Raw genomic sequence first — 115,343 nt, 5'->3', positions numbered from 1 at the left:
TTATTTTTGGCCATGATCAATATAGCCTTACAGGGCGCGGAGTTTTTCGCGTACCACGGATTTTATCCCGAAGAACAAAAAATAGGTTGCCGTTTTTTAGTTGATGTGAATGTTGGTTTTGTGCCTCCCGGCGATTTGCTGGAAGATAATCTAAGTAAAACTGTTGATTATGAACGTGTGTATATTATAACATGCGAAGAGATGAAACAACCACGTAAATTGATTGAAACCGTTGGTCAGGCAATTATTGATCGTATAAAAAAGAAATACCCGTTTGTTGAAAGTATTGAGGTTACCATTAAAAAACTTACTCCGCCCTTAAGCGGTAAGGTAGCGCATTCGGCTGTTATTATAAATTACAAGAAATCCTGATCATGGAATTCAATAAAATATCGGCTCAAATATTAGAGGCCATAACCGCAATTGTTGGCACCGGTAATGTTTTAACCGGCCAAGAAAGCCTCGAAAAGTACAGCCATGACGAGAACCGAAGATCTTGTTTATTATCCGGAAGTTGTAGCGCGCCCGCAAACACCCGAAGAGGTTGCTGCATTGTTGAAAATCTGTAACGAAAACCTGATCCCCGTAACGCCGCGCGGAGCGGGTACTGGCTTAAGCGGTGGCGCCCTTCCGGTTAATGGCGGTTTGCTGATAGCCATGGAGCGTTTTAATAAAATCCTTGAAATTGATGAACAAAACCTGCAAGCTACCGTTGAACCCGGCGTTATAACTGAAGAGTTCATGAACGCGGTGGCTGCAAGAGGCTTGTTGTACCCCGTTGATCCGGCCAGTAAAGGTAGTTGCTTTATTGGAGGCAACGTATCGCATGGTTCAGGCGGGCCACGGGTTGTTAAATATGGAACCATCAGGGAGTATGTGCTGAACTTACAGGTGGTTTTAACATCGGGCGAGATCATATGGACGGGTGCAAATACCCTTAAATATGCATCCGGTTATAATTTAACCCAATTGATGATTGGTTCGGAGGGCACTCTTGGCATTGTCACTAAAATTGTGGTGAAGCTTATTCCTGCTCCAACTTTAGATGCTTTGATGCTGGCCTCATTCCCAACCAATGAAGCTGCCTGTGCGGCGGTTTCAGCAATATTCAGAGCTGGTATTATTCCGTCGGCGCTGGAATTTATGGAGCGAAGAGGAGTGGAGTGGGTTAAGGAGCATGATGATATTGCTTTTGATTTGCAGGATGGTATTGAAGCGTTCTTATTGATTGAAGTAGATGGTACCAACCAGGACGTGATTTTTACCGATTGCGAAAAAATAAATGCAGTGCTTGAAGAGTTTGACTGCCGCGATGTGTTGTTTGCCGATTCGACTGCTCAAAAGGAAGAGCTTTGGCGTTTAAGGCGTACCATGGCGGTATCGGTAAAGTCAAACTCGGTTTATAAAGAGGAAGATACTGTTGTACCCCGCGCCGCACTGCCACCGCTGATTAAGGGAATAAAAGAAACCGGAGCTAAATATGGCTTCGAATCAGTTTGTTATGGCCATGCCGGCGATGGGAACCTGCATGTAAATATCATTAAAGCCAACATGAGCGATGACGACTGGAATAACAAGCTCAAATCCGGCATCCAGGAGATATTTGAATTAACTGTATCACTTGGCGGCACCTTGTCTGGTGAGCACGGCATTGGCCTGGTACAAAAAGAGTTTATGCCGATAAAATATTCGGAAATGCATTTTGCGTTGTGGAAAGGGATAAAGCACGTGTTTGATCCTAAAGGAATTTTGAACCCCGGGAAGATATTTTAGATTTCAAATGTGCGGATTATGGATGTGCAAATGTGCAGATTTCAGGTGCGTAAATGTTTGAATTAGATATGTAAGCTCCATTTGCATATTTGAAATCTGCGCAATACAAGCTTTACCAGCACATTTGAAATTTGCACATCAATACATTAATTCGTATTCAGAATTAACCTCGGTTCGTCATAATTGATCATCCTGTGCCTTTCGGGAGATGGGATAGAAACAGATTTATTGGCCGAGTAATCGTAGCTGATACAAACCGTTTTGCCGGTTGTTACAATTTCTTCGCCATTGGGGGTTATTTTTACCAATACATGCATCATATCAAAACTGCTGTTGCCTATACGAATGGTACGTACATAGCAGGCAATATTATCCTGAACAGTAATAGGCTTAAGGTAGTTGATTTCCGACCGGCCCAGAATAATGCCGGTATTGCTCCAGTCCCAGTTGATAATTTCCTTCCAATAACCAATCCGGGCTATTTCAAAATAGGTAAGATAAACGGCGTTGTTTACATGTCCAAATGAATCGATATCCGAAAAGCGGATAGGGATAAGGGTTTTATATTTATAATCTGTAAGTTTTTCAGCCATTTTCGGTCATTTTGTCTGCCTAAAATATTTAATAGTGACTTTTTGTCGTTTGATATAGGCGGTTTTGCTGTTGGTACAGCAGTTGATCAATAGGTTACGAAGTTAACAAAAAACAAAACTTTAGGAGGATATAAAAATGACATTAGTAAAATTTAACAACGGCCTTAAAAACACTTCAGCTAACCCATTTTTTAGCGATGTATTTGATTCACTGATCAATGATTCATTTTTAAGTGATAAACTGATTGCCCGTGTGCCTGCAGTTAACATCGCAGAAACCGAAAATGAGTTTCATGTTGAACTGGCTGTACCTGGCTTAAAGAAAGAGGATTTTAAAATCAATCTTGACAAAAATGTATTAAGCGTAGCTGCAGAAAAGAAAGCCGAAAATGTTGAAGAAGGTAAAAAATTCAGCAAACGTGAATATAGCTACAATTCATTTGTAAGGTCATTCACATTGCCTGAAAGTGCCGATCAATCAAAAATTGAAGCCGATTATACCGATGGTATCCTGAAGCTTACTGTAGCAAAAGAGAAGAAGCTAAATTTCAAACAAGAGAAATAGCTGTTAAATAATTAAAGACTGTTTTCATAAAGTAGTTAGTTTGGTTTGAAGGCCGCCCTGTTATGGGGCGGTTTTTTTTGCAAAATAACCGAGTTGTAGTTGTAAGATATTTTAACTAATGACTTAGTAGTTAAATTAAATAAAGACCATCCAAAGAGATGACCGTAGATTGTATCTCCCGTTTGATCGGAATGGCGTCAGGGCAATGTCTTAGGATAAGTAGCCCTTTTAATAAAAGAATAATTTGGTTAGGAATATCCTTGATTTGGTTTAAACGGTGCAGATCGTAATACAGACCTTTGTTCTATTAATATAATTAAGCAAATGGAAAGTCAAGATCATAATCAACTGATCGCGCTGATAACGGGCGCTAATCAGGGTGTAGGGAATGAAATTGCTAAAGCACTTGCCGCTAACGGCTATATTGTTTATTTGGGTTCCCGTAGCCTGGAGAACGGCGAAAAGGCAGCCGCCGAGATTGGCGATAATGCAAAAGCGGTTCAACTGGATGTCACACAGCAGGAAAGTATCAATGCGGCGGTAGCTAAAATAACCAGTGAATATGGACGCCTGGACCTGCTGGTGAATAACGCAGGTATCTCTCACGCAGGAACATCTCCCAAAAACCCGGAAGAGTTAATGGCCACCGGCCGTGCCGTTAACGTATCGCTGGATGAGGTACGCGCTGTTTGGGAAACCAACGTTTTCGGTGTGATCGCTGTAACCCAGAAGGCGTTGCCCTTACTGCGAAAATCGGCAGCAGCACGCATCGTTAACGTATCCAGCGGCCTTGGCTCCCTTACCTGGATCTCCGATCCGGAATGCTGGGCACGTGAACATTTCGGCATCGTCTACGCTGCATCTAAGACTGCTTTAAATGCGGTAACCCTGGCTTTTGCCTTAGAGTTGGAGAAAGAGGGGATCAAGGTAAACGCGACCAGCCCAGGTTATACAGCTACTGCGCTCAATAATTTCCAGGGAACAGATAGCCTGGAAGTAGGTTCGCGTGAGCCAGTACGCGTCGCACTAGAAACAGATGGCCCGACAGGCGGATTTACCGGCCCGGAAGGAAAACTGCCCTGGTAATTCGATTAATCGCTATTACCTGACGCTTAAATGACCGGCGGCTGAGGCTGTTGCCGGTCATATTAAGTAATTTTAGCTATGAAAATAGAAAAGCCTAAAATCGCTAAAGTAGAATCGATTAAAGAGGTTCACCGTATGCTGAATCTCCCAGGGCCTAAGCATCCGTTGATCACCTTGTTTGATACACGCGACGAACGGATCAATTTAAGCTGCTTACCGGTCAGTTACGTGACCTCTCTGTACAAGATATCCTTTATTGAAAAGCTGGGCGGCAAGTTTAGATACGGGCAGGGCTATTATGATTTTGACGAAGGCAGTATGGTATTCACCGCACCTAACCAGGTGGTTGGCAGCACAGCCGTATATAAAGGAAATGAAGGTTATTCGTTGATCTTTCATCAGGATTTTTTGCAAGGTTTTCCCTTAGCTGCCAAGATCAGGCAGTATGGTTTTTTCTCATATTCATCAAACGAAGCGCTTCACCTTTCTGAACAGGAAAGAAAGACCGTTTCATCCATTTTTAAGATCATTGAAGAAGAGTTGAACAGCCGCATCGACGATTTCAGCCAGGAGGTGGTGATTGCGCAGATCGAATTGCTTTTGACGTACGCCAAACGCTTTTACAAACGTCAGTTCCTGACGAGACAGGCCGCCACCAGCGACCTGCTTCAGCGGTTCGAAGCGGCACTCAACAGTTATTTCCAAAAAGAAATGCCAACAAAAAGAGGGTTGCCTACCGTTCAGCACATGGCGGATCGATTAAACTACACACCAAATTACCTGAGTGATATGTTGCGCTCGCTTACCGGGCTTAGCGCACAACAGCACATCCAGGAGCAACTGATCGAGAGATCTAAAGAATTACTTGCAACATCTACATTGAGCATTAGCCAGGTCGCCTATCGATTGGGATTCGGGCATCCGCAATCGTTTAGCCGCCTTTTTAAGACCAAAACGCAGCTGTCGCCTGCTCAATTCAAATCTTCATTGAATTGATTAAACTTACTATCTATTAGCTAAATCACCGAAAATTTCCATACATAAGCGCGGGCAGGAATTTACTTTTGCCTGTGCAAATTTGAACGGTCACGGTGTATCCGGGTTAAGGAAAATTACATGAACGGTTTTTGCGTAAGCGAAATACTGGCTGATCAGAGCTGGCCTTGGGTTTTTTCGCCGTGGATGCTAAGCAAGTCCGACAGTATTTCAGAATAAGAGTTGCTCAAAAGGTTGACCAAATTGCACCAGAACTTAATTGTTTTAATGGTTTCGTCGGATGGGGCTAGCGCCCCAGACCTTTGTATGGGGTTAAATGAAGACAAGGGTTTAATGATATCTATTTTATGACAGGTGGATTTAAGACAGCCAGGTAGAGATTGGATATTCTACCATGGAGGTGCAAAGCGTACGGGTGTATAGGTAAGCGGTAGCGGGAAAGCTTGACCGTTCCGCTGACTTTTCAGATCAACGCCTCCGCAAGTCAGACGGACGTGATGAGGTGAAAGCATAAAATGTATCGCTAAATGATGCAACACTGGCATACCCCACTTCAAAAGCAATATCAGCGATAGGTTTTTGTGTTTTAACAATCATCTCTATCGCCGTTATCATACGCAGGCTCTTAACATATTGTAAAAAAGAAATACGTAATTGCGACTGAAACAGGCGCGATAACGACCGCTCGCTCATGGCAAAATGTCCGCTTACATCAGCTATAACTAATTTTTCGCTTATATGGCTTTCTAAATAATTCATGATCTTTTGCATTAGCTCATGTTCAGTTTTGGGCAACATAATAGGCAACGACCTTTTGTTTAAGTCGGGCAGCATATTCTTCAGCGCTACCAGGAAATCGAAATTACGATCGCCAATGCCTATATGGAGTTCGTCCCAACGCTCGGTATAATTGATCATTTGGATCAGCAACTCGCTAGCCGGATAAATACCCAGTTTGCCATAAAATTCGTTCGCGTCGTCGTTGGTGGAATAAAAATAAAGTGACCTTAAAGCTGTTGCGAAAACACCCACCCGAAGTTCATGTATCAGGCCCTGCGGAATCCAGAAGTAGTGCCTTGCAGGCACTACATAGGTTTTGTTTTGTGTAGTGATGTAAGCCAGACCGCCCTCAACGTAGCTTAACTGGCCCTTGGTATGGGTATGAAAAGGGATTAACTTCTCTGATCTTTCATGCATCACAAAAACCGAATCCGGCTTATTATCAATTTCGGGGAGGGAAGCTATTAATCCAATCTTCGTCATTAGAATATCATCGCAATTCAAAGTTAATAAAAATTGGCCGGAATGATGAAAATATTGGCAACTTAGGCGAAAGCGAACAGTTGTGAGAGGCATATTTTTGCAACAAATATGTACTACAGTAAAATATTGATCGCATTTGCTGGTTTGTTAACCGCCAATAGCGCATATAGCCAGTCTAAAAACACTGCCTTCCTTACATTGCCGGAGGCCTGGCGCAAAGCCGAACAAAACAGCAGGCAGATTGAGATTACCAGAAAAGCCAATTTGATTGCTGACGAGGAGATTAAAGACGCAATAATGGAACGGTTGCCCGAAGTAAGTTTGCTTGGCAGCATTGAAAAGGCAACCAATATGCCCATTTATGAAAATGGCCTTTTTTCTTCGCACACGCAGGAACACGAAATTATACACACTTTATACAAAGCGGGGGCCGATTTTTATCTGAACCTTTATAATGGCAATAAGCTTAACCTTAAAATTGAAGAGAATAAGCTATTGTACCAGATTGCGGTTATCCATAATAACGAAGCGATCTCTGTCATCAGGTATAAAACGGCCGCGCTGTATCTTGATCTTCAAAAGGCCTTGGTCTTCAGGAAACTGATCATTAAGGATATTGCCGATCAGGAAAAGCAATTGTTGGAGATAAAAGCCCTTCAAAAAAATGGGGTGGTCTTAAAAAGCGATGTGCTGCGTGTTGAACTGGATCTTTCCAGGCGTAAGATGGCTTTGGTAACCATAGAGAATGATATTCTTATCGCTACACAGAAACTAAACATCATTATGGGCGAACCGGATGAAAGTGTGATCATCCCCACAGAGTTCGATTCAGTTGACGTGCAAGAATTGCCTTATGAAAAATACCTCGTCGACGCAATGGAACATTCCTTTGCGTACCATATTTCTGAAAAGCAAACGCAGGTTAGTAAACTGCATCTTAGCCAGGTAAAAGCCAACTACCAGCCAAAGGTTGGGCTTTACAGCGATTTTTCATACGCTAACCCGCAAATATTCCTATTTCCTTACAATCCTGCCTGGTACTCGCTTGGTGTTGCCGGTATCAGGGCTACTATGCCGCTATCGCAACTTTATCAAAACAGGCATAAAGTGAACTCGGCTAAACTGGAGCTTGATAAAGAAGAAACCACTCATAAAGACATTGAGGACAAAGTACGGCAACAGGTTAAAGAGGCTTACTTACGATATAAGGAATCGCTGGTGCAAATTGGTGTGGCCGAGGTTGATGTGGCCCATGCACAGGAAAATGCCCGCATTATTAAAAATACATATTTCAATCAAACTTCATTAATTACAGACTTGCTTGATGCCGATGTGCAGGTGCTGCAAACGCGCTTTGAGCTGGCAACCGCACGTATTGTGGCTCAAAACAAATATTATCTACTTCAAAACATCACCGGCGTACTTTAATATGAAAAAAAGCATATAGTAACAGATCGAATTATTACCAAGATAACCGGTTGGATAGCCGGCCTTACCATTATAGCCCTGGCAATTTGGGCCGTATTTACTCTTTGGGAGTATCGTGAGTATGAGCAAACTAATGACGCACAGGTACAGGAGTACGTAAACCCTGTTATATCGCGTGCGGGAGGTTTTATAGTGGCCGTAAAGTTTGAAGAGAACCAGCCGGTAAAAAAGGGAGATACCTTATTAATTATAGATAACCGGGAGTACACTTTACAAGTTGCGCAGACCCGGGCAGCTATACAAAAAGCCGAGGCACAGTTAGAGGTATTAAAAAGTAACATACACACCACGCAAAAAACTGCCGGTTCTGCTAAAGCTCAAATTAAAGCAAGCGCTGCAAAAGTTTGGAAACAGCGGCTTGACTTTGAACGTTATTTGCGCCTTTATAAAGAGGAGTCAGCTACTAAACAACAGCTTGAAAATGTTCAGGCTACCCTGGATGTAAACAATAGCGATTTCCAGTCGGCAGAGGAAAACTACGGAGCCGCAGAATCAAAAATAGACGATATTATAGCAGAAAAGACGGTATTAAGGGCAGAAATTGCACGTTTAAAAGCTTTGCTTGACCGCAACATGCTTGATGTTGAATATACCGTTATCAGGGCTTCATATGATGGAAGAATGGGACGTCGTACGGTAGAGGTTGGTCAAATGATTAATGCTGGCGAAGTGCTGGCCTATATAGTTGATAACGAAACTGACAAATGGGTGATAGCCAATTACAAAGAAACCCAGATTGCCGGCATGCATATAGGTGATACCGTAAAATTTGTTGCCGACGCATTTCCGGACCAGGAGTTTAAGGGCACTATCATTTCATTGTCGCCCGCGACCGGTTCCAGCTTCTCGTTGCTGCCTCCGGATAACTCTACCGGTAACTATGTGAAAATTGTTCAGCGTGTGCCGGTACGTATCAGGGTCGATGCTGAAAAAAGCAGCTGGCCATGCTTAGAGTGGGTATGAATGTTAATGTTTACGTTCCAAAAAAACAGCAGCGCCATGGATAGGGGGATTCCAATTTTTAGACGCTGGGTTCCGGGCTGGGCTATTAAGATCATACTGTTTTCACTTATCCTGCCCACGCTGGTGCTTTTTTCTGCCATTTGGAAACATCAATGCGGCAGCAGGCTATTATGGCAGCGAACCGGCAGATATACAATTTGCGGTAGCTTTGTTTTATGCCGGGTATATAGCCTTTTACAGCCTTGAACGGCGATTCTTTAACTTCCTGGCAGCAAAAGAATATTTTATCATTTTTACCATGTTGGAGTTGCTGACAACACTGGTATGTTATTTAACCAATGATCTTTATATATTATTCCCGATCCGTTTTTTCCAGGGGATGTTGTTCTCCAGTACAGTAAATCTGTCTTTATCCCTCATGTTTACCCGCCTGCACAGCGAAAGGGCCCGCGAAATAAGCTTCTCGGTTTTTTCGGAATGCTGATATGTATTCTGCCCTTTACCAATTTGGTTACCGCCGATTTGATAGACTCTTATAATTTTAACCTGGTTTACAAGGGCGCATTGTTCTCTTACCTGCCATGCTTGTGCCTTATCATGCTGTGTATGAATAACGTAAGGTTGAACGCCCGCTTTCACTTATACAAACTCGACTGGCAGAGTTTTGTGTTTTGGAGCATCATGCTCACTTTGCTGGGGTATATTAGTATTTATGGGCAGGAATATTATTGGTTGGATGATGCCCGCATTTACTATAGCGTTGCCGCTATGATAGTTAGCACGCTGATTTACATTGTACGCCAAAGAGGTTTAAAAAGACCATATCTGCATCTGGGTATATTTCGCTTTCGCAATTTTAAGTTCGCGGCCTTTCTCATCTTAATACTTTATATATGTCGGTTTGCGGTTAATATCACCAATTCATTTTTTACAGGTGTGCTTAAGCTTGATCCTATTCACGTAAGCTATATAAACAGTTGCAACCTGGGCGGCCTCATAATTGGTATTATAATTTCCGGTGCTATGATCCTGCAGAAAAAAATATCAGGTTTATCTGGTTTCCGGGCTTTATATTATTGCTGGCTTTTCACGTCATTATGTTCTTTTTGTTTGCTACAGAGGCAAATGAAAAGAACTTTTACGCTCCGCTTTTTATGCAGGGGATAGGCGTGGGGATGATCATGGTACCCACTATTGTGTATGCCATCTCTGCAGTGCCTGTTGCAATTGGCCCGTCAGCAACTTCGATATGTTCAACTATGGGGTATGTTGGCTTCTGTGTTAGTGCTGCGATCATCAATTTTTGCGAGCTCTACGAAAAAAGCCGGCATTACAATGCATTTCAGGACCATCTAACAAAAGTTGACCGGTTTGCATTGCACGCGCTGGCCACGCGTGGGACCGAACTGTTGTCAAAGGGTCTCTCGTTAAAGCAAGCCAGTAAAGGCGCAAACAAGCAATTGGTAGGCGCCGTTAATCAGCAAATCCAAATCAGGTTCGCTATGGATTATTACGAGATGATGTCAATGATGTTGGTCGCAACCTTGCTGCTTATTGCTTTATTCCCTTATCTAAATCGTACAGCAGTTTACCTGCGTTCGCGCCGGCTTGTACCTGCATAATCTAATTATTTAATATTAAACAACAAATGAAATATATAACCCTGTTGGCTATTATCATCGTCAGTATAACTGCATGCCAAAAAGATAACCAAAACTTTAAATTAAAAACGGTTACCATAAACGCCTACACAAACAAAAACTCCGGCTTGCAGCATGTTTACGTCAGGATTGTTGACGCCGCAGATCAGCAGCGAGTTATCGGTAAATCTGCTTCATATCCGTCAAACCTGCCATTGCCTGTTACGCTGGGTATAACTTCGAGCCTCAAACAAGCGCTATATAAACAAACATGTATAGTGCAGTTGTGGGCCGACTCTACAGGTTTGATTAGTTCGCAAAAAATGAATATGGATAGTTATAAAATCATCTTTCCGTTAGAGATGGATGTCAAAAATAAAGACATGGATGTTACGTTATCAGGCAACTGGGACTAAGCATTAACAATACCTATATTTATAAAAAACAATGAATACCATGATGTCTGATCCATCTGATGAAGCGATCGTATATTTTATATTTTCAACCAATCATGGTGTTAAAGCCACTCTGATTAACGGGTACGACACGTTCAGCAAATCGCTTACAGAAGGATTGGTCAATGAGTTAAAAGAAAAACGCAACAAGAACATATAGCCATGGTTGCTTGTTATTTAAAAACTACCTCCCAATTGCTTACTAAGCGCCCTTCATCATCTCCATCCCTAATGATGAGGTCTCGGTTAAATTAAAATCAGGAGGCAGTCCGTTGCCGTTATCACTAATAAGTAAGGCGATGGTTTCTGGTGCCGACAGCTTCACATTAACAAGTATTTCTCATCCGGTTTTATTAAATGTATATCTGATACTATTGGTGATAGCTTCGTTTAATATCAGGCCTATAGGTACCGCCTGCGATATATCCAGATTCATCTGGTCTAAATTCTTTTAAAATTGATTTTTTGGTGCCCGCAATCATAGCAGGTGTAGAGATATCTAACTAAGTCGGTGATGTAGTCGGCCATAACAATAGTTGCTACAGTTCGTGCGTAATTACAACCATGCCCATATTTCCATCGCATACGGCGTAGTGATATTCGGTTTAAAAATGATCTATGTTCTGGGCGACCTGATGTTCTGGCGCGCGCGCCGTGTAGATGAATAAGGTTTGATACGGAGGCGAATCGGCCGTCCAACTTGTAGATCCTGTTTAAAAAAGTGCCTTGAAGCAGTTCAGGCAATTGGCTTTAATTCAACAGCGTCTTTTTAAAATCTTTCGGAGTTTGGCCCACCTCTTTCCTGAACAGCCGGGAAAAGTAAGACATGTTCTCAAACCCGAGAGAATAGGCAATTTCTGAAACATGGTCGTCAGATTCCCGCAACCGGTTTTTAGCGACCGAGATGAGCGCAATATGGATCAGTTCCTGCGCGGTTTTCCCGGTCTCCAACTTCAGCGCATTACTGAGGTAACGTGGCGACATGTTCAGCTCGGCGGCGAGTGCGGATACTGAGGGCAGCCCCTCTTTCATCAATTTGTCCTGGCGGATGAAATCGTCCAGCAGCCTTTGGAAAGCCGAAACCGTTTTGCCGCTTAATTCCCGGCGGTTGATAAACTGCCGTTTATAAAAACGCTCAGCGTACTTCAATAAGGAATCGATATTGACCAGTATAATGTTCCGGCTAAACTCGTCCTGGTTATTATCGTATTCTGTATCGATCGATTCGAAGAGACGCATGATGATTTTTTCTTCTTTGGGCGCCAGGTGTAAGGCTTCATCCGCTTCATAGTCAAAAAAGGCATACCGACCGATCTCGCGCTGCAGGGCGCTGCCCAATAAAAAGTCTTCATGGAACAACAGGATATAGCCGCCTTCTTCCAGCTCCAGGTTATTTATTTCGATAACCTGGCGGGGTTTCCAGAACACCATCGAGCCTTTTTCGTGATCGAAGCGTGTGCGCCCGTAAAGCCAGTGCCCGGCTTTGATATTTTTCAGGCCGATCATGTAAAAATCACAGGTGAATTCCCGGAAGTTCAGGACCAGGCCGGGCGTAATCTCCAGCAGGCTAAGCATGGGGTGCTCCGGTTCTGGCAGGCCATTCTCGCTGTGCATCTCGCTTAGTGAGCGGAAGTGTTTCATGAAGACTAATTTAAAAAAGATCAGGCACTATATTGTGTTAAATGATAATCAATATGGATCAGCACCAATTTACCCCATTGTCTGCGAGTCAGCCTGCCGAACAGGGGATGCGGCCCCCAGGCTTCGGTTGGCGTGATCCAGGCTTTGTCCAGGATATCCAACAACAGCTTTTGCTCCTGCTCAAAATAAAATTGCTCGTAATGGGGTATCACAAAATTCAGGGGCATACGCAGTCCCCGCGACTGCTCAGGAAAGAAGTCCACCAGTAACCATTTGAATATCGTACGACTGAGCCCGTAACTCTCATCCCAAAGGCTGAAATAACCCAATGCCCCGCCCAGCGAAAGGTTGAGGTGGTGCAACATCTGCGTTGCAGCCATCGTCCCCCACACCCGTTCAGATCGGGCTCAGGCCTTGCACCCGCCGCCGGATCTCCGTCTGCTTTTGCGGGCTGTAAAACAATAGCCCGTCTACCTGTAGCGTAATAATAGTTTTGGGCAGATAACGAAGGGTGGCGATAACGTAAAGCCATAGTTCCTTGTTGATGAGGTTACGTTTTATGGCAGGCAATTCAGGCGGTGAGTTCAGTAGGTGTGCATTTACCGGCCCAGGCTTCGATTTCCTGGCTAACTTTATCACGGTTGCTGCGGTAAGTTTGCAGGGAGTCCTTTCCGACCGGTAAATGAAGCGGCGGATTTTCAGTGTTCGCCAGTTCCAGTACCACCTGCGCCAGTTTGGCGGGGTCGCCGGGTTGGTGCAGTGCAGTGCTTCCGGTACAGCCTTCATCTGGCCTGCCGTGGTAGTCTGGTAGTCGGAGATCGACTCTTTGGTCAGAGAATAACTCTGGGCATTCAGGAACTGTGTGCGGAACAGGCCGGGTGCCCGGGCGGTAACCTTGATGTTAAAGGGAGCGAGTTCCAGCGCCAGGCCTTCGGATAAGCCTTCAACAGCGTATTTGGTTTGTCTCCATACCAGCAGGTGAGCCTTGGTGTCAGGTATTCCTTATCCCAAAGTTTTTGTGTTGTTTGTTTCCAGGGTGTTTCCCTGATCAGTTTTTCTAACAGCCAGTCACCCGTTGTCGGATCAATTAAACCGGGCTGGTATTCCAGCAAATCCTTAGGCAATCCTTTACTTTGCCCGGTTTCGGCAAATAATGTCAATTGTTCCATCACTAAATCCTTTCCACATAAGTCGTTATAAAATGGGCCAATTGTTCCTGTTCTCCTGGTTGCAGTACATCGCCGTCGTAGATCCAGTAACCCTTCGCGTCAAATAAAATACGGCCCATGTAAACGGGCGGCTGATCATAAGCCGTATAGATCTCATAGCATTGTACAGCGTGCTTTTGCCCTGTATTTGGTACAATTTTCACCACTTCCCGTGAACCATCGCGGTATTTAAGCCAGGCTTTAACCTCGCTTTTTAAATACGTTTTGACCAACAATTCCTGCATTTGAAATTTTTTCTCAAAGATATATAAAATACTAATATTTTTAGCATTAAATTTGTACTCCCTATTTGGTACAAACACGATGGAAACGGCAAATGACCGAAAAACACTGATTAACAGCCTGCAAAAGAATATTTTGCAATGGGAGGGCTATAGGCCACCGCCTACAGGTACACAGGGGCTGGTAGGCCTGGGGGCAGTGGAAACAGCTTTCCCCAACGGCGTTTTTCCTTTAGGTACAGTGCATGAACTGGTTTGCAGTACCACCGAACAGGCTACTGCTTCCAGCGGATTGATTAGCGGCCTGCTCTCGGTGTTTATGCAAAATGGCGGGGCCTGTTTATGGATCAGCCTCACCGGAAACATCTTCCCACCGGCGTTAAGCGGCTTTGGTATAGAACCCAGCCGCTTGATCTTTATCCGGGTGACCAAAGACCAGGAAGCCTTATGGGTGATGGAAGAAGCGCTGAAATGCGCAGGGCTTGCCGCAGTTGTGGCAGAAGCGCGGGAACTGGATTTTAAACAATCGCGCAGGCTTCAGCTGGCTGTTGAGCAAAGTCACGTTACCGGGTTTGTGCTGCGTAATGCCGTTAAAAAGATCGGTTCAACGGCTTGCGCTGCCCGGTGGCAGGTGAAATCTTTGCCGAGCGAGCCGGTTGACGATTTGCCTGGTCTTGGTTTTCCGCGCTGGGAGGTAGAACTACTACGTGTCCGTAACGGGCATCCGGGTACCTGGATCATAGAATGGGCAGAAGGTAAATTCAAACAGGTGGAAAAAGAGCAAACAGCTAAACCATTTAAACGGAAAGCGGGGTGAGTTATGCAGCACAGGTATATGGCTATTTGGTTCTCGTCACCTGGTGACAGACTGGCTGACACTCCGGCAGCCGGAATTAAAAGATCAGCCCTTTGTGCTGGTTGTGCCCGAACATAACCGTATGATTGTCAGGGCGGCTAATCCCGAAGCCGAAGCACAAGGTGTTCGTGCAGGGATGCCGGCAGCAGATGCCAAAGCGATTACCACTAATTTACAGGTTATTGATTTTCCGTTGGGCCAGGAAAGTAAGCTGCTCCGGCATTTGGGTTTATGGTGCATCCGCTATACGCCGGTTGTGGCTATTGACCTGCCCGATGGTTTGACCCTTGATATTTCCGGCTGTGCACATCTATGGGGTGGTGAAAAAGGATATTTAAAAACCGTTGTACTTAAATTAAGGGGTATGGGCTACGATGCACGGGCTGCTATTGCCGATACTGTTGGCGCAGCCTGGGCTATTGCCCGGTATGGTAAAATCAGGCCCATCATTGAAAGCGGTGGGCAGGCGGAAGCCATTGCCGGCCTTTCTCCGGCCGCCCTCAGGTTGGAACCGGCAATACTGGACAAACTGTATAAACTCGGCTTCCGGTATGTTAAAAGTTTTATGACCATGCCACGTACCGTGCTGCGTAGGCGTTTTGGTGAAGGCTTTTTGTTAAGGCTTGCCCAGGCTTTGGGTACTACTGATGAATACCTGGCCCCGATTATCCCGCCCGTGCCTTATGTTGAGCGGCTGCCCTGCCTGGAGCCGGTACGAACGGATAAAGCCATAGAAATTGGCATTGAAAAACTATTGCAAGGCCTATGTAGCCGCTTGCAAGCTGAAGGAAAAGGTGTGCGTAAGGTCGTGCTGAAATGTTTCCGGATTGATGGTAAAATGGTACAAGCGGGGATAACAACCACGCGTGGCTCACATAGTGTTTCCCATTTATTCAAGCTCTTTGGTTTACAGATCAGCAAGATTGAACCTGCTTTGGGTATTGAGCTGTTTCTGCTGGAAGCACAAAAAGTAGAAGATATCGACCCCTTGCAGGAAAAGCTATGGCTGGGGGATCCGGGCTTGCAGGATACCGCACTGGCCGAACTGCTTGACCGGATTGCCGGAAAGATCGGCCCCGAAAGGATTATGCGTTACCTGCCTGCCGAGCATTACTGGCCCGAACGTTCCATCCGGCCCGCTCTTTCACTCAAAGATATCTCGCTGGCCGGCTGGCGGGCTGACAAGCCAAGACCAATACGCTTGCTCAGCAAACCGGAAGCCATTGAAGTTATGGCTTTATTGCCGGATTATCCGCCAAAAATATTTATCTATAAGGGTAAGCGCCATGTTGTGGACAAAGCAGACGGCCCGGAACGTATTGAACGGGAATGGTGGCTGGACAAAGGTGAGCACCGCGACTATTATATGGTGGAGGATGAGCATGGGGGCCGTTATTGGCTGTTCCGTTCGGGGCATTATGATAGCGGAGGTGCCCAATGGTATTTACACGGATTTTTTGCCTGATGATGAAATACGCGGAATTATATTGTACCTCCAATTTCAGCTTCCTGCGCGGTGGATCTCACCCGGAGGAACTGGTTGAGCAGGCTGTGGTTCATGGTTATACGGCCATAGCGGTTACCGACCGGAATAGCCTGGCCGGTATTGTCCGGGCGCATATTGCCGCAAAAAAACTACCTGTACAATTTATTCCCGCTTGTCGCCTGGACTTGCTGGATGGGCCGGGCCTGCTGGCTTATCCTACTGACATTGCTGCTTACGGCCGGCTTTCGGCCTTGCTCACCAGGGGTAATCTGCGTGCTGAAAAAGGTGAATGCCATTTATATAAAGCAGATGTGTATGAACACCGGGAAGGCATCCTGTTTATCATCATTCCGCCCGATGAGCTCAACGCGCGGTTTGATTTTACCGGTGAGTTTAAAACAGCAGTAGCAGAATATAAACAAGCTTTCGGGAATGCCTTATACATGGCTGCCCTACGTTCTTACAGCGGCGATGATGCCAAACGGCTGCACAGGTTAGCCGGCATGGGTATACCTTTGACTGCTGCTGGTGATGTGCATTATCATGAACCGAACAGGAGGGAACTACAGGATGTATTGACCTGTATCCGGGAGAAATGCACTATCAACAACGCAGGGTACCGGCTGCATCAGAATGCGGAACGCTACCTGAAACCTATTGAAGAAATACACCGGATCTTCAGGCAATATCCGGAAGCAATTGAAAATGCGCTTGCTATTGCCGAAGCCTGTACTTTTTCGCTGGACGAATTAAAATACATCGAGCCTGAAGAAAAGATCTTTGACGGATTAACGCCACAGGAAAGGTTAAAAAAATACACATGGGAAGGTGCACATGAACGTTATGGTGAGTATATACCGCCTAAGATAGGTAAGCAGATAGATTTTGAACTGGCCTTTATCGAAAAGCGCAGGCTGGCGCCTTATTTTCTCCGCGTATATAAATACACCCGGAAAGCAGAAGAGCTCGAAATCTTGCACCAGGGCAGGGGTTCTGCAGCCAATTCAACGGTATGTTATTGTTTGCGCATTACGGCAGTCGACCCGATGAAGTCACGTTTGCTTTTTTCCCGTTTCATGTCAGATGCACGCGAGGAATGGCCTGACATCGATGTGGATTTCGAGCATGAACGCCGCGAGGAAATCATCCAGTATATTTATGAGGATTATGGCCGGGAACACGCGGCTATTGTAGCTACCGTTACGCAGGAGCGGCATAAAGGAGCAATTCGTGATGTGGGCAAGGCGATGGGCTTATCTGAAGATACGATTAAACGTATCGGTGGTACGATATGGGATTTCAGTGAAGAAGGTTTTGATGAAAAGCGTTTACAGGAACAGGGGCTTAACCCGGGCGATCCATTGATATACAAAGTACTGGAGTTGACGACACTGCTGATGGGTTTCCCGCGGCAATTGGGTCAGCATACCGGTGGCTTTGTTATTACCGATAACAAACTATCCGACCTGTGCCCTGTGCTCAATGCCCGCATGGAGAACCGAACCCAACTGGAATGGAACAAAGATGACCTGGAAGCGTTGGGCATTTTGAAAGTGGATGTTTTAGGATTGGGTATGCTCACCATGATCCGCAAAGCATTTGACCTGATAAAACAACATTATGGCCGAAAACTTACCTTAGCCAATATCCCGCAGGACGACCCCAAAGTTTATGAAATGATAGGTCATGCGGATACACTTGGGGTATTCCAGATTGAGAGCCGGGCGCAAATGTCTATGCTGCCAAGACTGATGCCCCAATGTTTTTATGACCTCGTGATCGAGGTGGCTATTGTGCGGCCCGGCCCCATACAGGGTGATATGGTGCATCCTTACCTGCGCAGGCGTAATGGCGAAGAACAGGTAGTGTATCCATCCACGGAACTGGAAGATATTTTAGGCCGGACTTTAGGTGTTCCGCTTTTTCAGGAACAAGCGATGGAGATCGCTATTGTTGCCGCAGGCTTTACACCGGCCGAGGCTGATGAGCTGCGCCGGAGCATGGCGACTTTTAAAGCGAATGGCAAGTTATACCTGTACGAAAAGAAACTGGTGGAGGGTATGGTGGCGCGTGGTTATGAGGAAGATTTTTCGAGGCGGGTGTTTAAGCAGTTACAAGGTTTTGAGGGGTATGGTTTCCCCGAGAGCCATGCCGCTTCTTTTGCGTTGCTGGTTTATATATCTTCCTGGCTGAAGTATTATTATCCGGATGCTTTTGCCGCTGCTTTGCTCAATAGCCAGCCGATGGGCTTTTATCAGCCCGCTGAGATCGTGGACGATGCGCGCGGGCATGGCGTTTTTGTTCGTGGCGTGGATATTAACTACTCGGCCTGGGATCATTCGCTGGAAGAACAGGCCGGAAAATATAAGATATTACGCTTAGGTTTCCGGTTGGTGAAAGGGCTAAAAGAAGAAGAAATGAATATCCTGGTTGAGAATGCACCTTATCAACATATTATCGATTTGTCAAATGTCGGGATTTCGCAGGCAGCTTTGGAGAAACTGGCTGATGCGGATGCATTCCGCTCTATCGGCCTCGACCGCAGGCAGGCGCTTTGGGAAGTAGCTGCTTTAGGTGATCGCCCCGTGGCATTGCTGGAAAGCTTGCCTTCGGCCAGCGCAGGTGAGCAAATTGAATTACCACTAATGACCGCGGGTGAGCACGTGGTACAGGATTTCGCTTCCACCGGTTTATCCATTAAAGCGCACCCGGTAAGTTTTGTGCGGGAAGATTTGAACCGGCTGCAGGTTATGCCACTCAACCGGATCCAATCGTTGAAGAATGGCGAAAAAATTCGTGTTGCCGGGATGATCACCGTGCGGCAGCGGCCGGGGACGGCCAAAGGTGTGGTATTCGTAACCATCAAAGATGAAACCGGCTTTGCCAATCTTGTGGTTTGGGGTAAGTTTTTTGACAAATACCGCAAAGAGATCGTTCAGTCGCAACTGCTCCTGGTAGATGGGCATTTACAGGTTGAGGGCGAAGTGATCCATGTGGTGGTACGCCGCTGTTATAATCTCAATTCTTTATTGGGTAAACTAACGGCTGTACCTGATGAACAGCCTTCTTTGCTGAGCTTGTCCAGGGGGATGAAACCTCGATGCCTTCACCTGATCCGCGAAATATCCCCAATAAGAGTGCTTTTCATAAGGGCAGGAATTTTCATTGATGAAGAGCGTATCATTAATAAGGCTTTTAATAAACTCGAAAGGCAGTTTATAATTGTCTTACTATGCCTGTAAAAGGGATATGGTAAGGTTTATCCGATCAAAGGAATTGCAATACCAATTGCTCCCATTCCTCTTCCAAAGAAAGGTTGGGGCGTACTTGCCGCGCTTTGCTATACCAGTAATCAGCATTTCCAATATCACCTTCTTTACGGTGCAAATAGGCATGTACCCAAGCCGATGCCTGATCTGTCAGATGATCAACCTGTGCATGAGCCTGATGCCAGTCACCTTTACCATCAAACCAAAGGCTTTTTAGCTGTGCAGAGAGTCCGTTAACAGGCTGTTTTAAATTTAATGATGCTTTAAATTCTGTTAAAGTTGTCATTGGTATTAGTTTTTTACAATAAACGTAATTGGTACATCGGACTTTTATCAATACATAGTTCGATCCGTTACCGGCATTAATTATTGCGTAGTGGTAAAGATCCTAAATTAATCGGAAAATTAATGGGGATGTATTATTTATCAAAGATAGGCCGGTTTACAATTTCTGATGTAAAAGTATAAACAATGTATTACGGTGTTGTGCAATACCGCAATACATTGTTTTAGCAGAAAAAAGAAAAACAGTGCAACTAAAACCTTAATGCCGGCGTCTTATGATTATTAAAGCCTGATCATATGTTAAAAAACTACTTAAAGATTACCTGGCGCAACCTCTTACGTCAAAAAACATTCTCCCTGATCAATATCCTCGGATTGACAATAGGCATGGCCAGCGCAGCGCTGATTTTGTTGTGGATCCAGAATGAGGTTAGCTATGATCAGTTCCATGAAAAACGGGAACGTCTTTACTCTGTATATAACCGCTCTAAATTTGACGGTAAATTATGGAGCTGGGAAACCACTCCTAAAATCATGGGTAAGGTGATGAAAGCGGAACTGCCCCAACTGGAAAAAGTAGCCAGGGTAACTGATGCCAGTTTTTTGTTTAGCATTGGCGATAAACGTTTGACTGCAACAGGCGATTTTACTGATCCGGATTTTCTTTCCATGTTTAGTTTTCCATTAATTAATGGAGACCCCAAGACCGCTTTGAACGATCTTCATAGCATAGTTATCACTGAAAAGTTTTCAAAGAAACTTTTCGGAGAGGAAAATGCGCTCGGCAAAACAGTTAAAATAGATAGTAACGCTTATTTTAAAGTGACGGGGGTGATGAAAGACCTGCCGAATAATACCCGGTTTGATTTTGAATACCTTATTCCCTGGTCATATCTAAAAAAGATAGGGCAGGATGATGAATACTGGGGCAATAACTCCATCCAAACGTTTGTTCTTTTAAAACCCGGCGTAACGGAAGCTCATGCTGATGCCGCTGTATTGAACTTTACCAGGAACCATTCCGATACCAAGGATATTCAGCAGTTTTTGCACCCCGCAACCAAATGGCACCTGTATTCGCAGTTTAAGGATGGGGTGATAGTTGGTGGGAGAATTGAACGTGTCAGGGTATTTTCACTGATCGCTGTACTGATCCTCGTTATTGCTTGTATAAATTTCATGAATTTAAGTACGGCCAGGAGCGAGACGCGTGCAAGGGAGGTAGGTATCCGTAAAACTGTAGGCGCATTAAGGGGCTCGTTAATCTGGCAGTTTTTAGGTGAATCTGTTTTGATTGCACTTATTGCCGGTATTTTTGCTATCGTCATTGTACAAATCAGTATGTCGGGTTTCAACCAGCTTACCCAAAAGCAATTATATGTACCATATAGTAATCCCTACTTTTGGCTCACCGCAATTGGATTTATACTGGTAACCGGTATAATTTCAGGAAGTTACCCTGCATTGTACCTGTCGTCATTCAAGCCTGTAGCTGTACTGAAAGGTACTTTTAAGGCGGCAAATGCTTTGGTTACACCGCGTAAATTGCTGGTGGTCATTCAGTTTACTTTTGCGGTGGTATTGATCATTTGTACCATCATTATCCGCCAGCAATTACAATACGCCCAGGACAGGGATACGGGGTATAAGAAAGATAACCTTGTTTACACATTTATGTCCGGCGAGATCTCGAAGCACTATCAATCCATCAGAAATGAATTGCTTTCCAGTGGTGCTGCAACTTCTGTGTCCAGAACAAATTCGCCTATAACCCAGCGATACAGCGATAGCTGGGGTTTTAACTGGCCAGGTTCACAGCCCAAGAACAAGGTTGATTTTATTATTTACACTTCGGACGGAAACCTTATTAAAACCATGGGCCTTAAGCTTGTTGCAGGCAGGGATATCGACCCGGTAAACTACCCGACAGATTCAACCGCCATGCTGGTGAATGAGGCTTCGGTGAAGATCATGAACCTGAAAGATCCGGTTGGTAAATTAGTTACCCAGGGCGAGGGTAAAGACATCAAAACATGGCATATTGTTGGAGTTATCAAAGACTTTATTATAAGCTCGCCTTATGAACCTGTACAACATATGCTGATTGAAGGCCCCAGTTCCTGGTTCAATATCATTCACTACAAGCTTAATAACGCTAATTCGACAAAAGAAAACCTGCGTCGCGCTGAAGCTATATTTAAGAAATACAACCCGGATTACCCGTTTGAATATAGTTTTGTTGACCAGGAGTACGCCAAGAAGTTTGGCGATGAGCAGCGTATCGGGACTTTGGCCAGCCTGTTTGCCGGATTGACAATCGTTATATCCTGTCTCGGACTTTTTGGCCTGGCGGCTTACATGGCGCAAAACCGTATCAAAGAAATCGGCATCAGAAAAGTGCTTGGCGCATCTGTTGCCAGCGTGACCACATTGCTTTCCAGGGATTTTCTGAAGCTGGTCATAATCTCATTTTGCATCGCTGCGCCAATAGCGTGGTATTTAATGTTCCAATGGTTGAAAGGATATAGTTACCGGATTTCCATTAATATCTGGGTATTTGTAATCGCCGCCGCGCTGACATTGCTGATTTCTGTTTTGACAGTAAGCTACCAGGCAATCAAGGCTGCATTAACAAATCCGGTGAAAAGTTTGAAAGGGGAATAACACCTTCATTACGGGTTGTTGCATTCTCATTACCATAAAGACAATAGTAACTGCCCGGTGAAGGGCCTGTTTTGAATTTACTACCCCAAAAAGTTAGGTACTATTTGGGGGCGTTTTTATGCATAAAACAGAAGTGATCGCTTCTGCTAAGCCCAAAATGTTAGTTGGATTCTGAACTTCATCAGCAATCCCAATCAAGAACGAGATCTACACAGCCAAGCCAGTACGATGGGTAGTTACAAGGTCGGTTTACGGGTTTGGTTAACCAAGCCTGGCGAATGCCAGCCTTAATTACCGCTTCGGCAAGCTGAAAGAAGCGGTTAAGAAAAACAAACGGAGTATCAGTGATGACGATGTTCAGGGAGCGCCTTCGGGGAACTAAGAGCATTTAACGAATACAAACAGGCGGAGGGGGCCGCCTGTTTGTTGATAACCTTTCCGTATTCCAGGTTCGGTTTTAGTTATCTAATAACCTGCGCAGATCGCCCGCACTGATCTCCTGTACCGGCTGGAATGTATTTCCGGCCGCATAATGTAACAAGCTGTATCGGAGCTGCCTTGCCGCTGCCCGTTCCGTTAATTGACTATGAAGATCCATTGTACAAAGAATTAAGCTCCCCGAACCAACCTTGAATTCAACCAGCGTTGCCAGGTTACGGTTCCTGAAAAAGTTATCGATCACCCGGACTATCGGCGTTGCAGGAGCTCCTAATTTATCAAGTATCAGCGACCGGGAACGGGTCACCAGGTCCCACCATTGCCAATCCGTATAAAAGTCTGTAGGGAAATCAGCCAGGGCGTTACTTTTCTTGTCGATGAGCAGGCCCATACTGCCTGGTTGATCGGGGAAGTGGACCGGGCTCCAGAAAACAGGAGCGAAACGGCCGTCGATACCTTTAACGTTGGCGGTATCCGGATTAAGCAATACTTTTCGCCCCGCTTGCAGATAACTAAGGGCACTGTCGATGGATGTAGTAAAGATAACGTTACTAAAAGATTCCGGCTTTTTATCTGGGTAAACCCAAATTTTCCAGTAATTAGTATAACCGGTATTGGCTATGCTCACAGTGATCTGTAATTCACAAGCCCGGTCGATTTTGCTGAGATCTATCGAGAAACTTCCCGCAGAAGCGTTGCCAATAGCGATAGACTGCCGGCCAAGCGAACCACGGAGATTAAAGTGCTTATCTGATGAAATTGCTGACCAGAGAACTTCGCCATTTATTTGCCGGTCGCTATAGTTGGCAATTTCGGCAGCAGCATAAAAATGCTCATTATTGCTGTAGGCAGCTTTTTCAAAACGGATCAATGGCACCACCGGCCCACAGAATTTGCTAAAGTCAGTCGACGAGAACCAATCCTTTACTATCCCAGAAAGCATTTAAAATCCCAACGAGTGCTGTTCCCTGTCCCGGAAAATCATGAAGGTCAAGCAATTGAAACCCGCCAACACCTTTGGTTTTCAACGCGCGTTCAATTTCTTCTTTGTAAAGCTGAACAGCCAGTGTTCCGCTGGCTTTAAGATAATCGGGGGCTAATCCAAGCATTCCTTTTTTGCGGAGGTTGTTCCGTACCGCCTCAAAGTTAGATGGCCGCAGAACCCCTGTATACTTTTTTATTTCTTCAAGATCCGGATAAACAGAATACTGGCCCACTTCGTGAATAATAAGGGGCACCGTTGTCCCTTTCAGCGCTTTACTGTAATCTGTCTTAAAATCGGGCGGGTTGGTGTTAAAAATACCCTGTCCCCGTACCCATCCTTTTTCCGTGTACTGGGTAATAAAATAATCATCGGCAGGATCCGGATTTTTGCCATGCCCTTTTTGAAAACTGAAGGTGGTTGTGGTGTATAAATGCCGGTTGTCTTCCTGCTTTAACTTACGCACCAGTTTCTCCAGCCATCCAAAATCCCCCTCCAGTTCATTACCCATGCTCCAAAAACAAAATGAAGGGTGGTTGCCATAATTCCGGATAATATTTTCGGCTTCCTGTTCCAGGTAAGTCAATGTTTTTGGGTCTTTGCCCACAGTTAGTACCCATAGCGGCAGCTCAACATGCAGGTAAAAACCCAGCGAGTCGGCCACCTGAAATGCTGCTTCGGGCGGGCACCATGAATGAAAGCGAAGATGGTTCAGTCCGTAAGCTTTAGCGGTTTTAAACACCTTCAGCCAGCCGGCTGTATTCATTGGCGGGTGGCCTTCCAGCGGAAAAATATTGCATTCAAGCGTACCGCGCAGAAAAAGCGGACGATCATTGATACGAAGCTCGTTCCCGGTCGCGTTAATATCCCTGAAGCCAAAACTTTGAGTCCTGGCATCCAAAACTTGTCCCTTGCTGTCAATTACTTCCGTGCGAAGACTGTATAGGCGCGGATGAAATTCGTCCCATGATTGCGCCTCCGGAACCTGGAGGCTAATTTCCTCCTGATTATGTTGAATAACAGTTGGGCTGGTTTGTTTAACGATCTTTTTTCCGGAAAGGAGGAAAGCCCGCAGATAAGTATCGCCACTATGGGAACCGCCCAGGCTGATAGCCGCCTTTACGCTGTGATTGGCCAGCGAGGAGTATACCTGTACCTGGTTAATAACTTGTTTGCCTATGTCGATCAGCTGCATCTTTCCGATAACGCCGTTCCAAATGATCTGTGTACCGTCGGTGTAGGCATGGGCAAAGTCATTTACGCTGATGTCATGCTGCTTGCGATTGTCTACGCGAATGGTGATCACATGTTTGCCTGCTGCCAGAGGGCCTAATTTGAAAACTTGTGGTGCAATCAGGCTTTCCTGTGTCCCGGCTGGTTTGCCATCTATCCAACAATCGGTTTTCCAGATCACCCTTTCAAGCGACAGCAGGGCGTTGGCCATCCGGCTGGTTAGATTTATGCTGCGCTGATACCAAACGGCACCGGTGTACCTGTGTTTTCTGGACAGATGCAGCATGATGTCCTTGCTCAGCACAGTTGTATCCACCTTTACAGGCGCTCCGATACCGGCGTCATCTAAGGTGCCAGGCAGCCATATGCTATTAGTAAATTGCTGTTGCTGCCATTTCTGATCCAAACCTTTGTCGAGCGAATCGAGTCTGTACAGCCATTTGCCGGCAACCGGGATTGGTTTAACCTGCGCCGAAATGGTGGAACTTGCTACCAGTGCCGCGAGCAAGAAAAATGTTTTTTTTAAAGAATACTGCATCATTGATAGTGAGCGGTTAAAGTAGTAACAGAACGGGGCTCAAGTGTTATTGTCCCGACGGGAGTTGTTGATTTTTTAAGATTTTTGAGAGCTGTTGTGGTGTACATATCAAATGTATTTCCGGCCAATTGTGAACCACCCGGATCAACCGTGTATTGTTTGCTTTCGGTACTCATATTTATCAGCACAATAACCAATTGTTTTGAAGCGGGATCTTTGTATGCGGAAACCATTTGTGTTCCTGTTGCCAGTACAGCATCGGTAACATCGCTTAATGCTGCATTTACGCGGATCATCCCCGGTCTGATAAACCGTGAATAATTTCCCAAACACCACAATTGTTTTGAATCACTAACCAGGCCATTTGTTTTCATGCTGTTCAGGTCATATCCACCAGATGGGTCGTTAATGTATACAAGCCCGTCACTATAATTATAAGTATCAACGGCAAGCCACCACTGCCATGAAGTTACATTGGCCACCGTAAGGTCATGATGAATAACTTTGGCCACATACAAGCCGTAATCAATACCGGTATTTTTCGGGTAACCATTTAACTGACCACAAATATCGCCTAATATACCAAACTCTGACTGCCAAAGATGAAGACTTGGGTCAACAGCCTTTTGCTTATCTGCTGCGTGTTGCCGGTAACTGATCAAATCGGCGCCCGGACAGGTAGTAAAATAACTGTGTGCTGATAGTAAGTGCTCCATCGAGGGGACATCGCCTATATAATTAGCGGAGCTTTTGTTAAAGAACTGGTTGAGCTGATCGCCGCGACCATCGCTGTTGTTAGCATCCAGCGAATTCCATTGATTGGCTTCACCAAGACATATCGTAGTTGCTAAGCCGGCAGCTTTCATCTTCGGGCCCAACAGGCGTATAAAGTCTGCAATTTCAGCATTGGTAGCACCAGTGCCTTCCTGCGATGGATTTTCTCCCCAATTCCACTGAGGTTCATTAAAGGGGCTGAGATAATTAAAAGGGGTACTGCTTGATTCAAAATGCTTTAAAACGCTAACCAGAAAATCTGCAAAAGCATTTTTCTTGCTTTCTGTCAGGTTCAGATGACTGTTAGCCAAACCATAAGCTTTATTATTTTGCGTGAACTGTACCGGTGGCGAAACAGAAAATGCCAGGAAGTTTTTTACACCACGTGCTTTCGCCGCCGACAGGAACCATTGCTGGCCTGCTTGTTTGTTCCAGTTATAATTATTATTTGCATCCAGAAAGCATTCTTCCCGGCGAAACTCATCCGGTATTCCGCTATCCGCACCTTGTTCATAGCTCCCGGCGCCGATGTTGAAGCGCCAAAGTGTAAGGCCAATACCTTTGGGATTGCCCTGTTGATCGGCTTCCATGCTGAACAGGTAATCAGCAATCTGATTCTTTTTGGTAACATCATTCCACTTTCCGATGAATTTGGTTGTCCAGCAATCAGAGGCACCAAAGCTTTGCATCGTTTGCTGCTCATTTCCCAAATTGATAGTGATGCGGGCCGGGCCGGTATTGCATATATTAACGCCATTAACGATGCAACCGTCGTCTCCTTTTTTAATTCCTGTTTTTTTAGCGCAGCTGAATGAGTTTGATACCCCCAGCATTACCATGAACAGCAGTGCTGATCGCAAATTTATTTTCATAATAGTTATTTAAAGACGCCGGCATGCCGGCGGCTATCTGCTAATATCCCGGGTTTTGTGTGATCTTTCCGTTCGAGGCAATAATTTCCTTTGATGGGATAGGCCATAGATTATGTGTTCCTGCAATAAAATTAGCACCCTTATTTTGAGGCTCGTTCAGGTTCTTAGTTTCATATGGGTCTTTGCTTTGTTGTGTATTGTATTTAACAAAACTTCCGTTCGGTCCTAAAATGCTGTTGATCACTGGTTGTCCGCTTTGATCTTTCCATCGCCTGATGTCATACAAACGATCTCCTTCCAGGGCCATTTCGAGCCTGCGCTCCAATCGCACAGCGTTGATGAGGTTCCAGCCGGTAAGTGTCATATCGGTAGTGAGGCCAACGCGGTTCCTAACCGCACGCATTGACTGTAAAGCCTGGGCCGACTGCTGCTGCATAGCGGCAGCTTCAGCATTCATCAGGTAAACGTCTGCCAGCCTCAGGTAAATATGATCTTTTGAAAAGCGGCCGTTCGGTGTTCTTTCACCGCGAGGTACATAAACTTTTCGGTTGTACCTGGCAGATTTACATTGTGCCGGATTGGCATTGAATGAGGTATTGGCCGGATCGCCGGCAACCGGGAAGCCCTGGCGCATGATCGTCCAGTTTAACCTTACACTGTCTGCCTGAGATTTAAAGGCATTTTCAAGATCGCTGGTTGGCGTAAAATATCCCCATCCGCCTTCGGTCCCAGGCATGGAGGTTGTAGGAAAAATGTTGCCCAGGTTTGGATATTGGGTAGAATACTGATATTGTATTTCAAAAATAGACTCAGGTCCGTTATGATTAGTTGTTTGCCATATATTACCAAAAAACGTTTCCAGGTTGTATTCACCAGAGCTGATGATCTGGCCGGTCAGATTTTGAGCTCCTGCCCAATCTTCGGTATACAGGTCAATCTTGGCCAGCAGTGCTTGCGCTGCTCCCTTTGATACGCGGAACTTATCTGTGGCGCTATACTGTGATTTATTCGGTAAAATGCTAATAGCACTATTAAGATCTTGTTTAATGAAATTGTACACATCGGCGGCGCTGGTCCTGCTGTAGGTATTTTCCTGAGGGCCCAGTGTCTTAGTGATCAGCGGAATCCCGCCCCAGTTTCTTACCAGCTCAAAATATTGGAAAGCCCGCAGAAACTTAATCTCGGCGATAAGCTTCTGTTTGGTAGCGTCGTCAATCTGCGATTTCTGAATGCCTTCAATCGTAGCATTGAAAATATAAATGCTTTTGTAGATCTCGATCCAGTGTGCCTCAATACGATCATTTTCGGCATTTAATGTGTAATGCGCGGCCTGTACTGCCGTGCCCTGCCCACCGTTGATACCGATCCACTCATTATCGGAGGCGGCCTCGCCGCCTACTTGCTTCCACCATTGCGTCTGCCACCAGTCGTCAAAGTCAATGTATTTGTAGCATGCAATCGTTGCGCCACTGGCTTCATCAACTGTATTATAAAAAGTATTGGCCTGTATAGCGTTACCATAAGGTTCCTGATCCAGGAAAGTCTTTTTGCAAGCGCTCATGCCGGCAATAACCAGTACGAGCAATATATATTTCAAGTGTTTCATTGTTGTTTACTGCTAAGTCTTAAAAATTCGCGTTAAATCCGATATTGAAGAATTTGGGGATCGGGTTCTGTCCGTTGTCAATGCCATACCTCAGTACACCCGCAAATGGTACTTCAGGGTTTAGTCCGTCATATTTGGTAATGGTGAAGAGGTTTTGAGCAGATACGTAAATCCGCACTTTTGCCCGGCCGCCCAACGCTTTTTCAGGCACGGTGTAACCCAGTTGCAATAACTTATTGCGTACATAGGTGCCATCTTTGATAAAGAAACTGGAGTTTTTAGAGAAATTGCCGTTTGGATCACTCAAACTCAGCACAGGATAACTGTTCGTGCTGCCCGGACCTGTCCAAAATTTATTTTCTTTACCGCTGATGAAGTTATACCCGTAGATGGGGTTCATCCTTACCAGGTAATCATCAGCTACCTTATTGCCAAAGGACCCATAAAATTCCATACGGAAATCAAAGCCATGGTAAGAAGCCTGAAGGTTTAAGCCCGATGATAATTTAGGATATGGATTTCCGATCGATGTCCGGTCATTTAAGTCAATGGTATTATCGCCGTTAACGTTCGCGTACATAAAATCGCCGGGCCTCGCATTAGGCTGCAATACAGTGCCGTTAGGGCTTTTATAGTTCTGTACGTCCTGGGCTGTTTGGAAAACACCGAGTACCTTATAACCGTAATAGCCGCCTAAAATATCACCGGCAGCCGTTTTGGTCCTTCGGGTAGACTGAAATACGTCGTTGGATATTTCGTCATACAGGATCTGTCCCTTTAAGTCAACCGCTTTGGAAATGAAATGCTGTACTGTAAGACCAACACCGAAAGAAACACCACCTATTTTGTCTTTATAATTAATGGCTGCTTCCCAACCGCTGGTACGCATGGTACCTACGTTAGTATAAACTGTTGGGATATATCCCTGCGGATAGCCCAGCGAGGGTTGTACCGGGAGATAAAGCAACATATCTTTAGGCGAGCGCCAGTATTTATCAGCGGTTATGGATAATTTATTATTGAAGAAGTCCGCATCAAAGCCGATGGTCACGTCCTGTGTTGTTTCCCATTTGATATTTGGGTCTGGTACATTAGAGGGAACATAGCCATAAACCCGGCTGTTTGCGCCATTGATATAATCTGATAAGCCCAGAGTACTTTCGTATGCGCCTGGCGAGCCTGGTAAATTGCCTCCCACACGGCCAAATGATCCGCGCAATTTGAGGTAGTTCAGCCCTTTGATGTTCTTCATAAATGACTCGTTTGAAATCACATAAGCACCCGAAACGGTTGGAAAATAACCCCAGCGATTGGCGGGTGATAACATTGATGAACCATCTGCCCGGAAAGAGCCGGCAATGAAATAGGTTTCATTAAAATCATAAGATACGCGGGCAAAGTAAGAGCTCATTTTACCGAAGGGCCCCGCGCCGGGTTGATGAGAGCCGGATCCGTCGGCAAGCGTTGCGCCGGCAGAAATGTAGTGATAAGGCTCCGCATCATAAGGAATATCCTGGCGGTACACGTAAGTGTTATTATATGTATAGTTATCGGCAGACTGACCTATCAAAACATTGTAATGATGCTTGTTGATACTACCAATGTAATTGATCGTATTATCCAATTGCCAGCGGTAGTTGATCACCGAGTTTTGGGATGCGCCTGATATATCACTGCGATCTTGCGGATCGATATAGTATTTAGGTTGGTAATTAGTCTGGTTTATTGAGTTATAAAAGCCAGAAATACTGCTTCTCAACGTCAGGCCTTTAATTGGTTTGATTTCAAGATAGGAGGAACCCTGTGTGCCGAATAATCGTGATTGGTTAAAATCACGGGCCATGGCAGCCAGGGGATTATTGATATTATTAAAATTGGAACGCGTAAACTGGCTGTAAACCGGGTTATAGGCAGTGAAGCTCCAGCTGGGATTGGTTGCTGCATAGGCGTTAACAGCCGTTTGCGTCTCGGCAGCAGACCTGGTTGCTGCTACGTTGGGTGCAATAGACATGATGTTGAACAGGCTGGTACCACCACCGTCACCATATCGCTCCATCCGCGGTGCAAGGCTGACACCAAATTTGAATACTTTTGAAATTTCGTAATCGATGTTAAACCTGGTGGTGATTTTTTGATAGTCAGCAGTACCACGCTGTGCGGCAAAGTTGCTGGTTTGATCAAAATACCCGGCGCTTCCATAAAAGGTGAGCCCGTTTTTTGATCCGGATGCGCTGACATTATAGTTATGTGTGTAAGCTTTTTTGGTTGCCTCATTCCACCAATCAGTATTAACACCTGTCACCGCTCCATTGGCCGGAAGGGTCTGGTTGTTATTGGCATAGATCTGGCGGTAATGGCTTACAAACTCGTCTGTCTGTGCAAGTTTCGGGTTTACCCAATAATTCATGCCCGAAGTTCCATTAAAATTGATCTGCGTTTTCTCTTTCCCTCTTTTTGTGGTAACCAACAAAACACCGGCTCCGCCACGGGAACCATAAATAGCAGTAGCTGCCGCATCTTTCAGCACGTCGATCTTATCAATATCTGACGGGTTGATGTCATTAAGGCCGCCGAATGAGGTGATCACGCCGTCAACAACAATGAGCGGATCGCTGGACCCTGTGATTGTGGAGAAGCCCCTGATCAGCAGCTTCGGTTGCGCGCCAGGATTGCCGCCCCCTGAAATACCTGCAGGCCGGGGACTTTACCTTGAATAGCATCTGCAACATTACTGGTGGTGGTTGGGGCAATGTCTTTAGTCCCGACAGAAGACACCGCTGTAGTTACGCTTTTGCGGGTAATGGTTTGGTATCCAATTACCACAGCCTCATTAAGCTGATTGTCGGCAGGGTTAAGTGTTACCTCATAAGTTTCTCGGTCATCCACCGGAACCTCTTTGGCTTGGAAACCAAGGTAAGAGAATACCAGTATGTCACCTTTGCTTGCTCTGATCTGGAACTGACCCGCTGCGTCGGTTACAGAACCGGTTTTTGTGCCCTTAAGCAAAATGCTTACGCCAATAAGCGTTTGATGCGTGTTATCTGTTACACGTCCTTTTACGGCTTTGGTTTGGGCGAAAACCAGGCTGCAAAGTGGTAACAATAACACTAATGTTAGTGTAAATTTTGTTCTCATAATTGGGTTATTTTGGGTTATTAAGGATGACAAATCTAATGGCAATCGGATCGTTGAGTATAGACGATATGATGTAATACATGGATAATATTCTGATTGTTATTGTATTTAGCCGTTTTGCTGCTTATTGGATAATAAAAACCTATGTCTTTTTTCTGCCATTTGGAGCCATATGGTGTTATTTTATTCTTTTAGTTAAAAAAACGGAAGGCGGGCATTCATGAGGTTGGTTGTTCTATATGGATAATTTTACTATTTAATTATAGGGTATGTCAGAGCCTTTCGAATGTGACATTGCTGATTAAAATGAATGCGTAGTGGCGCATTAAATTATAGGAAGGAGAAAATTGAAGGGAATGAAACAAATGTTAAATGATTTCGGTTGGTCCTGTTTGATAAAAAGCACAAAAGTTTGCCATAAATAGCCGAACCAGAGGTACTCATCAAGCTTGTTTCTTATAAAAGCCTGACCTTATTTTCGCAATGAACGTAAAGTGTTTTAGCGGTCCGGCGATAGTTATATAGTCCATGTTTTTAATTTTTTCATCTATATAGAATGCCCTGTTATTAAATATTTTTGTGAATATCAATGTTGACCGACTAACAATTACAGATTGAAATCAATGAATATCAAATCCTGTCCATATCCTAAAAAATGGGGTAGGGCAGTATTTTAAAAGATAATAATTTAATGGATTTATGAAATTCAGCCGTTCAGAAATTTTACTTTTAATGTCAGTATCCGGCATTGATAACGGCTGTGGCAAAACAGTATCTATTCGCCTTTTAACACAGCATGTCTGCATTCGCAAACATGCGTAACCCGCGATAGGATTTAAATAAATCAAATGAATACATATTCAGCAAGTTACAAAAAAGATGGTTTTGAAGGTCAGCGAGCGATCGTGATACCCAAAACTATATTACAGCGGTTTTGTGAGGGAAATGCGGCTATACAAGGAGCATTTATAACGGATATTGGATACTATCCCAAGGCAAAATTCCATCGCAGGGAGCGATATACAGGTGCGGGGCAAAATATCCTGATTTATTGCGTTGACGGAAAAGGGATGGTTAAGATAGGCACTCATACTTATGAGATCAAGCCCGGCGACTTTTTTGTTATTCCTCATGGTGTTAAGCATTTTTATGAAACAAATGAAACCAGCCCCTGGACAATTTACTGGTGCCACTTCAAAGGCCCGCAAGCGGATGCTATAACAGAGCAAATTTATGTAAGGGACCAGAGTTTCCGGTACAGCATCGAATTTGACGGTGATCGGATCGCCCTTTTTGACAAGCTTTACGTATTTTTAGAACAGGGTTACAGTACAGAAAATCTTACTTACGTCAATTTACTGCTGCTGCAGTATTTAAGTTCCTTTTTGTTTAGGGACAAATATTATAAAACGAATTTAAACACACACTCCCAGCCGCAGGACAGATCTATTTTATTCATGCAGAAGAATCTGGATAAGACCCTAAGTTTAGCTGAGCTCGCGGCCTCGGTAAACCTATCGGTGAGTCATTATTCTGCATTATTTAAGAAAACCACAGGATTTTCTCCTATTGATTATTTTAATCATCTTAAAATACAAAAAGCCTGTCAGTACTTGCAGTTCACGGAATTGAGGATACGTGAAATAGCTTTTCGCATTGGCATTGATGACCCTCTTTATTTTTCAAGATTGTTTAACAGAACTATGGGATACGGTCCCAAAGAATACCGTAAAAGCCGATCTCCTTCCATTAAATAAGTACGTTTACCCGCTTTGAGCTAAATGTTTAAAAAATTATGCTTTCTTAACAAACTCTGATTTTAATGCCATAGCGCCAAACCCATCAATTTTACAATCGATGTTATGATCGCTGTCAACCAAACGGATGTTTTTAACCTTGGTCCCGGCTTTTATACTTTGAGAGGAACCACGTACCGGCAGGTTCTTTATGGTAACAACAGTATCTCCGTTCTGGAGAATATTTCCATTGCTATCCTTCACCACAAACAGATCTGAACTTACAGGATTATCTTGCGGGTTCCATTCGTGGCCGCATTCCGGACATATGAGCAGGTTATCCATTTCATAAGCATAGGGAGATTTACATATTGGGCAGGGGGCAAGTTCACTCATCTTTTGTAGTATTTGATTTTCATCGGCAAAGATAAAATTTTAAAAGATTTGCATTCGGCCATGTAGTATACATTTTTTCAGGCAAAACAATTGAAATAAGGAATGTACCATTACACTTTATTACTACCTGTTTTTTGGAGATTAAACCTAATTCATTTTTAATGCTCCATAAAAGCTTTCTGAATTGAAAAGGTATATCCTGAAACAGAAACAACCACATAAACGGAGCAATGCTTTTTATGTGGTTCTTAAATCGGTTGAGCTAATGGGATGTAAATAGCCCGTGCTGATGAAAATTAGAAATACCGTGGAGGCAAAGTGCAGTTTTTAATTACGGACCATTGCCGATTCTTTAACAATCTGATATATACGCCTTCAGAAATCGAGCTTCGCCAACTTACGCGGCTTAAAAAAATGATTCAGAGGCCCGGATCCCTCGCCGGTTTTTACATTCTGCCCTTCTTTGATGGCTATGTTAACGTAAACCCCGGCCGAAGCAATGGCTTCGGTTATGGATTGCCCTCGTGCTATATAAGCTGCGATAGCTGAAGCCAGTGTGCAACCTGTTCCGTGTGTGTTTAAGGAGTTTATAAAAGGGTAAGCGAAAGTTTTTCTTACACCTTGCCGATCAGCATATAGGTTGTAGAGTTCAAGCCCATCTAAGTGGCCGCCTTTTACAAGAACGGCCTGGCTACCTAAATCTAACAATGCTTCTGCCGCGTTTATCATATCATCAACATTGCCGGCATGTTTGCCCGTTAGTTGAGTTGTTTCATTCAGGTTTGGCGTGAGCAGGGTTACCATTGGAAAAAGTAGCTCCTTCATTGCAAGCAATGCTTCGTTATCTGCCAGTTGTTTTCCGCTGCTTGAGCTGATAACTGGGTCGAGGATGATGGGTAGCGGTTCGTGTTTTTTAAAACATCGGCTACCGCCTGCACAGTTTCCGCATTTGGCAGCATCCCGATCTTCACTGCCAAAGGCCGGATATCGCTCATTACTGCGCTGATCTGATTTTGTACCATTGCCGGCGGCACAACGTGAATGTCTGATATGCCAAGGGTATTTTGCGCGGTAATGGCAGTAATAGCTGAGGTGCCGTAACAACCCAGGGCGGCAAAGGTCTTCAGGTCTGCCTGAATGCCCGCACCGCCGCCGCTATCGGAGCCGGCGATGGTTAATACCGAACAATACTGATAATACTGCATAATCACGTTTTAAAAATTAAAAGCGTTAATGCCCCCTTTTAAACTGAAGGCCGCTATCCCCGACAAAGACCTGGTTTGCTGAGCAGCTATTTTACTGCGTTGGCCGGTTTGGCAAATAAATACCAGCTTTTTACCGCTTGGAAAAATATTAGCGTGTTCTTGCAAATCATAAAGCGGGATATTTATTCCTCCTATATTTTCATCGTCAAATTCATAGGTTTCACGCACATCAACCAGGTAAATTTCGTCGGGTGTTTCCGTGTGCCATTTTTTGAAGGTGTCGGAGTCGATTTCATTGGCAACCCTATCACTCTCAACCGGCTGAGATGTGCTAACCGGGAGTGAAGGTGTTGCGGCAGAAATTTTGAAAACACTGACGCTGTTGTCAAGCGCATTCAGGGTTAATAGTTTGCCAGATAATAGCTCCCCAATACCGCAAATCAACTTAATGGCTTCGTTGGCCATATAAGTACCTATTATACCGGGTAACACACCAATAACACCAATTTCGGCACAGTTGGGTACTTCATTTTCTGGTGGCGCTTCTGGAAATAGGTCACGATAGCCGGGGCCGCCCTGATGATTAAACACCGATACCTGTCCCTCAAATTTAAATATCGATCCAAATACCAACGGTTTGTTGAGCGCCGTACAAGTATCATTCACCAGGTAGCGGGTGGTGAAGTTATCAGAGCCATCTATCACCACATCAAAATTGCTTATCAGTTGTTGCGCATTGGCAGCAATAATCCTTTCGGTATAAGCTATCACCTCCACAAAGGGGTTAAGCTGGTTTAGTTTTTGTTTGGCTATCAAAGCCTTTGGCTGGTCAATATCAGCGGGAGCATATAATATTTGCCGGTGCAGGTTGCTGATATCAACCATGTCATCATCCACAATACCAATGGTGCCCACACCGGCTGCAACCAGGTATTGCAAAACCGGGCAACCTAAGCCGCCGGCACCTATCATCAACACCCGGGCTGCTTTTAGTTTTTCTTGTCCGTGCAGGCCCAGCTCGGGCAATATCATTTGCCGGTTGTATCTTTTCAGTTCTTCACGTTCCAGCATATCCTTAGGTTAAACAGTTATCCCAATCTTTCCAAACCGCCTCGTAACCCTGTTGAGCAATGATCTCTGCAATTTCCGCAGGACTGCGCTCGTCGGAAATTTCGAACTGCTCCAGCGACTCAGGCTCTACCGCGTACCCGCCCGGATTGGTTTTTGAACCGGCGCTTATAGAGGTAATACCCAACTTGATGATATTATTACGAAAGTTAGCCGATTCGCGTGTAGATATCGAAAGTTCAACCTCTTCGTTAAACAAACGATAAGCGCAGATCAGTTGTACCAGTTCGCGGTCATTCATTTCCACCTTTGGCTCGAGGCCGCCGCTAAAAGGTCTCAACCTCGGGAACGAAAGGCTGTATTTAGTTTGCCAGTATTTTTTTCGAGGTAATTAAGGTGCATCGCGGTGAAAAAACAATCAGTGCGCCAGTCTTCCAAACCAATTAAAACGCCCAGTCCCATTTTATGGATCCCGGCCTGGCCCAACCTGTCGGGCGTTTCCACCCGGTATTTAAAGTTTGATTTTTTGCCTTTGGGGTGGTGCTTTTTGTAATCCTCTTTATGATAAGTTTCCTGGTATACCAGCACGGTGTTAAGGCCATAAGGCGTTAGCTGCTGATAGTCTTCCAGGTCCATCGGTTGCACCTCCATCGAGATATGGGCAAAATGAGGCCTGATCAATTCGAGCGCTTTTTTAAAATAATCAACATGCACATTCACGTTGTCCTCGCCGGTTACCAGTAAAACATGCTCGTAGCCCATCTCTTTAATAACGGCCACTTCCTGCATAATTTCCATTGGCGAAAGCGTTTTGCGTTTTACCTTGTTATCGTAACTAAAGCCGCAATAAGTACAGATATTACTGCATTCGTTGGATAGATAAAGCGGTACATACATCTGTAGCACCTTACCAAAACGTTTCAGGGTCAGGCGCTGACTGATCTGCGCCATTTGCTCCAGGTAGGGGCTGCAGCCGGCGATACCAGGGCCTTAAAATCCTCCAAAGTTCGTTTATCGGCGGCCAGGGCGCGTTCAACATCCGCGCTGGTTTTAGCGTAGATACTGGCCTTGGTATCATCCCAGTTATAGGTTTCAAAAATGTCGTTAAAACTACTCATCTAAAAAAGAAGTTAGTGGACTACTTGCCATAGCATGTGATACCGGTTGTGCCAGTTTTGCTTCAAAAGCCATCCGGCCGGCTTCAACGGCCAGTTTAAATGCTTCGGCCATTTGTACAGGATTGCTTGCTACCGCTATGGCTGTATTTACCAGTACGGCTTCGGCACCTATTTCAAGCGCTTTGGCTGCATCAGACGGAGCACCTATACCCGCATCAACAATAACGGGTACGCTACTTTGGCTGATGATGATCTCTAAAAAATCGATGGTTTTAAGCCCCTTATTACTACCTATCGGCGATCCTAAAGGCATCACGGCCGCAGTACCGGCTTCTTCAAGCCTTTTACATAATACGGGGTCGGCATGGATATAGGGCAATACTATAAAACCCAGTTTCGCCAGTTCTTCGGTAGCTTTTAGGGTTTCTATAGGGTCGGGCATCAGGTATTTAGGATCGGGATGGATCTCCAATTTTATCCAGTTGGTTTCCAGCGCCTCGCGGGCAAGCTGGGCGGCAAACACAGCCTCCTTAGCATTCCGCACACCCGAGGTATTAGGCAGCAGGTTAATATGCGGATATTTTAAACGCAGCAACAGATCGTCATTGTCGTTGTTTTTTACATCAACACGCTTCAGGGCTACGGTTACCAGTTCAGAGCCTGAGGCCAGCAAAGCCTCCTCCATCATGGCAGGCGAGTTAAATTTGCCGGTGCCTGTAAATAAGCGCGACTGAAATGTTTTATCAGCGATGGTTAACATAGTGTTGATTTTAAGCTTCGTTAAACGAAGGTTGATTTAAATGATGGTATAATTCCGAAACCACTTGCCTGGCGTTAGTGGCGTGGGTGATGGCGCCGGACAGCGCAACACCATATATGCCGCTTTGTATGATCAGCGGTATATCGGCCGGCAAAATGCCGCCGATAGCAATTACCGGGATACTCATATTTACAAGACGCATCTGATCCATAATATCCCGATAACCGTCCATCCCCAAAATAGGGCTCAGCTTTTGTTTGGTAGTTGTAAAACGGTAGGGGCCAAGGCCGATATAGTCGGCACCCTCGGCAACGCGCTGTTTTACATGCGCAAATGTATTGGCCGTACCACCTATGATCATATCAGGGCCAACAATCTGACGGGCCTGTTGTATGGGCATATCCTGTAAACCCAGGTGCAGCCCATGGGCACCCGCCTTTTTTGCAATTTCAGGATGGTCGTTCACTATTAATCTGGCGCCGTACCCGTCACAAAGTTTAACGGCCTCGATGGCATATTGCAGAATGATATCTTCCGGTTGATCTTTAACCCTTAGCTGTACCCATTTACAACCGGCATCCAAAGCGGCTTTGATAGCGCCGGCATGTGTGCCGTTTTGCGGCTGTTGAGAGATATAATGCAGTTTATCAATCATGGATTTAATTGTTCGGTTTGTTTTTTAATGCTTATAAAATTGGAAACAGCCTGCTTGGGATCTTGCCAGATAGCACCCAAAACTGCTGCCCCGTCAAAATTCATTTTTTTAGCAGGTTTAGATTGGATGCATCCACGCCGCCAAGCGCTATTACTTTTGGTCCGGGCTTATTACTGTCTAAACAAAAACCGGCAGGCAGCATGCTTTGATAACCTGGCTTGGATATGCTATTAAACACCGGGCTTAAAAACGCGTATTCAAAATGATTTAGTGAAGATGTGGCGCTGACATCATGTATCGAAGTACTCAACCGGTAGCCCTCTTTAAGCTGAATGTTTAACTTCAGCTGGTCGCTTTTGATACGATTCTTTTCGGGATAATGTAAATAGTGCATCTCAAAAACTTTGGCCAGCCTATGATGCTGATGACAAACTATAGCATGATGATAGGCCTGGTCAATCTGAGTAATCAGATTGGTACATTGATCGAGATCCCAATCTGGTTTGCGCAGGTGGAAACGCTGTAAACCGGCCCCGAACAAGCGGTTGATTATTTGTGCTTCATCCGTCACAGTATCCGGGGCCGATATCACGATCAATTCCATTACAAGTATATTTCGCTGCCTTTTTCGGCAAACTCCTTCGATTTTTGTTCCATGCCCCTGGTTAGCGCGTCGGCTTCTTCAACACCATTCTCTTTGGCAAAGTCGCGCACATCCTGGGTTATTTTCATCGAGCAGAAGTTTGGCCCGCACATCGAGCAAAAGTGCGCGATCTTGGCTCCTTCGGCAGGCAGGGTTTCATCATGAAATTCTTTAGCCGTATCCGGATCTAACGACAGGTTAAACTGATCTTCCCACCTGAATTCGAACCGCGCTTTGCTCAGCGCATTGTCGCGATACTGCGCACCGGGATGACCTTTGGCTAAATCGGCAGCGTGGGCAGCAATTTTGTACGTGATCACGCCATCTTTAACATCTTTTTTATTGGGTAAACCCAGGTGTTCTTTAGGGGTTACATAGCACAGCATAGCCGTGCCGAACCAACCGATCATGGCAGCGCCAATGGCCGAAGTAATGTGATCATAACCCGGAGCGATATCGGTAGTTAATGGCCCTAAAGTGTAAAAAGGCGCTTCAGAACAATGCTTTAATTGCTTCTCCATGTTCTCTTTGATGAGGTGCATGGGTACGTGGCCGGGGCCTTCAATAATGGTTTGCACATCGTGCTTCCAGGCTATTTTAGTCAGTTCGCCCAGGGTTTCCAGCTCGCCAAACTGCGCGGCGTCGTTGGCATCGGCAATACAGCCGGGGCGCAAGCCATCGCCCAGCGAAAAGGCGACATCATACGCTTTCATGATCTCGCAGATCTCTTCAAAGTGCGTGTAAAGGAAATTCTCTTTATGATGGGCCAGGCACCATTTGGCCATGATTGAACCACCGCGCGATACAATGCCGGTAATACGTTTGGCCGTTAAAGGCACATAGCGCAATAACACGCCCGCATGGATAGTGAAATAATCAACACCCTGCTCTGCCTGTTCTATCAGCGTATCCCGAAACAGTTCCCAGGTAAGGTCTTCGGCTTTGCCGTTCACTTTTTCCAGCGTCTGGTAAATAGGCACAGTACCTATAGGTACAGGTGTGTTGCGGATGATCCATTCGCGGGTTTCGTGAATGTTTTTACCGGTCGACAGGTCCATAATGGTATCGGCGCCCCAGCGGCATGCCCAAACGGCTTTTTCTACTTCTTCTTCAATACTCGAGGTAACTGCCGAGTTGCCGATGTTGGCATTGATCTTAACCAAAAAATTACGGCCAATGATCATCGGTTCACTTTCGGGGTGATTGATATTTGATGGGATAACAGCCCGACCGGCGGCTACCTCTTGTCGTACAAATTCGGGCGTAATGTAACCTTTAGGTGTGTTGGCACCAAAGCTATGGCCCTGATGCTGTTGGCTCATTACATCGTATTGCCCGTTCAACTGTTGTTTCAGCAGATCGATGCGTTGGTTTTCGCGTATGGCAATATATTCCATTTCAGGCGTGATAATGCCCTTTTTGGCGTAATGCAGTTGCGATACATTCATGCCTGCTTTGGCGCGGAAAGGTTTACTTTGGTAGCCAAAACGTAAATGATCAAGCTCTTTACTGTTTAAACGTTCGCGGCCATATGCTGATGATATACTATCCAGCAGCTCGACATCACCACGCGAAGTGATCCATTTTTCGCGCAGGCGGGGTAAACCTTTTTTAACATCGATGGCTATGTTTGGATCGGTATAAGGGCCGCTGGTATCGTAAACAGTTACCGGGGCGTTGGGCTCGGTTTCGCCAAAACGGCCATGTAGTTTGGTGTCGTTCAGGCTTATTTCGCGCATGGCCACGTCAATGTCGTGCAATTGTCCTTTAACGTAAATCTTACGCGACGCCGGAAACGGTGTTTGCGTGATGGCTTGTGCTGTAGGTGTTTTTTCTGTTTTCATAAAAGGCTATTGGGTGTTTATCCTCCCTGGGTGGCTTTAATAATGATGATTTTATCGCCCCGATTGAGCTTGTGGTTTTCCCATTGGGTTTTGGGAACAATAGCTTCGTTGATGGCAATGGCCAGCCCCCGGTCGGGGTGCTGCAAGACATCAGCGAGCAAAGCCCGCACATTGCAGTTATCAGGCACAATAAAATTTTGTTGATTAACGGTTACTTCCATTACGTTGCATTAAAATTTCAACTGTAGGAATGTCCCCGTATTAGGAAAGAAAAAACAACACCAATAGTGTCGTCGTCACTTTTCCCTTCGCCAGCATTACCCGGATCAGGTTCAAAGGGTATTATCTCAGTCCGTCAGGACACCCCTAAAGTTGCAGTAAAGCTAACGGAATAAAATTGATTAATCCAAATCAATTTTATGTTAAGACTGTCTGCTTACTACTTACGGTAGTTTGTTTTAACGTGTAAGTGTATTGAAGATCAAGTGATTGAATTGTGTTAATACTGGCGAAAATAATTTGAAAGCACCAGGCAAATTATCGTCAGCTTAACCCAAAATCCATAAAATAATAAACTACTCTCAACCTGATGTCAAATAATTGTTAATCGGCAAAATCGGGCCGGTCAATAAAAATAAGTGTCTTATCTTAGCTGCAACTGAAGTATGAACACATTAGTTGATTTAGTACAAACCTATGGGCTCTGGCTGGTATTTTTGATCACTCTTTTACAGAGTGTTGGATTACCGTTGCCTGCATTTGCAGTATTGATTGTAACTACCGCTGTAACACCTGCAACCGAAGCTAATATCATCATACTCATTTTAACCGGATCACTGGGTACCTTAGCAGGCGACCTCATATTATATTTTGCCGGGAAGAGATATGGAACGGGAATCCTCGGGAAATTATGTAAAATTTCTATGTCACCGGATACCTGTGTTCGCAGCACCGGCGATATTTTTGAACGCTACGGCGCCCCTGCTTTGACTATTGTTAAATTTATTCCGGGGTTGTCAACACTGGCACCTGTTGTTGCCGGGGTTTATGCAATGCGGGTGACATTATTTGTGTTTTTTTCATCCATCGCAGCACTTATCTATCTCGGCGCGGCAGTGACGTTGGGTGCAGTTTTTCGGCACCAGGTTGATGGTTTGATCTCCGCATTAAGTCATTATGGCACGATGGGCGGTTTATTTGTCGTCGTTCTGTTCGGTTTATACCTTTTGTTCAAATGGCTTCGGCGGTATCGCCTTATCAGGCAGTTTGAAACGGATAGGTTAACCGTGAACGATTTGATAGAGCTGATTGACGGAGAATCGAACCCTGTAATACTTGATGCGCGTCCGATGGATCAGCGCACAAGAAATGGATTTATACCGGGCTCAGTCCCCATAGACGAAAACAGTTTTAATGATATTGCCGACCGATATGCCGGGCATAAGGAGATTGTTATTTACTGTTCGTGCCCAAATGAAATAACCGCTGCAAGATATGCAGAGAAATTGCGTAAAGTTGGCCTGAAGCGCATCCGGCCTTTAGTAGGAGGGATTGATGCATGGGCCGAATCAGGCCAGCAGGTTACATTTCTTTAAAGCCTTTTCAAAATCAACTGTTTAATGTAGAGACGCATTACATGCGTCTTCCGCATACAGATTCCTGATGTTCATGAACTGCAAAGCAGCCTGGCCTATAGGAGACGCATGTGATGCGTCTCTACATAAAAGCAATATCAGCGCTTGTTGCAAACGAGCGCAAGATTAAAGCAATAAGCCCTCCCTAAATCTCCCCCGGAAGGGGAGACTTTTTTGATCTAAATTTTTTTAAGCCCTCCCTTCCGGGGAGGGTTTGGGTGGGGTTTTTACCCGTTCCATACACGCTGCATTTCATCGGTGGCACCATTGTCGCGCTTGGCCGTTTTGAAGGTTTTGCCGAAACGATAGGTGAACGCAAGCACCACCACGCGGCTATCACGCTTAATCTTAAAATACTCGGTGGCGTTAGGGAACTGCGTTAAGCCTTCCATGGCGTTGGTATAGAATATATCGCGCATGCTCAACTTCAGGGTGGCCTTCTTTTTAAGTACCGACATGCCCAGCCCTGCCGATAGTTGCCCGGTAGGGTATAGCCGTTCCTGCACATCGTTGCGGGCGCGGGTGGTGTAAAAGCCCGATAGCTCGCCTGTAAAACGTTTGCCCATGGTAAACTGGTTGCTGGCGTTGAGGTTAAGCTGGTTAATATCTGAGGTGTAATGATTGCCGTTAAAGCCGCTCAGCTTTTTGTAATTGTACAGTGCCTGTGCGGTTAGCGTCCACCAGTTGGTGGGGGAGGCCGTGACAGCTTCGGATACGCCGATGATATACGTGCGCCCCACGTTGCCCTGTGTATACAGCAAGATGCCCGCAAGGGTAGGGTCGCTCAAAAAGATCTGCGAAAAGTAGTTGTTGATATTATTGTAAGATAGGGTGGTGGTGAGCAGGTTTTTGTATTGATGGCTCAGCTCCAGGTTCCAGCTGTATTGCGGCAAAATGTAGGGGTTGCCGGTTTGATAGGTGTACTTGTTAATGATAAAATAGAAGGGATTAAGCGTTTGGTAAACCGGGCGATCAATGCGGCGGCTTACTGTTAAAGTAAAGCTATTGGCAGTATCAGCCTGGTAACTGAAATAGCCGCTGGGAAAAAAGCTGCCGTAGTTGCGCGAAAAGGCCGAATCTTTTTGCAGCACATTACCCAGTTGATGGGCGTGATAATCGGTATGCTCATAACGCAAACCTAACTGGTAGGAAATGTCCTTATGCTTGCGTTCCCATTGCGTGTATATGGCGTGGATATTCTCACTATAAAGGAAATGGTTACTGCGGGTCAGGTCGTCAGTCCATTGGCCCGCATTGAGGTTTTGATAACCGGCAGAATTATCGGTACTGCTGTGTGCCGATTTCCAGCCCGCCTGAAATTGGCCATCGCTGTCGGTTTTAAGCGTATAGTCGGCTTTGCCCGAGAGTATGTTGATGCCGGTGGGGATGTTGGCGCGTGTAGACTCGTTATAACCGCCGGTGGTTTGTAGGCGGTTGTTAAAATTCTGATCGCTGGTAATGTTGTAGTGCAGCCAGTCGGCATCAGCGCTGATGTCCTGGGTTTTGCTGATGGCATGGCGGAGGCTCAGGCTCACCTGGCCGTTTTTAAACCGGCTGTTGTTGGCGTTATCGGTAGCGATGACCGAATCTGCCGCGCCACTGGAGTTGAGCCAGCGCGCCGAAGCCGTATTGTTACCCTCGCGGTGGATCATGGTTCCGCCAAGCACAATGCCAACCGTTGTTTTAGGCGAAACTTCATAGTCCAACCCCGCTTTGGCCGTATTGTTCAGCAGTGTGCCGGTGAAGTGTGATGGCTGGTCCAGCGTTGCGGTGGTCGCTCCGTCGGCGCCGGTGTATTTACGCAGCGCGTACAGGTTGGTAAGATACTTCTGCCGGCTGATATTGTAATTAAAGAAAGTGCTGACCCGCCCGGCGCGGTAATTGAGCGTGAGCGTGTTATTGGTTTTGAAGTAAACACCCTGCGCCGCCGTGACCGTAACGGACCCGTTGAAACCCTTTTGCCGGTTCTTTTTGGTTTTAATGTTGATGATCCCCGCATTGCCGCTGGCATCATACCTGGCCGTAGGATTGGCAATCAGTTCAATCTGCGCTACCTGGGTGGAGCTCATGCTGCTGAGCAGGTTGTTGAGGTCGGCGCCGGAGAGGTAGGTTGGTTTGCCGTCTATCATCACCAGCACCCCGGGCTTGCCTTGTAAAGAAATGCCGCCATTACGGTCGACCATTACCCCCGGCGATTTCTCCAATACCTCCAGTACCGTGGCGCCCACATTGGTTACCGAGGCATCAACGTTTACGATCACCTTTCCCTGCTTCACTTCTACCGGCGGCGTTTTGGCGGTGATGTTCACCTCTTTTAGTACAGTACTCAGGGCTTGTATGCGGATGGTATCCTGCTTGATATTCTCCGCAATGGTATAGCTGCGGGTGGTTCGGGGCTGATAACCCATATAAGTTACCGAGAAGCTGAATGCTCCCTGCGTAATGTTCTGAAACCTGGCCTGGCCGCGGGCGTTAGTTACGATCATACTGACCTGCTTATTAGCCTGGATCAGTTTAATGGTGGCGCCATCGGCGGGCTGGGCATTTTCTTTAACAACTATCAGCGTAAACTGCTGCGCAAAGCCGCCCAGGGGTAACAGGGCCAGTAGAAAGAGTAAAAGTGTACGGGTCATTCAGTCAATTCAAATAATCCCGTAAGATAATCAGGCTGAGGTAGATGTTTGCAATTTAAGGTGCGAAAATATGGGTGAAAATCACTTTTTTACTTTGAAACTCACGAGTATGCCGCGTCTCAACCCAGCCCTGCATACCCGCGCCAGTTTGGGAAACTATCAGTGTTAACGCCTTACGCGGTTTAAATTAAAGGCAACCAGGTATTCGTACACCGGCTCGGGGGCGAAACGATCTGACGGTATCACTGTTTGTGCCTTCATCACCTGGTTCAATTGCGTTTTTACCAGGGCAAAAGTCGCTTTTAACAGTTCGGGCAGTACGCTTGTCGCTACTGTAGGATAGTACTGTTTCTCAAAAGCTTTTTCTCAGCGGCGGTAGCCATTTGTACCTCCCAATGTTCATTGGGTTTAAAACCATTTTCCAGAGCGGTATTTCCCAGGTCATAAATATATTCGCTGGCTTTGTAGTGTGCTGTTTGTTTGTCGGTCATTGCTATTTATTGTATGAGTATATACCTCATTTGTTGTTGCAGTGGTTAATTACGGCTTAGTTCGCTTTAGCGACTTTGACAGCGGTAGGCCCTTTTTGCCCCTGTTCTATTTCAAAGGTAACTTTGTCATTTTCTTTGATGGCAAAAGAAGCCGCGTTGACATGAACAAAAATGCTTTCCTGGGTTTGCAGATCTTTGATGAAACCGAACCCTTTAGATTCATTAAAGAATGTTACTGTGCCTTTTCTTACAATTTCTACTTCAACTTCCTCCTGTTTTGGCGTACCAATGAGGATGTCCTGCGCCAATACCTTTTTCCGATTACCGGGGTCCTGGGGCACGGAGGTAATGTTGCCGTTTGCGTCAACATAAGCCAGCATATCTTCAAAGCCCTGTCCTTTAACAGCGTTGGCTTTACGATCTTCGGCCTTTTCTTTTTTGTCCTGTTGTTTTTTGAGCTTTTTCTTTTCGCGCTCTTTCTTGTTAAATGTTTCGGTGGATCTACCCATGTTTTTGATTAAGTGTAACAAAAAAGCATCCCCCGGGTGGGAGGATGCTTTTAAAATGATGATATAGTGATTAAGCTATTTTTACATTTACTGCATTCGGACCTTTACGGCCTTCTTCAACGTCATAACTAACGGCGCTGTTCTCACGAACATTGTCAATCAGACCTGTTGAATGAACGAAGATTTCGCTGCCACCATTATTAGGTGTGATAAATCCGAAACCTTTGGCTTCATTAAAAAATTTTACTGTTCCTTGTTGCATTATATTGTTATTAATAAGTGTGCAATATAACTATAATTATTGATGTATTTTACTTTTCGTAAAATTATTTAACATTTATTTAATTGGTCGATGCGAAAAAGTGCCCGGAGCTCCGGTTAAAGGGTGTTTTTGAAGTATCTTTAGTTTTTAAAAAAACCTTGGTGTGCATTTTTATAAATGGTGTGCGTAGCCAGCATGCTGATCGTTTTGCTCTGCATCTTGTGTTGTGATCTCCTCAACCCAGAAAATTGGTTTAAATAAAACTTTATTTACCTGAACACGGGCCACAAGCGTACGCTTGCCGCAGCGGGGGCTTCGCTTTATGGCAGGGCAGTTCCGTTGTCCCTTTATGAAGTTAAGTAGGCTTTCTGCTCTTGAGGCTACGAATCATTCAGAATCTAATGAATTGAATAAATTTAATTGATCTAATTTAGGGATGGCACCATATTTACCGCTGGTATAGTCTTTATCAAATGACGCATCGTTTCTAACAGATGGGTCTTTAAAATACAAACTACTAATACTGGTTGCGCCTGTTTCATCACGTTCGGCAAATACCATTTGATCACGGCGTATAAACTTCTTTAATAGAGAGGTGTTGTGACAGGTACATATTAACTGGGCTCCATTTGGATTGTTATTATTAGAATTAAATAAGCCAATAATCATTTTAAGCAAATGTTCGTGAAAACGCGAATCTAATTCGTCAATCCAGAGTATTTTCCTTTCAATAAGTGCTTCAAGAATAACCCCTAACAAAGCAATATATTTTTGAGTCCCCAGGGATTCATCTTTAACCAGGTCAAATAATGTAGTATCGGTGTGTTTATTTTGATCGTCAAAAACTTTGTGAGAAGTCTTGAGATGAAAGCTCTCGTCAGCCGTAAACATGAAGTTAACAAAACTTTCAGACACTCCCATTTTTGATGCCTTTTCCTTTATTGCGGCCTCTATCCCTAAAAAATTCAAATCAGATTTTAAAATAATATCATGTATGCGTTCACGATAAACGGGGTTCTTTAAGAGATTGCCCGTGTGGTTAATCAATCGTTCATTATCCCCGTCAAACAACACTAAAGAATTCGAAAACCATTGCGATATACTCAAGCCAATGGATACGTTGAATTGCGCCAAAACCGAAATAAACAGAGCGTTTGACCTAACCAGTTCCCTTAATACATCGATTTTATTTTTTGGTTCATTTAGTAATCGTTTATCCACGTTAAGGGTGTTGGCGTGTCTTTTAAAAAGCTCTTCCTCTTTTCGTTTGTCTGTCATGTAAAGCCATTCATGATGAATCTCTTTACGGCTTATTATGAAACCGTATCTATATCTTATTTCTTTAAGTACAAAAATAACTTCAAATGAACTTGGGTATGAAAGCCGACTCTTGGTTAAACGAAACGGTTGTGTATCTATTTCTTGATTTGCCAAACTTTCTTTGGAAGAAGTTAAGACAGAACTGTTGCATGAACTGAAAGGCTTTCAATAAATTGCTTTTTCCGGTTGCGTTGGCACCATAGACAATTCCACATTTAACAAGCTTTAAATCACGCATAAAAATTGGGTAAAAAATGTTACCCGGATTTTCTTTTATGGTACCGGCATCCATTCGGAACCGGGTGTTGTTTTTGAAAGAAAGGTAATTTTCGACTGAAAATTCAATAAGCATGGTATTAGTTATTAACACATTATCGGTGATTTCTCACTCGAATCAAATATATATGTTTAATTGTGGATAATTAAATGTATATTTTGTGAAAATTTCACAAAATCACAAAAATGTTATAATTAGCTTTGGGTATTAATTGATTATTAGAACGTTTTTTTAAAGTTGAAAATTATGGCAGATTGTAACAACTTATTTTTGGATTACAACAAAGTTATCACTCCGACAAGTATTCAGCGTCAGAAAATGAAAACCTCTCGTAAATCTTTGGAGACTAAAATATCTAACAAGCTTTACGATAAACTTGGCGTGTACCCTACCTTTTTTACACAAGGCTCTGATGCACCTAAATTCAAAACTATTATAATTAAGGAAGATAGTACGTTTGATTCTGACAGGGGTGTTTATTTACCCGGCAAACCTAATGTAAGTGGTGAGACTGTTCAAGGCTATATATATGATGCAGTTAAAGACCATACGAAAGATGGTGCACAACATCGTAAAAAATGTGTCCGTGTGCTGTTTCAATGTGAATACAATATTGATTTTCCTGCATACTATGAGGTTGAAGGCGAGGATTATGCTTACATGGCGGTAAAAGGAGAAGATTGGCTCAAAGACGATCCATGGCACATGATTACTTGGTTGACTCAATTTAAAGATGCTGACGGCCAATTTATAAGAATGATAAAGTATTTAAAAGGTTGGACATCTAAACGTAAATCACAAGGAAAAATGCCAAGTGGGATTGCATTAGCAGTTTGGGCAGCGAGACACTTTTCAATAGAAGACGGGCGTGATGATAAATGCTTTTTAAATTTATTAAAGGGCATTAAGTCTGCAATACAATTTTCAGTTAGTTGTTATGCTCCAGTCGAACCGTTCGATGATTTAACTGCTAAACTTAGTAAAAGATAATTTTTTAGAAGAGTTGACATTGTTTTGCGATGATGCACAGAAAGCCGTCGACGAAGAAGATCAGTTTGAGGCGTCAAAAGTATGGCGTAAGTATTTAGGCGATAGATTTCCAGAAGGCCTGAGTAAGGAAGATGAGAAACGTCAATCTGCACTTTTAGCTTCGGCTGGGATCGTTACCTCTGGGGCTTATTTAGGAAGGAGCGGGAACATTAATTCTACAACAGGAGTTGCACACTTAGCACACAGAAATTATGGGGGCTAAGAAATTGTATTTACCCTTTAAAGGTATCAACCCAATCAAGGTATTATTTAACGAAAAATATTTACTTGAAAAAGCATATGATTTTTTGAATGTGGCTATTCGTGGCAATACATTGTTTGCAGTAGGCTTTTGTCAACCAAGCGAGTATTCAGCAATTTATCGGTATAAATTAAGATTTACGCCTGGTTTGAGACCAAAAGTATTCACCTGCGAGCCCCGAATTATCTATAATAATGATATTCATATGTACAGTAGTGATCACAGCTTGTGTTTATATTATCCTAAAGATTACAGCTTTACCAGCTTGTCTAATTTGTATAATACAATCATACCTTGGACACATGAATGGTATCTTTATTACGAGCTTTATCTGCTAAAAGGTAAATGGCTACATCCTTACGTTGATCACAAAAAAATATAATTTATGGACTTCAAACCACATGTTTTTATTGGTTCTTCAAAGGAAGGGCTATACATAGCTGAGGCGTTAAAAGAACGTTTAAATGATTTGGTAGAAATCACGATATGGACAAATGCTTTTGATAATGTAAAAAGCAATTTCTCAAATTTAACCTCTAAAATTGCATTATATGATTATGCCGTGATTATTGCAACTGCGGACGATACCATCGTTTCACGAAAGAAAAGTAGCAAAGGCGCAAGAGATAACGTTTTATTTGAATTTGGATTATTTACTGGCGGCTTGGGCGCATCACGAGCTATATATATCCTTGAAAAAGGGTCGAAGATCCCGACAGATTTGTTAGGGGTAACATTTCCTTTTTTATCGAGTCAAGGAGATGTTGATTTTATTGCTTCCGTCGATAACTGCGCTGAAAGTATTCGAGAGCATATCAAATCGAAAGAGGATACATTTGATCTCGGCTTTTTACCTTCTACAGCTTTAGCCTATGGTTACTTCAAAAATTTTGTCGAGAAAACAGTCAAACGTTTATTAGAAGATAAGAGAGATAAAAAAGAGTTTGCTTTAAAAAATGGAGATGTCTTTTTCATCAAGGCTTTGACATTTACAATTCTTATACCCGATGATCTTAGTGACGATATGTTTAATAAGGTTGCGGGCAAAAGATTGAAAAGTGGATGGGTGAAATTACAAGTTGCTCCACAAGATGATATTCGAGATTATGACTTCTCCGTTGATATCTCCAAAGCCGAACATGGCGAAATGCACTTAGTTGATATACCTTATACATTAAATGCTTTGAATATGGCTATCGATTTGTATTCCGCTAAAGAACACTTAGGAAAGAATACACGCGAACAGGTGTTGGAATACCGCGAGATAAGGAATTTTAAAAGGACATTAGAATATCTTATAAAAAAGAGTGCTATATGCAAAGATATAGTCAAAATTGAAATTGTAGATGTTTAATGACTTTAAATTCTCGCTAACCGGCGGAGTACGCAACATTTGATGTTTTGGTGGGTACTCGTGACTGTCTCAACTATATAAGTGACAAAACACCAGCCGGATCAAGCAATCAATACATCACCCCCGGCATAAACCTAAAACTCACTTCCCCCAATCCCACTAACAATCAGCTCAATTTGATTCAGCTGCTCCTTGCTCAGCTGTTTCAGATTTTCCTGGCTTAATATGGTCTTGTTTATTTGCAGGTAGTTGTTTTGTTCGTTGATAACGGTGTTGGGCCGGCGTTTATTTATAGCGCCCACCGTTTCAAAATAAAGCCGGGCAGCCTTTACATCGCCGTTGCAGGCAAGCTTACAAACATTGGCCAGTATTTTAGGGACCATATATTTAAACTGCTCCATTTCGGCAAGGTATTGCGGGTGTGTTTTATAGCCTGTAAGGTGTTTGGCAACAGTTTGCCGGCTCAGGCCGCACTCCCGGGCTATTACAAATTTAGGGGGCATGGAGCCATTTTGGGCAATCAGCCTTTCGATTGCCCGGCTAATAACTAAGTGGTTATGTTCCCAGATCTGCTCATTTGTTGATGGCAGCATGATCTCCGCTATTTTATCTATAAACTTGTCCCGTTCTTCATCCGTTAATCGTTGAAGCATTTCGGTACTAAATTCGGCAATGTAATTGCGCTCAGCATCGTTCAAATCTTCAATATCTGTTAAGGTGATCTTTTGCAGACCCAATACACGGTCGAGCTTCTCTCTTGAAGGCGTTAAATTTGATAAGGTATTTTCAGGTTCCATCACGTTCGGCAATCTTTTAAATAAAGATCGGGAATTTATTATGAATTTGCTAATATTTTTAGCAAATATATCGTGTTAACTCTGTAGTTTTGTGTATGTGACTGATTAACAACGTGTTATTTGTAAATTGCTTGTTGATGAAGAAAATAGTGTAACCCCGGTTAATTTTATTTTATTGATTATCAGGCGTTTGTAAGTATATTTCTGAAATGTGTTAACCCTGTTAACCCCCCTCTGGTGCTATGGATATATAAGATAAACCCTCCCTTATGGCATCGCGGGGGCAAATTAACTATTGGTTCAGGCCAGGTGAAGAGGGCAAGCCCATTCGCCCGAAAACTTAAATTAAATGCGAAAAGCCGGGAGGCCGGCTTTTCATATTTGATAATATATTTGAATTGAACTTCAGCTCAATGACCTATTTGCGCTTCGACAGCCTGATGACGTTGACAGAGTAAGGCTGAAAGGTGTGTTTGAATGACCGGCCAAGCCCGGTTATGGTCGACGTAACCGGGACGATTTTCGTCGGCTCGTCAATTGTATTGGTATCTTCCGGTTTATCGCCCTTTAGTACTACCAGGGTGCCATTTGCAGCCACATCTCCGCCTTTTAGGCTGATGTCGATTTCCCGGGCCATATCGTCGGTATTTACCACCTTCAGATACACGTTTTTAGCATCCTGGGTACAAACAAAAAATAACGCCGGACGCTCGGCCTTAGGGCGCCGCGCGTTTGCCGGCCAATGGCTTATGCCGGCGGTGTCTTTAACTGCCGGTTTGCGTAAGGGGGCATTTTCGGCTGTTATTGGCACCACCTTGGTACCAAGGTAGCTGCCGAACATCTTTTGTACATAATAAGATGGTGAGCCATAACTTTTAAGGGCTGTATAACCAATCAGATCAGAGTCCCATTGCCATGCTTTAGGCTGGCCATTGCCCGCCTGGTTTACGTTCACAAATAATGGTGCATAGCATGACCGCTCTACCAGGTCGCTGTTGCGTTCCATTCCGGTCATCCAGGCAGCATCTCCGAGGGCTGCATTCAGGTTAGTGGTAGGCGCGCCTTCGCGGGTGGCCCATTCGCCTACAAATATTTTAGGGCTGGTTGCACGGTCATAGCTATCGTACTTCGCCGCGTCTTCTTCCATCTGCCAGGCCGATTGGTAATAATGCTCGTCAACCATTTCGGGTTTAACACTGGTTACCTTGTCGGGCTTATAACTTTCAATGGTTGAGATACAGCGTAACTGGGGATATTTAGCTTTTATAGCAGCCTGAAATTGTTTAAAGCGCCCATCGTAGCTATGCGACCTGTCGAACCAGTCCTCATTGCCTATCTCTATATCTGTGAGTTTAAAAGGGGCGGGATGACCGTCGGCAGCCCGTTTTGCACCCCAGTAAGTTTTGGTATCGCCGATACAATATTCAATTTCATCCAGCGCGTCTTTAATATATGGCTCCAATAAAGGCCCCGCATCTATGTGGTCACCACGTAACGAGTAACCGGCAAAAACTGCTAAAAGCGGTTCCATTTTTAAATCTTCACACCATTCTAAAAATTCCAGCAAACCCATGCCGTCGCTTGCACGGTAACCCCAGCTGCCTGTATGGCCGGGGCGCTGTTCCAGCAGGCCTAAGGTTGTTTTCCATGGAAAGGCATCACCCAGGTACGGCCCCTCTAAAAAGTTGCCGCCCGGAAAGCGTAGAAAGGTAGGTTTCATATCGGCCATCATCTGCATTAAATCAATGCGATTGCCATTTGGCCTGTTTTTATACGTTGGGGGAAATAAGGAAACGAGGTTAAAATAGTAAGTGCCTGTCCGGGTAGATGAAATCACAAAACGCGCGTCGGCAGTAGGTTTGATATTTGCAGCAGTTGTGATGGTTAACTCATGCTTTTTCCAGTACGTGCTTTTTTCGAGGTTGATTGTGCCCCTTGCGTAAATTGTTTTGCCATCGGTGCTTTCCAAACTAATGTTGATAATACCGGGGCCATCTTCTGTAACTGCTGTTGCAGGCGGAGCAGCATCAGGCCTGTTACCCCGCGGAAAATTGACAGTTCCGGTTTTGATATAAAATGAGCAGCGATAAGTAGTTGAGGGTGTAACCGGAATACCCCAAAAGCCGTTGTTGGCAATGCCCGTGCGGTTACCATTTGCCTGGCTAACCGTAAGCTTAAGGCAGGTGGTAAGCGCTGCGTTAATAGCATTGCGCCCCTGATCAAAAGGCACATTAGCCGGATCGGCACCAATGAGCTGTATCGATGCCTTGCTATCGCCATCCTGAACAACACTCCAGCCTTCGGGCTGGTTTGGGTTATCCTTGAAAACCCGGTTACGGATCAGTTCGGCATATAAACCTCCGTCATAGGAATGATTGATCTCCTCGGTCATAAGCCCGTAAAGCTTCGGACTTACGTTCACCCCTTTGGTAAGATCCAGGTTGAGGCGGGTTTGCGCCTGTAAACCGCTGAATGCACTTAAACATAAAGCAGATAAGAATAGTAGCTTTTTTGTCATTGTTGGTATTCCTTAATTATTCTGAAATAATGATCGGGCTGATGCATAATTGTTTTATTGTGCATTGCTGATGTGGAAAAAATCAAAATCAACATAACCGCCCGATTGCCTGGTTGCATAGTTAAACAGGCCAAAGCGATATCCCATAAAATGGGGGAGGGTATAAACCATTTGCAGCGGTGTGCCAATAGGTTCCCATTTGCGCCCGTCGAGACTATAAAAAAAGTAGGCTTTATCTGCCCGGTTAGTAAAATCGCAGCTTGCTTTAAGGTAAATGGTTGTTTGCTTTAGAGGTATACTGGCCGCTTCAATAGCCGATCCGGATTGTGCGCTGATCATAACTACTTGTTTGGATCCATGATCTGATTTTACACCAACGAAGCCGTACTTTTTTTGCAGTAAAACCAAACCTGCAAAGTCTCCATCTTTCATATTGGCGACATCAATTAAAGTTGTTCCTGAACATTGAGGGCCAATAGTGCGCTGCGTTAATGTGTTACGTGCCGATAGTACTGTGCTGTCCAGTCGCCCGGTGGTCAATCTCAGGTAGCCGGGCCGCTTTTTTAACGACCATAACTGATCGTCCGGATTGTGGTTCCATTGCCATACCAACGGCAGCACTGGCTCGCCGTTTTTACGGCTAAATTCATCCGGGGATACAATACCCGGCATCAGGCTTTTATTTGCAGGTAAATCCAGCGTATCAGGTGCTTTGTGATCAATACCCAATACAGGCCATCCATCTGTCCAGGTAACCGGTACCAGGTACGGCACCCGGCCAACGGCGCCAAAATCACGAAATAAATAGGCATACCAATCGCCTTTTGGGGTATTGATAAGCCCGCCCTGGGCCACGCCTTTATCCTGAAGCCCTACCTGCCCTTCATAAGGACCGGTCAACTTGTCGGCCCGGTGGATTAAAACGGTACGCATTCCCCCTTTAGGCCAGCTGATATTGAAAAGGTAATATTTCCCCTTAATTTTGAACAGTTGTGAGCCTTCGGCAGGCAAACCAATATTGGGACCGGCAGCAGCGCTTGCATTCTCGATCAGGATTTGCAGTTTTTTATCAGGATTGACGCCAGACAGGTCATCATTCAGTTCGGCCAGCATGATCTTGCCGCTCCCATAGATCATATAAGCTTTGCCGTCATCATCAAAAAAAGCGAGTGGTCATGTAATGCCGGTTTAAAGGACATTTCTTTCCATGGGCCTTCTTCAATGTTTTTTGTGGCGTAGATATAGGTTTTATTGGTAGTGCCCGAAAATGTGGAAACATAAAAAGTACCGTTATGATAACGCAAGCTGCTTGCCCATGAGCCCCTGCCATATGCGTTTGCTCCGTTTGCCAGGTTAAGGGCATCCCCACCATCAAGCGTATTATACGCGTAACTCACGATATGCCAGTTCACCAAATCTTTTGATTTCATGATTGGCAGCCCCGGATTAAGATGCATTGTGGTGCTGCTTGCATAATAAGTATCGCCAACCCTGATCATCGATACATCCGGAACGTCTGCATATATGATAGGATTTTGTGCTGTTTGCGCGTTTAAAGGCATAATTGCCAGTCGCCATAAAAGGCAGGTAACTGTCAGTTTAAGAAATGCGATATTTTTTGTTTTCATTCATTTTACGTTAAAAGTTAACCACTTCCCAATATGCCTTTTTTCGCTGAAGTTTTTCATCAAACAACAGCGGGTAGGCTTTGATAACTTTGCGGCTTGTGCCCTCGGTCGCAGCTGCGCCTCCGGCAATACCGCCACCACGGAAATCAAGCCAGCTGTACCGGTCTGACACATTCCAAAATGTAACCCCGGTTATTACCTTTTTGTATTTCCTGAATATTTCAAAAATGGCCTTATACCTTTCGGTTTGCTGAGCGGCCATAGTTTCCGTATAAGCGGAATCCGTTAGCGTTTGATCGCCTGCTTTACGCGGTGGGCCAGTACGTACCGTAACATCCAGCTCCGTGATCTGCAGCTTTAATCCAAGTGCTGCATACTTATCCATAGCTTCAGTTATTTGTTGCAAACTGGGGTCATTTAATTTCCAGTGGCCCTGCAAACCTACTCCTGTTACAGGCACCCCGGCGTCTTTAAGGTTCCTGAGCAATTTACAAATCTTATCCCGTTTGGATGGAACCTCACTGTTGTAATCGTTGTAAAAAAGCTGGGCCTCCGGGTCGGCTTCATGGGCATATTCAAACGCTTTGGCAATAAAATCCTCGCCGCAGATCTGGTACCATAATGAGTTACGCAGATAGTTGTCGGGTTTATCATCAATGGCTTCGTTAACTACGTCCCACGCGTATATTTTACCCTTAAAATGATTGACTACCGTGGTAATATGATCCTTAAGCCGCTTCAGTAACACATCTTTACTTACCTGCTTGCCCGTGCTGTCTTTAAACATCCATGCAGGTGCCTGCGCATGCCAAAGCAAATTATGGCCCCTGATTTTCATGTGGTGCTCTTGCGCAAATGCTACAATGGCGTCGGCGTTTTTCCAGTTATATTCATTTTCGCGCGGATGAATGGGTCCCATTTTCATATCGTTTTCCGGCGTAACACTGTTAAACTCCTTTGCAATCAGTTCTGCTTCAGGTCCGTTTATCGCGGCCATGTTAACAGCTACGCCAATAGGAAAATACTTTCGGTAATAATCTTTCAAACCTTTATCAGCCTTATGTGATGAGACTGCAGTCCGGCCATAATCTGTATTATGATGTAGTGCTTGTCGGTTCGTAAAGGATACCAGAGCGGCAAATCCCGTTAGTAACATCGGAAATTTTAATGTTGTAATCGTTATAAATTTCATGTTGGATCAGTTGCAGGTGTGATTTTAATTTATTTGAAACTTATCCAGTCGATATTAACGCCGGTGCCGCTTTTTAATACTATTACCAGGTTGGCGGTTTTAGATGGGAGAGAAGCGAGGCGGGTTTGTATAACTTGCCAATCGTTCCCTTCGGCAATGTTTGCCGAAGCCAATATACGTCCATTGGGATCGCCAAGCCGCACTTCTATAGTTGCTTTACTTGCTGCATTTGCCAGGATCTGCAATTCTTTAAACTTTTTGCTTTCGAAGTCAACACGATTGTAACGGATCCAACTACCTGCATTGTTGAACGTAGTTTTCCAGCCGTCAAATCTTTTTGCGGTATCAAGAAAGGAGATTTTAACGGTACTGTCCTTATCGCTATACCTGTCTATCTGTATTTTTTCTGAGGCTTTGGTGATCCCCACGCCACGTAGGGTTGGGATAACTTTTTTGATCGTTCCGTCGGCGTTAAAAAACAGGCTGTCGCACCTTATCGATCTGTTTTTGTCGAAATTCGGCGATAGGTCGTCGTTGTGATAAAACAAGTACCACTGATTTTTAAACTGGATGATTGACTGATGATTGGTCCAGCAGCCGGAAGCCGACTCATCCATGATCACGCCTGCAAATTTAAAAGGCCCCATCGGGTTGTTGCCGGTAGCATATTCCAGTCGCTCAATCTTATTGGCCACATGCGGATAGGTGAGGTAATAAATGCCATTGCGTTCAAACAGGTAAGGGCCTTCTTTCAGCCCTTTATCAGGCAGTTGGGCTAAAATTATTGGTTCTGAAGCAAGTTCCAGCATATTTTCATTAAGTTTTGCAGCATACAGGTTACCCTGTGCCCAATACAAGTAGGCTTGTCCGTCTTTATCAATAAATACATTAGGATCGATGCCATGCACCCCTTTTATAGGTTCCGGCTGTGGGATAAACGGTCCATAAGGTTTATCGGCCACGGCAACACCAATGGTAAAGCCGCGACCGTTTTCGCTGCCTTTCATGGTAGTAGGGAAGTACATATAATATTTGCCGTTGCGGAAAATGCAGTCGGGAGCCCACATGCTGTACGAAGCAGGGTCGGCCCAGGGCACTGTTGTTTGACTGATGATCATGCCATGATCAGTCCAGTCGGTGAGGTTTGCTGATGAAAAAACGTGGTAATCTTCCATGCAAAACCAACCAGGGCGGCCATGGCCGGGTGTTGCCTTAATATCATGCGAGGGATAAACATATACCCTGTCGCCAAAAACGCGGGCTGAGGGATCGGCCGTAAACTGGTCCCTGATCAATGGATTTTGCGCCATGGATCGCCCGGTGAAGCCCAGTACTGATCCGAATAGCAATAGCCAGAACTTAATATTTTTCATGAACGGAATGTCTTTGATCTGATTTTTTTGATCATTAATTATTTAAACAGGATGGGGGCAAATTTGTAAAGATCATTTCGCCAAACAGGCCAGGTATGGCCGCCAGGGTACTCGTAATAACTATGTTTTATCTTCATCTCGTCCAGCTTGCCCAGCATAACCTGGCAGTTTTTATACGCGATATCCTCCTTGCCGCCCATGGCAATCCAGAATGCTTTTAGGTTGCTGTTGATTTTGGCGGCATTTTTCTTCATAAAGTCATACTGCGTGTCAGCGATGCTGTTTTGTGCAGGTAAAATCCACCCCGAGCTGAATACACCGAGGTAACTGAATGTATCAGTATTGTAGATACCTGTATATAGCGTGTTGAGCCCGCCCATAGAAAGCCCGGCCAGGGCACGGCCCTGCGCGGTACGGTTAACCCGGTAATTCTTTTCTATAAAGGGAATAATGCATTGTTTTATTTCATTTGCAAAGGTTTTGAGGCCGGCTTCACCAAAACCTCCGCCGAAATTGGCATCGGGCATTACCACTAACATGGGTTTCGCTTGCCCGGCCGCAATCAGGTTATCCATGATCATATCGGTTTTGCCTTGGGTTGCCCAGCCGGTTTCGTCCTCGCCGCCGCCATGTAATATATATAATGCAGGATACTTAACCTGGCTTGCATCATAACCGGGCGGAGTGTAAATGAACAATCTTCGCCATGATTTGGTGACGGTTGAAAAATAAGTTTTGATGCGGATATCGCCATGGGGAACATTTTTAATAGCATAATAATCGCCGCCGTCAAAAGGTACTTCAATGCCGCTCGCCATGCGCCCCATGCCATAAAAAGTTTGACTGGAGGGATCGGTTGTAGCAACGCCATCTATAATCAACGAATAATAATGGAAGCCTTCACCAATTGAATCTGTTGTAGCTGTCCAATAACCGGCCGTGTCTTTTACCATGTCATATTTCTTGCCAAGGTCAACCTGAACTTTTTGAGCATCCGGCGCCTTGACACGGAAAAGCACCCGGTGGTCGGGCTGGATAAAAGGATATTTTGAGCCTCTGATATTGGTAGATGCAGGGCCGCCCGAGATCATCATGTTATATTTATCGATATCCACAGGTTTGAACAGGAACTGCGAGAACAGGTAAATATCATTTTTCCAAACTTTAAAGTCGTGGATTCCCGGCTCGACATTGAAGATATGCGGCACATTTTTTTGTTCGAGGTAATCGTGGGTACGTTTACTGAACGACATTAACCCGTCGTGATCGCCGCAGGAGATCCAAAGCAGCTTAAGTTTGCTTTTAGCTGCATCGGGATCAGGTAACAGCTCTTCTGGTTTTTTAGTGTTGGGTGCCGACAGAAAAGCCTCCAACCCAGGCAAATTTATCCAGGTTGCCCAGCCCAAAATTAAGTGACTGACCACCGCCCATTGATAATCCGGCCAGTGCCCGATGCTCGCGGTCGGTATAAACTGGATATTTTTTTGAATAAATGGGATCAGGTCATCCAGCAAGTCATGCTCAAAAGTTGCAAACGCGGCAACTTTATCCGGGGCCATTATATTGCCGGTGGCACGGTCGTCTTTCATGGCGCGGCCGTTGGGCAACACAACGATCATTGGTTCCAGTTTTTTATCGGCATACAAGTTATCCAATATCACCTGGGGCGTGCCCTGGTTAAGCCATTCAAATTCATCGCCGCCAATACCATGTAGCAGGTACAAAACAGGATATGTTTTTTTAGCGGTATAGCCAGGCGGCAGGTAAACTACCGCGCGCCGTTTGGAATCAACTGTTTTTGAGTTGTAGGTAACGGTGTCTAATTTTCCGTGTGCTATACCAGCGCGATAAGTGTCGAAACCGGCCGGTGAATGTTTAAGAGCTGGCTGTGAAAGGGCCAGCAAGGCAGGCAAAATGCCGATGACGGTGAGGTAGGCTATCTTCTTCATAATTTTGTTGTCAGTTAATCCGCTAAACTGATTGCCTTTCGGATTAAGGACGCTAAAGCGGGTTAAATTGTGTTAGTTTTTGCTCGTTTGAGGAATACCCGAAAGTAGGGCAAGCACTTTGCCGCGGTTAACACAAATCATGATAATGATAGCACGAATGTTTAAGACCTGAAAAATGAACCGTCAACCCGGTTTGTGTAAGTGGATAGGAAGCCGGAAAATACGCCCGCTATTCTTCTTTTTGAATAGTTAATTGTATTGATGGCCAGTTTGTTTTGGATATCTGGAATGCTTGCGGCGGCGGTTGGTTGCGGCTGATTGTAACAATCATATAGCATTTTTTGGAACGAAGCCATGCAGATACATTCGTGGTATCAAAATATTGGATTGTGGTAGCAAACCATTTTTTGTACGGATACTTTCGTACGGTCCGTAATCGGTATTCCGATTAATAAACTTCTTTAATAAATCTTATAAACCATGCAATTGAAAATTTACTTACCGAAGCCGGTCATGATGGTGATGGCATTAATTTTTTGCCTGTCATCCCTCCGGGGCACGGCTCAAAAACTAAAACTAAACAAGTTGGGTTATTTCGAAACGCCCGGCGTAAATGTCCTCGTATTCAGTAACCAGTATAACGGGATCTTTCAGGACAGAAAAAACAGCAGGTGTTGAGCTGATACACCACGGCGTGCGTACAATTACAGGCGGCGCGGTACGGCTGCAAAACACACCCGAGCAATGGGACCTGGTGCCCACGCTGGTTAACCGTAAGGTTGATAGCATCAACCATCAAATTGATGTTACCATGCGTTACGCCGATTATGATTTTGATTCCAGGATCACCGTTATGCCGAAAGGCAATGGCGTTGAATTGAACTTGTTCCTTGATAAACCGGTACCGGAAAAGTTAGCAGGCAGGGCAGGTTTCAACCTGGAAATTATACCATCTGCTTACTTTGAGAAAACATTTTTGATTGATGGAAAACCGGGCGAGTTTCCGCTGTACCCGGCAGGTTTAACAAAAATGCTTCCTTCAAGCCAAAAAATCCCGCAGTTTGCCGGCCACGGCACATTTGACGATCGTGGCCGCAACGAATTTATCGAGCCCGCGCCATTGGCTACCGGTAAAACACTGGTGATGGCGCCCGAAGATCCTGAGCGTACCATTAAAATTCAATCGTTTGATGCCGACCTTAAGTTGTTTGACGGCCGAAGCCTTGCGCAAAATGGATGGTTTATTGTGCGCAGTTTATTGCCGGCAGGAAAAACGGGCAAAGTATTAACCTGGTATATTGAGCCAAATGCAGTACCTGGTTGGAAGCGTGCGCCCGTAATTGAGTTTTCGCAGGTAGGTTACCGCCCCGAGCAGCAAAAGACAGCAGTAATAGAACTGGATAAAAATGACACGCCATTACAAACCGCCACACTTTTTGAGGTAACTCCCGATGGGAAATACATTGAGCGGCTTAAAACAGCCGTGCAGCGCTGGGGGCAATTTACCCGTTATAATTATTTGAAATTTGATTTCAGCAGTGTGAAAAAGGCCGGGTTATATGTGATAGCCTACGGCGACCAAAAAACTAATGCCTTCCCCATCAATGCAAATGTTTATGAAAATATAGGGCATCCTACAATGGATGTTTGGTTCCCGGTTCAGATGGATCACATGATGGTTAACGAGGCCTACCGCGTATGGCATGGCGCGCCTTTCCTTGATGATGCCTTGCAGGCGCCTCCAAACCACCAGCATTTTGATACGTACCAGATGGGGCCAACTACTGATACCAAATATAAACCGCTTGAACGGATCCCCGGGCTTAATGTTGGCGGTTGGTTTGACGCCGGCGATTTTGATGTTGAAACGCCATCGCACTGCAGCGTTGTGCTGAATTTTGTTGAAGCCTGGGAGAATTTTAAAATCGATCGCGACGAAACATATGTAGATTACCCAACCCGATATGTAGATATACACCGCCCCGACGGAAAGCCTGATCTTTTACAGCAAATCGAACACGGTACGCTTAACCTGGTGGCACAGGTCGTGAACATTGGCCACCCGGCGCGCGGAATCATAGTGCCTAATTTGCACCAGTATCATCACCTCGGCGACGCCGTTAACGAAACAGATAACCTGCCTTATAACGCCTCGCTCAAGCCCTACCAAACCGACGGTAAATCAAGTGGTACCATGGATGACAGATGGGCGTTCACTACGAGGAATATAGCACTGGACTACCAGACTACCGCCGCCCTTGCCGCTGCCAGCAGGGCGTTAAAAGGGTACAATGATACACTGTCTGCTAAAAGTTTGCAAAGTGCCTTGAAACTCTGGCACGAAGATGACAGCCTCAAAATGCACATGGACTCGGCTGCCCGGGCACGTAACAGGTTCCTTGCCGGTAACGAAATGCTTGCCGCGCTCCAATTGTATATCACAACCAAAGATCAACAGTATGCAGATCATTTCAAAAAGCTGATTATGCCGATGCTTGATCGCTTTCCCGGCTTTGTTATGATAAGCGCGCTGCACGCTTACCCTTATATGGATAAAGATTACCAGGATAAAATCGCAGCCTATATGCAAAAGTACAAGGCTTCATGTGATGAGTACGATAAACAAAATCCCTATGGTGTGCCGGTTACTCCAGGTGGCTGGGGTGGTAGCGGGCAGGTGATCAATTACGCCATTACCAACTATTACGCCAATAAGTATTTCCCTAATATAATCGGTCCGGAATATGTTTACAAAGGCTTGAATTATATCTTCGGGTGCCATCCTTATTCCAATCTTTCGTTTGTATCGGCTGTCGGTGTACGTTCAAAAAAAGTAACCTACGGTAATAACCGGGCTGACTTCAGGTTTATTGCCGGTGGCGTAGTACCCGGTATCCTGCTGCTTAAACCCGATTTTCCGGAGAATAAGGAAGACTGGCCGTTTTTCTGGGGGGAGAATGAAGTTACAATAGCCGGCTGTGCGCAGTACATTGTTTTGTCAGGAGCTGCTAATCAGTTAGGTCAGCATAATTAACAAGTTAAAGGAGCATTATTTCAAATTAAACAATCACTTCCCCGATTTCGAATAAAGGGATCGGGGAGGTGGATTTAACCTAAGTACAATCACCAAATGAAGTTTAAATTTTTCATAGACAAGATCATTAAGAAAAGTAAATTTAAAAAAGAGATCAGGATTGTTTTTAACAAATACCTTATACCATTTTTCAATGAATTCACTTTCTTTAGTATCTCCTTGATCCTTATGGAAACGACTTTCCCATTTCCCTAATGCATACTGTAAAAAATAAAATCCAGCATCGTTAAGATCAGAGTTTTTTAGCTCACTATTAATAGTTATATCTGACAGACCATTGTATTTAATGACGTTGGTTAATTGTTTTTTTTGCAAGAAATCAATTAGCTGAAAGAAACGCCTGTATAAGATTTCGTTCGGTATATCTGCAAAACCTGCTAAAGTGTGTCGATCTGTAACGTCTTTTAAACCTACTATCGATTCGATTAAAAAGTCTTTGTCAGTCCTTGGATATCGTTCAGCCATCGGTTTAGTAATAATAACGTTAATTATGCAAAAAAGGTTGGTTATTTCGATATATCAAAATAACCAACCTTAAATACTTTATTTTTAGAGGACTGTTTATACCAAGAAGCCCTGCTGGCATTTTGCCGGCAGGGCTTCTTGGTGTATGGCCATGTGAATGTAATTGGTATTTACTCTTTAAAAAGCAAAGGCGCAAGTTCGTAAAGACTACGGCGCCAGGTCAGGAACTCATGTGCGGTGTTTTCAGAAATGTAAGATACCGCGTCATATCCCGCACCTTTTAAGGCAACCACGGCATTTTTAACGCCATCGGGCCGTTCCTTGCTGCCGCAGCTTATGAATATCAGTTTAGGTTTGGTTTTGTCTTTAAGCTCATCCGGCGAATAAGTTCCGCCGCTAAGCAGGGCATAATAGGCAAAAAGCTCGGGCTTGTTTAGTGTTATCATATGCGTTTCCATACCGCCCATTGATAATCCCCCATCGCACGGTGAGCCCTGTCTGCACGTGTGCGGAAGCTTGCATCAACGTAGGGGATAAGCTCGTCAGTTAAAACTGTTTGAAAGTGATCAATCTTAAAACTTTTAAATGCGCCAGGGCCGGGCTTCACGTCGTTGGTCATGCCGTAAGTCATTACAATAATGAATGGCTGTATTTTACCGGTTGCAACTAAGTTATCCATAATCAGGTTGGCATGGCCCTGGTTGCTCCACGCGGTTTCATCTTCGCCCCAGCCATGCTGCAGATATAGTACCGGATATTTTTTTGATTTATCCTTTTCGTACCCTGGTGGCGTGTAAACAAAAGCCCTGCGCTGGGTATTAGTGCTTTTTGAAGGAAAAAGGATCTGCTGTAAATTGCCATGCGGAACATCTTTAAGCGCATAAAAATCCTGGTCGTGTGCGGGGATCTCAATGCCGCTTTCCCAACGTGTGGATCCATAAAAATTTAATGTGCCCGGATCGTTAAATACCCCGCCATCGATGGTTAAGTGGTAGTAATGAAATCCTTCATCCATCGGGCCTTCTGTAGTGCCGGTCCAGAACCCATCAGCTCCTTTTGTGAGTTTGGTGCCCCCGCGCCCGCCAAGGCCAAGGCTGACTTTTATGCTGTCGGACTGTGGAGCCTTAATACGAAAGCGCGCGTAGCCTTGCGAGTTTACCTGTGGGTACTCTTGTCCCGGCTGGTTAAAAGTTGATGGTTTGAAATCTTCGGCAATTGAAGCTGTTTGTGCCATGCAGAGACTGGAGGCACATGTAACGGCCAACAAGGCAAGTAAACATTTTGGTTTCATAATAGAATATTGAGGTTTATAAATTGTGGATATAATGAAGCACCGGGGTTGTCTTGAGCCGGTAAAACATCGGAATGCGATAAATGGATTAAATCATGGTTAATTGTTTTTATTACACATATTTTGGTGGTTGCTTTGGTTTTACTTTTACCGGAGCCCGTTTTCGTTGTTTATGAAAAGTTGATCATGGGTGAAATATTTAAAAATAATTTATAATAGCTATACTGTTGTTTTAGGCGGCTTTTTTTATAATAAAAGTATTTTTATGTCAAAAACAAGGCGCGCAGTTTTTAGCATAATTTTACAACATTTGTCGATAGCAGGTCGGGCAATATCGTTGCCGCAAATTGGTCGATATGTACTTTTGTACAATAATTACAGGTTCAATTGAACAAGTGTGTTATTTCTTTGAACAAATGTTTGCCTGTTTCATCATCATAAAATGTAGATTTGGATAATGATGTTTGTTCGAAGACATCAATCACACCAATTTTAAAACCATAGTTCATCAACAATTTTTTCTGCGGATTACCCGCTCCGGAAAAAAAGTAACAATGTTTGTTATGATGCATTCTGTACCCGATTTGTGTATTCGCAAAAAGATCAATACGGTGCTGGCAGGCACTGTGCGCGTTATACTCACCTTAGTCGTTTTGGCCAACCTCAGTTTCCTGGCAAATGCTCAAGCGCCTAACCTGAAATTTACCGCATTAACCACCAGGCAAGGGTTGATGGGTAACGCCGTAAACGCCATCGTAAAAGATAATAACGGGATGATGTGGGTAGGCACCTCCGAAAGCTTGAACAGATATGACGGAAGGAAGTTTAAAGTTTATACATTGGGTGCCAAAAGACAGGTAGAGCCAGGTTCCTACGAAATAAGCAGTATCAGTATAGACCGTGCCGGTACGCTATGGGTAGGCACTATCGGTTTTGGTTTATATTATTACGATAAGGTGGCGGATGATTTCAAAAGCTTTAGTTCGCCCTTAAAAGGACAGCGTTTAAGCCAGGGTGTTATTACCGCCGTTTGTGCAAACGATAAAAATGAGATTTGGGTGGGAACGGTAAACGGCCTTGATGTGATCAGTCCCGATCGTAAGCATATCAGCCATTTTGAAACCGGGACAGGCAAACCAGGGCTGATACCGGTTAAAAGCATGGGTTATATTTTTGAGGATAGTTACAGCAGGATGTGGGTTTGCACCAATTTAGGTTTGTATTTATATGATGATACGCATAAAGGTTTTAAAGCCTTCCGTCATCAAAAAAACGATACCCGTAGTTTACCCTCGGATGTTGTAATGACAGTTTCGGAGGATAAAGTGGGCAATTTGTGGGTAGGTACAGCTAATGGCTTAAGCCGCCTGGATAAGGATGGTGAACACTTTGTTAATTACTGCTATAATGATAAAGATGAGCAATCGTTATGTGGTGACATAGTTTACAGCATTGCCGCTGATGATAAAGACCACATCTGGGTTGGTACCGAAGGCGGTTTGAATGTTATGGATATCCACACCGGTAAATCCATCCGTTACCGTCATGATCCGCGAGATCCGTACAGTCTTAACAGTAAATCTATCCGAAGCATTTATATCGACCCTAAAGGCATTTATTGGGTGGGTACCTATATGGGCGGCATCAATAAATACGACAAAAACCTCACATTGTTTAATTATGTGCAACCAACCGAGTTAGACCCTTATGGTTTACGCGCGCCAATCGTATCATCTTTCGCGCAAAAAAATGACAATGAACTATACGTGGGAACGGACGGCGGCGGCCTTAGTATTTTCAACAACAAAACCAACCGTTTTACTCATATCGCAATCCAGCCTAAGGAAAAAATAAATTCGGCAGGCCTGCCTGTTTTGGCTATGTTGTTGGATCAAAAAAACAACTTTGGATAGGAACATTCGGCCACGGGCTTTTTAAACTCAATACCGCAAACAATGGCTATACACAATTCACCAGCGGTACCGGAAAGCTAAATATCAGTCAAAATAACATTTTCTGCTTTAAGGAAGACCGCTTTGGTAATGTATGGATAGGTACTAACGGTGCAGGTATCGATATTTTTGACGCCAAGGTTGATAGCTTCCGGCGGTTTAAACCCGCTTTAGTGTCCGTAAAAGGCTATAAAATGCCATCAAATGGCTACATCAGGGCTTTTGAAGAGGATAACGACGGTAAGATGTGGATCGGGTCATATGGTACGGGTATCGCTATTTATAACCCGGCTACCAAAGTGTTCGACACACTTAATCCAATCAATACAGGTCTGCCTATAGCAGAGGTGTTGTCTTTAAAACGCGATACTAACGGCAATATGTGGATAGGTACCAATGGCGATGGCCTTTTCTTTTATGATCATCGGTTAAAAAAATAACCCCGTTTAAATACAATAACCAGTTACCAAACGGTGTAATTTGTAAAATTTTGCAGGATAAAACCAATAATATATGGTTCAGTACAAACCAGGGTATTGGAAGAATTGACCCGGCTGATCAGAAACTTTATGTTTATTGTAACGATAACGGGCTTCAAAACAATGTTTTTTTAAACGGGTCGGGTATTATTGCCGCAGATGGCACGCTTTACTTTGGCGGGGTAGACGGGTTCAATTATTTTAAGGGATCAGATGTAAGGCTTAATAAAAACCTGCCGCCGGTTGTGTTTACTACGCTGAGTATAGATAATAAACGTATTTCGCCCAACCGTGATAACCCCTTGCCTGTTAATATCAGTGAGGCAAAAGAGATCACCATAAAGTATAAACAAGACATCTCCATAAACTTTGTGGCACTTAATTATACCCTTCCACAGCAAAATCGGTATTCGTACATTTTAGAGGGATTTAGCAATACCTGGAAAAATGCAGGAACATCCACAACGGCCAGTTATACCAACCTTGATCCGGGAGAATACACATTCAGGGTACGGGCATCCAATAATGATGGAAAATGGAATGATACCGGTACATCCTTGAAAATTATAGTGAAGCCGCCTTTTTGGAGGACTGTATATGCTTATGTGCTTTATGTTTTGCTGGCCTTTGGCGTGTTGTTGCTCATCCGCAGGCAGGGGGTTAAAAAGCTTAAAAAGAAATTGCACGATGAGCAGGAACGTAAAGCAGCTGAAGCCCGTCATGAGCTGGATGAGATGAAAATTAAGTTTTTAACCAACCTGAGCCATGAATTCCGGACACCGATATCTTTGATAATGGCGCCTGTTGATAAGCTTTTGGAGCAGCCTAACAGCGGGCCTGTTACCGAACAATTAGGCGTTATTAAAAGAAACTCGCGCAGGTTGCTTAACCTGGTTAACCAACTGCTCGATTTTAGGAAACTTGAAGAGAATGAGCTTAAGTTGAATTTGGTTGAAGGGGAATTTATTTCTTTTGTTCGCGAAGTAGTGGATTCGTTTTATGACCTGGCCAATAGAAAAAAATTGTTACAGTATTTAAAACTGCCGGTGAAAGGTTATTTGTAAAATTTGATCATGATAAGGTGGAGCGAATATTATTTAACCTGCTATCCAACGCATTTAAATTTACGATGCCTGGCGGGCAAATTACTGTTGAAGTTACCGCCCCTGTTATATCGGAAGACGGCAATTCATACCGCTTGGGTATTTCGGTTGCGGATACAGGTACCGGTATAGCAGCCGAGCAGGTTAGGCATGTTTTTGACAGGTTTTATCAGGCAGATGCCCAGCCTGCCATACTTAACCAGGGAAGCGGGATAGGCTTATCGATAACACGCGAGCTTGTGCAGTTGCATGGCGGCGAGATTGGTGTGAAAAGTGAATTAGGCAAAGGCTCAATTTTCTCCTTATCAATTTCGTTGCCTGTAATTAATCTTTCAGAGACAGCAATGCATGGGCAAAATACGCCCGAGGCTGCCCCAATCGTTATCGACGATGACAAGAACAGTAAACCGAAGACGGCGATTGCCACTGGTGTTAACCAGCTGCATGTCCTGGTTATTGAAGATAATGATGAAATGAGGCAATACTTGTCCGAAAGCCTGGCTGCAACTTACAAAGTTTCGGAGGCAGCTAATGGCCGTGAAGGGTGGCATAAAGCACTTGCCGTACATCCCGACCTCATAGTTAGTGATATCAGCATGCCTTATATGGATGGGATCCAGCTAAGTTGTAAACTTAGGGCTGATAAAAGGACCAGCCATATCCCAATTATATTATTAACGGCGATGACCAGCCAGAAGGAGCAACTCGCAGGGCTGGAGTTGGGCGTGAACGATTACCTGACCAAACCTTTCAACTTCGATATCCTGAATATCAAAATTAAAAACCTGCTTCATCTAAATAAGTCGCTTAAAGAAACCTATCAGAAGAAGATAAAAGTTATCCCGGCAGACATGGATATCGAATCCTCGTCAGAACGGTTCATTAAAGATGTGGTGATGTATATTGAGAAAAACATCAACAACCCTAAGTTTTCCGTCGAGGAGATCAGCCATCATTTTAGTATGAGCAGGGGATCATTTTATAGTAAGATCACCGAACTAACCGGTGAGCCGCCTGTAGAATTTATCCGCTCCATAAAACTGGACAAAGCAGCTATATTGCTCGAAAAAACCGATTTGACCATTGCAGAGATAGCATACTCCATCGGTTTTTCGACGCCTCATTATTTTACCAAATCATTCAAGGCAAAATATAATGTTCTGCCTTCCGGGTACCGGGTGAAAAAAATAGATGTCAAAAGTGTGGCTTAAGTAAGCTTTCATTTTATCGGATAGAAAAATATCGATATTACCTGCCGGTATTCCCTGTTGTTTGAATAGGTAAAGGATTGGTAGTGGCCGGTGCCTTGTAACCCAACAGATTGAGCATTTGTAATCCGTATCGTGTGCCTAAAATTCGATAGCCATCAGCAGTGAAGTGCAGCTTATCTGATGCAGCCGGGCAGCCAATTGAATTGATCACATATGCGTTGGGGATAACTTCAGGAAGCTTATCAATTATGTGATTCATAGCAGCGCACTTGCCGCCCTGGTCTTCATCAACAAGCTGGCCAGCCAGCAAAGGAACTTTTTGGCCTTTAGGTGAAGATCTTTCAATAGCATATCATAGATGCCTTTTACTTTCAGTGTCCAAAGTGTATCATTTGCGTTAGATTCGCCCTGGTGCAGCAAGATGCCTTTAATCACGCCGGATTTTTGTGCCAGTTTAGCCATCTCGACCAAATGGACATAGGGATTGCCTCCATATTCGTTAATCATGTTCACCATCCAGGAAGGTGCGGTGGCTGCATAATCCTTATAACTGTCTTTCTGGAACAATTCAATTTTACAACCAGCTACCGATACGTTCACAATACCAACTGTTACATCAGGAGGCAGAGCGGCTATCAGGGTACGGCCAAAGTAGTCGGCAGGGGTGAGGCCGGTATTGCAGCGTGCCAATGGTGGTACGGCGGTGTACCAGTTGCCCTTTGCCCGTTTAAGGTTAGGGCAGTCCACAGTTTCCAGTATTTGTAAACGCGGATCAACTACGGTATCCTGTGGCTGTATGCGGGCGTTACCTTCCATATTTGATTGGCCGAAGCACAAAAAAATATAAAACTTTTTGTTTTGGGCAGATGCATCACCAACAAATAATACTACGGTTGCCAACAGGGCAAGAGAAAAGATCCTTAGATTCATTTGATGTTCTTTTAGGTTTCGCGGCAGTCAAAATTGGCGGCCGGCTTGCCGATAAAAATAGGTCAACCTATAGTCATACTATTACAACAATTGTTGAAGTTGTTATAACAGTTGTTTAGGGCATTTTGCAATAGTCTACAATGAACAGCAATAAGTTGGAAATGGGGGAGCGATTGTGCGTTTAGTAAACCAATGTGTTAACCTTTTCAACATGCGTGTCATTTAAAGTTTACAACCTTTAATACATTTGATTGTTCGAGATGTACTAATCGTGAACTCCATAACCTTAACAAAGTTTACTGGTATGATCAACAATTATTTGTAGCATTTGCCTTAATGCGCAAATACTTTATCGGTGTACTTACAAGATATAATACCTCACCCTTATTACTTTTCTTTTTTTAAAATTGGTTGTAAGGACAGCGCGAGGCTGTCCTTATTTGTTTCCTGTAAGCTGGTGTATGCTGTAAATATTTATTATTTCTATCGCTATAAATCAATAAAATTTATTGTTTTAACAATATCTAAATATCGTATTTCGGGCACGCTCCGCAATCGATTGTTGTTGACGGTGTTTTTGTTTGCAAATTAACAAACCGGTGCCGGTTTCTGTTAACAAAAAGCACTTGTCTTTAACTTATTTTGGTTTTTATTTGTATTTAAGTATTTGATAATCAATAATTTGTTTTTTTATTAATCCCGAAAACAGACGTTGGGAAGTGCTATATATCATGCCGGAAAAATGTTTTAACATTGAAAGGAAACCCTGTTATAGGGAACTTGCTTAAACAAATGTTGTAAGATTAAGATAAATACTGCGCTACCTGCCCAACCACGAAAGATAATTTTACCCCTGTTATTACAACCTGCTTTTTGCCGGCTGTAACAATTAGTACTGTTGGCATTACAACGTACAGATTACCAATTATAAACATGTTGACCAATAATGGAGCATTCGTGGCATTTGTTGTTTGCTGCCCGGTTCGGCGTGGGATACCGTTTGAAATTGAAAACTAATAACACCGACATACCAATTATCAATCAATTAACTAACAAGAAAAATTATGGAAAGACAAAAAAGAGATTTTCGGGTCCTGGATAAGTACGGAACAGCTAACAGATAGGTTTCGTCGTTCATTTAAATCTGGTAGTTACCATAAGGTGACACCAGGATAATTTTAGGCATATGAGCTTAAACGATGCAGGTAAATGTTGTGCTGAGCGCAAATCAGGCCAACGTTTTCCCAATCGAATCGAAAATTTAAAACCTTAATAACATGAAGTATTCTTTACAAAAAATTTATAATAACAAGTGGCGTTATGCAACGCTCATCTTAACCGGATGTGCGCTCGCAATGCCATCGGTGTCAATTGCGCATAACCGTGGTTCGGCAGGTTCATTGAACGGTATTACCATTAATGAAAATGGCGCTTTGAAAATGAAGCCTGCATTCAACGTTTCGGGCAAAGTTACTGATGATGATAACCAACCCCTGCCCGGCGTCGCGGTTTCCATAAAAGGCACAACCCAAGGCGTAACAACTGACGCCGGCGGTAATTTTAAAATAGCAGTGCCCGGCAATTCAGCGGTGCTCGTGTTCAAGTTAATCGGTTTTGCCCAGCAAGAGATCACGGTTACCAACGGTACTGAGCTAAAAGTGCAAATGAAAAAAGATACCAAGAACCTGGAGGAAGTAGTTGTAGTTGGATACGGATCGCAAAAACGTGCCAAAGTTACCGGGGCGGTTTCATCAGTTAGCGGGAAAACCCTGGCCTCTGTACCTGTTGGTGGTATCGAAGCGCTACAAGGCCGTATCTCTGGTCTTACTGTTACCAATAATGGCGGTCCGGGAACCGGGGCTATTATATCGTTGCGCGGCATCAGTTCTGTAAATTTCGGATCCGACCCTTTATATATTGTTGATGGTTACCCGGGCAGCCTCACGGGCGTTGATATTAAAGACATTCAAAGTATCGACGTGTTGAAGGATGCCAGCGCCGCTGCGATCTATGGTTCGCGCGGTACCAACGGTGTTATCATCATCACCACTAAAAAAGGTAACAATAATAGCCGTACGGAGGTTACTATCGACTCATATTACGGTATACAAAACGTTATCAAGAAATATGACCTGCTTAACACCCAGCAATACTTGCAATACGAGCGCGCCCTTAACGGGTCTGCTGGAATAGCTTTACCGCCGCGCCTGCAGCCAGATAACTTTAATAAGCCGATTTACGCAGGTAGTTCTCAAACCTTTGCCCAAACCAATACTAACTGGCAGGATGCTTATTTTAGAAGCAACGCGCCAATACAGCAGCATAATGTGGCGTTGAGCGGCGGCAATGCGGTATCCCGATTTTACACCTCGGCCAATTACTTCGATCAGCAGGGTATTGCCCAGGGACTAAGTGCCTACCACAAGGCTTTCCGTGCTAATTCCGATCATACCATCAGTAAGTTCCTTTCATTTGGCGAAACATTCAACGTTATTGAAAACCATCAGCGCTATGGCGTTGACGCGGGTAACCGTACCGCTATTACCAATGTGGTGAGGATGCAGCCGTATCTGCCTATTTACAATCCCAACAACGCAGGAGGGTTTATGGGGCCGCAAAATAGCTTCGACGGATCGGATCCTACCAATCCAATTGAAGCTGCCAAACTTATCGATAATACCAACCACGGCTTCACTATCCATGGTAACGCTTATGCAACGCTTAAGTTTACCCCATGGCTTAACTTTAAATCAATTTATGGTATTGACTACAATACCAATCAAAACAATACTTACACGCCTATTTACGATGACGGTGGTACTTCAAAATCCACAACAGCAGTTATTAACTACGGTAGGAGCACCAGCACAACTCAACTGTATTCTCAACAGCTTACCTTCGATAAAACATTCGGCAACAAGCACCATGTTAACGCCGTTTTAGTTTACGAGGCCCAGAGCTCGCGCGGCGATAACCAGGTATCTTCTGGTAATCAAAATACCAACACGGTAAGAACACTAAATGGCGCGACTAATCTTTACACTAATTACACTTATGGTACAAATCTCCTCGTATCGGAGGTAGCCCGTGTAGGGTACGACTTTGAAGGTAAATATTTGATATCTGGTTCTATCCGACGGGATGGTTTATCTGTATTTGCACCGGGACACAAGCACGAAAGCTTTCCTGCGGCGTCATTAGGCTGGAAGGTAGACCAGGAAAATTTCATGAAGGGAATCAAATCAATATCTTCATTAAAGCTTAGGGCGGGTTATGGTGTAACGGGTATTAATGGTACCGTACTGGGCAACTATCCTTATCTGCAGCCTATATCATCTAATATTGCTACCTATCCGTTCAACGGTTCATTGGCCGATCTTGGAAATGCATCATTTTACAGTGGTTTAAGTAACCTCGATCTGTCATGGGAGACAACCAAGCAAACAAATATCGGTTTGGATCTGGGTTTATTCCAGGAAGCGTTTACCCTATCTGCCGAGGTTTATAACAGGCAAACCGATAACCTCTTATTGACAGTACCTACACCGCCCAGCTATGGCTTTGGCGGGGCCGGTACTTTAGCAAACGTAGGTTCGATGCGGAACCGCGGCTTTGAAGTTACTTTAGGTTATCATAAAACAAGTGGCGAGTTTAAATACGATATTAACGGAACCTTTGCCTTGAACAGAAACAAGGTTTTAACGCTTAATACTGCAAATGCCTCAATTACCGCCGGTGGCGATGCGGATTATGGTGGCGGTAACCCTCTAACCAATACGGTGGTCGGGCAACCGGTACAGTCATTTTACGGCCTTATTGTTGACGGAATTTTTCAAAACGCGGCCGAGGTTTCTAATTCACCCACGCAAACAGGGGCGGCTCCGGGTGATATCAAATTCAGGGACGTAAACCATGATGGTGTTATCAATGATGCCGATCGTACCTTTATAGGTAGCTATCTGCCCAAATTTACCTATTCATTAAACTACAGCGCATCATATAAAAATTTCGACGTGGTGGTATTTTTCCAGGGTGTTTACGGCAATAAAATATTTAACGCCGAAAGGATTATCCTGGAAGGTATGCCAAGGCTTTTCAACGCGGGCACGAATGTTTTAAACGCGTGGACGCCTACAAATACCGGTACAAATATTCCGCGTGCCTTTTCCGGCGACCCGAACGGAAACAAAAGGCCTTCAACAAGATGGATTGAAAGTGGCTCATACCTCCGCATTAAAAACATGCAGCTTGGCTATAATTTCCCCACGTCATGGTTAAGGGCAAAAACAGATAACGCGCTTAACAGGCTCCGGATTTATGTGGCTTCAACCAACCTTTTGACGTTTACAAAATACAAAGGTCTCGATCCCGAAATAGGCTCACGTAACGGCACCCTCACCAACGGTATTGATTATGGCCAGTATCCGCAGCCAAGAGTAGTTCAGTTGGGTTTGCAGGCAACCTTTTAATGATTAATTTAAAAAGATACAGCGATGAAAAATAAAAAAATATTCGTGTGGTCGGCCCTTACAGCTATCATAGTAACGGCTACGGTTAATTCCTGTAAAAAGGGATCTCTCAACACCAGCGACCCTAATAACGTAACAACCAATCAGTACTATAAAACCAGCGACCAGCTAACCAAAGGCGTGAATGCTATATATGTTGCTATTCATTCGCTGGGGCTGGTATCAAGGGAATGGTTCTTTATTCACGATCTCAGAAGCGATGAGGTTGCAAGCGGCGGCGGACAGCTCGAAGCGCCCAGGGGCCAGATGCTTAATGGCAATGCAGACCCTGCCAACTCAGTATTGAACTCGGTGTGGAATGCCTGGTACACAGCAATATTCAGAGCGAATGTAGTTATTCAAAACGGACCAGTTGTAACCGATAATGGACCGTTGCGCGACAGACTGGTTGGCGAAGCTAAATTTTTGCGTGCATGGGCTTACTTTGACCTGGTTTCGCAATGGGGAGGAGTGCCGCTTCTTACGACACCCGTTAAAACTGCCAGCGATTTTCAACCCCGCGCGTCTGAATCTGAAGTTTATTCACTAATCATAAAGGACCTTCAGGATGCGGCCGCCGTTCTACCTGAAAAATCAGGTACTGACAAGGGACGGGCGACTGCCTCTGCAGCAAATGCCATGCTGGGCCGCGTACTGATGCAAAACGGCGACTATGCAGGTGCAAAGGCTGCGCTCTTAAAAATTCCTACAACCGGAGTAAACGGCTATACGCTTACCAGCAGATATCTTGATAACTTTGAAGAAGAGACCGAATTCAACAGCGAATCCATCTTTGAAATTGTATTTGTTGATAAAGGTGACGGCGGGTTTAACTGGGGCGGTGATAGCCCTACTGAAGCACAATCTACCGTGCGTAACCAGGAGTATAACCCAATTGCCTGGAGAAACCTTATTCCTTCAAATAAATTAATTAATGAGTTTGAAAATACGGCTACAGGTGCTGCCAAATCTGATCCCCGTTTTCACTACACCTGTTATCAATCGGGCGACACTTATAATAAAGGTGCGTCGGTGCTAACAGACGGCGACCAGAACGGCAACTCGTCAGTGATGAACGGCGTAACCAAAAAGATCAGTTTTCGTAAGTTCATGATCATCTACAAGGAAGGTTTGCCGGCAGCGGGTTTCCACCCGGGCGGCAATAATCAACGCATTATCCGTTATGCCGAGGTTTTATTGATGCTGGCCGAATGTGAAAATGAGTTGGGTAATACTGCCGCCGCAGTTAATTATCTTAATATGATACGGGCCCGTGCAGATGTTGCAATGCCGCCTTATCCAACCGCACAATATCCGGTTGGCTCAAAAGCTGATGTTGTAAAAGCAATTATGCACGAAAAAATGGTAGAAATGGGTTGCGAAGAAATAAGAAATATCGACATTCTTCGCTGGAGGAAAAAGCAATACTTTACAACCGATCCCTTCCCTTATTTCAAGAAAGGCCGGGATGAATTATTGCCAATTCCTCAGGCCGAGCTGGATAATAACCCTAAGGTAAACGGACATCAAAACCCTGGCTATTAATACTTAACTTGCTTATATAGCAGTTAAAAAGTATAAAGTTCGGATTTGTTAAAAGAGATAGGTTGCGCATAGCAGCCTATCTTTTCCATATAAACCAATTTATAAATGAAGAAATTTTACCCGGCTTTATTGCTCGTTGGTGTTGTTCTTTTTTCATGCGCTAAAAAGAAAACAGCACTGTTCGAATTGATACCGTCTTCACATTCGGGCGTTACTTTCAATAATTTAATTACCGAGAACGATTCAATCAACCCGATTGATAATGCCAATGTTTATAACGGCGGCGGAGTTGGCATAGGCGATTTCAATAACGATGGCTTACAGGATATTTACTTTTCGGGTAACATGGTATCAAACAAGCTGTACCTAAATCGCGGCGACTTTAAGTTTGATGATATTACAGATAAAGCCGGAGTTAATGGTTTAGGAAAATGGGGCAGAGGGGTTGCTGTTATCGATATTAATAATGATGGCCTTCAGGATATTTATGTATGCAATTCGCTGCTACAGGATAGCGTCAAAAGGCAAAATTTGCTTTACATAAACCAGGGGACAGATAAAAGGGGATACCGCACTTTAAGGAAGAAGGCAAAGAATATGGCCTTAATATACACGCATATTCTACTATGGCAACCTTTTTGATTACAATAACGATGGCAAGCTGGATATGTATCTTACCGTTAATAGGCCTGGGGACGGCTATTATGCAAACCAGTTTCGCCCGATAATTGCGGACGGCAGCGGTAAGAGTACAGGGAGGTTGTATGAAAGCAAATGGGATGCCCAACTTAAACACCCGGTGTTTAGCGATGTATCCAAAAAAGCCGGTATATCCATTGAAGGCTATGGGCACGCGGCAACTATTGTGGATATAAATAAAGACGGGTGGAAAGATATTTATGTTACCAACGATTTTATATCGCCCAATATCCTCTACATCAATAATGGTGATGGTATATTCACCAATAGATCTAAAGAATACTTTAAGCACACCTCTATGAACTCGATGGGGCAGGACATCGAAGATTTAAATAACGATGGTTTGGCCGATGTATTTGAACTGGACATGTCACCACCGGATAATTACCGGAAAAAAATGATGTCGATGCCGGAAAGCTACCAGTCGTATGAGTTATTTAATCATTATGCATACCAATATCAATATGCACGTAACACCTTGCAGATAAACCAGGGGCCGGGATTGGGGCAGAATGATTCTATCAAGAACCCCGTATTCAGTGAAACCGGGTTCTTGAGCGGAGTTACAGAGACCGACTGGAGCTGGACGCCTTTGATAACGGATTTCAACAATGATGGTTATCGCGATATCATTGTAACCAATGGATTTCCGAAAGATGTTACTGATCATGACTTTATCGTTTACCGAAACAATCCTTATTCCACAGCCTCAAAAAAAACTGTTATTGACCAGATTCCTACAGTCAAGATCCATAATTATGCTTTTCAAAATAATGGCGACCTAAACTTTGGTGATGTTTCCAGCCAATGGGGATTGGATTTACCGACCTTTTCAAACGGTGCCGCTTATGCTGATCTGGACAATGACGGGGCAATGGATATGGTGATCAATAACATTAATGACCAGGCTCTTATCTATAAAAACAATAGCCGCGCACTTACCTCCAAACCATCAAATTACTTGCAGGTAAAATTGAATGGCAACAACTTTAACAGGGATGGTATTGGTGCCTGGGTAGATATCTATTATGCAGGCAAGCAGCACCAGGTATACGAGAACAATCCTTATCGTGGATATTTATCGTCTATCCAAAACGTCGCGCACTTTGGCCTCGGCAAAGTCAATAAGCTCGACTCTGTAGTAGTGAGATGGCCGAATAATTATAAGCAGGTATTAAAAAATGTAAGCGCTAATCAAACGCTGAAAGTAAATATCAATGATGCGCGTCAGGCTTATAGTTGGGTTATACCCCAAAAAAACAGGGGGGCACTGTTTACTGAAGTTACAGGCACGGCAGGTATTAGTTACAGGCACAAGGAGGATGATTTTCCGGATTTTACCATTCAGAAATTATTGCCTCACAAATTTTCGGCGTATGCTCCGGCGCTTGCAGCCGAAGATGTTGATGGCAACGGGCTTGATGATATTGCTATCGGTGGTAACAAGAAATTTCCCGCTCAGGTTTTCCTGCAGCAGGCTAACGGTAAATTTAATCAGCGAAATTTAATTGATGTAAAACCGGACAGTGCAAATTATAAGGATGAAAGTTTATTGTTCTTTGATGCCGATGGCGATGGGAAACCAGATCTGTATATGTCCAGCGGGGGATATGAAAGCGCGCCGGGTTCAAAAAATTATGCAGACCGCATCTACCTTAACGATGGCCGCGGGCGGTTCAGCGAACAAAAAGGTGCCTTGCCCGGTAATTTTACAAGTAAGCTATGTGTCAGGGCATTTGATTATAATAAAGATGGCAAGCTCGATTTGCTGGTAACCGGCCGGGTTGATCCATGGCATTATCCCAACCCCGTATCCTGTTTTATCTTACGTAACGACAGTAAACCTGGAAAGTTGCAATTTACAGATGCAACGGCATCAGTTGCGCCTTGTTTGAAAAACCTCGGGTTAACCTGTGATGCCCTGGTTACAGATTATGATAATGACGGTTGGCCGGATCTTGTTATAGCGGGTGAATGGATGCCCATTACGTTTATCAAAAACGTTGGAGGCAAATTCGTTAACTCCACAGCGGCATCGGGTATTGCTGATAAGATCGGCTGGTGGAATTCCATCGCGGCCGGCGATTTCAGGCATTGCGGTAAGATAGACTATATTGTTGGCAACCTGGGAAAGAATAGTTTTTTCAAGGCCAGCGATAAAGAACCCGTATATATCACGGCAGGCGATTTTGATAAACGTAAAACCACCGATGCCTTTCCATCCCTATTCCTCCCCGACACTGACGGGGTGAAACGTGAATTTCCATCTTTTGTTCGTGACGATGCTATCAAGCAAATGATCAGTCTCCGAAAAAAGTTTGTGAATTACCGCTCTTTTGGACACGCAACGTTGCAGGATTTGTTATCGCCCGAACAACTGAAAAATGCCTTGCGGTTAAAAGCCAATACGCTTACTTCATGCTATCTCGAAAATTTAGGAAACGGGACATTTAAAATGTACCCTCTGCCAAACTATGCGCAGGTTTCTGCCATTAACGGAATGGTAGTGGATGACTTTGACGGTGATGGCAATTTAGACTTAGCCATAAACGGGAATTATTACGGCACAAATGTTTCGGTAGGCCGGTACGATGCCTTAAACGGATTGCTTTTAAAAGGCGATGGCAAAGGAGGATTTAAGCCATTGACGATTTTGCAAAGCGGGATCTGTTTTCCCGGCGATGGAAAAGCCCTGGTAAAACTTAAGGGGAAAGATAACCGGTATTACCTCGCTGCCAGTGAGCATAACGGCAGTTTGAAGTTATTAAAGCTTAACATACCGGCTAAAACTATCAAAATTGAGCCGCAGGACGCGTATGCGGAAGTATCTGCAAAAGACGGTTCGGTTACCAAGCAGGAGTTTTATTACGGCTCGTCTTTTTTATCACAATCGGCAAGGTTTCTGAAAATAAGCCCGGACGTACAGAAAGTTAAGATTGTATCTAACGATGGCCGATGTAGGGAAATTAAGCTTTAATAATCCGCTTGTGGTATTCAAAATGTAACACCTTCAATATTGATCGGGATCTTAAGAGAAAATAATGCGTAGCTAATTTTACAGAAGGAATGCCGAAGAATGTAATTATCAATTTTGCTTTGAATTTGGCCCGTGGAAAAACGTCGTTAAATATTTATGCAAAATTTTTGCTTTTGATACCGGCCATGTCATTTGTTATCTCATGCCGCGATTCATCGGAGAGTAAAATGATCCGGATCATTTCCGGTCTGAACCAAAAGGATTACAACAGCCGCAATCCGTTTTGTCCCGAAGCGAAAGTGGCGCAGTGCGATAGCTTACTTAAACTGCCGGGCAGGGAAAATGATTTTTATCTTTTAAATACCAAGGCTAAGCTTTTATTGGAAACCGGTGACGAGAACACAGGCTGTTGCCATCTACGAAAAGATGGTGAGGGGGACCGATAGCTCAAAACGTGATTTATTTGAACCGGATATGGCACTGGCCTACATGAGGTTAGGCGAGCGAACTAATTGTATGTTGAACCACAACCGGATGTCATGTACCTACCCAATAAGGGATAACGCGATTCATGTAAATCAAACCGGTTCGCGACATGCTATTGCAGTTTATGAAAGCATTTTGAAGAAGCATCCGGCTGACCTGGAATCCCGCTGGATGCTCAATATCGCTTACATGACACTGGGGCATTACCCCGATAGTGTGCCTAAGCCGTTTTTAATTCCAGATCTCAATAAAACATCCGCGACAAAAATAAAGCCGTTTACCGATATGGCTACCGATGTTGGTATTAAATTGAAAAGCAGGGCGGGTGGCGTTATAGCGGATGATTTCAATAACGACGGTTACCTTGATATAGTAACCTCGGGAACGGAACTTGATGATCACATGCATTATTTTCAAAATAACCAGGACGGAACATTTATTGACAAGTCTGAAACAAGCGGGTTGCGGAAGTTTACCGGTGGGCTGAATATTCAGCAAACTGATTACAACAACGATGGGAAGATGGACATTTTTGTACTGCGGGGTGCCTGGAAAAAGAACGGTTTTGGTAACCAGCCTGCCTCACTGCTGCGCAACAATGGCGATGGCACATTCACGGATGTGACGATACCCGCCGGGCCACTTTTTTATCACCCTACACAGGCGGCAGTCTGGGCTGATTTTAACAATGATGGATGGCTCGATGTTTTTATAGGTGCGGAGGGTTTTAACAACGGCGACAGCGTCAATATCCACCGGAGCATGCTTTATATAAATAACCGGAACGGTAGCTTTGCTGAAGTTGGCCATAAAGCGCATTGCGATGTAATGTCGTATGTAAAAGGGGTTACATCGGCAGATTTTAACCATGACGGATGGCCGGATGTTTTTATTTCGACAATGGACGGGCGCAAATATCTGTTAAAAAATAAAGGTAACAGCGAAAATACCCCCGACTTTGAAGACGTTACAAAGCAATCGGGGATCCTGGCAAACAGCAACAGTACTTTTACTACCTGGTTTTTTGATTACAACAATGATGGCTGGCAGGATATCCTGATTGCAGATTACAAATTCGAGGCTCCGCTGGGATATTATTCGGCTGCCGAAGCGCTCGGAAAACCCATACCCAATGCGGGAAACATTTACCTGTATAAAAATAACCATAACGGCACTTTCACCGATGTTACCAAACAAACGGGCCTTGATAAAGTAGTGTTCAGCATGGGCGCAAACTTTGGTGATATTGATAATGACGGCTTTCCCGACTTGTATTTTGGCACAGGCAACCCCGATTTTGGCTCTATTATACCCAATAAAATGTTCAGGAACGTAGACGGACAGCGGTTTGAGGACGTTACAGGCGTCTCCGGAACGGGAAACCTGCAAAAAGGTCACGGTGTAGCGTTTGCAGATTTCAGGAACCGTGGCTTACAGGATATATTCATTGAAATGGGCGGGGCTTACGCCGGCGATGCCTATACCAGCGCCTTGTATGTAAACCCTGGTCAAAATGATAACAACTGGATAAATATAAAGGCAGAAGGGATAAAAAGTAATAAAGCTGCCATTGGCAGTCGGTTAAAAATAACATTTGTTGACAATGGTGTTAAAAAAGTGTTTACCGCGACTTAAATTCGGGTGGCAGTTTTGGTTCATCACCCATACAGGCGGAAATAGGTGTAGGGCATGCCGGGCTTATCGAAGAGCTTGAAATAACATGGGCTGGCAGCCATAGCGTTCAACGATTTCGTAATTTGAAAGTAAATCAGTTTTACCACATTACGGAAGGAAAAGGGAAAGTGACCCTGGTTCAATTAAAAAAACTTAGTATCAATAATATGGCGATGAAAATGTGAGATCTCGCTTAAATCGAGATAGCGATCAGTTAATTCACAGGTACTTACACCAAATAAGCTTTGGATGATATGTGGGCGCACGAAAAAGGCAATTAGGATAACGCTTTCCTAATGCCGTTTGAAACACCACTATAGGGCAGCCGTTGGCATAAAGCGGCGAAATAAAATAAGCACCGAGGGTTTTGCTTTCAATGATCAGTATACCATTGACATATTCGTCAAAGTCGGGACGCGAAACAACGTAATTATATTCACCGATTTCTAAATTACTTCTTTCAAGTAACAAAATGAAATTATCTTTGTAACTAAGATAATTAAAGTTACAAAGATATTGTGAAAAGCGAAGCTATTACCCGGATAAGGAAACTAAGCCAGTTGTATGCTTATACATCCATTCAAATGCATGAGAATATTGCGCGAAAAGCCGGGCTATCAGGTACCGATCAGAAATACCTGGGCTTTTTCCTGGTGAAAGGGGCCATGACAGCCGGCGAGCTTATGGAAGTAACCGGGCTTACCAGCGGCGCTGTTACAGGTTTGATTGACAGGTTTGAGAAAAAAGACCTGGCCAAGAGAGAGTTTGCGAAAACGGACAGGCGAAAAGTACTGGTTGTGCCGGATACTGAAAAGATAATGCAGCTTCTGGCCCCGCTTTACAAGGATTATCGCAGCCATTCGGAGCAATTGATCGGTTCTTTCGCTGAAGAAGATTTAAAAATCATCGAAAAATTTTTGGAAGGATCGATTGCAATTATGAGTGAAACGGTCAATCAGTTTAAAGACAAGTAAAGTATAATGAAAAACAGAAGTTTATACATTGTTGATTTAAAAAAGGCCGATAAAACGTTTAATAGGTTAATCGGCGGGGGCAAGGGGGCAAATCTGGCAGAATTATACACGATTAAGGCGCTTAATGTGCCTGACGGTTTTTGTATAACTACAGAAGCTTTTAAAGAAACTGTTGGGAACGATCAGGAGTTTAACTCACTGCAGGAGCAGTTAGCATTGCTAACCGAAAACCAAAGGAACGAGATCCATGAAATAAGCAAAAAGATCAGAACACTGATAGAATCGATAGCTCTTTCTCTGGAACTGAAAAGCCAGATCGTTGCGCGTATGGACCAATATGGTGGTGATTATGCTTACGCCGTTCGTTCAAGTGCGACAGCGGAGGACTTAGCCACCGCGTCGTTCGCCGGACAACAGGATACCTACCTGAACGTTATCGGCGAAACCGCTATTTTAAAACATATCAGCAAATGTTGGGCATCTCTTTTTACAGAACGTGCCATCATCTACCGGCTTCAGAATGGCTTTGACCACCGCAAGGTTTACCTGGCTGTTATTATACAGCAAATGGTAGTTGCAAAGGTAGCCGGCGTGCTATTTACGGCCCATCCTGTTACTGGTAACAGGAAAGTGAGCTCGATAGATGCGAGCTTCGGCTTGGGGGAAGCACTGGTTTCTGGTTTGGTTAACGCCGATAATTACCAGGTCCGTGCTTCAAGAATTATTGAAAAGAAGATTTCAGAGAAAAGGATTGCTATTGAGATCATTAAAAATGGCGGTACTGAGCAAAAAGAGATAGGGCCGGAGCAACAAAATAAGCAAGCGCTAACTGACGAGCAAATTTTACAACTCGAACAAACCGGCAGGATGATCGAGGCACATTTCGGCCATCCCCAGGATATTGAATGGTGTTTAAGTGACGATAAATTCTATGTTGTACAAAGCCGGCCAATCACCACATTATATCCTGTGCCAGCGGCAGACGACTTGGAGAACCGGGTTTATGTATCTGTAGGACATCAACAAATGATGACTGACGCATTTAAACCACTCGGCATATCCGTTTGGATGTTAACCGGAAACCGCGCGATATTCAAAATGGCTGGCGGAAGGTTATTTGTTGATATCTCGAAGGGGCTGGCTTCGCCGGCAGGCAGGGAGAATCTTTTAAATGTATTGGGGCATTCAGATCCACTCATAAAAGATGCCCTGATGACTGTAATCGATCGAAACTTTGTAAAAGAGGACCCTGGAGCCAATATTCCCGGACAGGTTAAAGGTCATCACGGGATGTCGGCGGCGGATATACTTGCGGAAGCGGGAGCCGATGCCGGGATTGTGGCCGATCTCATCAGCAGCAGCGAAAGGTCGGTATCAGCATTGAAAGATAACATCCGGGCAAAAACAGGACCCGATGTATTTGATTACATCCTGGACGATATGCAGCAACGGAGGCAGCTGTCTTTAGAAAAGAAAAATCTGAACGTGATCATGGCGGCCATCCATGCATCGGCCTGGATCAATGACAAGATGAAAGAGTGGCTTGGTGAAATCAACGCAGCAGATGTTCTGTCGCTTTCTGTTCCAAACAACATTACCTCAGAAATGGGCCTTGAACTTTTGGACCTGGCGGATGCGATTCGTCCCTATCCGGAGGTCATCGCCTATCTGCAAGGGGCAAAACAGAATAATTTATTGAATGGGTTATGCCAGTTGGAGGGCGGATCGCAAGTACACGACGCTTTCATTGCTTATTTTAACAAATATGGCATGCGTTGCGCCGGCGAGATCGATATTACCCGTACACGATGGAGGGAAAATCCAGCTGCGCTGGTTCCGATGATCTTGAGCAATATCAAAAACCTTGAACTGGGAGAGAGTACCCGAAGATTTGAGCAGGGGAAGCAGGCAGCCTTAGAAAAAGAACAAGACTTAATGTTGCGCCTGAAACAATTGAACGATGGTGAAGAAAAAACCCGGGAAACGAAGCAGATGATTGACCTGTTGCGGAATTTTATCGGCTACCGCGAATATCCGAAATACGATATCGTGAGCAGGTACTTTATCTACAAGCAGACTTTGCTTCAGGAAGCCGAACGCCTCGTAAAAGCCGGTGTGCTTCGTGATGAAAAAGATAGCTATTATCTTTATTTTGAAGAGTTGCATGAGGTGGTGCGTACCGGAAAAGTAGATTACCAGCTTATTGACCAGCGCAAAACGGATTATCAATTTTATGAAAAGCTGACACCGCCACGAGTTATTACTTCTGAAGGTGAGGTGATAACCGGTCATTACAGCCGTGAGAATATCCCGGTAGGGGCTCTGGCCGGTCTCGCTGTTTCTTCCGGCATAGTTGAAGGGCGCGCACGCATGGTGCTGAACGTAGAAGGTGCTGATCTGGAAGATGGCGATATCCTGGTTACAACCTTTACCGACCCAAGCTGGACGCCTTTATTCTTAGCCATCAAAGGACTTGTTACAGAAGTTGGCGGACTAATGACACATGGCGCGGTAATAGCCCGTGAGTACGGTTTGCCGGCGGTTGTTGGCGTGGAAAATGCAACCAAACTGATTAAAGACGGTCAACGCATACGCGTGCATGGAACCGCAGGTTACGTGGAAATTATAAGCGAGGCTGTCGTGTAACCGAAGTAATCTTGTCGCGAATTACCCCCGGGATTGTCGCTTTTGCACACTGCAAAACACCGGCGTGTATCCCATCTTTGTATCGTTGATTAAGTTTATAATCAATACGGATCGAGTTACGAAAAACAACAAAGTAAACCGGCAACCGTACAGGATTTTTAAACAAGCAAATAACAATGAGTACAATACAAATCACAAGCTCAAAGCTCTGGAACGCCATTAAGCTTTCCCTTAATGGCGAGCAACAGGATTATACGCAAGGGAGTATCCCGAAAGCCATCTTTTTACTGGCTATCCCAATGATTCTGGAATTAAGCCTGGAAAGCGTTTTTGCGGTGGTAGATATGTTCTTTGTAGGTAAACTTGGGCAAAACGCTATAGCCACGGTAGGTTTAACGGAGTCGGTGATCACCATTGTCTATTCCATCGCTATTGGCTTAAGCACCGCGGCCACGGCAATCGTAGCGCGAAGGATTGGTGAAAAGAAACCGGAAGCCGCGGCACATGCAGGAGCCCAGGCGCTGGTAATTTGCCTGATTACAACTATAATAGTAAGCATGGCTGGTGTTTTATATGCACCTGAGATCTTAAAGCTAATGGGAGCAAGCGAAGAAGTGGTGAGGGACGGAGCTATTTTTACCCGGATCATGCTGGGCAGCATCCTTATTATTATCCTGTTGTTTCTGATCAACGGAATTTTTCGCGGCGCGGGTGATGCCGCCATGGCGATGAAAAGTCTTTGGATTGCAAGCATTATCAACATAATTCTATAATGAAAAAGAAAATCTTATTTATTGCATGCCTGTTATTCGGGCTGATGTTTATCAATGCTGGCCTGAACAAGTTTTTAAATTACATGCCTGTACCTAAAGACATGCCGCCAAATGCCATGGCCATGTTTGGTGCAATTATGCAGATTAAATGGCTGATGCCCCTCATCGGCATTGCCGAAATTATCGGGGGGATCCTGGTGATTATTCCCCGTTTCAGGGCTTTAGGCGCGGTGATCATTTTTCCCGTTATGGTTGGCATATTGTTAACTGTTATTTCTTTATCTTCGGGAATACCGGTGGTGCTTGTGCTTTGGGCGGTGCTCATCTGGGTGCTATTTGAAAACAGGGAGAAATATTTTCACATGATCCGGTAGCGGATGGCATAGTCTGGCTATTCCGCAACTAAATAATAACCGTCCGGTGAATTGGAAATTACAAATGATTATAGGCAAGTGGTGTTACGTAGTTGATAGACTTTATTGAAAATCATATGAAACTTTTTGAAAAAGAAACGGGCAAAACAAACTGTGTCGGGGTAACCGGAGCTTCTGCAACCGGGGCATCAGCAATTGCTGTGTTAGCATTGGGATCTATGGCTATAGGTGCGATTGCTATAGGCGCATTGGTGATTAGCCGAATCATGGTTAAAAAAGCTGTAATCAGAAACCTCCATGTCGGTAATCTCAGCGTAGATAACCTTGTAATTAAAAATCGGGAAGATTAGAAGTTCCTGGGGATCCGGTTAGTTTGGATTGAGGTGGAGTAAAGTTTTATTGGAGTCGTTTCTGAGTCTGCCGTGCTCCCGTTATAAACTTCACCATGCAGTCGATGCCCAACAACGTAGCTCGCATATATTGACCGGCTCGCGTCAGGACCTTACCGATCTTAACATCCTTCTTTTTGCTGTGTTTTTGAAATAAAATTCGGAACGGCCATCTCAAATTGTGGGAATATGGCAGCCAGGGAGCCCTTGTTATCATTTTCCAGGGGGATTATATTTCAAATATAGATCTAAATGAGTTGTGGATGTGATTCTCTGACCAAATTGCGCTGAATCCAACCCATACACCTTTGTGGCCGTGGCCGGGAAGACAGATAACGCATTCATAAAATAAATGTTGCTTTTTACCGTTACATTCATCATTTATTTGCATGAAAAGAGCGTGTTTGGGAATTGTGTTGGCTGCACTGTTATTATTGACGGTCGGTGGTTGCGGCGTAGTTAAATCTCTGGGTAAAAATCCGGATGGCGAAGAACTTACCCGGTTGGATTCTTTACCAAATTATAAAAATGGAGCTTTTATAAATTTGGCTGAACTTTCCGATTCGACGGTCAAACGTAAATTTCTTTTTCTCAGCAAACGTCCTGAAACCATCAGGCCTTCTCACGCACTTCCTTGGATTAAAACCGATCTGAATTCATTAGCTGCTCCTGCACCTACGATCGTTTGGTTTGGACATTCATCTTTACTAATAAAAAGCGGGCAGTTTAATATGCTCATTGATCCGGTTTTTAGCAATCATGCCGGACCGGTGCCCGGATTGATTACCGCATTCCCGGGTACAAAGCATTATCACGCCGATGATATGCCTCAAATAGATGCGCTGATCATTTCTCATGATCACTACGATCATCTGGATTATCGGACTTTGAAAAAATTAAAGAACCGTATTAAAATGGCTGTTGTGCCGATGGGAGTAGGCGCTGATCTGGTATACTGGGGGTTTGACCCCAAAAAGATCATCGAACTTAATTGGAACCAATCGATTACGTTGTCCGGTGGTATTCGGATTACCGCCACCCCAGCCCAACATCGCAGCAATCGTACTTATAAGAATGAGAATAAAACATTATGGGCCTCTTACGTTTTTCAGATTGGCAATTATAGGCTGTTTTACAGTGGCGATAGCGGGTACGGTCCGCATTTTAAACAAATAGGCCAGCAATTTGGGCCATTTGATCTGGCGTTTTTGGAATGCGGGCAGTATAGCCCCAATTGGCCATGGACGCACCTGTGGTTAGGGCAACCCGCACAGGCTGCTGCTGACCTGCATGCCCGTTTGTTACAGCCTATTCACTGGGCTAAGTTTATTGAAGCTAACCAGCCCTGGAACGAACCGATAAAGAGGCTTGTGTCTGCAGCAAAGGAGTTGGGTGTCGAACTAAACGTTCCGCGTATTGGGGAGCCTTACACTTTAGGCAATCCCCTCAAACAGTCTGCATGGTGGAATTTTGAATAACTGCTTTTGTAATATTGAATAGTTAATAAGAAGGATCATATACTATGGCAGGATGATCATTTGAACAACCGGCAATCAGTATACAAGGCCAGCTTAGCTAATCAATTTTTCAGGTGCCTCCAGATGATATCATGAATGTCGGTCGCTATCAGGTCCTGTTTTTCCAATGGGTTATCGGTAATGATCACCGGCTGATATTCTGACGGTACATCCACCCGGCCATGAGAGCCTTTAATCAGGGCGGCATCCAGTGGAATGACATCCATTACATACCTGAAACCCGCCTTTTTGCGAAGCAATTTGTAGCCGGCGCGGAGCTTTGAACTCATAAACATCTCAACAGGATCATAACCCGGTTTTTTGTGGATGTCAACTACGCGCGCGTAATCCGGGGCAAGCGCATCATCCAGCCAAAAATAATAAGTGAACCAACTTCTCTCATCAGCAATAAGGACGAGGTCTCCGGCCCGGGGATGATCGATGTGATACGTGGCCTGCTCTTCCCGGGTAAGCACCCTTTCAACACCAGGTACGGCTTCAAGCAGCGCTTTGACCTTTGCCGTTACGCTCGCATCGTTGATGTAGACATGTGCCAATTGGTGATCAGCTACCGAAAAGGCTTTTGAAGCGCCAGGGTCAAGTATCTCCAGTCCACGCTCAATCCTGATGCCTAACAAGCCGTTTTGCCTCAATACCCGGTTTAAATGAACCGGGCGGTCCACCGGGGAGATACCATATTCGGAAAGGATAATGATCTCGGCATCTTTTTTCCTGTAAAACGAAACCAGATCTTCGATAATTTTATCAATATCATTCAGGTCTTTGGCAATAATTGGTAAATCCGGACCGAATTTTTGCAGGCAATAGTCCAGATGAGGCAGGTATATCAGTGTTAGCGTCGGGTCATGCATCGTATCTATTTCCATTGCAGCGTCAGCTATCCAACGGCTTGATTTGATATTGGCGCCGGGCCCCCAAAACTGAAAAAGCGGAAACTGCCCCAACTTCGCCTGAAGGTGGTCACGCAGGTCGGCAGGCTCCGAGTAACAATCCGGTATTTTTCGTCCGTCGGCAAGGTAATTTGGCCTGGGCGTCACGGAGTAATCCGCCGAGGAGTACATATTGTACCACCAAAACATTATCGAGCTCGTGAAAGATGGATCTTCGCTCTTGGCCTTTTCCCATATTTTCTGTCCTTCAACGAGTTTGTTTGACTGCTTCCAGAATTTTACTTCACAATCCGCGCGGTCATACCACCCATTACCTACAATGCCATTGTCAACAGGAAATTTGCCGGTGACGTAGGCGGACTGCATGGCGGTGGTAACAGCAGGTAATACAGGCGTTATATGCGTCAAATGTCTGTCTTTGATGTAAGATTTAAGAAATGGCGTATGCTCGCCGATCAGAGACGTGGATAAACCCACTACATCGATAACTACCGTTTTATTCATAATTGTCTTCTTTCTTATGATATCTGCGCTTTAACCCAATCTAATTCCCGGATGATCGATTGTGTTAGGGGGCCTTCAGCTCATCAGGTAATACACTCCAGGTATATGTTTCCACTTCCAGGTGTTGTGTAAAAGCAGCGTTCCTGAATTTGTTGAGCACCCTGACAATATCGTTTTGTGTTGACTGAACAACACCCATATCCTCTACAAAGACAGGCACATGGAAATGCGCGCGCCATTCATTGACTGCCGGGTTCCGACCATCTGCCAGGGCTTCCGGTAAATCCGGATAACGGATCAATTCTCCATTTGCGGTTTTCGCGATCACCTGGTGCAGATAGGTTGGCTCGTTGAATCTGGCAAGCGCGTCGGTCACCTCGTCCCTCATTGCCAAATCCACCGGAAGATGGGCCTTCAAGGCAGCACTGATTTGTATCTTGCCTACCTGGATACCTTTCGCGGCCAGTTCATCAATGACGCACTCATGTTCCTCATAGCCGATAGCAAAATGGCAAACGTCATAGCATAGGTTAATGTGTTGTTTGACAGCTTCTTCTGCATCAGCCGGAGACAGGCCAAACTGTTCTCCCAGCACTAAAATACCACGCGGCAACAAGTCGTTTTCAAACCAATCTATAAACTCCCGGCCTGATTCCAGGAACCCATCCGGCTCGGGTTCGATATCCAGGTGCATCAGGACCCCGGCCGAGCGGTGTATTTTAAAAAGTGCAGCCATCACTGTTAAAATATTCTCCGTGGCGATTGCCCTTGCGTTGTTCCTGGCCTCACCGGCCGCATGCCATGGTTTATAGCTTAAGGGAGAGGTTGAAATCCCTCCCTGCAAACCTTCAGGAAGTAATTCGCCCAATATATGAAACAGGCGTAAGGTATAATCCAAGCGCTCAACTGTTGTCCAATCCGGCGCATGCACTTCGTCCTTAACTACGGTGTTATGGAAACCGCCATAGGGGAAACCGTTCATCGTGAAAACATAAGCATCATGATCAGACAGCCATTGTTTAAACTCCGCTAAGTTATCTTCCTCTGCCAGCAAACCCAGGCTGGCCATATTAGAAAGGCGCAGGCCAATACCCATTTGTTCCTTCCCCGCAAGGGCAGCCCTGATTGCCGGGAAATGGTTTTTCAGGGCCCCGAAAGTTTCCGGCCAGTTCTCCGCGGGATGGATATTGGTACAATAGGTCAGGTGCGCTGCATTTATTTTCATGAGGGCAGATGTTTGTATTGTTTAAATTTGCGTTTGCTGAAGTTCGAATTGCCGGTTGTATAGTTCAATACTCGCTTGTTTCAAAAGCTCGGTATCAATTTCATTCACCTCGGCACCTTCGCCTATAGCATTGAGTAACGTAATGGTGAGCTCCCCGCCCAAATGTTCACGAAACTCCTCCAGGCCCTGCAATAACGGGCTGTCATCTCCGCTGATCCTTAAGAGCCCGTGGCTGATTTCAAAGCCTAAGTTTTGGATCAGGCTTACCACGCGCTCACTGTCCGCAGCGGTTAAACGGCCGCAAAGGCAGGAATAAACCGTGTCCAGGGCTATCCCCATGGCTACTGCTTCACCATGTCGGATATCGAAACCGCTAAGATATTCCAGTTTGTGCGCGCTCCAATGCCCGAAATCCAAAGGGCGTGATGAGCCGCTTTCAAAGGGGTCGGCGCCGGCAATGTGCTGCATGTGCAGCTGCGCGCAGCGCCAAATCAGGTAATTCATTGCTGCCGCGTCGCGGCTCACGAGGGCGGGTGCGTTCTGTTCTATCCAGTTGAAAAAAACAGGGTCTTTGATCAAGGCAACTTTGATAGCTTCGGATATTCCGGATCGCCAATCACGGTCGGTCAGCGTGGTCAAAAACTGGTCATCATTAAAAACAGCGGCAGGGGGGCGAATGTGCCCAGGAAATTCTTTTTCCCGAAATAATTGATGCTGTTCTTCACCCCGATCCCTGAATCGTTCTGAGACAGCACAGTTGTTGGTATGCGGATAAGTTTTACTCCCCGGTGGGCTACAGCAGCGGCGTAACCTGCCATATCCAATACGGCCCCGCCACCAATTGCTGCGATGTATGAATGCCGGTCTATACCGTAATTATTTACCGCATCGAGAATCATATCAAAATAGCGTTCATCATTTTTTACGTACTCGCCGCCGGGTATCAGCAAGATCTCGGGCACCAGATGAACAGCAGTATGCGCCTGAAAATAAGAACTGATATCAGAGCATAAATGCCCATGGGCATCGGCAACCCCCTGATCGACCACAAAAAGGATCTTCCTTAACGCGCCTGAAGTAGCAGCGTTTGTCAGAAAACCGTTCAGAAGGGAATTATCCTTTGCGAATAAAGCCGAAGTAAAAAAGACGTTATAACTATATTTTACGCTGAAGTTCTGTTGCAAATGTTCCATCGGGGAAGATTTATTGTTATTGAAATTAATTAGGTGACTGCAAAGGTTTTCGACAGCCACATCGAGAGCGGTAAGAGACAGGCGATCATCAGGGCGAATGTAAGTGAGCTGAATGTGGCAGACCACGAAGCGTCCATCAATATCAGGGAGATCACCCCGGCCTTCACGGCATTACCAATATTTTTGCCGATTGGTTCTCTTATGGCTGTGAACAGCGGTTTGAATATCATCCAGGTAAAGGGTAAGATGAACAGCAGTGACCATAGCAGCCGGTTATTAACGTACGAAAAGTAACTGATAAAGGCAATGACCACAGCATACAAAAATGCCGCTATATACAAGTTGCTCTTTTTGCCCCCATGAACTTCGCCACGACTGGTCAGGGTAATCGAGAATATGTAAACCACAGGCACTAATGCTAACATTGACCAATGGTTGAGCGCATCCGGTATTATGCTGACTCCCAGCAGCAGGTTTAATCCCCGGCACATCCCCATATTAAGCGGCCCGAAAAAGGGATGATGTTTGCCAAACTTGTCGTAGAGCAGTGCACAGAGCGCGATAGCTGCCGCGAGCATACCCGATGCCGCCGAAACGAGAAACGCCAATAGGATACCTGCACTTAACAACAACGTCCCGAGCATTGAAGCTTCCGGTAAACTAACCCTGCCTGAGGGTATGGCCCTTTCAGGCCGTTCAATCTTATCAGTCTCCACATCGAAAATATCATTAAAAACAATACCGCCGCCGTAGAGACAAGCTGTGGAAAGGCAAAGCAGGAGGGCGGCCGGCCAGATTCTTTCCACTAAACTACCTGGGGCACTGGCAATAGCGATCCCCGCCAGAATATCTGCGATCGAAGTAACAATATTTGCGGGCCGCATGAGCTGAAGATAAATGTGCAGTTTCCTCAAAATCACGATTAGCTAATAATGATGGATGATTTATCGATTCTCGGTTGCTGGCCGCCGCGCAATATACTGTTACCTTCAAATTTTACGCTTTGATCAACGTTCCTCACCGCCGCGAAATCAGTTTCATCGAGCTGTCCGCTTTGGGCAAAAGCGGTAACCGCGTTACCGTAGGTGATCAATTGGATATCTTTGTCACTGATGCCGCGTATTTTCATCAGTGCAGCGGTTTTTGGCACAGCCAGGGGATCACTGATGCCCCAATCAGCAGCCGAATTGACCATGATCCGCTCCGGACCATATTGCCTGGCGATTTCAACCATGCGCTCATTACCCATTTTGGTGAAGGGATAAATCGTGAATGCGGCCCAAAAACCCCGGTCAAGGACCTCTTTAACGGTCTCTTCGTTGTTATGATCAATGATGACCTTATAAGGATCGATGCCATGTTCTATCGCGATGTCCATACTACGGCGTGTGCCGTTTTTCTTGTCTCGGTGCGGCGTGTGGACTTGTACCGGCAGGCCGGCTTCCCTGGCCAGCTCCAGTTGCAAGCGGTAATATTTTTCTTCAGCCGCAGTTTGATCGTCGAAACCTATTTCACCGATACCCACAACACCCTCTTTATAAGCAAACAGCGGAAGTATTTCCATCACTTGTTCTGCAAGGCTTTCATTGTTTGCCTCGCGGGAGTTAAGCCCTATGGTGCAATAATGTTTAATGCCAAACTGCGATGAGCGAAATCTTTCCCAGCCAACCAGGCTGCTGTAATAATCGCGAAAGCTGTCAATGCCCGTCCGGGGCTGTCCCAGCCAGAAAGCCGGTTCTATCAGCCCAACCACGCCCGCATCAGCCATAGCCTGGTAGTCATCAGTTGTACGGGATGTCATATGTACATGCGGGTCAAAAAAACGCATACCTTTTATGGCCGTTATATCAAATGACTCTGGTTTTTCGCCGGGTATTTGCTCTCTGTTTTCAAAATTGCTGCAACACATATCCCAAAATTAATTTTTTGTATCGTTAATAAATTCGTTCCAACTCGTTTTTCTGCCCGCCGCCATCTTTAAATGATCAACTTTCAACAATTCTTTTGCTGGCTGAAAGCTGCTTTCGGCAATAGCTAATGCCACCGCTTCCCTTTCAAGTTCGCTTACACCCGGTAATCCTTCCTTGATGTCCTGCAGTATCGTGTCATCCATAAAGCGAGTTATTAATCGCCATAGCATAGGATCTGTACTCCGGCCGGCTGACCAGCGCTCTCGCGCGTAATCGATCAATGTATGTGCAAGGCTGGCATTGGCACGCTGGTCCAATCCCGTGATCAGTTCCAGCTTTTTTCGGTGAAAAGTGCCTTTAGCACCATTTGGTTCCAGGCCGGCTCGGGCAGGTTTTCCGCAGGGTAAGGGTTGCGATACATGATCGCTTCGAGCACAACGCCCAGATTACTGCGGTTACCTTCCGTACAGCGTTGTACCCATATCGGGGAGTAAGCAAGCAGAGGCAAAGCCGAATATAAAGCCACCAATTCGTTCATTTCAGCAGCTAAAAATAGGTTTTCGATATTGCTTTTATAACGCTCCTTATCGGTGGTATCAAGCGTTAACAACAGCCATACCCTGGCAAGCCTGTCAACCGACCATCCTGCGATCGAAAAATCTTTACGGATAGCCGATAAACCAGCTTCGTTTTCAGGACCGGCATTGACCGGCGCTTTTCCCGTCTTACGCGGCAAAGCGGCGAAGGCAGCGTTAAATGCTGCGGCAGACGCGGCGTGATTCCCCTGGGCCAGCAGCCAGTCTTTTGCATCCGGGCTTACATGTCTTGCAATGAGATCTGTAAGCAGGGGCTTAAATTTTTCTATATCATAAGTGAACATATCTTCAAATCATCAGGGTTGACCGGCCCATGTTGCTCAGGCCGCGATATAATTGATGAGCAATGCGCCGGCAATGATCAGCAGGCCAAAGAACTCTCTCGTTTTTTCTATATAAGGCTTGTCTGCCTGCATAGTTTCTACCAAACTTGGCCTGTTATATTTCGTTATCCAGTCGCGTACACCATCTTTAGAAAAATAAATGGTGCCTGCGTGAACAAGGTATATCGCGATCAGGCATAGATACAACCTCGGATAAACCAGGTGAAAAACTACCAGCCCGCAACATACTGCCGCACTAAGGTAGATTGGTACCCAAAGCCACGGATCGACATCGTTCAGGTTAAGGTAAGCGAAGACCAGGAAAGAGAGACAGAAAATGATATTTATAATAGTAATCATATTGAACAGATCGGAGCCAGGCAAATTAATAAATGTAATGTAATCTAAGGCTCATATATCAATATAAATTTTCTTTCGCTTGACAACTTCATTTTCTATTGGAGATGGGCAGTGTTTTTGCATTGTAACCAGGCAAAAACGCTTAGATATCGGAAATGATCAGTTTTTGCAGAGCCGGACACCGGCCGGAGGTCGTTTTTGTATAAAATAAAGTCTGGTTTAGGTAATTCTGCGTCGCCGACTTTAATTAATTTAGCGTGGCGTATGCCTTAATTATTAAACCGTCCTGAAAAACGTCGGGTTTATTATAATGCAAAAGGTTTAAACCATCGCTATTTGCCTGAATTGTTACTGTATGAAAACCCTAATTATGCTTAACCGAAAAACCACGATCAAGGCAGCTTGTTTGCTGCTAACACTATTGAGCCATTCTTTTATGGTAAAGAGCCAGCAAATGAGCGACGCAGAACGAAAATCAATGGAAAAAGGTAAGGTGTACCCTGCATTAAAGGGTGCAGGGCAGGGTGTATCGGGTCCTGGTTCTAACCTTCCGCCCGAAAAGATGCAATGGTGGGAAGATCAGAAATTTGGGATGTTTATACATTGGGGCCTATATGCAATTCCGGCCACGGGTGAATGGACCATGTTCAATCAAAAGATACCGGCAGAGGAATATGCCAGGTTAGCCGATCAGTTTAACCCAAAACATTTTAGCGCCACAGAATGGGCTAAGGTAGCCAAGGAGGCAGGTATGAAATATATGGTAATGGTTAGCCGCCATCATGATGGCTTTGCCCTTTGGAACAGCCCCTCAAGTTACCGGCATTTTGATAGTTGGGAAACTGCCGCTCACCGTGATTTTGTAAAAGAGTATACTGATGCGTGCCGTAAAGCAGGCCTTTATGTAGGCATTTATTATTCTCCTTTGGATTGGCGTTTTCCTGGTTATTTCGACCCTAAGGGGCTTTCCGACAATGCTGCCTTGCTCAAAAAACAAACATATGGGCAGGTAGAGGAGCTAATGAAGAATTACGGCAAAATAGATATTTTGTGGTATGATGGCGGCTGGCTGGCGCATAAAGGTACCGATGCCGACGCTGCCTGGTTTTGGGAACCATTAAAACTTAATGCTATGGTACGTAGCTACAACCCGGATGTGGTCATTAATCCAAGATCAGGGATGGTGGGAGATTTCCAGACCGACGAAGGTGGCGCGGATGTTAAAGGACCTATTATTCCCTTCCCATGGGAAAAATGCTTGAACCTTAATGAAACCAGTTGGGGATACAATAAGGCTCAGCGATTGATGCCGCTGAAAAAGATTATAAACATGCTTGTTAATACCGTTGACCGCGGTGGAAATATGTTATTAAATGTTGGGCCGGATCCGGACGGTGTTATTCCCCCTGCTCATGTGGATCGCCTGAGAGAAGTGGGGCAGTGGTTAGCAAAAAATGGCGAGAGCATATATCAAACGCGTCCGGGACCTTTTCAACCTGTTGATGATTTCTACGGGGCCACAAGTAGAGGTGATAAAATATATATCCACGTGCTGAAAATGCCGGCGGGAGATACTGTCATCAAATTACCGCCTGTTAAACAAACTATTACACGTTGCAGGGTACTGCATGGTAAAAAAGTTAAATTTCATCAGGATTCAACGGGTATTAATCTTGACTTAGCCACAGTAAAAATCGATTCACTGGTAACCACTTTGGAGTTAAAAACTAAAGGTAACTAACTGTTTCAAATATCCTAAAGTTGAGCTAAAACCGGGGCTGTAAAATAAACTGTGTCAATCCCAGCCCCGGCACCTTGTTAATTTATTGACTATACCGTTGTTGCAAATCAGAAATAGCGTCAAATTCATCAGCGACTTTTGTTATCAGGCTTTCGAATACTTTAAAATATTGTGCGTAGACCTGATGATTTTCGGCGTTTGGCAGATAGGTCTGGTGCATGGTTACCGTTTTGGAGGCTTGTTCTAAAGAGGGATAAATGCCCATTTCCGTAGCGCTTAGCAGGAAAGCACCCATGCCTATACTGTCTGCATGGCTAATTGTGCTGACTGGCTTATTGAACAGATCTGCAATGATTTGAGTGCAAAACGGAATAGATGCAAAGCTGCCGTTGATAGATAGAGTTTCAATATGCCGATGTTGTTCCAGGGTACGGCCAATACTATACATCTCATATAAAATGCCCTCTATGGTAGCCCGTATGAAATGTTTACGCTCGTGCCTGATATTAACGCCAAAATAGCACCCCCTGGAATTTGGGTTCCAGATAGGGGCCCGTTCGCCATGCAGGAAGGGTAGGAAGATCAACCCGCCAGCCCCCACTTCTACACCGGCAGCTTCCTCTATCAGCATTTCCATTGACTGCTCGATATCAAAAGCTTCGGTAAAATCACCGAATTGTTTAGCAAACCAATTGAATATCACACCACCATTACTTGTAGGGCCGCCGGTGATGATATGTTTTTCGGTAAGCAGGTAGTTGAAAATTTGTTGTTTGGGATCCTCTATTATTTTATCGCCAATGATCCGGAACGCGCCGCTATCTTCAATGGTAATAGTGGCCATACTATTTTCCCAAACGCCCGCGCCCAGTGTAGCCAGGCAACCATCACTTGATCCAATCAGGATTTTAACCGTTGGCGACAGTTTTAAAACCCTTTGATATTCTTTTTTCAGCGTTACCCCCGAATAGAAAACCGGGTGCAGATCCGGAAGCTCCTGTGGTGTTATGCCGGCAAACTCCAACGCAGCCTCATCCCAGGTTAATTTATGAATATTCATCAGGCCTGTTGCAGATGCTATACTGTAATCTATCACACAGTCTCCTGTTAGTTGTTGAATGATATAGCTCTTTATAGGCATAAACTTTTGTGCCTGTTTGAATTTTTCGGGTTCGTGGTTTTTCATCCAGGCAATTTTAATTAACGACGACATCGGGTGGATGGGAGTGCCGGTAGCCTTGTAGATCTCCTCGCCCAGGCTGCTTTGTTTAAGCTCTGCGGCCTCTTTTTTGCCCCGGTTATCAGCCCAGGTAATGGCGTTGCCTAACGGTATGCCATCCTTATCCACTGCCAGTAAACTATGCATAGATGAGCCAAAGCAGATACAGGTTACGGTATATTTTTTAGGGTAGATCTTTTCATTAAGCAGATTTTTCAAAATGTAGAGCATGGTAATAAACATCTGCTCAGGATCCTGTTCGCTATGGTCAGGTTGTTCATGAAAGGTGGGATAATGCCCCTTTGACGAACTGATTAAGTTACCGGAAAGATCAAAGGCGAAGACCCTTACAGCGTCTGTGCCCATTTCTATGATGATGATACAATTCATGATGTATATTGATGATCTGGTGTTTTATTTTTTCTGAACTCGCTTGGGGTGTACCCGGTAAGTTTTTTAAAGGTTGTGGAAAAATGCTGAGACAGAATAAAATCCTGTGCTCAGCGCTATGTCGGTAACATTTACCTCGTTTTTTTAAGCAGTTTGGTAGCTTCAGTTATCCTGATGTTGATTAAATAATTTAGAGGTGAAAAGCCTGAATAGTTTTTTACTTTTTCCGTGAAGGCGGTAGTCCCCATGCCTGTCAGCGCCGCCATTTCTTCCACCGTCCATTGATGTGCAAGGTTTTGCCGTAATGTTTGCTCCAGCTTCAGGAATGTTTGAGGGAAATCTCTTCTGGAATTGTTTTGCCTGATCAATTGCCGGCTCACCAACACAAAAAGCTCGTCGAGCAGCTGGTTTACACGTGTGTAAAAGCCTACTTCCTCATTTTGTAATTCAAGTTGTAAATTATGCATTAAAACCTGCGCTTCTTTCAGTTTCAAAACAAGCTGTTGCTTATTTACAAGCAAAATCTGGTTGATGGATAGTTTTTCCTTTTTAGTAAGCCCGCTCCATTTACCCAGCAAAATCTTTCCACAATCTTCGGCAGAGATCTTTAACCCAAACAGAGCGCCGATATTTAATATTCCCGTTTCGCCGCCAATGCGTTGCCCGGGCAATACTAAGGCAAAATCGCCCGGGTATAAGGTATGTTGTTGTAAGTCAATCATCCAGCTGAATTTTCCCTCTAAAATATAATACAGGCAAATGCAGTCCGTAACGTTACTGTTAAAGGAGTTGAGTTGGATAGTATTGTTCTTTTTGTGGGTAAACTCCAGAATATGCGGAAAATGCATAAGTTCTTTAGATATGCCCTGCTGAAGTATCAATTGATTCATTCAGTATAATAATTGGTATACGTTGCTGCCGCCTCTGTACTGCAACGGTTATCGGGCATCCAACAGGGGGCGCCCATTGAAAGCAAGTTTACACATTACAAAACTAAAATTTGTATAAAAACCAACGCTGTTTTTTAATGGTATTTTCCGGGTTAAATATTATGATACTTTGTAAGTATTATAACCAGTTACAACCAATACCAAAGCCGCTATTCCCCTTAATAGTGCGCGTTTTAAATTTATTACGATGAGAAAATGCCGTCTTCTTTACCGTGTTGCGGGTATTGCATTGCTGCAATGCTGTTTGTTTTTTCATAACGCCTTCGCGCAGCAAATTTCCAGGGATGAGCTGATATTTCTTACTCCCGAATGGAAAGGTGAGCGCTTTGCCGATGGTCGCCCCCGGGTGCCGGATGCAATCCTGGCCCGGATGAAGCAGGTGAGTATTGAAGAAGCCTGGGCCGTTCTTAAAAATGCAGGCTATGGCTATCAGCTAACCGAAAACTGGCTGGTGATAAATCCCGACAGCGTTTTGGTTGGCCGCGCAGTAACTGCTGTTTTCATGCCTGCACGCCCCGATGTATGGAAAGCTATTGACGACAGGGGCAAAACCCAGGGAAAAAAGGGCAAAACACCTGGCCGGTAGACCTGCTGGTAAAAGGCGATGTGTACGTGGCCGATCAGTTTGGGGCCCATAAAAACGGGCCTACCATCGGCGATAACGTCGGTAACGCTATCTACGCGAAAACCGGCAACGGCATAGTTTATAATGGTGCGGTGAGGGATTTGCGGGGATTAAAAGAGATGGGCGGCTTTACATCCTTTGTAGAAAGTTATGATCCATCGTACCATAACCCGCCCGGCGACCTGAACACCATGATTGTTGGGATCAATCAGCCTACCAGGATCAAGCAGGCTACCGTAATGCCCGGAGACGTGGTTTTGGGCGAGAATGGCGTAGTCATATTTATCCCGCCGCACCTGGCCGAAAAAGTAGTGACCACCTCCGAAGTGGTGAGGTTAAGGGATATGTTTGGCCACCTGAGGTTAAAAGAAGGTAAATACACAGCCGGGCAAATAGACGCCCGGTGGAGCCCGGATATAGAAAAAGATTTTTCAGCATGGCTTAACGAGCATATTAACGAATTACCGGTACCTAAGGAGCAGATCCAAAATATCCTGAAAAACCGGACCTGGTAAATAAATCTATCCTAAATATAAAATATGTCAAACTATCAAAACAGGCGCAGCTTTCTTTCGAAAACTGTATTAGCCGGTGCCGCTGTATTAGCAGCACCATTAAATAAAACATTTGGGCAGGGGCTAATAGATGCCAAAGAGCGCACCCCGCAGGCATCATCCCCATCCGACCTTAAAATTACAGAAGTTAAGTGCGCCTACGCGGGTGGCGGGCTTTTTGTAAAAATATATACCAACCAGGGCATCTGGGGCTCGGGCGAAGGAGTTGACGCCATAGCGGGAACTTATTACCTGGTTAAACGGCTGGAATGGATGCTGAAAGGCCGAAGCCCCTTAAATCCAAACAGGATAGCGGAGGAGATCAGGAAAGCGAACTTTTTTCCGGTGCGCAATCCGGGATGTTTGTGGCCGTGCTCACCGCGGTTGAGGCGGCCCTTTGGGACCTTACAGGTAAAGCTTTGGGTTTACCGGTTTACCAGTTATTAGGCGGCAAATATCGCGATAAATGCCGTGTTTATTGTGATACGGAATTATACACAGCCACAAACCCTGTGCCTGATGATTATGCAAAGGCTGCCCGCGGGGCGGTTAACCGCGGATACACTGCCGTGAAATTTGATATTGACGATGCCCGTGACCCCAATAAATTTGACCGCTATAACTGGACTGCCAGTAACGCCGAACTCGACAGGATGTATAATGCCATAGCCGCTGTGAGGAAAGAGGTTGGGCCAAACATTGATATATGTGTAGATATGCACGGCCGTTACGATGCTACAACAGGCCGACGGGTTGCAAAAATGATGGAACCCCTTAATTTAATGTGGCTGGAAGAACCGGTACCTGCCGATAATATTGATGTGTACAAAACTATAACCCAGGAAACCAGCACACCTATTTGTGCCGGGGAGAATTTTTACCTGGCTTATGGTTATACCAGGCTGCTTTCGGAAGCCGGAATTGATATTGTGATGCCCGATCTTCAAAAATGCGGCGGGCTGGGCGAGGGGCAGCGGATAGCTAACCTTGCCAACTTATATTATGTGCCGTTTTCGCCGCACATGGTGGGATCTTTCCTGGGGGCTATGGCAACCGCGCATGTTTGTGCCTCGGTACCCAATTTCCATATCCTGGAATGGCAAACGTTGAGCGATACCGAGCCAAAATGGAAGGAAATAGTACAATACGATAAACCCTTTATTGAGAAAGGTTTCCTGGTGCTATCTGACAAGCCCGGAGTGGGTGTTGAGATCAACGAGGAAGGGTTGAAGAAATACGCGATGCCCGGAGTCCCTTTCTTTGCTTGATCAATGCCGGGTATGAATACTTTTTTCAAAGTCACTATCACGTTAACCATCGCTGCGTTTGCCGCTGTACTTATTGTGATACCTAAAGGCCTTGGATACACAGGGCCTTATGTACTTGCATTTTTTATACTGCTTGCAGTAAGCCTCTGTGCTTCGCCAAAAACCAAAAGTTTTGCATATACGGTACTGATTTTCGGAGCTGCCGCTATGGCGCTTTATTATCCTGAGTTTTTTATCAGTTATGGCAATTTTAAATATGCTACGCTTATTATCCCGCTAATACAGCTCATCATGTTTGGTATGGGCACTTCCATGCATTACCAGGATTTTCTCGGCGTATTAAAATCGCCCGGGGGAATCATCATAGGGGTGGTGAGCCATTTTATTATTATGCCCTTACTTGGCTTTAGCATCGCGACACTGAGCGTAAAATTAGCCGGAATGCCTGCCGAGATAGCGGCCGGCATTATACTGATCGGTTGCTGTCCTAACGGCATGGCATCTAATGTGGTATCCTACCTGGCCAGGGCAAACCTCGCGCTATCGGTTACTATAACCAGCATTTCCACCATGCTATCGCCGGTATTGACACCATTTTTAATGAATTTACTTGCCGGTCCGCTTATTAAAATAGACCCCTGGTTAATGGTGGTGGATATTTTTAAAATGGTCATGATACCTATTGCTTTGGGTGTGCTGTTTTCTTCAATAGCCAAAAAACGCAGCACATGGCTAAAAAGGATAATGCCCGTCATATCAATGGGAGGCATTATCTGCATCATTATTATTATAACAGCTGCCGGGAGAGAAAGCCTGCTTAAAGTTGGCCTGCTACTGACATTTTTGGTATTGCTGCATAATATTGGCGGCTATTTACTTGGCTTTTGGTCGGCTAAGGCATTTGGAATGGAAGAACGTGACTGCCGCACCATCGCTATAGAAGTAGGGATGCAAAACGGGGGGATGGCCGCCGGGCTTGCCAAAGCGATGGGCAAAATCGCTACGCTGGGCCTTGCCCCGGTTATCTTTTCAACTTTCATGAATATTACGGGCTCATTGCTGGCTTCTTACTGGCATAAAAGAAAGCCCGGTCCCGCACACGAGACTACTTTGCAAAATTCTGCTGAGAACTAAGGTGGCACTGGGTTTTTACGCTAAGTTTTTTGTGCAAAAATCAACGCTGTGTTTTTTGGAAGCTTAAGCGATTTGCTTTAGCATTCTTTGTACATAACCAAGTAACCGATTTGTTACATTTTTTTGATAACGAAATAACTGCCGCATAAACGCCGGACAGCAATAAATAGCTATGCATATATTTAAAACCAACGATAAAGTTATTGTAAAATACGCCGGTCTGTTATACAGTTCGCCGGATTGGAACTGGGACAGTTTTATAAACCGTGAAACGCTGCACAGCGAAGTTTTAAAAGATCTCCAAAACATTTCAGCCAACCCGTTGCTGGCCCATGATCTGGAACTACTATGTGCTCCCATTGCCGGTCAGGAGATCTGGGCGTCGGGTGTCACTTATCTGCGCAGTAAAGATGCCCGGATGGAAGAATCTAAAGATGCCGGCGGAGGTGATTTCTATGCAAGGGTTTACAATGCCGAACGCCCCGAGATCTTTTTTAAATCGTCGGCATCCCGCGCGGTTGGCCCCGGTGGAACGGTTCGCATCCGGAAAGATTCGGAATGGAACGTTCCGGAGCCCGAGTTGGTATTGTTCATTTGCAGCGCGGGGACTATTGAGGGTTATATGATTGGCAATGACATGTCCTCAAGAGATATCGAAGGAGAAAATCCCTTATATCTTCCTCAGGCTAAATCATACGACGGAGCCGCCGCGGTTGGCCCGTGTCTTTATGTGCCGGGAACAGCTATCCCGCCTGACACCGAAATTCAAATTGAAATAGTGAGAGATAATGTTCAGGTATTTGCCGACACCATATTGATCAGCAGGATGAAGCGTACGCACCAGGAGCTTGCCGGTTACCTGTTTATGGAGATGTCATTTCCAGCAGGTGCATACCTGATGACCGGTACCGGTATAGTGCCCCCGGATTCTTTCACACTTAACTACGGCGACGTGATTAGTATTACAATAAGCAATATAGGAACACTTACAAACCTGGTGGGCAAATAATTGCATCAGAGCAACGATATCAATTAAATAAAATTAAGAAAATAAAATGTCACAGTTCAGAAGTGCCGATTGGTTTGGAAAAACAGGTAAAATGGGGTTTTTATACAGGAGCTGGATGAAGAACCAGGGTATGCCTACCGACCTTTTCGACGGAAGACCGGTCATCGGGATCTGCAACACCTGGTCGGAGCTAACTCCTTGCAATGCACACCTACGGGACCTTGCCGAAGCTGTTAAACGCGGGGTTTACGAAGCAGGCGGTTTCCCGGTAGAGTTTCCCATCATGTCCTTAGGTGAAACTTTGCTAAAACCAACCGCTATGCTGTTCAGGAACCTGGCCAGTATGGATGCAGAAGAGTCAATACGGGGCAACCCGATAGATGGAGTGGTGCTGCTGACCGGCTGCGATAAAACGACACCATCTACCATGATGGGAGCGGCCAGCGTAGGCTTACCCACTATCGTGGTTCCGGGCGGGCCTATGCTGAACGGTAAATATCGCGGTACTGATATCGGATCGGGCACAGCGGTATGGAAGCTGACCGACGACCTCAAAACCGGTAAAATAACCAGCGATGAATACCTTGCTGCTGAAAGCTGCATGTCGAGAAGTGCGGGCCATTGTATGACAATGGGCACCGCGTCTACTATGGCCTGTATGGTTGAGTCGCTTGGCATGTGCCTTTCGCAGGCCGCGGCTACCCCGGCGGTCGACTCCAGGAAAAAGTACTGGCGCAGCTATCCGGCAGGCGTATCGTTGAAATGGTAAAGGAAGGTTTAACGATATCAAAAGTTCTTACACGTACCGCTTTCGAAAACGCTATTAAAGTAAACGCGGCAATAGGAGGGTCAACCAATTTCATTATACATCTTACGGCAATTGCCGGGCGTATCGGGGTTGACTTATGCCTCGACGATTTTGACAGGCTGGGCAGCAAAATACCTTTGTTACTCAACCTCATGCCTTCCGGAAAATACCTGATGGAAGATTTTTACTATGCAGGCGGCCTGCCGGTGATATTGAAAGAGCTTAGCAATGAGCTGGATATGGACGCGATAACGGTAACAGGTAAATCGCATGCGGAAAATATAAAAGATGATGCTATATGCTACAATAAGGACGTTATCGCCGCTTATGAGGATCCAATCATTGCTGAAGCAGGCATAGCCGTTTTAAAAGGAAACCTGGCCGTTAACGGCGCGGTTATCAAGCCGTCGGCGGCAACGCCAGCACTAATGCAGCATACCGGCAGGGCGGTGGTTTTTGAAACTATTGAAGACTATCACGCCAGGGTTGATGACCCGCAGCTGGATATTGATGAAACCTGCGTGATGGTGCTTAAAAATGTTGGGCCGGTAGGTTATCCCGGCATGCCCGAAGTTGGCAATATGGTGCTGCCCAAAAAACTGCTGGATAAGGGTATTACAGATATGGTAAGGATCTCCGACGGACGGATGAGCGGCACCGCATACGGTACGGTTGTGCTCCATATTTCACCGGAGTCCGCCATCGGCGGTAACCTGGCGCTGGTTGAAAACGGGGACCTGATATGCCTCGATGTACCGGCCAAAAAAATAGAGTTGCTTGTAGATGAAGTTGAACTGCAAAGACGGCGGTTGTTATGGCAAAAACCTGCTTATCATACCGATAGGGGGTACGTATCTATGTATCAGCGCCATGTGCAGCAAGCCGATAAAGGAGCCGATCTGGATTTCCTGGTTGGAAATTCAGGATCTGTTGTAACCCGCGATTCGCATTAAATTAACCTGATTGTAAATGACAATATTAATACTGATCCTTTGTATTTTATTGCTTATAGCGCTGATAACATGGGCAAAAGTGAATGCTTTTCTTGCCTTTATTATCGTAGCACTGTTGGCGGGCTGCTTTTTCGGTATGCCATTTACAGCGGTTATCGTATCCATAAATAAAGGACTGGGCGATACCTTAGGTTCGGTAGCGATCATTATTGTATTAGGTGCCATGCTGGGTAAATTGGTTGCTGAAAGCGGTGCCGCGCAGCGGATAGCCCATTTCATGCATGATTTGTTTGGTGCCGGATATGTAAGCTATGCCATGGCCCTTACAGGCTTTATTGTAGGGATCCCATTGTATTACAACGTCGGGTTCATACTGCTGGTGCCTATCATTTTTTCGGTTGCTTCCAGCTACCGTTTACCACTGTTGTATGTGGGGATGCCTATGCTTACGGCGCTATCTGTAATGCACGGCTTTTTACCACCTCATCCTTCGCCAATGACACTCATCAGCGTTTTTCATGCCGATGTAGTAAAAACATTTGGCTATGGGCTGATCATCGCTATTCCTGCTATAATAATTGCCGGACCGATGTTCTCGGCCACCCTTAAAAAAATTGGGCCTAACGGTTTGCAATTTACCCATAGTTCGGCCGCCTTGCCTGTTCATGAACTACCGGGTATTGTTAACAGCATACTATCATCTCTTTTACCTGTAGTATTGATTTGCCTGGCCCATTTGCTGCCTGTGCTTTTTAGGGATAATTCTTTGATAAAGAGTTTATCTGAATGGCTCGCCGAACCAATTATAGCCATACTGATCACCGTAATTATAAGTACGTATACGCTTGGTTTGCGTAAAGGTAGGTCATTGGCAAAATTAATGGATGGTTATGTGTGTGCAGTAAAAGATATAGCCATGGTATTGCTCATCATTGGCAGCGCGGGTGCACTAAAGCAGGTATTTGTGGATAGCCACTTAAGCAATGCTCTTGCATTAATGCTGGTCAGCAGCACCATACACCCTTTATTACTCGCATGGCTGGCGACAGCTTGTTTACGGCTTTGTCTTGGTTCGGCCACGGTAGCTGGTGTAACGGCCGCGGGCGTGTTGTTCCCGATAGCTCATCATGCGGGCGTAAATACCAATTTACTGGTGCTGGCTATTGGAGCGGGCAGCCTGTTTGGTTCGCATGTAAACGATACGGCTTTTTGGCTATGCAAAGAATATTTCGGGTTAACAGTTAAGGAAACGCTGCGCTCATGGACGGTAATGGAAAGCCTTGTAGCTGTAATAGGGCTTGCCGGAGTCTTATTATTAGATATTTTACTATAAATAGATTATACCTACAAACTGTATATAAACCAATTTAAAACTAAAACCCTGCGTAACATGAAGAAAAAGCGATACTAAAATGAAAAAGCGGCTTTTAAAGTGCCGCCCGGAAAAGCTCTTTCACAACCACCAATTTTGAGAAAGAAGTTAAAGTAAGATTTGCCAATTTGAATTAACCCTAAAATTATGGAAAAAGAAATCAAAGTATCAGGAATGATGCTGTCCATTGCAATAAGTGTTCTTTTTACACTTATGATTGCAGGGCATGTGCAGGCGGAAAGCGCCGTCGCAGCCCGAACCAGCCCCGAAGTGGGGGTACAAATAGTTACCGGTAAAGTGACCGACGAAAAAGGCGGCCCGCTTATCGGCGTTAGCGTAAGCGAAAAAGGAACAAAAAACGGCGTTTTGACCGACGCAAACGGAAATTACAAACTCCAGGTATCTGCCGATAACGCGGTATTGTTATTCAGCTACGTAGGCTACAATCCAAAAAACGAGCCCCTCAACGGGCGCACTACGCTGAACGTTACGCTTGAACCAAAATCAACTGCTATCAGCGAGATTGTAGTAACAGCGCTAGGTATAAAGCGCGAGTCTAAAAAATTGGGATATGCGGCAGAAAACGTACGCGTTGGCGAAATAACAACTAACCGTTCAACAAACTTTGTTAACTCCCTTGAGGGAAAAGTTGCCGGTTTAGACATATCTCCACCGGCAAGCGGTCCCGGCGGCAGCACCAAGATCAGGCTGCGGGGGCAATCCGCGTTTCAGGGTGATAATGCGCCGCTGATCGTATTAAACGGCCTTCCGTTGTCGCAAAGCCCCTCAAGCACCAACGGTTACACCCAATCGGTGGATTTGGGCGATAATATGCAGCAGATAAACCCGGATGATATTGAGTCGATGACTGTATTAAAAGGAGCTACAGCCGCGGCGCTTTACGGATCAAGGGCAAGTAACGGCGCGTTGATCATCACTACCAAAAGCGGTAATAAAAATGGTGGGATCGGTATTGAGTTTACCTCCAATTTTACCCAAAACAAGGCACTGGATTTTACCGATTTTCAGTATGAGTACGGACAGGGCGAAAACAATGTACGCCCTAAAACACAGGGCCAGGCCCAAAGTTCCGGTGCGTGGAGTTTCGGTGAAAAATTTGATAATGCACCTACCTACCAGTTTGATGGAGTACAACGCCCTTATGCACCAGAAAGAAATCGTATAAGCAAATTTTTCAGACTTGCCAACGCATGGACCAATACTATCGCGTTTTCGGGCGGTAACGATAAAGGGAGCTTCAGGTTTTCTTATTCAAATCAGGACGCACAAGGCATAATACCGAATAATGATTATCACAAAAAGATATTCAATCTTGGGTTAAACTACAATTTTACCCCCAAGTTGTCTGCCCAAATTTATGTGAATTACGACCACGAGAATAATAATAACCCTCCGGTAATTGGTATTCAGGGCTCATCGGTTACTAATTACATGTACCGTTATAGTAACTCGGTTAGTTTGGATGTATTAAAAGCCGCCGCCATTGATGCCAACGGCAACGAAACGCCTACATCTCGTTTCACCACGCTTACCAATCCGTATTGGATTATGCAAAAGCAATTTACAAAGCAAACTAAAGATCATCTTTTAGGTACTGCGACCCTGCGATACCAATTTTTTGACTGGCTTTATTTGCAGGGCCGTGTAAATATGGAATATAGTCCATCTTACTACGAACAAAATTCGCCAACAGGTACTTTAGCAAACGCGGCTGCACCCGTTGGCCTTTATAATGGTAGTTATAACTCAAATGATAATACCTACCGTGCGCTTAACGCCGACTTCTTATTAGGCGGTGGCCATAAATGGGGCCCTTTTTCTTTTGATGCCACGGTAGGAGGAAATACATTCCCATCCTCATCACAAGGATATACTGTTACCGCTACAAATTTCTACGTCAGGGATTTTTATACCCTTGGCAACGGCGTAACCAATACCTCGGCCTTTGCGGTTTCCAAATCAACAGTAAACTCGCTTTATGGCACCGCGGAGTTTGGCTATAAATCCTATTTGTTTTTAAATGTAACCGGCCGTAACGACTGGTTCTCGGTGCTAAGCCCCGAACATAACCATTATTTTTATCCATCAGTAAGCGGCAGTTTTGTTTTTTCGGAGTTTTTAAAGAACCCGCCCTCATGGCTAACTTTCGGAAAAATCAGGGCGACCTACGCTAACGTGGGCAGTGCCAACGGTATCAACCCTTACAGCAATTCACTTACCTTTACGCTTTCACAAAATGCGTTCAACGGTGTCCCGCTTGGGAGTATCAGCAATGTTACTACGCCAAACCAGGCAATTAAGCCATACAGCGTAAAAGAAAAAGAAATTGGGCTTGAGCTGCGTATGTTCAGCAGTCGTGTAAACCTGGATATTGCCGCATACGATAAGCATACCACTAACCAAATCTTAAGCGTTGCCATCTCCAACGCGTCGGGCTATACTGGCACCATTGTAAACCTTGGCGAGCTGCAAAACCGTGGTATGGAGTTTTTGCTGGAGTTAGTGCCCGTCAGAAAACCAAACTTTAGCTGGCGTTCGGCATTTAATACGGCCATAAATACCTCTAAAGTTTTGGCGCTGGCAAATGGTCAAAAACAACTGACATTAGGCGCGGGCGAATTTTTCGGCTCTATTGTTGACCAGGTTGGTCTTCCGTTAAACCAGATCCAGGGTTCAACCTATCGCAGAGATTCTAATGGCAAGATCATCGTATCAGGCGGTAAACCAGTGGCAAGTACATCTCCTGCACTTTTTGGCAGCGCATTGCCTAAAGCTACAGGTGGTTGGGTAAATACATTTACTTACAAAAGGTTTACCCTGATTGCGCATATCGATTATAAAAAAGGTGGTAAAATATTGTCAAGTTCTAACCTGAATTTCCTGAGAGAAGGTTTGTCAAAAGAGTCGCTGGTAGGTAGGGAAGGAGGCGTAAAGTTTGACGCGGTGAATGCTGATGGTACACCTAACACAACAGCAGTAAATGCCGAGGACTTTTATGCCAACTATCGCTCGCAGGGTATCCTGGACCCTTTTGTTTATAAATCAGACTTTATCAAGTTGAGAAACCTTTCAGTTAGCTATGATTTTTCGAAAATGATGAAAACCAAATTTATTAAAGGGCTTGTGCTTTCAGCGGTATGCCACAACGTGCTTATCATTAAAAAATACACACCTAATATCGATCCGGAGGCTATCTCATCAAGCGGTGATATTTTAACCGGTTATGAGCAAAGTTCGCTGCCTACAACGCGGACTTATGGTTTTAACCTAAACGTCAAATTTTAAAAGAGTACGATCATGAAAAAATATATAAAGATCATATTGTCGGCCGCCTGCCTGTTTGCTGCAACAGGTTGCGATAAAGGATTTAGAGAGTTAAATGTCAATCCAAATAACACTACCAGTCTCGACCCGGTGTTTTTGTTTTCCAACGCCGAAGTTTTAACATATGCAGCATTAATGGAAACTGAACCAACGGTTGTTCAGCAGTTTATTGATCCTTTTGGTGGGGTTACCTCAGCGTTTAACTTCAACGTATTAAATCAAACCTATACAGTGATGCGGTGGAATAACGCTTATCCAAACACCATAAAATTGCTTGAGCACATTTTGCCGGATTTAAAAGGCAACGCTTCCCGGTCTAACTTGTACAACGAAACCAGGATATGGCGGGCTTATAATTACATGATGCTGGTTGACACTTACGGCGATGTGCCATATAGCCAGGCCGGCCAGGCTTACCTCAATTCTGCTTTTTTGCCTAAATACGATAAACAACAGGATATTTATGCCGACTTGGTAAACGAACTGACAGCAGCCACCGCGGCGTTAGACCCTGCGAAGGATCTTGTTAAGGGAGATGTGTTTTTTGGCGGAGATATTCCTCAATGGAAGCGGCTTGGCTATTCATTGTTGCTTCGGATAGGGATGCGCTATTCTAAGTTAGACCCGGGCAAGGCAAAAACTATTGTTCAGGCAGCTGTGACCGGAGGGGTAATGCAATCTAACGCCGATAACTGTTACCTGAAATATAACAATACGTACCCCAACCTGGTTACCCAGCAAATTCAACAGCTAACCAATACTTATTATTTGGCCGAGCCTTTTATAACGCAATTAAAATCCACGGGTGATCCAAGGCTGAAGTACATCTCGGCTATGTACGCCGACCCCGGAAAAGCATTGTCCCTCGCACCTGATACTGCATCAGCCAACCAGTTTGGTTTGCCGATAGGCTATGATAGCGGTACATTGCCAACAGCACCGGGCTTTCGCGGCGTGAGCGGATCCGGGTTTAAATATTCGCAGGTTAATTACAGCGTATTTGGTAAAATAACCGCGCCGCAATTCTTTGTAACATATGCTCAAACGCAGCTGTTACTGGCTGAGGCTGCTTTCAGGGGATATATAGCAGGAACCGCAAGCACCTATTATAATAACGGTGTAAAGGCGGCCATGGATCAATTTACCAGCTACGACGCTACTGCTGTAATCAGCAGCGATGCACAAAACGCCTATTTAAATAACCCGGCAATTGCATATTCTGATGCCAATGCCCTGAAACTGATCAATACACAATACTGGATAACTTCGTTTGGAAACGGCGCGGAAACATGGGCTAATTTCAGGAGGAGTGGGTACCCTGTGTTAGCGCCAAATACCTATCCCGGCAGGCAAATCAAAGGCAACTTTGTACGCAGGTACACCTACCCGCAAACAGAAGCTGCCATTAATGCTGATAACTACAGGGCGGCGGTGGCCAGCATGGGTGCGGATGACCTGGATACCCCTGTGTTTTGGGATAAATAAATTATCCCTGATTAATTACACTTCACTACCCCGGTGGCATTTGGCGCCGGGGTATCATTAAGGGGGCTACAAAAACTTGTGGGTTGCTGAAGTAACTGTTTACTTACGAGTGTTCAACTTTTAAAAGTGTGAACAGTTGATATTTTTCAAAATAAATCACCATTGATAATCAATGATTTAAGATTTAATTAAAATCTAACAAATCGCAATCTGAACAGATTGTTATTGATAGTCAATTAGTTGTGAAATTGCATTTTAATTGATTGAACACCCGTTTTTTAAAAATTGAACACTGACAAAATATTGTCATTAATTCCCCGCTGATGCAATTGCGCCTGCGTAACTACGGGTTCCCAAATCCGTAGTTCGATTTTTTAACTAAGCGTTTAATGTCTTTGATCCATATCTTCCGGCCGTCGGTTTCCAGTACGCCTTCCTCTTTAAATTCTTTTAACAAGCGGATCACATTTTCCTGCGCGATCCCTGCCATGCCGGCCAGGTCCATTCTTGAGATATTGAGAATAACATCTTTTTCACCTGAACCGTCCCCTTTAAACTTTTCTCTCAAAATGATCAGCGAAATAGCGAGGCGTTCAGATGCTGTTCTCTGAGAGATCACGGAAATACTATTGGCCAATACACTAAATTCATGGCTCAATGATTTTAATAAGCGCCGCATGAAAAGCGGCGATCTGTCCAGAATGGTTAAAAAGTCCTCTTTAGGGATAAAACTGATCAGGCAGTCTTCCAATGCAGCGGCAGAATCAGGGCAACGCTCTTCCGCCAAAATCGCGTGATACCCTATTAATTCGCCTTTATTAGCTACATATATGATCTGCTCCCGGCCATTCCGGTCAACCTTATATTTTTTTATTTTTCCCTGGTGAATAAAATAGATACCTGAAGGTACAATGCCTTCCTTGAAGATGATTTCTCCTTTTTGATATTTCTGCGCGCCTTGCCGGGAGATTAAAAAGTTATAATCTTCTTCGGAAAGTGTATTAAGAACAGATTGTGTTGTGAATTCCCACTTATCAATTGGAAAAATTCCGGATAAACTCATATTACAAATATATGAATTTAATGCAGCCGATGTTATTGGCTGGTATGCCCGGTATGACGGGTAAAGCCCGTACAGCATGTACAGGCGCGTGCTTGCAAGTCTAAAACTGATAAATATCAGTTTGTTTGCTGATGTCATACCATATCAAGCCTGTATTAGTAATTATAGCTTTGTATTAATGGTAAGAACATCAAAATCATGGGCAATGCTCCATGCAAAATGCCCGCGCTGCCGCAGGGGTAATATGTTCGAAGGAGCAACATACCGTTTTGGTTCCAACAAGATCAACCTGAATTGCCCGCATTGTCAGATGATCTTCGAGATCGAGCCCGGCTATTTTTATGCGGCGATGTATATCAGCTACGCTATGAATGTAGCAGAGGGAGGCATCTTGTGGGCCGCCACTTTCCTGATAACCCAAAATAACGATTCGCCATGGTTATATCTCAGTACCATTCTCGGTGGTTTGTTCTTGCTTGCACCTTTGAATTTCAGGTATTCCCGTGTAATATTGCTTTACTGGTTATCTCCCAAGGTACATTATCACCCCGAACTTGATATTGAAATGCCGGTGGACGGGAATAAATTTAAATGGTTTCAATAATGAACAAGAT

102 protein-coding genes, 6 pseudogenes and 1 riboswitch (1 of these 109 cut by a window edge) are annotated in these 115,343 nt (G+C 44.6%); of the genes and pseudogenes, 51 read left to right on the top strand and 57 right to left on the bottom strand.

The genetic code is table 11. From position 1 onward, the window contains the following. The first annotated feature begins 12 nt into the window (after positions 1 to 12). Together folB and ACRQ5D_RS25005 are read left to right on the top strand one after the other, a co-directional pair. Positions 13 to 372, top strand: a complete 360-nt coding sequence (gene folB / locus ACRQ5D_RS25010; RefSeq protein WP_090526249.1) for a dihydroneopterin aldolase — start codon at positions 13 to 15, stop codon at positions 370 to 372. 105 nt (positions 373 to 477) lie between these two features. Continuing rightward, positions 478 to 1,773: an FAD-binding oxidoreductase gene (locus ACRQ5D_RS25005; protein WP_432326965.1), complete on the top strand. Its 1,296-nt coding sequence runs from the start codon at positions 478 to 480 to the stop codon at positions 1,771 to 1,773. A gap of 146 nt (positions 1,774 to 1,919) precedes the next feature. On the opposite strand, the gene ACRQ5D_RS25000 is transcribed toward ACRQ5D_RS25005, so the two are convergent. Continuing rightward, a complete protein-coding gene (locus ACRQ5D_RS25000; RefSeq protein WP_090525969.1) occupies positions 1,920 to 2,366 on the bottom strand; it encodes an acyl-CoA thioesterase in 447 nt (148 codons plus the stop codon). Positions 2,367 to 2,502: 136 nt separating this feature from the next. On the opposite strand from ACRQ5D_RS25000, the gene ACRQ5D_RS24995 reads away from it, so the two are divergent. From ACRQ5D_RS24995 to ACRQ5D_RS24985, 3 genes are all read left to right on the top strand, one after another. After that, positions 2,503 to 2,931 (top strand): Hsp20/alpha crystallin family protein, encoded by a 429-nt coding sequence (locus tag ACRQ5D_RS24995; RefSeq protein WP_432326963.1) that lies wholly within the window; start codon positions 2,503 to 2,505, stop codon positions 2,929 to 2,931. A 324-nt stretch (positions 2,932 to 3,255) separates the two neighbouring features. Continuing rightward, entirely contained in the window at positions 3,256 to 4,017 is a 762-nt protein-coding gene (locus ACRQ5D_RS24990) for an SDR family NAD(P)-dependent oxidoreductase (protein ID WP_091163960.1), read from the top strand. Between the two features lie 78 nt (positions 4,018 to 4,095). After that, entirely contained in the window at positions 4,096 to 5,013 is a 918-nt protein-coding gene (locus tag ACRQ5D_RS24985) for a helix-turn-helix domain-containing protein (RefSeq protein WP_091163962.1), read from the top strand. A gap of 468 nt (positions 5,014 to 5,481) precedes the next feature. Here the strand turns inward: ACRQ5D_RS24985 and ACRQ5D_RS24980 are convergent, their stop codons facing one another. Continuing rightward, a complete protein-coding gene (locus ACRQ5D_RS24980) occupies positions 5,482 to 6,276 on the bottom strand; it encodes an AraC family transcriptional regulator (protein ID WP_208057843.1) in 795 nt (264 codons plus the stop codon). 108 nt (positions 6,277 to 6,384) lie between these two features. On the opposite strand from ACRQ5D_RS24980, the gene ACRQ5D_RS24975 reads away from it, so the two are divergent. Together ACRQ5D_RS24975 and ACRQ5D_RS24970 are read left to right on the top strand one after the other, a co-directional pair. Further along, positions 6,385 to 7,704 carry a TolC family protein gene (locus tag ACRQ5D_RS24975; RefSeq protein WP_091163964.1) on the top strand — a complete coding sequence of 440 codons (1,320 nt, stop codon included), beginning with the start codon at positions 6,385 to 6,387 and terminating at the stop codon, positions 7,702 to 7,704. Between the two features lie 15 nt (positions 7,705 to 7,719). Further along, positions 7,720 to 8,727, top strand: a complete 1,008-nt coding sequence (locus ACRQ5D_RS24970) for an HlyD family secretion protein (RefSeq protein WP_431200865.1) — start codon at positions 7,720 to 7,722, stop codon at positions 8,725 to 8,727. 345 nt (positions 8,728 to 9,072) lie between these two features. On the opposite strand, the gene ACRQ5D_RS24965 is transcribed toward ACRQ5D_RS24970, so the two are convergent. After that, positions 9,073 to 9,366: a hypothetical protein gene (locus ACRQ5D_RS24965; RefSeq protein WP_431200684.1), complete on the bottom strand. Its 294-nt coding sequence runs from the start codon at positions 9,364 to 9,366 to the stop codon at positions 9,073 to 9,075. Between the two features lie 437 nt (positions 9,367 to 9,803). Between ACRQ5D_RS24965 and ACRQ5D_RS24960 the strand changes: the two genes are divergently transcribed. The 3 genes from ACRQ5D_RS24960 to ACRQ5D_RS24950 are packed head-to-tail and all read left to right on the top strand — an operon-like array spanning position 9,804 to position 10,982. Continuing rightward, complete coding sequence (locus tag ACRQ5D_RS24960) at positions 9,804 to 10,349, top strand: hypothetical protein (RefSeq protein WP_432326959.1); 546 nt, start codon at positions 9,804 to 9,806, stop codon at positions 10,347 to 10,349. A 26-nt stretch (positions 10,350 to 10,375) separates the two neighbouring features. Beyond that, positions 10,376 to 10,783, top strand: a complete 408-nt coding sequence (locus ACRQ5D_RS24955; protein WP_091163970.1) for a hypothetical protein — start codon at positions 10,376 to 10,378, stop codon at positions 10,781 to 10,783. Between the two features lie 31 nt (positions 10,784 to 10,814). After that, a complete protein-coding gene (locus ACRQ5D_RS24950) occupies positions 10,815 to 10,982 on the top strand; it encodes a hypothetical protein (protein WP_176844394.1) in 168 nt (55 codons plus the stop codon). Positions 10,983 to 11,024: 42 nt separating this feature from the next. On the opposite strand, the gene ACRQ5D_RS24945 is transcribed toward ACRQ5D_RS24950, so the two are convergent. The 6 genes from ACRQ5D_RS24945 to ACRQ5D_RS24920 form a co-directional block, all read right to left on the bottom strand. Next, positions 11,025 to 11,147 (bottom strand): hypothetical protein, encoded by a 123-nt coding sequence (locus ACRQ5D_RS24945; protein WP_431200682.1) that lies wholly within the window; start codon positions 11,145 to 11,147, stop codon positions 11,025 to 11,027. A 425-nt stretch (positions 11,148 to 11,572) separates the two neighbouring features. Beyond that, a complete protein-coding gene (locus ACRQ5D_RS24940) occupies positions 11,573 to 12,463 on the bottom strand; it encodes a helix-turn-helix domain-containing protein (RefSeq protein ID WP_091163972.1) in 891 nt (296 codons plus the stop codon). Positions 12,464 to 12,483: 20 nt separating this feature from the next. Then, positions 12,484 to 12,843: a DUF1569 domain-containing protein gene (locus ACRQ5D_RS24935; protein WP_091163976.1), complete on the bottom strand. Its 360-nt coding sequence runs from the start codon at positions 12,841 to 12,843 to the stop codon at positions 12,484 to 12,486. Positions 12,844 to 12,859: 16 nt separating this feature from the next. Next, positions 12,860 to 13,249 carry a hypothetical protein gene (locus ACRQ5D_RS24930; RefSeq protein ID WP_091163979.1) on the bottom strand — a complete coding sequence of 130 codons (390 nt, stop codon included), beginning with the start codon at positions 13,247 to 13,249 and terminating at the stop codon, positions 12,860 to 12,862. 65 nt (positions 13,250 to 13,314) lie between these two features. Further along, the gene (locus ACRQ5D_RS24925) at positions 13,315 to 13,632 is read right to left on the bottom strand and encodes a hypothetical protein (protein ID WP_091163981.1); all 318 of its coding nucleotides are present in this window, start codon (positions 13,630 to 13,632) and stop codon (positions 13,315 to 13,317) included. Between the two features lie 2 nt (positions 13,633 to 13,634). Beyond that, positions 13,635 to 13,916, bottom strand: a complete 282-nt coding sequence (locus ACRQ5D_RS24920) for a hypothetical protein (RefSeq protein ID WP_143020710.1) — start codon at positions 13,914 to 13,916, stop codon at positions 13,635 to 13,637. 79 nt (positions 13,917 to 13,995) lie between these two features. Between ACRQ5D_RS24920 and ACRQ5D_RS24915 the strand changes: the two genes are divergently transcribed. From ACRQ5D_RS24915 to ACRQ5D_RS24905, 3 genes are read left to right on the top strand one after another with little or no spacing between them, the layout of a single operon-like run. Continuing rightward, positions 13,996 to 14,730 carry an ImuA family protein gene (locus tag ACRQ5D_RS24915; protein WP_091163986.1) on the top strand — a complete coding sequence of 245 codons (735 nt, stop codon included), beginning with the start codon at positions 13,996 to 13,998 and terminating at the stop codon, positions 14,728 to 14,730. A gap of 43 nt (positions 14,731 to 14,773) precedes the next feature. Then, complete coding sequence (locus tag ACRQ5D_RS24910) at positions 14,774 to 16,234, top strand: Y-family DNA polymerase (protein ID WP_432326955.1); 1,461 nt, start codon at positions 14,774 to 14,776, stop codon at positions 16,232 to 16,234. After that, positions 16,234 to 19,497, top strand: coding sequence for an error-prone DNA polymerase (locus ACRQ5D_RS24905; protein ID WP_431200681.1), 3,264 nt, complete (start codon positions 16,234 to 16,236; stop codon positions 19,495 to 19,497). Before ACRQ5D_RS24910 ends, ACRQ5D_RS24905 begins: the two co-directional genes overlap by 1 nt. Before the next feature lie 25 nt (positions 19,498 to 19,522). Here ACRQ5D_RS24905 and ACRQ5D_RS24900 read toward each other — a convergent pair whose 3' ends face one another. Further along, positions 19,523 to 19,810: a hypothetical protein gene (locus ACRQ5D_RS24900; RefSeq protein WP_091163992.1), complete on the bottom strand. Its 288-nt coding sequence runs from the start codon at positions 19,808 to 19,810 to the stop codon at positions 19,523 to 19,525. A gap of 296 nt (positions 19,811 to 20,106) precedes the next feature. Here ACRQ5D_RS24900 and ACRQ5D_RS24895 point away from each other — a divergent pair, with 296 nt between their 5' ends. Beyond that, positions 20,107 to 22,473, top strand: coding sequence for an ABC transporter permease (locus ACRQ5D_RS24895; protein ID WP_091163994.1), 2,367 nt, complete (start codon positions 20,107 to 20,109; stop codon positions 22,471 to 22,473). Positions 22,474 to 22,930: 457 nt separating this feature from the next. Here ACRQ5D_RS24895 and ACRQ5D_RS24890 read toward each other — a convergent pair whose 3' ends face one another. The 6 genes from ACRQ5D_RS24890 to ACRQ5D_RS24865 are packed head-to-tail and all read right to left on the bottom strand — an operon-like array spanning position 22,931 to position 32,051. Beyond that, on the bottom strand, positions 22,931 to 23,854 hold the full coding sequence (locus ACRQ5D_RS24890) for a hypothetical protein (protein WP_432326952.1): 924 nt from the start codon (positions 23,852 to 23,854) through the stop codon (positions 22,931 to 22,933). Then, positions 23,814 to 25,667: a sugar-binding domain-containing protein gene (locus tag ACRQ5D_RS24885; RefSeq protein ID WP_432326951.1), complete on the bottom strand. Its 1,854-nt coding sequence runs from the start codon at positions 25,665 to 25,667 to the stop codon at positions 23,814 to 23,816. Before ACRQ5D_RS24885 ends, ACRQ5D_RS24890 begins: the two co-directional genes overlap by 41 nt. After that, the gene (locus ACRQ5D_RS24880) at positions 25,664 to 27,310 is read right to left on the bottom strand and encodes a glycoside hydrolase (protein WP_256337365.1); all 1,647 of its coding nucleotides are present in this window, start codon (positions 27,308 to 27,310) and stop codon (positions 25,664 to 25,666) included. The genes ACRQ5D_RS24885 and ACRQ5D_RS24880 overlap by 4 nt, the downstream gene beginning before the upstream one ends. 40 nt (positions 27,311 to 27,350) lie before the next feature. Continuing rightward, positions 27,351 to 28,916 carry a RagB/SusD family nutrient uptake outer membrane protein gene (locus ACRQ5D_RS24875; protein WP_091163996.1) on the bottom strand — a complete coding sequence of 522 codons (1,566 nt, stop codon included), beginning with the start codon at positions 28,914 to 28,916 and terminating at the stop codon, positions 27,351 to 27,353. Between the two features lie 19 nt (positions 28,917 to 28,935). Then, complete coding sequence (locus tag ACRQ5D_RS24870) at positions 28,936 to 31,560, bottom strand: SusC/RagA family TonB-linked outer membrane protein (RefSeq protein ID WP_432329858.1); 2,625 nt, start codon at positions 31,558 to 31,560, stop codon at positions 28,936 to 28,938. Next, on the bottom strand, positions 31,560 to 32,051 hold the full coding sequence (locus ACRQ5D_RS24865) for a carboxypeptidase-like regulatory domain-containing protein (protein WP_431200674.1): 492 nt from the start codon (positions 32,049 to 32,051) through the stop codon (positions 31,560 to 31,562). The genes ACRQ5D_RS24870 and ACRQ5D_RS24865 overlap by 1 nt, the downstream gene beginning before the upstream one ends. A gap of 848 nt (positions 32,052 to 32,899) precedes the next feature. On the opposite strand from ACRQ5D_RS24865, the gene ACRQ5D_RS24860 reads away from it, so the two are divergent. After that, the gene (locus ACRQ5D_RS24860) at positions 32,900 to 33,808 is read left to right on the top strand and encodes an AraC family transcriptional regulator (protein ID WP_090527495.1); all 909 of its coding nucleotides are present in this window, start codon (positions 32,900 to 32,902) and stop codon (positions 33,806 to 33,808) included. 36 nt (positions 33,809 to 33,844) lie between these two features. On the opposite strand, the gene ACRQ5D_RS24855 is transcribed toward ACRQ5D_RS24860, so the two are convergent. From ACRQ5D_RS24855 to thiS, 9 genes and pseudogenes are all read right to left on the bottom strand, one after another. Beyond that, positions 33,845 to 34,183, bottom strand: a complete 339-nt coding sequence (locus tag ACRQ5D_RS24855; RefSeq protein WP_090527498.1) for a zinc ribbon domain-containing protein YjdM — start codon at positions 34,181 to 34,183, stop codon at positions 33,845 to 33,847. A gap of 375 nt (positions 34,184 to 34,558) precedes the next feature. Beyond that, positions 34,559 to 35,388 (bottom strand): annotated as a pseudogene (thiD, locus tag ACRQ5D_RS24850) (bifunctional hydroxymethylpyrimidine kinase/phosphomethylpyrimidine kinase). A 9-nt stretch (positions 35,389 to 35,397) separates the two neighbouring features. Continuing rightward, positions 35,398 to 36,459 (bottom strand): HesA/MoeB/ThiF family protein, encoded by a 1,062-nt coding sequence (gene moeB, locus ACRQ5D_RS24845; RefSeq protein ID WP_091164003.1) that lies wholly within the window; start codon positions 36,457 to 36,459, stop codon positions 35,398 to 35,400. Positions 36,460 to 36,463: 4 nt separating this feature from the next. Then, positions 36,464 to 37,574, bottom strand: a pseudogene (thiH, locus tag ACRQ5D_RS24840) (2-iminoacetate synthase ThiH). Then, positions 37,567 to 38,334 carry a thiazole synthase gene (locus ACRQ5D_RS24835; RefSeq protein ID WP_091164007.1) on the bottom strand — a complete coding sequence of 256 codons (768 nt, stop codon included), beginning with the start codon at positions 38,332 to 38,334 and terminating at the stop codon, positions 37,567 to 37,569. Before ACRQ5D_RS24835 ends, thiH begins: the two are co-directional and overlap by 8 nt. Positions 38,335 to 38,344: 10 nt before the next feature. Then, positions 38,345 to 38,989, bottom strand: a complete 645-nt coding sequence (locus ACRQ5D_RS24830) for a thiamine phosphate synthase (RefSeq protein ID WP_091164009.1) — start codon at positions 38,987 to 38,989, stop codon at positions 38,345 to 38,347. A 100-nt stretch (positions 38,990 to 39,089) separates the two neighbouring features. Continuing rightward, the gene (locus ACRQ5D_RS24825; protein ID WP_431200672.1) at positions 39,090 to 39,593 is read right to left on the bottom strand and encodes a thiamine phosphate synthase; all 504 of its coding nucleotides are present in this window, start codon (positions 39,591 to 39,593) and stop codon (positions 39,090 to 39,092) included. Beyond that, positions 39,593 to 41,476: a phosphomethylpyrimidine synthase ThiC gene (thiC, locus tag ACRQ5D_RS24820; RefSeq protein WP_091164013.1), complete on the bottom strand. Its 1,884-nt coding sequence runs from the start codon at positions 41,474 to 41,476 to the stop codon at positions 39,593 to 39,595. Before thiC ends, ACRQ5D_RS24825 begins: the two co-directional genes overlap by 1 nt. Before the next feature lie 17 nt (positions 41,477 to 41,493). Continuing rightward, positions 41,494 to 41,697 (bottom strand): sulfur carrier protein ThiS, encoded by a 204-nt coding sequence (gene thiS / locus ACRQ5D_RS24815; protein ID WP_090527528.1) that lies wholly within the window; start codon positions 41,695 to 41,697, stop codon positions 41,494 to 41,496. Between the two features lie 65 nt (positions 41,698 to 41,762). Next, a riboswitch (TPP riboswitch) is annotated at positions 41,763 to 41,854 on the bottom strand. A gap of 287 nt (positions 41,855 to 42,141) precedes the next feature. Here thiS and ACRQ5D_RS24810 point away from each other — a divergent pair. Then, positions 42,142 to 43,071: a DedA family protein/thiosulfate sulfurtransferase GlpE gene (locus ACRQ5D_RS24810; RefSeq protein WP_091164015.1), complete on the top strand. Its 930-nt coding sequence runs from the start codon at positions 42,142 to 42,144 to the stop codon at positions 43,069 to 43,071. Between the two features lie 266 nt (positions 43,072 to 43,337). Here the strand turns inward: ACRQ5D_RS24810 and ACRQ5D_RS24805 are convergent, their stop codons facing one another. The 6 genes and pseudogenes from ACRQ5D_RS24805 to ACRQ5D_RS24780 form a co-directional block, all read right to left on the bottom strand. Further along, entirely contained in the window at positions 43,338 to 45,743 is a 2,406-nt protein-coding gene (locus ACRQ5D_RS24805; protein ID WP_091164018.1) for an outer membrane beta-barrel protein, read from the bottom strand. Between the two features lie 329 nt (positions 45,744 to 46,072). Further along, entirely contained in the window at positions 46,073 to 46,234 is a 162-nt protein-coding gene (locus ACRQ5D_RS24800) for a hypothetical protein (protein WP_432326946.1), read from the bottom strand. 56 nt (positions 46,235 to 46,290) lie between these two features. Further along, entirely contained in the window at positions 46,291 to 46,743 is a 453-nt protein-coding gene (locus ACRQ5D_RS24795; protein WP_091164023.1) for a cold-shock protein, read from the bottom strand. A 70-nt stretch (positions 46,744 to 46,813) separates the two neighbouring features. Then, positions 46,814 to 47,005 (bottom strand): cold-shock protein, encoded by a 192-nt coding sequence (locus tag ACRQ5D_RS24790; protein ID WP_090527544.1) that lies wholly within the window; start codon positions 47,003 to 47,005, stop codon positions 46,814 to 46,816. Between the two features lie 387 nt (positions 47,006 to 47,392). Then, positions 47,393 to 48,454: pseudogene (locus ACRQ5D_RS24785) on the bottom strand (AAA family ATPase); the annotation flags it as partial. After that, positions 48,366 to 48,563 carry an AAA family ATPase gene (locus tag ACRQ5D_RS24780; RefSeq protein ID WP_432329856.1) on the bottom strand — a complete coding sequence of 66 codons (198 nt, stop codon included), beginning with the start codon at positions 48,561 to 48,563 and terminating at the stop codon, positions 48,366 to 48,368. The gene ACRQ5D_RS24780 and the pseudogene ACRQ5D_RS24785, both read right to left, overlap by 89 nt. 285 nt (positions 48,564 to 48,848) lie before the next feature. Here ACRQ5D_RS24780 and ACRQ5D_RS24775 point away from each other — a divergent pair, with 285 nt between their 5' ends. From ACRQ5D_RS24775 to ACRQ5D_RS24765, 3 genes are all read left to right on the top strand, one after another. Beyond that, complete coding sequence (locus tag ACRQ5D_RS24775; RefSeq protein ID WP_091164029.1) at positions 48,849 to 49,592, top strand: cyclic GMP-AMP synthase DncV-like nucleotidyltransferase; 744 nt, start codon at positions 48,849 to 48,851, stop codon at positions 49,590 to 49,592. A 251-nt stretch (positions 49,593 to 49,843) separates the two neighbouring features. Further along, the gene (locus ACRQ5D_RS24770; RefSeq protein ID WP_091164034.1) at positions 49,844 to 50,275 is read left to right on the top strand and encodes a hypothetical protein; all 432 of its coding nucleotides are present in this window, start codon (positions 49,844 to 49,846) and stop codon (positions 50,273 to 50,275) included. Between the two features lie 3 nt (positions 50,276 to 50,278). Then, entirely contained in the window at positions 50,279 to 51,247 is a 969-nt protein-coding gene (locus ACRQ5D_RS24765) for an STING domain-containing protein (protein WP_091164037.1), read from the top strand. Positions 51,248 to 51,381: 134 nt separating this feature from the next. Here the strand turns inward: ACRQ5D_RS24765 and ACRQ5D_RS24760 are convergent, their stop codons facing one another. The 7 genes from ACRQ5D_RS24760 to ACRQ5D_RS24730 all read right to left on the bottom strand — a co-directional run bounded on the left by ACRQ5D_RS24760 (position 51,382) and on the right by ACRQ5D_RS24730 (position 60,704). Further along, the gene (locus tag ACRQ5D_RS24760; RefSeq protein ID WP_432326943.1) at positions 51,382 to 52,047 is read right to left on the bottom strand and encodes a hypothetical protein; all 666 of its coding nucleotides are present in this window, start codon (positions 52,045 to 52,047) and stop codon (positions 51,382 to 51,384) included. A 415-nt stretch (positions 52,048 to 52,462) separates the two neighbouring features. Next, on the bottom strand, positions 52,463 to 54,562 hold the full coding sequence (locus ACRQ5D_RS24755; protein WP_091164043.1) for an alpha-L-arabinofuranosidase C-terminal domain-containing protein: 2,100 nt from the start codon (positions 54,560 to 54,562) through the stop codon (positions 52,463 to 52,465). Between the two features lie 54 nt (positions 54,563 to 54,616). Beyond that, positions 54,617 to 55,699 (bottom strand): family 43 glycosylhydrolase, encoded by a 1,083-nt coding sequence (locus ACRQ5D_RS24750; protein WP_431200669.1) that lies wholly within the window; start codon positions 55,697 to 55,699, stop codon positions 54,617 to 54,619. Further along, positions 55,696 to 56,190, bottom strand: coding sequence for a family 43 glycosylhydrolase (locus ACRQ5D_RS24745; protein ID WP_431200668.1), 495 nt, complete (start codon positions 56,188 to 56,190; stop codon positions 55,696 to 55,698). Before ACRQ5D_RS24745 ends, ACRQ5D_RS24750 begins: the two co-directional genes overlap by 4 nt. Positions 56,191 to 56,200: 10 nt before the next feature. Next, positions 56,201 to 57,235, bottom strand: coding sequence for an endo-1,4-beta-xylanase (locus ACRQ5D_RS24740; RefSeq protein WP_256337366.1), 1,035 nt, complete (start codon positions 57,233 to 57,235; stop codon positions 56,201 to 56,203). 176 nt (positions 57,236 to 57,411) lie between these two features. Continuing rightward, the gene (locus ACRQ5D_RS24735) at positions 57,412 to 58,755 is read right to left on the bottom strand and encodes a family 43 glycosylhydrolase (RefSeq protein WP_091164047.1); all 1,344 of its coding nucleotides are present in this window, start codon (positions 58,753 to 58,755) and stop codon (positions 57,412 to 57,414) included. 38 nt (positions 58,756 to 58,793) lie between these two features. After that, on the bottom strand, positions 58,794 to 60,704 hold the full coding sequence (locus tag ACRQ5D_RS24730; RefSeq protein ID WP_432326939.1) for an alpha/beta hydrolase-fold protein: 1,911 nt from the start codon (positions 60,702 to 60,704) through the stop codon (positions 58,794 to 58,796). 613 nt (positions 60,705 to 61,317) lie between these two features. Here ACRQ5D_RS24730 and ACRQ5D_RS24725 point away from each other — a divergent pair. Further along, a complete protein-coding gene (locus ACRQ5D_RS24725) occupies positions 61,318 to 63,738 on the top strand; it encodes a glycoside hydrolase family 9 protein (RefSeq protein WP_432326937.1) in 2,421 nt (806 codons plus the stop codon). Between the two features lie 33 nt (positions 63,739 to 63,771). Here the strand turns inward: ACRQ5D_RS24725 and ACRQ5D_RS24720 are convergent, their stop codons facing one another. The 3 genes from ACRQ5D_RS24720 to ACRQ5D_RS24710 all read right to left on the bottom strand — a co-directional run bounded on the left by ACRQ5D_RS24720 (position 63,772) and on the right by ACRQ5D_RS24710 (position 65,554). Continuing rightward, entirely contained in the window at positions 63,772 to 64,263 is a 492-nt protein-coding gene (locus ACRQ5D_RS24720; RefSeq protein WP_432326936.1) for a hypothetical protein, read from the bottom strand. Positions 64,264 to 64,433: 170 nt separating this feature from the next. Further along, positions 64,434 to 64,709 (bottom strand): hypothetical protein, encoded by a 276-nt coding sequence (locus ACRQ5D_RS24715; protein ID WP_432326934.1) that lies wholly within the window; start codon positions 64,707 to 64,709, stop codon positions 64,434 to 64,436. Continuing rightward, positions 64,706 to 65,554: an alpha/beta hydrolase-fold protein gene (locus tag ACRQ5D_RS24710; protein WP_432326932.1), complete on the bottom strand. Its 849-nt coding sequence runs from the start codon at positions 65,552 to 65,554 to the stop codon at positions 64,706 to 64,708. The genes ACRQ5D_RS24715 and ACRQ5D_RS24710 overlap by 4 nt, the downstream gene beginning before the upstream one ends. A gap of 563 nt (positions 65,555 to 66,117) precedes the next feature. Between ACRQ5D_RS24710 and ACRQ5D_RS24705 the strand changes: the two genes are divergently transcribed. The 5 genes and pseudogenes from ACRQ5D_RS24705 (at position 66,118) to ACRQ5D_RS24685 (ending at position 70,299) form a co-directional block, all read left to right on the top strand. Beyond that, the gene (locus tag ACRQ5D_RS24705) at positions 66,118 to 67,467 is read left to right on the top strand and encodes a ligand-binding sensor domain-containing protein (RefSeq protein ID WP_431200665.1); all 1,350 of its coding nucleotides are present in this window, start codon (positions 66,118 to 66,120) and stop codon (positions 67,465 to 67,467) included. Next, positions 67,464 to 67,613, top strand: a pseudogene (locus ACRQ5D_RS24700) (two-component regulator propeller domain-containing protein); the annotation flags it as partial. The gene ACRQ5D_RS24705 and the pseudogene ACRQ5D_RS24700, both read left to right, overlap by 4 nt. Before the next feature lie 87 nt (positions 67,614 to 67,700). Then, positions 67,701 to 67,946: a two-component regulator propeller domain-containing protein gene (locus tag ACRQ5D_RS24695; RefSeq protein ID WP_432326930.1), complete on the top strand. Its 246-nt coding sequence runs from the start codon at positions 67,701 to 67,703 to the stop codon at positions 67,944 to 67,946. Next, the gene (locus ACRQ5D_RS24690; RefSeq protein WP_431200863.1) at positions 67,943 to 69,049 is read left to right on the top strand and encodes a triple tyrosine motif-containing protein; all 1,107 of its coding nucleotides are present in this window, start codon (positions 67,943 to 67,945) and stop codon (positions 69,047 to 69,049) included. Before ACRQ5D_RS24695 ends, ACRQ5D_RS24690 begins: the two co-directional genes overlap by 4 nt. A 17-nt stretch (positions 69,050 to 69,066) precedes the next feature. Then, positions 69,067 to 70,299, top strand: a complete 1,233-nt coding sequence (locus ACRQ5D_RS24685; RefSeq protein ID WP_431200663.1) for an ATP-binding protein — start codon at positions 69,067 to 69,069, stop codon at positions 70,297 to 70,299. A 37-nt stretch (positions 70,300 to 70,336) separates the two neighbouring features. Here the strand turns inward: ACRQ5D_RS24685 and ACRQ5D_RS24680 are convergent, their stop codons facing one another. Together ACRQ5D_RS24680 and ACRQ5D_RS24675 are read right to left on the bottom strand one after the other, a co-directional pair. Beyond that, positions 70,337 to 70,609 (bottom strand): hypothetical protein, encoded by a 273-nt coding sequence (locus ACRQ5D_RS24680; RefSeq protein ID WP_431200662.1) that lies wholly within the window; start codon positions 70,607 to 70,609, stop codon positions 70,337 to 70,339. Further along, positions 70,555 to 71,229, bottom strand: coding sequence for a sialate O-acetylesterase (locus ACRQ5D_RS24675; protein ID WP_431200661.1), 675 nt, complete (start codon positions 71,227 to 71,229; stop codon positions 70,555 to 70,557). The genes ACRQ5D_RS24680 and ACRQ5D_RS24675 overlap by 55 nt, the downstream gene beginning before the upstream one ends. Before the next feature lie 1,277 nt (positions 71,230 to 72,506). Here ACRQ5D_RS24675 and ACRQ5D_RS24670 point away from each other — a divergent pair. The 7 genes from ACRQ5D_RS24670 to ACRQ5D_RS24640 all read left to right on the top strand — a co-directional run bounded on the left by ACRQ5D_RS24670 (position 72,507) and on the right by ACRQ5D_RS24640 (position 83,303). Continuing rightward, a complete protein-coding gene (locus tag ACRQ5D_RS24670) occupies positions 72,507 to 75,698 on the top strand; it encodes a SusC/RagA family TonB-linked outer membrane protein (protein WP_256337367.1) in 3,192 nt (1,063 codons plus the stop codon). A 24-nt stretch (positions 75,699 to 75,722) separates the two neighbouring features. Next, the gene (locus tag ACRQ5D_RS24665) at positions 75,723 to 77,282 is read left to right on the top strand and encodes a RagB/SusD family nutrient uptake outer membrane protein (RefSeq protein ID WP_091164065.1); all 1,560 of its coding nucleotides are present in this window, start codon (positions 75,723 to 75,725) and stop codon (positions 77,280 to 77,282) included. 105 nt (positions 77,283 to 77,387) lie between these two features. After that, complete coding sequence (locus ACRQ5D_RS24660; protein ID WP_431200660.1) at positions 77,388 to 77,924, top strand: FG-GAP repeat domain-containing protein; 537 nt, start codon at positions 77,388 to 77,390, stop codon at positions 77,922 to 77,924. A 25-nt stretch (positions 77,925 to 77,949) separates the two neighbouring features. After that, a complete protein-coding gene (locus ACRQ5D_RS24655) occupies positions 77,950 to 80,958 on the top strand; it encodes a VCBS repeat-containing protein (RefSeq protein WP_432326927.1) in 3,009 nt (1,002 codons plus the stop codon). Positions 80,959 to 81,047: 89 nt separating this feature from the next. After that, the gene (locus tag ACRQ5D_RS24650; RefSeq protein ID WP_432326925.1) at positions 81,048 to 81,404 is read left to right on the top strand and encodes a hypothetical protein; all 357 of its coding nucleotides are present in this window, start codon (positions 81,048 to 81,050) and stop codon (positions 81,402 to 81,404) included. Next, positions 81,349 to 83,079, top strand: coding sequence for an FG-GAP-like repeat-containing protein (locus ACRQ5D_RS24645; RefSeq protein WP_432326923.1), 1,731 nt, complete (start codon positions 81,349 to 81,351; stop codon positions 83,077 to 83,079). Before ACRQ5D_RS24650 ends, ACRQ5D_RS24645 begins: the two co-directional genes overlap by 56 nt. Before the next feature lie 29 nt (positions 83,080 to 83,108). Then, on the top strand, positions 83,109 to 83,303 hold the full coding sequence (locus tag ACRQ5D_RS24640; RefSeq protein ID WP_431200861.1) for a hypothetical protein: 195 nt from the start codon (positions 83,109 to 83,111) through the stop codon (positions 83,301 to 83,303). A 34-nt stretch (positions 83,304 to 83,337) separates the two neighbouring features. Here ACRQ5D_RS24640 and ACRQ5D_RS24635 read toward each other — a convergent pair whose 3' ends face one another. Then, positions 83,338 to 83,589, bottom strand: a complete 252-nt coding sequence (locus ACRQ5D_RS24635; RefSeq protein ID WP_091164073.1) for a hypothetical protein — start codon at positions 83,587 to 83,589, stop codon at positions 83,338 to 83,340. A 47-nt stretch (positions 83,590 to 83,636) separates the two neighbouring features. Here ACRQ5D_RS24635 and ACRQ5D_RS24630 point away from each other — a divergent pair, with 47 nt between their 5' ends. From ACRQ5D_RS24630 to ACRQ5D_RS24605, 6 genes are all read left to right on the top strand, one after another. Then, positions 83,637 to 84,092 (top strand): MarR family winged helix-turn-helix transcriptional regulator, encoded by a 456-nt coding sequence (locus ACRQ5D_RS24630; RefSeq protein ID WP_091164075.1) that lies wholly within the window; start codon positions 83,637 to 83,639, stop codon positions 84,090 to 84,092. A gap of 6 nt (positions 84,093 to 84,098) precedes the next feature. Beyond that, positions 84,099 to 86,738 carry a phosphoenolpyruvate synthase gene (gene ppsA / locus ACRQ5D_RS24625; RefSeq protein ID WP_091164077.1) on the top strand — a complete coding sequence of 880 codons (2,640 nt, stop codon included), beginning with the start codon at positions 84,099 to 84,101 and terminating at the stop codon, positions 86,736 to 86,738. 176 nt (positions 86,739 to 86,914) lie between these two features. Further along, a complete protein-coding gene (locus ACRQ5D_RS24620) occupies positions 86,915 to 87,511 on the top strand; it encodes an MATE family efflux transporter (protein WP_431200652.1) in 597 nt (198 codons plus the stop codon). After that, complete coding sequence (locus ACRQ5D_RS24615) at positions 87,511 to 87,885, top strand: DoxX family membrane protein (RefSeq protein WP_091164081.1); 375 nt, start codon at positions 87,511 to 87,513, stop codon at positions 87,883 to 87,885. Before ACRQ5D_RS24620 ends, ACRQ5D_RS24615 begins: the two co-directional genes overlap by 1 nt. A gap of 116 nt (positions 87,886 to 88,001) precedes the next feature. Continuing rightward, positions 88,002 to 88,235, top strand: a complete 234-nt coding sequence (locus ACRQ5D_RS24610; protein WP_090526116.1) for a hypothetical protein — start codon at positions 88,002 to 88,004, stop codon at positions 88,233 to 88,235. Positions 88,236 to 88,663: 428 nt separating this feature from the next. Then, on the top strand, positions 88,664 to 89,752 hold the full coding sequence (locus ACRQ5D_RS24605) for an MBL fold metallo-hydrolase (protein WP_091164087.1): 1,089 nt from the start codon (positions 88,664 to 88,666) through the stop codon (positions 89,750 to 89,752). A gap of 101 nt (positions 89,753 to 89,853) precedes the next feature. Here the strand turns inward: ACRQ5D_RS24605 and ACRQ5D_RS24600 are convergent, their stop codons facing one another. From ACRQ5D_RS24600 to ACRQ5D_RS24560, 9 genes are all read right to left on the bottom strand, one after another. Next, positions 89,854 to 91,206, bottom strand: a complete 1,353-nt coding sequence (locus ACRQ5D_RS24600) for an alkaline phosphatase family protein (protein WP_091164089.1) — start codon at positions 91,204 to 91,206, stop codon at positions 89,854 to 89,856. Between the two features lie 64 nt (positions 91,207 to 91,270). Beyond that, positions 91,271 to 92,431, bottom strand: a complete 1,161-nt coding sequence (eboE, locus tag ACRQ5D_RS24595; RefSeq protein WP_431200651.1) for a metabolite traffic protein EboE — start codon at positions 92,429 to 92,431, stop codon at positions 91,271 to 91,273. Between the two features lie 21 nt (positions 92,432 to 92,452). After that, positions 92,453 to 93,070 (bottom strand): 3-dehydroquinate synthase family protein, encoded by a 618-nt coding sequence (locus ACRQ5D_RS24590; protein WP_431200650.1) that lies wholly within the window; start codon positions 93,068 to 93,070, stop codon positions 92,453 to 92,455. Further along, positions 93,067 to 93,624 (bottom strand): hypothetical protein, encoded by a 558-nt coding sequence (locus ACRQ5D_RS24585; RefSeq protein ID WP_431200649.1) that lies wholly within the window; start codon positions 93,622 to 93,624, stop codon positions 93,067 to 93,069. The genes ACRQ5D_RS24590 and ACRQ5D_RS24585 overlap by 4 nt, the downstream gene beginning before the upstream one ends. Positions 93,625 to 93,653: 29 nt before the next feature. Beyond that, positions 93,654 to 94,544, bottom strand: a complete 891-nt coding sequence (eboC, locus tag ACRQ5D_RS24580) for a UbiA-like protein EboC (protein ID WP_431200648.1) — start codon at positions 94,542 to 94,544, stop codon at positions 93,654 to 93,656. A gap of 2 nt (positions 94,545 to 94,546) precedes the next feature. Beyond that, positions 94,547 to 95,533 (bottom strand): TatD family hydrolase, encoded by a 987-nt coding sequence (locus ACRQ5D_RS24575; RefSeq protein WP_432326918.1) that lies wholly within the window; start codon positions 95,531 to 95,533, stop codon positions 94,547 to 94,549. Positions 95,534 to 95,542: 9 nt separating this feature from the next. Beyond that, positions 95,543 to 95,851, bottom strand: a complete 309-nt coding sequence (locus ACRQ5D_RS24570; protein ID WP_432326916.1) for a hypothetical protein — start codon at positions 95,849 to 95,851, stop codon at positions 95,543 to 95,545. Between the two features lie 8 nt (positions 95,852 to 95,859). Continuing rightward, the gene (locus ACRQ5D_RS24565; RefSeq protein ID WP_432326915.1) at positions 95,860 to 96,414 is read right to left on the bottom strand and encodes an EboA domain-containing protein; all 555 of its coding nucleotides are present in this window, start codon (positions 96,412 to 96,414) and stop codon (positions 95,860 to 95,862) included. Positions 96,415 to 96,450: 36 nt separating this feature from the next. Next, a complete protein-coding gene (locus ACRQ5D_RS24560) occupies positions 96,451 to 96,813 on the bottom strand; it encodes a transmembrane 220 family protein (protein WP_432326913.1) in 363 nt (120 codons plus the stop codon). Positions 96,814 to 97,168: 355 nt separating this feature from the next. Between ACRQ5D_RS24560 and ACRQ5D_RS24555 the strand changes: the two genes are divergently transcribed. After that, entirely contained in the window at positions 97,169 to 98,554 is a 1,386-nt protein-coding gene (locus ACRQ5D_RS24555) for an alpha-L-fucosidase (RefSeq protein ID WP_432326911.1), read from the top strand. A gap of 82 nt (positions 98,555 to 98,636) precedes the next feature. On the opposite strand, the gene ACRQ5D_RS24550 is transcribed toward ACRQ5D_RS24555, so the two are convergent. From ACRQ5D_RS24550 to ACRQ5D_RS24540, 3 genes are read right to left on the bottom strand one after another with little or no spacing between them, the layout of a single operon-like run. Beyond that, complete coding sequence (locus ACRQ5D_RS24550) at positions 98,637 to 100,163, bottom strand: gluconokinase (RefSeq protein ID WP_432326909.1); 1,527 nt, start codon at positions 100,161 to 100,163, stop codon at positions 98,637 to 98,639. Continuing rightward, a complete protein-coding gene (locus tag ACRQ5D_RS24545; RefSeq protein ID WP_432329853.1) occupies positions 100,160 to 100,258 on the bottom strand; it encodes an AraC family transcriptional regulator in 99 nt (32 codons plus the stop codon). The genes ACRQ5D_RS24550 and ACRQ5D_RS24545 overlap by 4 nt, the downstream gene beginning before the upstream one ends. 36 nt (positions 100,259 to 100,294) lie before the next feature. After that, a complete protein-coding gene (locus ACRQ5D_RS24540) occupies positions 100,295 to 101,053 on the bottom strand; it encodes a hypothetical protein (RefSeq protein WP_432326907.1) in 759 nt (252 codons plus the stop codon). Positions 101,054 to 101,300: 247 nt separating this feature from the next. Here ACRQ5D_RS24540 and ACRQ5D_RS24535 point away from each other — a divergent pair, with 247 nt between their 5' ends. From ACRQ5D_RS24535 to ACRQ5D_RS24490, 10 genes and pseudogenes are all read left to right on the top strand, one after another. Then, on the top strand, positions 101,301 to 101,699 hold the full coding sequence (locus tag ACRQ5D_RS24535) for a hypothetical protein (RefSeq protein ID WP_432326905.1): 399 nt from the start codon (positions 101,301 to 101,303) through the stop codon (positions 101,697 to 101,699). Between the two features lie 26 nt (positions 101,700 to 101,725). Then, complete coding sequence (locus ACRQ5D_RS24530; RefSeq protein WP_432326903.1) at positions 101,726 to 102,253, top strand: RraA family protein; 528 nt, start codon at positions 101,726 to 101,728, stop codon at positions 102,251 to 102,253. 24 nt (positions 102,254 to 102,277) lie between these two features. Continuing rightward, a complete protein-coding gene (locus tag ACRQ5D_RS24525; RefSeq protein WP_432326902.1) occupies positions 102,278 to 102,739 on the top strand; it encodes a hypothetical protein in 462 nt (153 codons plus the stop codon). Continuing rightward, entirely contained in the window at positions 102,658 to 103,560 is a 903-nt protein-coding gene (locus tag ACRQ5D_RS24520) for a mandelate racemase/muconate lactonizing enzyme family protein (RefSeq protein ID WP_432326900.1), read from the top strand. The genes ACRQ5D_RS24525 and ACRQ5D_RS24520 overlap by 82 nt, the downstream gene beginning before the upstream one ends. 12 nt (positions 103,561 to 103,572) lie before the next feature. Continuing rightward, entirely contained in the window at positions 103,573 to 104,694 is a 1,122-nt protein-coding gene (locus ACRQ5D_RS24515; RefSeq protein WP_432326898.1) for a bile acid:sodium symporter family protein, read from the top strand. A 172-nt stretch (positions 104,695 to 104,866) separates the two neighbouring features. Further along, entirely contained in the window at positions 104,867 to 105,703 is an 837-nt protein-coding gene (locus ACRQ5D_RS24510) for a fumarylacetoacetate hydrolase family protein (RefSeq protein ID WP_432326896.1), read from the top strand. 46 nt (positions 105,704 to 105,749) lie between these two features. Next, a pseudogene (locus tag ACRQ5D_RS24505) lies at positions 105,750 to 107,464 on the top strand (IlvD/Edd family dehydratase). A 16-nt stretch (positions 107,465 to 107,480) separates the two neighbouring features. Next, entirely contained in the window at positions 107,481 to 108,797 is a 1,317-nt protein-coding gene (locus ACRQ5D_RS24500; protein ID WP_188832448.1) for a gluconate:H+ symporter, read from the top strand. Positions 108,798 to 108,983: 186 nt separating this feature from the next. Beyond that, positions 108,984 to 112,142, top strand: coding sequence for a SusC/RagA family TonB-linked outer membrane protein (locus tag ACRQ5D_RS24495; protein WP_432326894.1), 3,159 nt, complete (start codon positions 108,984 to 108,986; stop codon positions 112,140 to 112,142). A gap of 12 nt (positions 112,143 to 112,154) precedes the next feature. Continuing rightward, positions 112,155 to 113,666 carry a SusD/RagB family nutrient-binding outer membrane lipoprotein gene (locus ACRQ5D_RS24490; protein ID WP_091164129.1) on the top strand — a complete coding sequence of 504 codons (1,512 nt, stop codon included), beginning with the start codon at positions 112,155 to 112,157 and terminating at the stop codon, positions 113,664 to 113,666. A 343-nt stretch (positions 113,667 to 114,009) separates the two neighbouring features. Here ACRQ5D_RS24490 and ACRQ5D_RS24485 read toward each other — a convergent pair whose 3' ends face one another. Next, positions 114,010 to 114,729, bottom strand: a complete 720-nt coding sequence (locus tag ACRQ5D_RS24485; protein ID WP_090526098.1) for a Crp/Fnr family transcriptional regulator — start codon at positions 114,727 to 114,729, stop codon at positions 114,010 to 114,012. 178 nt (positions 114,730 to 114,907) lie between these two features. Between ACRQ5D_RS24485 and ACRQ5D_RS24480 the strand changes: the two genes are divergently transcribed. Continuing rightward, a complete protein-coding gene (locus tag ACRQ5D_RS24480) occupies positions 114,908 to 115,333 on the top strand; it encodes a DUF983 domain-containing protein (RefSeq protein WP_091164131.1) in 426 nt (141 codons plus the stop codon). Next, a pseudogene (locus ACRQ5D_RS24475) lies at positions 115,321 to 115,343 on the top strand (SulP family inorganic anion transporter); its annotated part runs 1,089 nt beyond the window's last position; the annotation flags it as partial. The gene ACRQ5D_RS24480 and the pseudogene ACRQ5D_RS24475, both read left to right, overlap by 13 nt.

The organism is Mucilaginibacter sp. P25, from assembly GCF_050859465.1.
GTDB classification, from domain to species: Bacteria; Bacteroidota; Bacteroidia; order Sphingobacteriales; family Sphingobacteriaceae; genus Mucilaginibacter; species Mucilaginibacter gossypii.
Note: the sequence above shows the minus strand (reverse complement) of the source record. Positions and strands in the feature narration are given on the sequence as shown.

Excerpts from the sequence above, each read along its gene's own strand:
- ACRQ5D_RS24860 (WP_090527495.1), top strand. The coding sequence starts at position 32,900 with ATGAATACATATTCAGCAAGTTACAAAAAAGATGGTTTTGAAGGTCAG.
- ACRQ5D_RS24695 (WP_432326930.1), top strand. The coding sequence starts at position 67,701 with ATGCCATCAAATGGCTACATCAGGGCTTTTGAAGAGGATAACGACGGT.
- ACRQ5D_RS24805 (WP_091164018.1), bottom strand. The coding sequence starts at position 45,743 with ATGACCCGTACACTTTTACTCTTTCTACTGGCCCTGTTACCCCTGGGC.
- ACRQ5D_RS24920 (WP_143020710.1), bottom strand. The coding sequence starts at position 13,916 with ATGCAGGAATTGTTGGTCAAAACGTATTTAAAAAGCGAGGTTAAAGCC.
- ACRQ5D_RS24715 (WP_432326934.1), bottom strand. The coding sequence starts at position 64,709 with ATGATAACACTAAACAAGCCCGAGCTTTTTGCCTATTATGCCCTGCTT.
- ACRQ5D_RS24575 (WP_432326918.1), bottom strand. The coding sequence starts at position 95,533 with ATGTGTTGCAGCAATTTTGAAAACAGAGAGCAAATACCCGGCGAAAAA.
- ACRQ5D_RS24485 (WP_090526098.1), bottom strand. The coding sequence starts at position 114,729 with ATGAGTTTATCCGGAATTTTTCCAATTGATAAGTGGGAATTCACAACA.
- ACRQ5D_RS24935 (WP_091163976.1), bottom strand. The coding sequence starts at position 12,843 with ATGGCTGCAACGCAGATGTTGCACCACCTCAACCTTTCGCTGGGCGGG.
- ACRQ5D_RS24660 (WP_431200660.1), top strand. The coding sequence starts at position 77,388 with ATGAAGAAATTTTACCCGGCTTTATTGCTCGTTGGTGTTGTTCTTTTT.
- ACRQ5D_RS24510 (WP_432326896.1), top strand. The coding sequence starts at position 104,867 with ATGCATATATTTAAAACCAACGATAAAGTTATTGTAAAATACGCCGGT.
- ACRQ5D_RS24495 (WP_432326894.1), top strand. The coding sequence starts at position 108,984 with ATGGAAAAAGAAATCAAAGTATCAGGAATGATGCTGTCCATTGCAATA.
- ACRQ5D_RS24925 (WP_091163981.1), bottom strand. The coding sequence starts at position 13,632 with ATGGAACAATTGACATTATTTGCCGAAACCGGGCAAAGTAAAGGATTG.
- ACRQ5D_RS24550 (WP_432326909.1), bottom strand. The coding sequence starts at position 100,163 with ATGAATTGTATCATCATCATAGAAATGGGCACAGACGCTGTAAGGGTC.
- ACRQ5D_RS24670 (WP_256337367.1), top strand. The coding sequence starts at position 72,507 with ATGAAGTATTCTTTACAAAAAATTTATAATAACAAGTGGCGTTATGCA.
- ACRQ5D_RS25000 (WP_090525969.1), bottom strand. The coding sequence starts at position 2,366 with ATGGCTGAAAAACTTACAGATTATAAATATAAAACCCTTATCCCTATC.
- ACRQ5D_RS24750 (WP_431200669.1), bottom strand. The coding sequence starts at position 55,699 with ATGATCTATGGGAGCGGCAAGATCATGCTGGCCGAACTGAATGATGAC.
- ACRQ5D_RS24490 (WP_091164129.1), top strand. The coding sequence starts at position 112,155 with ATGAAAAAATATATAAAGATCATATTGTCGGCCGCCTGCCTGTTTGCT.
- ACRQ5D_RS24610 (WP_090526116.1), top strand. The coding sequence starts at position 88,002 with ATGAAACTTTTTGAAAAAGAAACGGGCAAAACAAACTGTGTCGGGGTA.
- ACRQ5D_RS24875 (WP_091163996.1), bottom strand. The coding sequence starts at position 28,916 with ATGAAACACTTGAAATATATATTGCTCGTACTGGTTATTGCCGGCATG.
- ACRQ5D_RS24705 (WP_431200665.1), top strand. The coding sequence starts at position 66,118 with ATGATGCATTCTGTACCCGATTTGTGTATTCGCAAAAAGATCAATACG.
- ACRQ5D_RS24655 (WP_432326927.1), top strand. The coding sequence starts at position 77,950 with ATGTATCTTACCGTTAATAGGCCTGGGGACGGCTATTATGCAAACCAG.
- ACRQ5D_RS24560 (WP_432326913.1), bottom strand. The coding sequence starts at position 96,813 with ATGATTACTATTATAAATATCATTTTCTGTCTCTCTTTCCTGGTCTTC.
- ACRQ5D_RS24975 (WP_091163964.1), top strand. The coding sequence starts at position 6,385 with ATGTACTACAGTAAAATATTGATCGCATTTGCTGGTTTGTTAACCGCC.
- ACRQ5D_RS24955 (WP_091163970.1), top strand. The coding sequence starts at position 10,376 with ATGAAATATATAACCCTGTTGGCTATTATCATCGTCAGTATAACTGCA.
- ACRQ5D_RS24605 (WP_091164087.1), top strand. The coding sequence starts at position 88,664 with ATGAAAAGAGCGTGTTTGGGAATTGTGTTGGCTGCACTGTTATTATTG.
- ACRQ5D_RS24665 (WP_091164065.1), top strand. The coding sequence starts at position 75,723 with ATGAAAAATAAAAAAATATTCGTGTGGTCGGCCCTTACAGCTATCATA.
- ACRQ5D_RS24765 (WP_091164037.1), top strand. The coding sequence starts at position 50,279 with ATGGACTTCAAACCACATGTTTTTATTGGTTCTTCAAAGGAAGGGCTA.
- ACRQ5D_RS24650 (WP_432326925.1), top strand. The coding sequence starts at position 81,048 with ATGCCGAAGAATGTAATTATCAATTTTGCTTTGAATTTGGCCCGTGGA.
- ACRQ5D_RS24745 (WP_431200668.1), bottom strand. The coding sequence starts at position 56,190 with ATGAAAACAAAAAATATCGCATTTCTTAAACTGACAGTTACCTGCCTT.
- ACRQ5D_RS24770 (WP_091164034.1), top strand. The coding sequence starts at position 49,844 with ATGGGGGCTAAGAAATTGTATTTACCCTTTAAAGGTATCAACCCAATC.
- ACRQ5D_RS24810 (WP_091164015.1), top strand. The coding sequence starts at position 42,142 with ATGAACACATTAGTTGATTTAGTACAAACCTATGGGCTCTGGCTGGTA.
- ACRQ5D_RS24515 (WP_432326898.1), top strand. The coding sequence starts at position 103,573 with ATGAATACTTTTTTCAAAGTCACTATCACGTTAACCATCGCTGCGTTT.
- ACRQ5D_RS24890 (WP_432326952.1), bottom strand. The coding sequence starts at position 23,854 with ATGCTTTCTGGGATAGTAAAGGATTGGTTCTCGTCGACTGACTTTAGC.
- ACRQ5D_RS24995 (WP_432326963.1), top strand. The coding sequence starts at position 2,503 with ATGACATTAGTAAAATTTAACAACGGCCTTAAAAACACTTCAGCTAAC.
- ppsA (WP_091164077.1), top strand. The coding sequence starts at position 84,099 with ATGAAAAACAGAAGTTTATACATTGTTGATTTAAAAAAGGCCGATAAA.
- ACRQ5D_RS24865 (WP_431200674.1), bottom strand. The coding sequence starts at position 32,051 with ATGAGAACAAAATTTACACTAACATTAGTGTTATTGTTACCACTTTGC.
- ACRQ5D_RS24930 (WP_091163979.1), bottom strand. The coding sequence starts at position 13,249 with ATGAAGGCTGTACCGGAAGCACTGCACTGCACCAACCCGGCGACCCCG.
- ACRQ5D_RS24880 (WP_256337365.1), bottom strand. The coding sequence starts at position 27,310 with ATGAAAATAAATTTGCGATCAGCACTGCTGTTCATGGTAATGCTGGGG.
- ACRQ5D_RS24895 (WP_091163994.1), top strand. The coding sequence starts at position 20,107 with ATGTTAAAAAACTACTTAAAGATTACCTGGCGCAACCTCTTACGTCAA.
- ACRQ5D_RS24950 (WP_176844394.1), top strand. The coding sequence starts at position 10,815 with ATGAATACCATGATGTCTGATCCATCTGATGAAGCGATCGTATATTTT.
- ACRQ5D_RS24675 (WP_431200661.1), bottom strand. The coding sequence starts at position 71,229 with ATGAATCTAAGGATCTTTTCTCTTGCCCTGTTGGCAACCGTAGTATTA.
- eboE (WP_431200651.1), bottom strand. The coding sequence starts at position 92,431 with ATGAAAATAAATGCAGCGCACCTGACCTATTGTACCAATATCCATCCC.
- ACRQ5D_RS24900 (WP_091163992.1), bottom strand. The coding sequence starts at position 19,810 with ATGACAACTTTAACAGAATTTAAAGCATCATTAAATTTAAAACAGCCT.
- ACRQ5D_RS24915 (WP_091163986.1), top strand. The coding sequence starts at position 13,996 with ATGGAAACGGCAAATGACCGAAAAACACTGATTAACAGCCTGCAAAAG.
- ACRQ5D_RS24735 (WP_091164047.1), bottom strand. The coding sequence starts at position 58,755 with ATGAAAAATATTAAGTTCTGGCTATTGCTATTCGGATCAGTACTGGGC.
- ACRQ5D_RS24980 (WP_208057843.1), bottom strand. The coding sequence starts at position 6,276 with ATGACGAAGATTGGATTAATAGCTTCCCTCCCCGAAATTGATAATAAG.
- ACRQ5D_RS24795 (WP_091164023.1), bottom strand. The coding sequence starts at position 46,743 with ATGGGTAGATCCACCGAAACATTTAACAAGAAAGAGCGCGAAAAGAAA.
- ACRQ5D_RS24985 (WP_091163962.1), top strand. The coding sequence starts at position 4,096 with ATGAAAATAGAAAAGCCTAAAATCGCTAAAGTAGAATCGATTAAAGAG.
- ACRQ5D_RS24830 (WP_091164009.1), bottom strand. The coding sequence starts at position 38,989 with ATGATTGATAAACTGCATTATATCTCTCAACAGCCGCAAAACGGCACA.
- ACRQ5D_RS24790 (WP_090527544.1), bottom strand. The coding sequence starts at position 47,005 with ATGCAACAAGGAACAGTAAAATTTTTTAATGAAGCCAAAGGTTTCGGA.
- ACRQ5D_RS25005 (WP_432326965.1), top strand. The coding sequence starts at position 478 with ATGACGAGAACCGAAGATCTTGTTTATTATCCGGAAGTTGTAGCGCGC.
- ACRQ5D_RS24725 (WP_432326937.1), top strand. The coding sequence starts at position 61,318 with ATGTCCTCGTATTCAGTAACCAGTATAACGGGATCTTTCAGGACAGAA.
- ACRQ5D_RS24480 (WP_091164131.1), top strand. The coding sequence starts at position 114,908 with ATGGTAAGAACATCAAAATCATGGGCAATGCTCCATGCAAAATGCCCG.
- folB (WP_090526249.1), top strand. The coding sequence starts at position 13 with ATGATCAATATAGCCTTACAGGGCGCGGAGTTTTTCGCGTACCACGGA.
- ACRQ5D_RS24615 (WP_091164081.1), top strand. The coding sequence starts at position 87,511 with ATGAAAAAGAAAATCTTATTTATTGCATGCCTGTTATTCGGGCTGATG.
- ACRQ5D_RS24525 (WP_432326902.1), top strand. The coding sequence starts at position 102,278 with ATGTCAAACTATCAAAACAGGCGCAGCTTTCTTTCGAAAACTGTATTA.
- ACRQ5D_RS24600 (WP_091164089.1), bottom strand. The coding sequence starts at position 91,206 with ATGAATAAAACGGTAGTTATCGATGTAGTGGGTTTATCCACGTCTCTG.
- ACRQ5D_RS24940 (WP_091163972.1), bottom strand. The coding sequence starts at position 12,463 with ATGAAACACTTCCGCTCACTAAGCGAGATGCACAGCGAGAATGGCCTG.
- ACRQ5D_RS24905 (WP_431200681.1), top strand. The coding sequence starts at position 16,234 with ATGATGAAATACGCGGAATTATATTGTACCTCCAATTTCAGCTTCCTG.
- ACRQ5D_RS24730 (WP_432326939.1), bottom strand. The coding sequence starts at position 60,704 with ATGAAGAAGATAGCCTACCTCACCGTCATCGGCATTTTGCCTGCCTTG.
- ACRQ5D_RS24565 (WP_432326915.1), bottom strand. The coding sequence starts at position 96,414 with ATGTTCACTTATGATATAGAAAAATTTAAGCCCCTGCTTACAGATCTC.
- ACRQ5D_RS24540 (WP_432326907.1), bottom strand. The coding sequence starts at position 101,053 with ATGAATCAATTGATACTTCAGCAGGGCATATCTAAAGAACTTATGCAT.
- ACRQ5D_RS24500 (WP_188832448.1), top strand. The coding sequence starts at position 107,481 with ATGACAATATTAATACTGATCCTTTGTATTTTATTGCTTATAGCGCTG.
- ACRQ5D_RS24775 (WP_091164029.1), top strand. The coding sequence starts at position 48,849 with ATGGCAGATTGTAACAACTTATTTTTGGATTACAACAAAGTTATCACT.
- thiC (WP_091164013.1), bottom strand. The coding sequence starts at position 41,476 with ATGAAAACAGAAAAAACACCTACAGCACAAGCCATCACGCAAACACCG.
- ACRQ5D_RS24800 (WP_432326946.1), bottom strand. The coding sequence starts at position 46,234 with ATGACCGACAAACAAACAGCACACTACAAAGCCAGCGAATATATTTAT.
- thiS (WP_090527528.1), bottom strand. The coding sequence starts at position 41,697 with ATGGAAGTAACCGTTAATCAACAAAATTTTATTGTGCCTGATAACTGC.
- moeB (WP_091164003.1), bottom strand. The coding sequence starts at position 36,459 with ATGCTGGAACGTGAAGAACTGAAAAGATACAACCGGCAAATGATATTG.
- ACRQ5D_RS24555 (WP_432326911.1), top strand. The coding sequence starts at position 97,169 with ATGAAAACCCTAATTATGCTTAACCGAAAAACCACGATCAAGGCAGCT.
- ACRQ5D_RS24535 (WP_432326905.1), top strand. The coding sequence starts at position 101,301 with ATGAGAAAATGCCGTCTTCTTTACCGTGTTGCGGGTATTGCATTGCTG.
- ACRQ5D_RS24855 (WP_090527498.1), bottom strand. The coding sequence starts at position 34,183 with ATGAGTGAACTTGCCCCCTGCCCAATATGTAAATCTCCCTATGCTTAT.
- ACRQ5D_RS24720 (WP_432326936.1), bottom strand. The coding sequence starts at position 64,263 with ATGGCTGAACGATATCCAAGGACTGACAAAGACTTTTTAATCGAATCG.
- ACRQ5D_RS24620 (WP_431200652.1), top strand. The coding sequence starts at position 86,915 with ATGAGTACAATACAAATCACAAGCTCAAAGCTCTGGAACGCCATTAAG.
- ACRQ5D_RS24990 (WP_091163960.1), top strand. The coding sequence starts at position 3,256 with ATGGAAAGTCAAGATCATAATCAACTGATCGCGCTGATAACGGGCGCT.
- ACRQ5D_RS24825 (WP_431200672.1), bottom strand. The coding sequence starts at position 39,593 with ATGGAATTGATCGTGATATCGGCCCCGGATACTGTGACGGATGAAGCA.
- ACRQ5D_RS24710 (WP_432326932.1), bottom strand. The coding sequence starts at position 65,554 with ATGAAACCAAAATGTTTACTTGCCTTGTTGGCCGTTACATGTGCCTCC.
- ACRQ5D_RS24780 (WP_432329856.1), bottom strand. The coding sequence starts at position 48,563 with ATGCGTGATTTAAAGCTTGTTAAATGTGGAATTGTCTATGGTGCCAAC.
- ACRQ5D_RS24585 (WP_431200649.1), bottom strand. The coding sequence starts at position 93,624 with ATGGAACATTTGCAACAGAACTTCAGCGTAAAATATAGTTATAACGTC.
- ACRQ5D_RS24835 (WP_091164007.1), bottom strand. The coding sequence starts at position 38,334 with ATGTTAACCATCGCTGATAAAACATTTCAGTCGCGCTTATTTACAGGC.
- ACRQ5D_RS24885 (WP_432326951.1), bottom strand. The coding sequence starts at position 25,667 with ATGATGCAGTATTCTTTAAAAAAAACATTTTTCTTGCTCGCGGCACTG.
- ACRQ5D_RS24755 (WP_091164043.1), bottom strand. The coding sequence starts at position 54,562 with ATGACAAAAAAGCTACTATTCTTATCTGCTTTATGTTTAAGTGCATTC.